Annotated in this window: 112 protein-coding genes (2 of these 112 only partly in view); 60 read left to right on the forward strand and 52 right to left on the reverse strand. The window is 67.8% G+C overall.

Translation table 11 applies throughout. The annotated features are described in order from the left end of the window. Window positions 1–616, reverse strand: the 5' portion of a protein-coding gene (locus ACWW1C_RS05495; RefSeq protein WP_455982504.1) for a PucR family transcriptional regulator. Its footprint begins 581 nt before the window's first position; only the first 616 of its 1,197 coding nucleotides appear in the window; its start codon is at window positions 614–616; the stop codon falls past the left edge of the window. A gap of 131 nt (window positions 617–747) precedes the next feature. On the opposite strand from ACWW1C_RS05495, the gene ACWW1C_RS05500 reads away from it, so the two are divergent. Then, entirely contained in the window at window positions 748–2,253 is a 1,506-nt protein-coding gene (locus tag ACWW1C_RS05500) for a flavin-containing monooxygenase (protein WP_455982505.1), read from the forward strand. 34 nt (window positions 2,254–2,287) lie between these two features. Next, a complete protein-coding gene (locus ACWW1C_RS05505; protein ID WP_455982506.1) occupies window positions 2,288–5,431 on the forward strand; it encodes a bifunctional cytochrome P450/NADPH--P450 reductase in 3,144 nt (1,047 codons plus the stop codon). Here the strand turns inward: ACWW1C_RS05505 and ACWW1C_RS05510 are convergent. The 3 genes from ACWW1C_RS05510 to ACWW1C_RS05520 all read right to left on the reverse strand — a co-directional run bounded on the left by ACWW1C_RS05510 (window position 5,404) and on the right by ACWW1C_RS05520 (window position 8,089). After that, window positions 5,404–6,675 carry a uracil-xanthine permease family protein gene (locus ACWW1C_RS05510; protein WP_455984157.1) on the reverse strand — a complete coding sequence of 424 codons (1,272 nt, stop codon included), beginning with the start codon at window positions 6,673–6,675 and terminating at the stop codon, window positions 5,404–5,406. The genes ACWW1C_RS05505 and ACWW1C_RS05510 overlap by 28 nt on opposite strands. A gap of 62 nt (window positions 6,676–6,737) precedes the next feature. Further along, window positions 6,738–7,571, reverse strand: coding sequence for a class I SAM-dependent methyltransferase (locus ACWW1C_RS05515; RefSeq protein WP_455982507.1), 834 nt, complete (start codon window positions 7,569–7,571; stop codon window positions 6,738–6,740). Further along, window positions 7,568–8,089 carry a DUF1697 domain-containing protein gene (locus ACWW1C_RS05520; protein WP_455982508.1) on the reverse strand — a complete coding sequence of 174 codons (522 nt, stop codon included), beginning with the start codon at window positions 8,087–8,089 and terminating at the stop codon, window positions 7,568–7,570. Before ACWW1C_RS05520 ends, ACWW1C_RS05515 begins: the two co-directional genes overlap by 4 nt. 54 nt (window positions 8,090–8,143) lie before the next feature. Here ACWW1C_RS05520 and ACWW1C_RS05525 point away from each other — a divergent pair, with 54 nt between their 5' ends. Together ACWW1C_RS05525 and ACWW1C_RS05530 are read left to right on the forward strand one after the other, a co-directional pair. Then, window positions 8,144–8,587, forward strand: coding sequence for a PPOX class F420-dependent oxidoreductase (locus ACWW1C_RS05525; RefSeq protein ID WP_455982509.1), 444 nt, complete (start codon window positions 8,144–8,146; stop codon window positions 8,585–8,587). Between the two features lie 18 nt (window positions 8,588–8,605). After that, the gene (locus ACWW1C_RS05530; RefSeq protein ID WP_455982510.1) at window positions 8,606–8,794 is read left to right on the forward strand and encodes a DUF5302 domain-containing protein; all 189 of its coding nucleotides are present in this window, start codon (window positions 8,606–8,608) and stop codon (window positions 8,792–8,794) included. Here the strand turns inward: ACWW1C_RS05530 and ACWW1C_RS05535 are convergent. From ACWW1C_RS05535 to ACWW1C_RS05545, 3 genes are read right to left on the reverse strand one after another with little or no spacing between them, the layout of a single operon-like run. Next, entirely contained in the window at window positions 8,791–10,074 is a 1,284-nt protein-coding gene (locus tag ACWW1C_RS05535) for an acyltransferase family protein (RefSeq protein ID WP_455982511.1), read from the reverse strand. The genes ACWW1C_RS05530 and ACWW1C_RS05535 overlap by 4 nt on opposite strands. 44 nt (window positions 10,075–10,118) lie before the next feature. Beyond that, window positions 10,119–11,339 (reverse strand): MFS transporter, encoded by a 1,221-nt coding sequence (locus ACWW1C_RS05540; protein ID WP_455982512.1) that lies wholly within the window; start codon window positions 11,337–11,339, stop codon window positions 10,119–10,121. Between the two features lie 3 nt (window positions 11,340–11,342). Continuing rightward, a complete protein-coding gene (locus ACWW1C_RS05545; RefSeq protein ID WP_455982513.1) occupies window positions 11,343–11,864 on the reverse strand; it encodes a helix-turn-helix domain-containing protein in 522 nt (173 codons plus the stop codon). Between the two features lie 101 nt (window positions 11,865–11,965). Between ACWW1C_RS05545 and ACWW1C_RS05550 the strand changes: the two genes are divergently transcribed. The 3 genes from ACWW1C_RS05550 to ACWW1C_RS05560 are packed head-to-tail and all read left to right on the forward strand — an operon-like array spanning window position 11,966 to window position 14,264. Then, window positions 11,966–12,751, forward strand: a complete 786-nt coding sequence (locus tag ACWW1C_RS05550) for an aldolase (RefSeq protein WP_455982514.1) — start codon at window positions 11,966–11,968, stop codon at window positions 12,749–12,751. Between the two features lie 21 nt (window positions 12,752–12,772). After that, a complete protein-coding gene (locus ACWW1C_RS05555; protein ID WP_455982515.1) occupies window positions 12,773–13,651 on the forward strand; it encodes a dihydrodipicolinate synthase family protein in 879 nt (292 codons plus the stop codon). A gap of 34 nt (window positions 13,652–13,685) precedes the next feature. Next, a complete protein-coding gene (locus ACWW1C_RS05560; RefSeq protein ID WP_455982516.1) occupies window positions 13,686–14,264 on the forward strand; it encodes an HhH-GPD-type base excision DNA repair protein in 579 nt (192 codons plus the stop codon). 68 nt (window positions 14,265–14,332) lie between these two features. Here ACWW1C_RS05560 and ACWW1C_RS05565 read toward each other — a convergent pair whose 3' ends face one another. Beyond that, window positions 14,333–14,995 carry a nitroreductase family protein gene (locus ACWW1C_RS05565; protein WP_455982517.1) on the reverse strand — a complete coding sequence of 221 codons (663 nt, stop codon included), beginning with the start codon at window positions 14,993–14,995 and terminating at the stop codon, window positions 14,333–14,335. 33 nt (window positions 14,996–15,028) lie between these two features. Here ACWW1C_RS05565 and ACWW1C_RS05570 point away from each other — a divergent pair, with 33 nt between their 5' ends. The 4 genes from ACWW1C_RS05570 (at window position 15,029) to ACWW1C_RS05585 (ending at window position 16,982) form a co-directional block, all read left to right on the forward strand. Next, window positions 15,029–15,178 carry a DUF1059 domain-containing protein gene (locus ACWW1C_RS05570; RefSeq protein WP_155906800.1) on the forward strand — a complete coding sequence of 50 codons (150 nt, stop codon included), beginning with the start codon at window positions 15,029–15,031 and terminating at the stop codon, window positions 15,176–15,178. A 169-nt stretch (window positions 15,179–15,347) separates the two neighbouring features. Beyond that, the gene (locus ACWW1C_RS05575; protein WP_455984158.1) at window positions 15,348–15,776 is read left to right on the forward strand and encodes a MarR family winged helix-turn-helix transcriptional regulator; all 429 of its coding nucleotides are present in this window, start codon (window positions 15,348–15,350) and stop codon (window positions 15,774–15,776) included. Between the two features lie 40 nt (window positions 15,777–15,816). Continuing rightward, a complete protein-coding gene (locus ACWW1C_RS05580) occupies window positions 15,817–16,179 on the forward strand; it encodes a nuclear transport factor 2 family protein (protein WP_455982518.1) in 363 nt (120 codons plus the stop codon). 62 nt (window positions 16,180–16,241) lie between these two features. Then, the gene (locus ACWW1C_RS05585; protein WP_455982519.1) at window positions 16,242–16,982 is read left to right on the forward strand and encodes an SDR family NAD(P)-dependent oxidoreductase; all 741 of its coding nucleotides are present in this window, start codon (window positions 16,242–16,244) and stop codon (window positions 16,980–16,982) included. 57 nt (window positions 16,983–17,039) lie between these two features. On the opposite strand, the gene ACWW1C_RS05590 is transcribed toward ACWW1C_RS05585, so the two are convergent. Both ACWW1C_RS05590 and ACWW1C_RS05595 read right to left on the reverse strand, forming a co-directional pair. Continuing rightward, window positions 17,040–18,092, reverse strand: a complete 1,053-nt coding sequence (locus tag ACWW1C_RS05590) for an Rv1157c family protein (RefSeq protein ID WP_455982520.1) — start codon at window positions 18,090–18,092, stop codon at window positions 17,040–17,042. 45 nt (window positions 18,093–18,137) lie between these two features. Beyond that, the gene (locus ACWW1C_RS05595) at window positions 18,138–18,962 is read right to left on the reverse strand and encodes a hypothetical protein (protein WP_455982521.1); all 825 of its coding nucleotides are present in this window, start codon (window positions 18,960–18,962) and stop codon (window positions 18,138–18,140) included. A gap of 183 nt (window positions 18,963–19,145) precedes the next feature. On the opposite strand from ACWW1C_RS05595, the gene ACWW1C_RS05600 reads away from it, so the two are divergent. Continuing rightward, window positions 19,146–20,279: a mannosyltransferase gene (locus tag ACWW1C_RS05600; protein ID WP_455984159.1), complete on the forward strand. Its 1,134-nt coding sequence runs from the start codon at window positions 19,146–19,148 to the stop codon at window positions 20,277–20,279. Here the strand turns inward: ACWW1C_RS05600 and ACWW1C_RS05605 are convergent. Beyond that, window positions 20,260–20,535, reverse strand: a complete 276-nt coding sequence (locus ACWW1C_RS05605) for a 4a-hydroxytetrahydrobiopterin dehydratase (protein WP_455982522.1) — start codon at window positions 20,533–20,535, stop codon at window positions 20,260–20,262. The genes ACWW1C_RS05600 and ACWW1C_RS05605 overlap by 20 nt on opposite strands. 226 nt (window positions 20,536–20,761) lie before the next feature. Then, window positions 20,762–21,016 carry a hypothetical protein gene (locus ACWW1C_RS05610; RefSeq protein ID WP_455982523.1) on the reverse strand — a complete coding sequence of 85 codons (255 nt, stop codon included), beginning with the start codon at window positions 21,014–21,016 and terminating at the stop codon, window positions 20,762–20,764. A gap of 157 nt (window positions 21,017–21,173) precedes the next feature. On the opposite strand from ACWW1C_RS05610, the gene ACWW1C_RS05615 reads away from it, so the two are divergent. Next, entirely contained in the window at window positions 21,174–21,614 is a 441-nt protein-coding gene (locus ACWW1C_RS05615; RefSeq protein WP_455982524.1) for a hypothetical protein, read from the forward strand. A 31-nt stretch (window positions 21,615–21,645) separates the two neighbouring features. On the opposite strand, the gene ACWW1C_RS05620 is transcribed toward ACWW1C_RS05615, so the two are convergent. Beyond that, window positions 21,646–22,887, reverse strand: coding sequence for an IS30 family transposase (locus ACWW1C_RS05620; RefSeq protein ID WP_455982525.1), 1,242 nt, complete (start codon window positions 22,885–22,887; stop codon window positions 21,646–21,648). A 115-nt stretch (window positions 22,888–23,002) separates the two neighbouring features. On the opposite strand from ACWW1C_RS05620, the gene ACWW1C_RS05625 reads away from it, so the two are divergent. Then, window positions 23,003–23,386, forward strand: a complete 384-nt coding sequence (locus ACWW1C_RS05625) for a (deoxy)nucleoside triphosphate pyrophosphohydrolase (protein WP_455982526.1) — start codon at window positions 23,003–23,005, stop codon at window positions 23,384–23,386. Between the two features lie 13 nt (window positions 23,387–23,399). Here the strand turns inward: ACWW1C_RS05625 and ACWW1C_RS05630 are convergent, their stop codons facing one another. Further along, the gene (locus tag ACWW1C_RS05630; RefSeq protein ID WP_418003204.1) at window positions 23,400–23,672 is read right to left on the reverse strand and encodes a hypothetical protein; all 273 of its coding nucleotides are present in this window, start codon (window positions 23,670–23,672) and stop codon (window positions 23,400–23,402) included. A gap of 93 nt (window positions 23,673–23,765) precedes the next feature. Then, window positions 23,766–23,933, reverse strand: coding sequence for a hypothetical protein (locus tag ACWW1C_RS05635; protein WP_020099309.1), 168 nt, complete (start codon window positions 23,931–23,933; stop codon window positions 23,766–23,768). 68 nt (window positions 23,934–24,001) lie between these two features. Here ACWW1C_RS05635 and typA point away from each other — a divergent pair, with 68 nt between their 5' ends. Further along, on the forward strand, window positions 24,002–25,906 hold the full coding sequence (gene typA, locus ACWW1C_RS05640; RefSeq protein WP_455982527.1) for a translational GTPase TypA: 1,905 nt from the start codon (window positions 24,002–24,004) through the stop codon (window positions 25,904–25,906). Window positions 25,907–25,953: 47 nt separating this feature from the next. Here the strand turns inward: typA and ACWW1C_RS05645 are convergent, their stop codons facing one another. Then, the gene (locus tag ACWW1C_RS05645; protein WP_455982528.1) at window positions 25,954–26,823 is read right to left on the reverse strand and encodes a hypothetical protein; all 870 of its coding nucleotides are present in this window, start codon (window positions 26,821–26,823) and stop codon (window positions 25,954–25,956) included. Between the two features lie 64 nt (window positions 26,824–26,887). Between ACWW1C_RS05645 and ACWW1C_RS05650 the strand changes: the two genes are divergently transcribed. Continuing rightward, on the forward strand, window positions 26,888–28,810 hold the full coding sequence (locus tag ACWW1C_RS05650) for an ABC transporter family substrate-binding protein (protein ID WP_455982529.1): 1,923 nt from the start codon (window positions 26,888–26,890) through the stop codon (window positions 28,808–28,810). Here the strand turns inward: ACWW1C_RS05650 and ACWW1C_RS05655 are convergent. After that, a complete protein-coding gene (locus ACWW1C_RS05655) occupies window positions 28,797–30,104 on the reverse strand; it encodes a chloride channel protein (RefSeq protein WP_455982530.1) in 1,308 nt (435 codons plus the stop codon). The two genes, ACWW1C_RS05650 and ACWW1C_RS05655, sit on opposite strands and share 14 nt — an antisense overlap. 28 nt (window positions 30,105–30,132) lie before the next feature. On the opposite strand from ACWW1C_RS05655, the gene mshB reads away from it, so the two are divergent. Together mshB and ACWW1C_RS05665 are read left to right on the forward strand one after the other, a co-directional pair. After that, the gene (gene mshB, locus ACWW1C_RS05660) at window positions 30,133–31,011 is read left to right on the forward strand and encodes an N-acetyl-1-D-myo-inositol-2-amino-2-deoxy-alpha-D-glucopyranoside deacetylase (RefSeq protein ID WP_455982531.1); all 879 of its coding nucleotides are present in this window, start codon (window positions 30,133–30,135) and stop codon (window positions 31,009–31,011) included. 90 nt (window positions 31,012–31,101) lie between these two features. Then, a complete protein-coding gene (locus ACWW1C_RS05665; RefSeq protein ID WP_455982532.1) occupies window positions 31,102–31,554 on the forward strand; it encodes a hypothetical protein in 453 nt (150 codons plus the stop codon). Window positions 31,555–31,630: 76 nt separating this feature from the next. On the opposite strand, the gene ACWW1C_RS05670 is transcribed toward ACWW1C_RS05665, so the two are convergent. Then, a complete protein-coding gene (locus ACWW1C_RS05670) occupies window positions 31,631–32,944 on the reverse strand; it encodes a hypothetical protein (protein ID WP_455982533.1) in 1,314 nt (437 codons plus the stop codon). A 255-nt stretch (window positions 32,945–33,199) separates the two neighbouring features. Here ACWW1C_RS05670 and ACWW1C_RS05675 point away from each other — a divergent pair, with 255 nt between their 5' ends. The 3 genes from ACWW1C_RS05675 (at window position 33,200) to ACWW1C_RS05685 (ending at window position 37,533) form a co-directional block, all read left to right on the forward strand. Further along, a complete protein-coding gene (locus ACWW1C_RS05675; protein ID WP_455984160.1) occupies window positions 33,200–35,737 on the forward strand; it encodes a bifunctional FO biosynthesis protein CofGH in 2,538 nt (845 codons plus the stop codon). Window positions 35,738–35,818: 81 nt separating this feature from the next. After that, window positions 35,819–36,283, forward strand: coding sequence for a DUF2231 domain-containing protein (locus tag ACWW1C_RS05680; RefSeq protein ID WP_455982534.1), 465 nt, complete (start codon window positions 35,819–35,821; stop codon window positions 36,281–36,283). 164 nt (window positions 36,284–36,447) lie between these two features. After that, on the forward strand, window positions 36,448–37,533 hold the full coding sequence (locus ACWW1C_RS05685) for an IS630 family transposase (protein WP_455982084.1): 1,086 nt from the start codon (window positions 36,448–36,450) through the stop codon (window positions 37,531–37,533). Here ACWW1C_RS05685 and ACWW1C_RS05690 read toward each other — a convergent pair. Further along, window positions 37,530–39,557 carry an FAD-dependent oxidoreductase gene (locus ACWW1C_RS05690; RefSeq protein ID WP_455982535.1) on the reverse strand — a complete coding sequence of 676 codons (2,028 nt, stop codon included), beginning with the start codon at window positions 39,555–39,557 and terminating at the stop codon, window positions 37,530–37,532. The genes ACWW1C_RS05685 and ACWW1C_RS05690 overlap by 4 nt on opposite strands. After that, on the reverse strand, window positions 39,554–40,120 hold the full coding sequence (locus tag ACWW1C_RS05695; protein ID WP_455982536.1) for a PadR family transcriptional regulator: 567 nt from the start codon (window positions 40,118–40,120) through the stop codon (window positions 39,554–39,556). Before ACWW1C_RS05695 ends, ACWW1C_RS05690 begins: the two co-directional genes overlap by 4 nt. 257 nt (window positions 40,121–40,377) lie before the next feature. Here ACWW1C_RS05695 and fdxA point away from each other — a divergent pair, with 257 nt between their 5' ends. Together fdxA and dapC are read left to right on the forward strand one after the other, a co-directional pair. Then, window positions 40,378–40,698 carry a ferredoxin gene (fdxA, locus tag ACWW1C_RS05700; protein WP_029121628.1) on the forward strand — a complete coding sequence of 107 codons (321 nt, stop codon included), beginning with the start codon at window positions 40,378–40,380 and terminating at the stop codon, window positions 40,696–40,698. 2 nt (window positions 40,699–40,700) lie between these two features. Then, entirely contained in the window at window positions 40,701–41,804 is a 1,104-nt protein-coding gene (gene dapC / locus ACWW1C_RS05705) for a succinyldiaminopimelate transaminase (protein WP_455984161.1), read from the forward strand. A gap of 88 nt (window positions 41,805–41,892) precedes the next feature. Here dapC and ACWW1C_RS05710 read toward each other — a convergent pair whose 3' ends face one another. Together ACWW1C_RS05710 and ACWW1C_RS05715 are read right to left on the reverse strand one after the other, a co-directional pair. Further along, entirely contained in the window at window positions 41,893–43,191 is a 1,299-nt protein-coding gene (locus ACWW1C_RS05710; RefSeq protein WP_455982537.1) for a hypothetical protein, read from the reverse strand. Then, window positions 43,181–44,305, reverse strand: coding sequence for a sulfotransferase (locus ACWW1C_RS05715; RefSeq protein WP_455984162.1), 1,125 nt, complete (start codon window positions 44,303–44,305; stop codon window positions 43,181–43,183). Before ACWW1C_RS05715 ends, ACWW1C_RS05710 begins: the two co-directional genes overlap by 11 nt. A 151-nt stretch (window positions 44,306–44,456) precedes the next feature. Here ACWW1C_RS05715 and ACWW1C_RS05720 point away from each other — a divergent pair, with 151 nt between their 5' ends. Both ACWW1C_RS05720 and ACWW1C_RS05725 read left to right on the forward strand, forming a co-directional pair. After that, window positions 44,457–45,497 carry a TIGR03617 family F420-dependent LLM class oxidoreductase gene (locus tag ACWW1C_RS05720; RefSeq protein ID WP_455982538.1) on the forward strand — a complete coding sequence of 347 codons (1,041 nt, stop codon included), beginning with the start codon at window positions 44,457–44,459 and terminating at the stop codon, window positions 45,495–45,497. Window positions 45,498–45,513: 16 nt separating this feature from the next. Further along, a complete protein-coding gene (locus ACWW1C_RS05725; protein WP_455984163.1) occupies window positions 45,514–45,957 on the forward strand; it encodes a MarR family winged helix-turn-helix transcriptional regulator in 444 nt (147 codons plus the stop codon). Window positions 45,958–45,962: 5 nt separating this feature from the next. Here the strand turns inward: ACWW1C_RS05725 and ACWW1C_RS05730 are convergent, their stop codons facing one another. Then, on the reverse strand, window positions 45,963–46,889 hold the full coding sequence (locus ACWW1C_RS05730; RefSeq protein WP_455982539.1) for a LysR family transcriptional regulator: 927 nt from the start codon (window positions 46,887–46,889) through the stop codon (window positions 45,963–45,965). 69 nt (window positions 46,890–46,958) lie between these two features. On the opposite strand from ACWW1C_RS05730, the gene ACWW1C_RS05735 reads away from it, so the two are divergent. Continuing rightward, on the forward strand, window positions 46,959–50,420 hold the full coding sequence (locus tag ACWW1C_RS05735) for a bifunctional proline dehydrogenase/L-glutamate gamma-semialdehyde dehydrogenase (protein WP_455984164.1): 3,462 nt from the start codon (window positions 46,959–46,961) through the stop codon (window positions 50,418–50,420). A 9-nt stretch (window positions 50,421–50,429) separates the two neighbouring features. Here ACWW1C_RS05735 and ACWW1C_RS05740 read toward each other — a convergent pair whose 3' ends face one another. The 3 genes from ACWW1C_RS05740 to ACWW1C_RS05750 form a co-directional block, all read right to left on the reverse strand. Next, window positions 50,430–51,449 (reverse strand): isopenicillin N synthase family dioxygenase, encoded by a 1,020-nt coding sequence (locus ACWW1C_RS05740; RefSeq protein WP_455982540.1) that lies wholly within the window; start codon window positions 51,447–51,449, stop codon window positions 50,430–50,432. A gap of 83 nt (window positions 51,450–51,532) precedes the next feature. Continuing rightward, on the reverse strand, window positions 51,533–51,778 hold the full coding sequence (locus ACWW1C_RS05745; RefSeq protein WP_455982541.1) for a hypothetical protein: 246 nt from the start codon (window positions 51,776–51,778) through the stop codon (window positions 51,533–51,535). Between the two features lie 98 nt (window positions 51,779–51,876). Next, complete coding sequence (locus tag ACWW1C_RS05750) at window positions 51,877–52,374, reverse strand: NUDIX domain-containing protein (protein ID WP_455984165.1); 498 nt, start codon at window positions 52,372–52,374, stop codon at window positions 51,877–51,879. A gap of 74 nt (window positions 52,375–52,448) precedes the next feature. Between ACWW1C_RS05750 and ACWW1C_RS05755 the strand changes: the two genes are divergently transcribed. Next, window positions 52,449–53,846 carry an acyl-CoA synthetase gene (locus tag ACWW1C_RS05755; RefSeq protein WP_455982542.1) on the forward strand — a complete coding sequence of 466 codons (1,398 nt, stop codon included), beginning with the start codon at window positions 52,449–52,451 and terminating at the stop codon, window positions 53,844–53,846. Here ACWW1C_RS05755 and ACWW1C_RS05760 read toward each other — a convergent pair. Then, on the reverse strand, window positions 53,843–55,177 hold the full coding sequence (locus ACWW1C_RS05760; protein ID WP_455982543.1) for a hypothetical protein: 1,335 nt from the start codon (window positions 55,175–55,177) through the stop codon (window positions 53,843–53,845). The two genes, ACWW1C_RS05755 and ACWW1C_RS05760, sit on opposite strands and share 4 nt — an antisense overlap. 117 nt (window positions 55,178–55,294) lie before the next feature. Between ACWW1C_RS05760 and ACWW1C_RS05765 the strand changes: the two genes are divergently transcribed. Then, window positions 55,295–55,708, forward strand: coding sequence for a PPOX class F420-dependent oxidoreductase (locus ACWW1C_RS05765; protein ID WP_455982544.1), 414 nt, complete (start codon window positions 55,295–55,297; stop codon window positions 55,706–55,708). A 47-nt stretch (window positions 55,709–55,755) separates the two neighbouring features. Here ACWW1C_RS05765 and dapD read toward each other — a convergent pair whose 3' ends face one another. Beyond that, entirely contained in the window at window positions 55,756–56,688 is a 933-nt protein-coding gene (dapD, locus tag ACWW1C_RS05770) for a 2,3,4,5-tetrahydropyridine-2,6-dicarboxylate N-succinyltransferase (protein WP_455982545.1), read from the reverse strand. Window positions 56,689–56,770: 82 nt separating this feature from the next. Further along, entirely contained in the window at window positions 56,771–58,585 is a 1,815-nt protein-coding gene (locus tag ACWW1C_RS05775; protein ID WP_455982546.1) for an NAD(P)-binding domain-containing protein, read from the reverse strand. A gap of 113 nt (window positions 58,586–58,698) precedes the next feature. Here ACWW1C_RS05775 and ACWW1C_RS05780 point away from each other — a divergent pair, with 113 nt between their 5' ends. From ACWW1C_RS05780 to abc-f, 6 genes are all read left to right on the forward strand, one after another. Continuing rightward, window positions 58,699–59,745 carry a 2,3-butanediol dehydrogenase gene (locus ACWW1C_RS05780; protein WP_455982547.1) on the forward strand — a complete coding sequence of 349 codons (1,047 nt, stop codon included), beginning with the start codon at window positions 58,699–58,701 and terminating at the stop codon, window positions 59,743–59,745. 14 nt (window positions 59,746–59,759) lie between these two features. Then, window positions 59,760–60,554: an acetoin reductase gene (locus ACWW1C_RS05785; protein WP_455982548.1), complete on the forward strand. Its 795-nt coding sequence runs from the start codon at window positions 59,760–59,762 to the stop codon at window positions 60,552–60,554. Window positions 60,555–60,577: 23 nt separating this feature from the next. After that, window positions 60,578–61,858, forward strand: coding sequence for a GAF domain-containing protein (locus ACWW1C_RS05790; RefSeq protein ID WP_455982549.1), 1,281 nt, complete (start codon window positions 60,578–60,580; stop codon window positions 61,856–61,858). A 26-nt stretch (window positions 61,859–61,884) separates the two neighbouring features. Next, window positions 61,885–62,949: a succinyl-diaminopimelate desuccinylase gene (gene dapE, locus ACWW1C_RS05795; protein ID WP_455982550.1), complete on the forward strand. Its 1,065-nt coding sequence runs from the start codon at window positions 61,885–61,887 to the stop codon at window positions 62,947–62,949. Next, the gene (locus ACWW1C_RS05800) at window positions 62,946–63,308 is read left to right on the forward strand and encodes an RNA-binding S4 domain-containing protein (protein ID WP_455982551.1); all 363 of its coding nucleotides are present in this window, start codon (window positions 62,946–62,948) and stop codon (window positions 63,306–63,308) included. The genes dapE and ACWW1C_RS05800 overlap by 4 nt, the downstream gene beginning before the upstream one ends. 142 nt (window positions 63,309–63,450) lie before the next feature. Then, window positions 63,451–65,040, forward strand: a complete 1,590-nt coding sequence (gene abc-f / locus ACWW1C_RS05805) for a ribosomal protection-like ABC-F family protein (RefSeq protein WP_455982552.1) — start codon at window positions 63,451–63,453, stop codon at window positions 65,038–65,040. Window positions 65,041–65,115: 75 nt separating this feature from the next. Here the strand turns inward: abc-f and ACWW1C_RS05810 are convergent, their stop codons facing one another. Both ACWW1C_RS05810 and ACWW1C_RS05815 read right to left on the reverse strand, forming a co-directional pair. Continuing rightward, complete coding sequence (locus tag ACWW1C_RS05810) at window positions 65,116–65,943, reverse strand: type VII secretion target (protein WP_455982553.1); 828 nt, start codon at window positions 65,941–65,943, stop codon at window positions 65,116–65,118. Window positions 65,944–66,014: 71 nt separating this feature from the next. Continuing rightward, window positions 66,015–67,673, reverse strand: coding sequence for an AAA family ATPase (locus tag ACWW1C_RS05815; protein ID WP_455984166.1), 1,659 nt, complete (start codon window positions 67,671–67,673; stop codon window positions 66,015–66,017). Window positions 67,674–67,774: 101 nt separating this feature from the next. Between ACWW1C_RS05815 and ACWW1C_RS05820 the strand changes: the two genes are divergently transcribed. From ACWW1C_RS05820 to ACWW1C_RS05850, 7 genes are all read left to right on the forward strand, one after another. After that, entirely contained in the window at window positions 67,775–68,368 is a 594-nt protein-coding gene (locus ACWW1C_RS05820) for an LOG family protein (protein WP_455982554.1), read from the forward strand. Between the two features lie 11 nt (window positions 68,369–68,379). Further along, entirely contained in the window at window positions 68,380–70,161 is a 1,782-nt protein-coding gene (fadD6, locus tag ACWW1C_RS05825) for a long-chain-acyl-CoA synthetase FadD6 (RefSeq protein ID WP_455982555.1), read from the forward strand. A 108-nt stretch (window positions 70,162–70,269) separates the two neighbouring features. Continuing rightward, a complete protein-coding gene (gene folP, locus ACWW1C_RS05830) occupies window positions 70,270–71,094 on the forward strand; it encodes a dihydropteroate synthase (protein WP_455984167.1) in 825 nt (274 codons plus the stop codon). Between the two features lie 31 nt (window positions 71,095–71,125). Further along, a complete protein-coding gene (locus tag ACWW1C_RS05835) occupies window positions 71,126–72,067 on the forward strand; it encodes a glucosyl-3-phosphoglycerate synthase (protein WP_455982556.1) in 942 nt (313 codons plus the stop codon). A 46-nt stretch (window positions 72,068–72,113) separates the two neighbouring features. Beyond that, window positions 72,114–72,419, forward strand: a complete 306-nt coding sequence (locus ACWW1C_RS05840) for a DivIVA domain-containing protein (protein WP_455982557.1) — start codon at window positions 72,114–72,116, stop codon at window positions 72,417–72,419. Continuing rightward, window positions 72,416–73,000 carry a DNA-3-methyladenine glycosylase I gene (locus tag ACWW1C_RS05845; RefSeq protein ID WP_455982558.1) on the forward strand — a complete coding sequence of 195 codons (585 nt, stop codon included), beginning with the start codon at window positions 72,416–72,418 and terminating at the stop codon, window positions 72,998–73,000. Before ACWW1C_RS05840 ends, ACWW1C_RS05845 begins: the two co-directional genes overlap by 4 nt. 153 nt (window positions 73,001–73,153) lie before the next feature. Next, window positions 73,154–73,321: a DUF3117 domain-containing protein gene (locus ACWW1C_RS05850; protein ID WP_005059648.1), complete on the forward strand. Its 168-nt coding sequence runs from the start codon at window positions 73,154–73,156 to the stop codon at window positions 73,319–73,321. 1 nt (window position 73,322) lies between these two features. Here ACWW1C_RS05850 and glgA read toward each other — a convergent pair whose 3' ends face one another. Next, window positions 73,323–74,492 carry a glycogen synthase gene (gene glgA / locus ACWW1C_RS05855; RefSeq protein WP_455982559.1) on the reverse strand — a complete coding sequence of 390 codons (1,170 nt, stop codon included), beginning with the start codon at window positions 74,490–74,492 and terminating at the stop codon, window positions 73,323–73,325. 77 nt (window positions 74,493–74,569) lie between these two features. Between glgA and glgC the strand changes: the two genes are divergently transcribed. After that, complete coding sequence (gene glgC / locus ACWW1C_RS05860; RefSeq protein WP_455982560.1) at window positions 74,570–75,784, forward strand: glucose-1-phosphate adenylyltransferase; 1,215 nt, start codon at window positions 74,570–74,572, stop codon at window positions 75,782–75,784. Here glgC and ACWW1C_RS05865 read toward each other — a convergent pair. The 6 genes from ACWW1C_RS05865 to ACWW1C_RS05890 form a co-directional block, all read right to left on the reverse strand. Beyond that, a complete protein-coding gene (locus tag ACWW1C_RS05865; RefSeq protein ID WP_455982561.1) occupies window positions 75,781–76,374 on the reverse strand; it encodes a DUF4126 domain-containing protein in 594 nt (197 codons plus the stop codon). The genes glgC and ACWW1C_RS05865 overlap by 4 nt on opposite strands. 78 nt (window positions 76,375–76,452) lie before the next feature. Continuing rightward, a complete protein-coding gene (locus ACWW1C_RS05870; protein ID WP_455982562.1) occupies window positions 76,453–77,127 on the reverse strand; it encodes a methyltransferase family protein in 675 nt (224 codons plus the stop codon). A gap of 7 nt (window positions 77,128–77,134) precedes the next feature. Next, the gene (locus tag ACWW1C_RS05875) at window positions 77,135–78,772 is read right to left on the reverse strand and encodes an ABC transporter permease (RefSeq protein WP_455982563.1); all 1,638 of its coding nucleotides are present in this window, start codon (window positions 78,770–78,772) and stop codon (window positions 77,135–77,137) included. After that, window positions 78,769–79,710 (reverse strand): ATP-binding cassette domain-containing protein, encoded by a 942-nt coding sequence (locus tag ACWW1C_RS05880; protein WP_455982564.1) that lies wholly within the window; start codon window positions 79,708–79,710, stop codon window positions 78,769–78,771. Before ACWW1C_RS05880 ends, ACWW1C_RS05875 begins: the two co-directional genes overlap by 4 nt. Beyond that, the gene (locus tag ACWW1C_RS05885; RefSeq protein ID WP_455982565.1) at window positions 79,707–80,360 is read right to left on the reverse strand and encodes a TetR family transcriptional regulator; all 654 of its coding nucleotides are present in this window, start codon (window positions 80,358–80,360) and stop codon (window positions 79,707–79,709) included. The genes ACWW1C_RS05880 and ACWW1C_RS05885 overlap by 4 nt, the downstream gene beginning before the upstream one ends. Before the next feature lie 381 nt (window positions 80,361–80,741). Further along, window positions 80,742–81,470 carry an O-methyltransferase gene (locus ACWW1C_RS05890; RefSeq protein WP_455982566.1) on the reverse strand — a complete coding sequence of 243 codons (729 nt, stop codon included), beginning with the start codon at window positions 81,468–81,470 and terminating at the stop codon, window positions 80,742–80,744. A gap of 411 nt (window positions 81,471–81,881) precedes the next feature. On the opposite strand from ACWW1C_RS05890, the gene sigE reads away from it, so the two are divergent. The 4 genes from sigE (at window position 81,882) to tatB (ending at window position 85,040) form a co-directional block, all read left to right on the forward strand. After that, window positions 81,882–82,541: an RNA polymerase sigma factor SigE gene (gene sigE / locus ACWW1C_RS05895; RefSeq protein ID WP_455984168.1), complete on the forward strand. Its 660-nt coding sequence runs from the start codon at window positions 81,882–81,884 to the stop codon at window positions 82,539–82,541. Window positions 82,542–82,631: 90 nt separating this feature from the next. Next, on the forward strand, window positions 82,632–83,039 hold the full coding sequence (rseA, locus tag ACWW1C_RS05900; RefSeq protein WP_455982567.1) for an anti-sigma E factor RseA: 408 nt from the start codon (window positions 82,632–82,634) through the stop codon (window positions 83,037–83,039). 85 nt (window positions 83,040–83,124) lie between these two features. Next, a complete protein-coding gene (htrA, locus tag ACWW1C_RS05905) occupies window positions 83,125–84,618 on the forward strand; it encodes a serine protease HtrA (protein WP_455982568.1) in 1,494 nt (497 codons plus the stop codon). Beyond that, window positions 84,618–85,040 carry a Sec-independent protein translocase protein TatB gene (tatB, locus tag ACWW1C_RS05910; protein WP_455982569.1) on the forward strand — a complete coding sequence of 141 codons (423 nt, stop codon included), beginning with the start codon at window positions 84,618–84,620 and terminating at the stop codon, window positions 85,038–85,040. Before htrA ends, tatB begins: the two co-directional genes overlap by 1 nt. Window positions 85,041–85,045: 5 nt before the next feature. Here the strand turns inward: tatB and ACWW1C_RS05915 are convergent, their stop codons facing one another. Next, window positions 85,046–85,753, reverse strand: a complete 708-nt coding sequence (locus tag ACWW1C_RS05915; RefSeq protein ID WP_455982570.1) for a TetR/AcrR family transcriptional regulator — start codon at window positions 85,751–85,753, stop codon at window positions 85,046–85,048. 143 nt (window positions 85,754–85,896) lie between these two features. Here ACWW1C_RS05915 and ACWW1C_RS05920 point away from each other — a divergent pair, with 143 nt between their 5' ends. The 3 genes from ACWW1C_RS05920 to ACWW1C_RS05930 all read left to right on the forward strand — a co-directional run bounded on the left by ACWW1C_RS05920 (window position 85,897) and on the right by ACWW1C_RS05930 (window position 89,805). Next, window positions 85,897–86,982 carry an oxygenase MpaB family protein gene (locus ACWW1C_RS05920; RefSeq protein ID WP_455982571.1) on the forward strand — a complete coding sequence of 362 codons (1,086 nt, stop codon included), beginning with the start codon at window positions 85,897–85,899 and terminating at the stop codon, window positions 86,980–86,982. A 41-nt stretch (window positions 86,983–87,023) separates the two neighbouring features. Continuing rightward, the gene (locus ACWW1C_RS05925; RefSeq protein ID WP_455982572.1) at window positions 87,024–88,715 is read left to right on the forward strand and encodes an aldehyde dehydrogenase family protein; all 1,692 of its coding nucleotides are present in this window, start codon (window positions 87,024–87,026) and stop codon (window positions 88,713–88,715) included. A 178-nt stretch (window positions 88,716–88,893) separates the two neighbouring features. Next, on the forward strand, window positions 88,894–89,805 hold the full coding sequence (locus ACWW1C_RS05930) for an acyl-ACP desaturase (protein WP_455982573.1): 912 nt from the start codon (window positions 88,894–88,896) through the stop codon (window positions 89,803–89,805). 4 nt (window positions 89,806–89,809) lie between these two features. Here the strand turns inward: ACWW1C_RS05930 and ACWW1C_RS05935 are convergent, their stop codons facing one another. The 5 genes from ACWW1C_RS05935 to ACWW1C_RS05955 all read right to left on the reverse strand — a co-directional run bounded on the left by ACWW1C_RS05935 (window position 89,810) and on the right by ACWW1C_RS05955 (window position 95,558). After that, window positions 89,810–90,814, reverse strand: coding sequence for a beta-ketoacyl-ACP synthase III (locus tag ACWW1C_RS05935; protein ID WP_455982574.1), 1,005 nt, complete (start codon window positions 90,812–90,814; stop codon window positions 89,810–89,812). 27 nt (window positions 90,815–90,841) lie between these two features. After that, the gene (locus ACWW1C_RS05940; RefSeq protein WP_455982575.1) at window positions 90,842–91,975 is read right to left on the reverse strand and encodes an Mrp/NBP35 family ATP-binding protein; all 1,134 of its coding nucleotides are present in this window, start codon (window positions 91,973–91,975) and stop codon (window positions 90,842–90,844) included. A gap of 43 nt (window positions 91,976–92,018) precedes the next feature. Continuing rightward, on the reverse strand, window positions 92,019–93,545 hold the full coding sequence (locus ACWW1C_RS05945; protein WP_455982576.1) for a lytic transglycosylase domain-containing protein: 1,527 nt from the start codon (window positions 93,543–93,545) through the stop codon (window positions 92,019–92,021). 70 nt (window positions 93,546–93,615) lie between these two features. Then, on the reverse strand, window positions 93,616–94,248 hold the full coding sequence (locus ACWW1C_RS05950; protein WP_455982577.1) for a DUF1003 domain-containing protein: 633 nt from the start codon (window positions 94,246–94,248) through the stop codon (window positions 93,616–93,618). Further along, entirely contained in the window at window positions 94,245–95,558 is a 1,314-nt protein-coding gene (locus ACWW1C_RS05955; RefSeq protein WP_455982578.1) for a magnesium transporter MgtE N-terminal domain-containing protein, read from the reverse strand. Before ACWW1C_RS05955 ends, ACWW1C_RS05950 begins: the two co-directional genes overlap by 4 nt. A 25-nt stretch (window positions 95,559–95,583) precedes the next feature. Between ACWW1C_RS05955 and ACWW1C_RS05960 the strand changes: the two genes are divergently transcribed. Further along, entirely contained in the window at window positions 95,584–96,549 is a 966-nt protein-coding gene (locus tag ACWW1C_RS05960) for an HpcH/HpaI aldolase/citrate lyase family protein (protein ID WP_455982579.1), read from the forward strand. 9 nt (window positions 96,550–96,558) lie between these two features. Here the strand turns inward: ACWW1C_RS05960 and ACWW1C_RS05965 are convergent, their stop codons facing one another. Together ACWW1C_RS05965 and ACWW1C_RS05970 are read right to left on the reverse strand one after the other, a co-directional pair. Next, a complete protein-coding gene (locus ACWW1C_RS05965; RefSeq protein WP_455982580.1) occupies window positions 96,559–96,789 on the reverse strand; it encodes a DUF4190 domain-containing protein in 231 nt (76 codons plus the stop codon). Next, window positions 96,786–97,415 carry a DUF4190 domain-containing protein gene (locus ACWW1C_RS05970; RefSeq protein WP_455982581.1) on the reverse strand — a complete coding sequence of 210 codons (630 nt, stop codon included), beginning with the start codon at window positions 97,413–97,415 and terminating at the stop codon, window positions 96,786–96,788. Before ACWW1C_RS05970 ends, ACWW1C_RS05965 begins: the two co-directional genes overlap by 4 nt. An 80-nt stretch (window positions 97,416–97,495) precedes the next feature. On the opposite strand from ACWW1C_RS05970, the gene ACWW1C_RS05975 reads away from it, so the two are divergent. The 6 genes from ACWW1C_RS05975 (at window position 97,496) to ACWW1C_RS06000 (ending at window position 103,132) form a co-directional block, all read left to right on the forward strand. Then, a complete protein-coding gene (locus tag ACWW1C_RS05975) occupies window positions 97,496–97,996 on the forward strand; it encodes a general stress protein (protein WP_455982582.1) in 501 nt (166 codons plus the stop codon). A 209-nt stretch (window positions 97,997–98,205) separates the two neighbouring features. Continuing rightward, entirely contained in the window at window positions 98,206–99,615 is a 1,410-nt protein-coding gene (locus tag ACWW1C_RS05980; protein WP_455984169.1) for an extracellular solute-binding protein, read from the forward strand. Beyond that, window positions 99,612–100,526, forward strand: a complete 915-nt coding sequence (locus ACWW1C_RS05985) for a carbohydrate ABC transporter permease (RefSeq protein ID WP_455982583.1) — start codon at window positions 99,612–99,614, stop codon at window positions 100,524–100,526. Before ACWW1C_RS05980 ends, ACWW1C_RS05985 begins: the two co-directional genes overlap by 4 nt. Beyond that, a complete protein-coding gene (locus tag ACWW1C_RS05990) occupies window positions 100,527–101,363 on the forward strand; it encodes a carbohydrate ABC transporter permease (protein WP_455982584.1) in 837 nt (278 codons plus the stop codon). It begins immediately after the preceding gene. A gap of 3 nt (window positions 101,364–101,366) precedes the next feature. Next, window positions 101,367–102,542 (forward strand): ABC transporter ATP-binding protein, encoded by a 1,176-nt coding sequence (locus ACWW1C_RS05995; RefSeq protein WP_455982585.1) that lies wholly within the window; start codon window positions 101,367–101,369, stop codon window positions 102,540–102,542. Beyond that, complete coding sequence (locus ACWW1C_RS06000; RefSeq protein ID WP_455982586.1) at window positions 102,539–103,132, forward strand: suppressor of fused domain protein; 594 nt, start codon at window positions 102,539–102,541, stop codon at window positions 103,130–103,132. The genes ACWW1C_RS05995 and ACWW1C_RS06000 overlap by 4 nt, the downstream gene beginning before the upstream one ends. A gap of 6 nt (window positions 103,133–103,138) precedes the next feature. Here ACWW1C_RS06000 and ACWW1C_RS06005 read toward each other — a convergent pair whose 3' ends face one another. Both ACWW1C_RS06005 and corA read right to left on the reverse strand, forming a co-directional pair. Further along, the gene (locus ACWW1C_RS06005; protein WP_455982587.1) at window positions 103,139–103,417 is read right to left on the reverse strand and encodes a hypothetical protein; all 279 of its coding nucleotides are present in this window, start codon (window positions 103,415–103,417) and stop codon (window positions 103,139–103,141) included. Between the two features lie 86 nt (window positions 103,418–103,503). After that, window positions 103,504–104,610: a magnesium/cobalt transporter CorA gene (gene corA, locus ACWW1C_RS06010; RefSeq protein ID WP_455982588.1), complete on the reverse strand. Its 1,107-nt coding sequence runs from the start codon at window positions 104,608–104,610 to the stop codon at window positions 103,504–103,506. Between the two features lie 136 nt (window positions 104,611–104,746). Here corA and ACWW1C_RS06015 point away from each other — a divergent pair, with 136 nt between their 5' ends. Both ACWW1C_RS06015 and ACWW1C_RS06020 read left to right on the forward strand, forming a co-directional pair. After that, window positions 104,747–105,889: an NAD(P)-dependent malic enzyme gene (locus ACWW1C_RS06015; protein ID WP_455984170.1), complete on the forward strand. Its 1,143-nt coding sequence runs from the start codon at window positions 104,747–104,749 to the stop codon at window positions 105,887–105,889. A gap of 5 nt (window positions 105,890–105,894) precedes the next feature. Then, window positions 105,895–106,755, forward strand: coding sequence for a glycine betaine ABC transporter substrate-binding protein (locus ACWW1C_RS06020; RefSeq protein ID WP_455982589.1), 861 nt, complete (start codon window positions 105,895–105,897; stop codon window positions 106,753–106,755). Here the strand turns inward: ACWW1C_RS06020 and ACWW1C_RS06025 are convergent. Together ACWW1C_RS06025 and ACWW1C_RS06030 are read right to left on the reverse strand one after the other, a co-directional pair. Beyond that, window positions 106,752–107,582, reverse strand: coding sequence for an SDR family NAD(P)-dependent oxidoreductase (locus ACWW1C_RS06025; RefSeq protein ID WP_455982590.1), 831 nt, complete (start codon window positions 107,580–107,582; stop codon window positions 106,752–106,754). The two genes, ACWW1C_RS06020 and ACWW1C_RS06025, sit on opposite strands and share 4 nt — an antisense overlap. A 28-nt stretch (window positions 107,583–107,610) precedes the next feature. Further along, window positions 107,611–108,447 carry an SDR family NAD(P)-dependent oxidoreductase gene (locus ACWW1C_RS06030; RefSeq protein WP_455982591.1) on the reverse strand — a complete coding sequence of 279 codons (837 nt, stop codon included), beginning with the start codon at window positions 108,445–108,447 and terminating at the stop codon, window positions 107,611–107,613. A gap of 239 nt (window positions 108,448–108,686) precedes the next feature. Between ACWW1C_RS06030 and ACWW1C_RS06035 the strand changes: the two genes are divergently transcribed. Beyond that, window positions 108,687–109,586: a TIGR04222 domain-containing membrane protein gene (locus ACWW1C_RS06035; RefSeq protein ID WP_455982592.1), complete on the forward strand. Its 900-nt coding sequence runs from the start codon at window positions 108,687–108,689 to the stop codon at window positions 109,584–109,586. Further along, window positions 109,583–110,719, forward strand: a complete 1,137-nt coding sequence (locus ACWW1C_RS06040; protein ID WP_455982593.1) for a DUF692 domain-containing protein — start codon at window positions 109,583–109,585, stop codon at window positions 110,717–110,719. The genes ACWW1C_RS06035 and ACWW1C_RS06040 overlap by 4 nt, the downstream gene beginning before the upstream one ends. Here the strand turns inward: ACWW1C_RS06040 and ACWW1C_RS06045 are convergent. After that, window positions 110,676–111,464, reverse strand: a complete 789-nt coding sequence (locus ACWW1C_RS06045) for a class I SAM-dependent methyltransferase (RefSeq protein WP_455982594.1) — start codon at window positions 111,462–111,464, stop codon at window positions 110,676–110,678. The genes ACWW1C_RS06040 and ACWW1C_RS06045 overlap by 44 nt on opposite strands. Before the next feature lie 57 nt (window positions 111,465–111,521). Next, window positions 111,522–111,689, reverse strand: the end of a protein-coding gene (locus ACWW1C_RS06050; RefSeq protein ID WP_455984171.1) for a multifunctional oxoglutarate decarboxylase/oxoglutarate dehydrogenase thiamine pyrophosphate-binding subunit/dihydrolipoyllysine-residue succinyltransferase subunit. 3,501 nt of this gene lie beyond the right edge of the window; the window shows 168 of its 3,669 coding nt (coding positions 3,502–3,669); its start codon lies off the right edge, out of view; it ends in the stop codon at window positions 111,522–111,524.

Consider the following 111,689-nt stretch of genomic DNA (forward strand, 5'->3'; position numbering starts at 1 on the left):
AGATGACGGCGGCGGTGTGGGTACCGCCGAGCCCGTAAGCGAGCCGGCTTTCGGCGCGCTGCCGGGGGATCGGGGCGCCGTCCAGCAACAGTGCGACCGTCTCCCTGCGCTCGGCGTGGGTGCCGCGCGTGAGCTCGTCGCGCTCGAGTTCGATCTGCGCCGCGATGGCGGCCAGGGTGGCTTCGATGAAGTCGCTGATCGACCGCGAGCAGACGTCGAGCATCGCGAGCAGGTCGGCGTGGTCTGACGTCAGTTCGAACGCGATCTCCATCAGACGTCGCCACGCAACGCCTTCGCCGACCCGGTATGCGTCCAACGTGTAGGAATCGACGCCGCGGCGGACCATCTCCCGCGCGACGGCCATCGGTTCCGAGCTCGCGTTGGCGGGCACGGGGGCGCCGGGGTCGCGGACGTTGGCGGTGCCCCAGCACAACAGGTTCGACCGATTGCTGCGGCTCACGGCCGCCGCCAGTTCCGGGTCCGACGCGATGGCCGGATTGGCGCTCAGCACGGCGCGGTCGAGTTCCTCGAGCCAGTCCGGCGGGGCGTTGGTGACAACCTGTGCGCACTGGCGGATCAACTCGCGTACCTGCGGTGACGGCCGCGCTCCGTCCATGGCTCCAGGTTATCGTCGCTGGTGCGTATTGCACCAGAATTGGAGAAATTTGAGATGTTTTGACCTTTGGTTGGGGGTCTGTGCGCGCCAACATTGTGACCACGCCCACCACTGCCAACAGGGAGTCCGCAATGGAGCACACCGCCAACACCGACCAGGTCGACGTACTGATCGTCGGCGCCGGAATCTCCGGCATCGGCGCCGCCTACTACCTGCAGAAGGACCATCCGGGGCGGTCGTACGCGATCCTGGAGTCCCGCGGCGCGACGGGTGGCACCTGGGACCTGTTCCGGTACCCCGGCATTCGCTCCGACTCCGACCTGCACACCTTCGGCTACGAGTTCAAGCCGTGGCGCGACGAGGACGCCATCGCCTCCGCCGACAAGATTCTGGCCTACCTGCGAGAGACGGTCAGCGAGAACAACATCGACCGCAACATCCGGTTCCACCACAAGGTCCTCGGCGCCGCGTGGGACAGCAACACCGCGCGCTGGGTCGTGGACGTCGAGCGCACCGACACCGACGAACTGGTGCAAATCTCCGCCAACTGGCTGTTCTGCGCCGGCGGCTACTACCGCTATGACGAGGGCTTCACCCCGCAGTTCCCGGGCCGCGACCGGTTCGCCGGTCAGATCGTGCACCCGCAGCACTGGCCCGAGGACCTCGACTACACCGGCAAGAAGGTCGTCATCATCGGCAGCGGTGCAACGGCGGTGACGCTCGTGCCATCGATGGCCGCCAAGGCCGCGCACGTGACCATGCTGCAGCGCTCGCCGACCTACATCCTTCCGGTGCCGTCCAAGGATGCGTTCGCCAACGTGGCCGGGCGCGTGCTCGGCGCCGATCGCGGCTATGCCCTCGCCCGGCGGAAGAACGTCATCCGGCAGCGCGCGGTGTACACGCTCTGCCAGAAGTACCCGGCCGCCGCCCGGCGCCTCATCCGGTGGACCAACGCCCGCGAACTGCCCGAGGGTTACCCTGTCGACACGCACTTCAGCCCCGCCTACAAGCCGTGGGACCAGCGCCTGTGCACCGTGCCCGACGCCGACCTGTTCAAGGCGATCGGCAGCGGCAAGGCCTCGGTGGTCACCGACCGCATCGCGACCTTCACCGAGACCGGCATCGAGCTGGAGTCCGGACAGCATCTGGACGCCGACATCATCGTCACCGCAACGGGTTTGAACGTCCAACTGTTCGGTGGCATGTCCCTGACCGTCGATGGTCAGGCGGTGAACCTCTCGGACACCGTCGCCTACAAGGGCATCATGCTCTCGGGTGTGCCGAACTTCGCCTTCGCCTTCGGCTACACGAACTCGTCGTGGACGCTCAAAGTCGGACTGCTGTGCGAGCATTTCTGCCGGCTGCTGAAACACATGGACGAGGGCGGATTCGACAGCGTCCGGCCGGAGTTCGACGACGCGGGCATGGACACCAAGCCGCTACTCGACTTCGCCGCCGGATACGTCCAGCGCGTCGCGGACACGCTGCCCCGACAGGGCGTTTCCGGACCCTGGGTGATGTCGATGAACTACAACTTCGACCGCGAGATGCTGCGGCACGGCGTGGTGGCCGACCCGAGCCTGCGGTTCACGAGCGCCGCGCGCGCCGAAGTTGAGGAGTTCGTGCCGATTTCTTGATCGGCGCTCAGGGTGGCCGCATACGCTGACGGGAATGGAGTCGTTCTCTCCCGCGGTCCCGCCTGAAATTCCCGGTGTCCCTTCAGCTGTCGGCGTCGTATTGCCGCCCGGGCCACTGCCCGGGCGGCCGTATTCGTTGCCACTGGATTTGCTGACCGAGCAGTACGGGCCGCTGTTCTATGCGGATTTCGGCGGCAGTCGGCGGTTGTACGCCTGCTCGTTGGCGCTGGTCGACGAATTATGCGACGAGACCCGCTTCGTCAAGGGCCTCACCGACCGGTTGGCCCGATTCCGGCCGCTCGCCGGTAACGGGCTGTTCACGTCCTACACCGGTGAGGACGGCTGGCAGGAAGCCCACGACCTCCTGATCCCGGGATTCAGCTTCAGCGGACTCCGCAGCTATCACCCCGCGATGCTGGACATCATCCGCCAGTTGATCGAGCAGTGGGATGCCGCGGTCGGCGCCCGCCCGGTGGACGTGGCCGGTGACCTGGCGAAGCTGGCCATGGACACCGTCGGCCTGGCCGGGTTCGGCGCCAGGTTCGACTCCTACCAGCACGACGGGCTTGCCGACGTTCCGGCCAGTTTCGCGGCGGCCCTGAACCAGATTCTCGCCGGGCCCAATGCCGACCCGGGGGTCTTCGAGGCCGAGCGCGACAATCTGTTCGGCTTCATCGCGGATCTGATCGCCGGGCACCGCGCGGGCGCGGCCGAACTCGACGACCTCCTGGTCCTGATGCTGCAACCGGGACCCGACGGGAAACCGATCCTCGACGACGACAGCATCCGCAATCAGATCGCCACGTTCATGGTCGCCGGGCAGGACACCACGTCGACGGTGATGCCGACCGCGCTCTACAGCATCGTGAAGAACCCGGCCGTGCTGCACCGGGCACAGGCGGAGGCCGACGCCGTGTTCGGCCCCGACGACGACCACGTGCCGGCGTTCGACGAGATCGGCAAGCTCACCTACATTCGCCGGATCATCGACGAGACGTTGCGGCTGTCTCCACCGGTGCGCGAATTCGATCGAATGGCCTTGGCGGACACCGTGATCGGCGGGAAGTATCCGGTGCGGCAAGGCGAAGCGGTGACGGTGCTGACGTCGTCGCTGCATCGTCAGCCCGAGTGGGGCGACAACGTCGAAATCTTCGATCCCGACCGCTTCGACCCCGAGCAGGCCGGGCAGCGTCCGGTCAATCTGTTCAAGCCGTTCGGCACCGGCGCGCGGTCTTGCATCGGACGTCAGTTCGCGCTGCACGAAGCGACGATGGCGATCGCGACCCTGGTGCACCGCTACCGGTTCGTCGATGTCGAGCACTACACCCTGCGTACCCACAGCGACCTGCTGCGCAAGCCGGAGGGCTTCCACGTGCAACTCGTCCGCCGTACCCCGGAGGAGCGCCGGCAGGTGCCCGCGGCAGTGCCGGCCGCGCCGGTGACGCAGTCGCGCGCGGCAGTGCCAGCAGGCACGAAACTGCTTGTGCTGCATGGCTCGAACCTTGGGAACTGTCGCTCGCTGGCGCAGCAGCTCGGCGACGAAGCCGTCGACCTCGGCTATGAAACAACCGTTGCCGCATTGGATTCCGCAACCGGTGCACTGCCGGATCAGGGTGCGGTGGTGATCGTCGCCGCGTCGTACAACGGGATGCCGACCGACGACGCGCGCGCATTCGTGGACTGGCTGGACGGCGCGGCCGACCACGCGCCGGCGGTGCCGTATGCCGTTCTTGGTGTCGGCGACCGAAATTGGGCTGAGACCTACATGGCCATACCCCGGCGCATCGACGCCCGACTCGCGGAACTCGGTGCCACGCAACTCCTTCCGATGGTCGAAGCCGACACCTCGGGTGACTTCGCCGGCGTGGTGGAGGACTTCTCGGTGGCGCTGTGGAATGCGCTCGGAGGCGTCTTCGGCGCCGTCGCAACTGATGAGCCCGTAGCCGACGAGCCGCTCTACGATCTGCGCGCCATCGATGGGCCCGTCACCGCCGCGATCGACGCCCGTCATCAGGTGCAGCCGGCCACCGTGCTGGACAACATTCCGTTGGTGGACACCGGCTCTGAGTTCGGACAGGACAAGCGGTTGATCCGCATCGCGCTGCCCGACGGCGTCGACTACCAGACCGGTGATCACCTCACCGTGCTGCCGGACAACAGCCCCGCGCTCGTCGACGAGGTCGGTGAGCTGCTGGACCTGCGGCTCGATCGCCGCATCTCGATCAATCCACGGCGCAGTACCCGGCGGGCGATCCCGATCGACCGGGAAGTCACTGTGCGCGAACTGCTTACGCACTTCCTCGAACTCCGCAAGCCGGCCACCCGGAGTCAGCTGCTGCGATTGGCGGCGGCGAACCCATGCCCGCCGGAGCGCGCCGCACTGACCGCGCTGGCCGACGTCCCTGACGCGCGCGCACTGAGTGTCACCGAGTGCCTGGCGGAGTTCCCGGCCACCCAGCTCAGCCGTGCCGAGCTGCTGGAACTGTTCGAACCGATGTCCCCGCGGCACTATTCGATCGCCACGTCGTCGCGCCGCCGTGCCCGGGAAGTTGAGCTGGTGGTCGGGGTACTGGAAGGGCCTGCGCGATCCGGGGCCGGTGTGTTCCGCGGCGTCTCATCCAGCTACCTCGCGGATTCCGTTCCAGGACAGCAGATTCGGATGCGCGTAGATCCCGCGCGGCAGGCGTTCCGCGCCGGCGCCGACCCGACCCGTAACGTCATCCTGGTCAGTGCCGGGACAGGCGTCGCCCCGTTCCGGGGATTCATCGGAGATCGGCTGGGCGCTCTGGAAGCGGGCGAGCCGTTCACCGCGGCGCTGTGCTTCTTCGGTGTGCGGCACCCGGATGTGGACTACCTGTTCCGCGACGAGGCCGAGGACGCCGAGCGACTCGGCATCGTGCGGATGCGGCCGGCGTTCTCCCGGGCGGGTGACGAGGTCAAGTACGTGCAGGATCGCATCGCCGCGGACGCCGACGAGGTCTGGGACATGATCGGTAACCCGGACAACGACACCCACGTCTATGTGTGCGGCGACGGCGCCCGGATGGCGCCCGCGGTGCGCGCTGCGTTCCAGGACATCTACCGCAGCAAGGCCGGGGCCGACGACGCCGCCGCCCGCGCCTGGTTGGCCGGCCTGGTCAACTCCGACCGCTACGTCGAGGACGTCTGGGCCGGGTAGCGGGTACCACCGCGGATCGCGGTCAGCCCCCGCATGCCGTGGTAGATCACCAGCGCCGCAACGGAACCGAGCGCGATGCCGGTGAACGTCAACGGTCCGGCCTGCCAGGTGAAATCGGCGATACCGATGATCAGCGGGATGGCGGCGGTCATCTGGTTGACCGGCTGGGAGAAATCCACCTGGTTGGTCAGCCAGATCCGCACCCCGAGGATGCCGACCAGACCGTAGAGCACGATCGTCGCCCCGCCCAGCACGCCGGGCGGAATGGCGGAGATGGCGGCACCGACCTTGGGACACAACGACAGTACGACGGCCACGGTGGCGGCCACCCAGTACGCGGCGGTCGAGTAGATGCGCGTCGCGGCCATCACCCCGATGTTCTCGGCGTAGGTGGTGGTGGCGGATCCGCCGCCGGCGCCGGCCAGCACGGTGGCCACGCCGTCGGCCGCCAGCGCCCGGCCCATCAGCGGGTCCAGGTCCCGGCCCGTCATCTGGCCGACTGATTTCACGTGCCCGATGTTCTCGGCGATCAGCGCGATCACGGCCGGCAGGAACATCGGCAGGACCGCCAGACCGAAGGACGGACCGTGGAATTCGGGCAGCCCGATCCACGGCGCGGCAGCGATCGCCGCGGTGTCGACGTCGCCGAGGGCCAGCGCCAGCAGGTAACCGATGACCACCGCCAGGAAGATGGCCAGCCGGCCGATGATGCCGCGGAAGAACGCCAGCGTCGCAACCAGCAGCACCAGCGTCACCAGGCCGACCAGCGGCCCCTTCTCGAAATTGTGCTTCGCCGCCGGCGCCAGGTTGAACCCGATCAGGGCGACGATGGCACCGGTGACCACCGGCGGCAGCGTCGCATCCAGCCAGCGCGTGCCGATCAGATGCACCACCGCGCCGACCAGGATCAACAGCAGGCCCACGGCGATCAAGCCGCCCAGCGCGCTGCCGGTTCCGTGTGCGGCGACCGCGGCGGTCACCGGCGCGATCACCGAGAAGCTCGACCCCAGATAGCTCGGCAGCCGGTTTCCGGTGATCAGCAGGAACGCGATGGTTCCGACGCCGGAGAACAGCAGCGTGGTGGCCGGCGGGAAACCGGTCAGCACCGGCACCAGGAACGTGGCCCCGAACATCGCCACCACATGCTGGGCACCGATGCCGATGGTGCGGGGCCAGCTGAGCCGTTCATCGGGGCCGACGACGGCGGCGTCCGGTCCGACCGGCGTCCAGGAGAGCGGAATCATCCGGTCATATTGCCGGATGGCGCTCATATTCGCTGTCTGTCAGCGCATTCGGCGCGATGGCGCTAGCCGAACTCCAGCAGCGTCATCGCCGGGCGCACCGGATCGAGCAGCGGAGTCCGCTGTGCCGTCCGCATGATGGCGTTCAGCAGCCGGCTGCGCGTGGCGGGGGACTCCACGTCGTGGACCGCCCGAATTCCCGGGATGGTGTCGACCAATCGCGCGGCCTGGCTTGCCGACAGGGTGAACGGCATCGGCGGCACCCGGTAGCGCAACGAGGTCCGCATTCCGCGCCCGACCAGTCGGGCGAACAGTGCCGGCGGCGAATCGAACATCAGCCGCCCGCCCGGAAACCGCTTGGCGCACTCGGCGATCAGTCCCAGCGACTCTTCGGGCTGTAGGTACATCAGCAGGCCCTCGGCCGTGATGAAGACGCCCTCGGTGGCGTCGACCTGATCCATCCAGCTGTAGTCCAATGCCGACTGTGCGCACACCGAAACCCGGTCCGAAGGAGGCAGCAGTTTACTGCGGACCTCGATCATCGGCGGTAGATCAACTGTCAGCCAACGGAATTCGGTACCGACATCGCTTGCGGAGATGCGGTAGAAGCTGGTCTGCAGACCTTCGGCCAGCGCCACCACGGTGGCCTTCGGGTGGTCACGCAGATAATCGCGGGTGGCGCGGTCGAACGCCAACGCACGCATCGCCATGTCGGGCCGGTTCGAATAGCCGAACTTGGCGAAATCGAAGTCGATGCGGTCCACCAGCTCGACCGCCACCGGATCGTCGAGGATGCCGTCGGGCCGGCGCGCTTCGCTGGCCCGGACCTGCAGGGTCATCAGCGCCGTCTCGGAGACCCCCGTCAGCGTGGTGCCGTCGATCTTCCGCGGTGAACTCATGTGGCAGCCAGCACTTTCTCGATGGTCCGCAAGTTTCGGGTGGTGGTGGACGATTTGTAGCGCTTCTTGCCCATGGTCTTGCTGATCGCACTGCTCAGGGTGTCGCCACGGGCCACCTGCCAGTACAGGACGCCGTGCCCGCGACTGATCAATTCGTCGCCGACCGGGTCGAGCGCCGCGAGTTCATCCAGCACGTCGGGGTCGCTGACGAAGGTGACGTACGAATGATGCCCGTCGACCTCGCGCTCGAAGGGGTAGTCCGCCGATATCGTTTTCAGTTCCGACATCGGGTACACCAGCACCCAGGCGTCGTACCCGAACGAGTCCCGCAGCGCCGCTTCGGCTTTCGTGCGGACCGTCGCCTCCTTCGTCGAACTGGACAGCACGACGTTGCCGCTGGCCAGTAGAGTCTTGACGTCATCGAAGCCGGCCTGCCGGAACGTGGCCGCGACATCGGCCATCTTCAGATTCACGCCGCCGACGTTGACGCCGCGCAGAAATACCGCGTAGCGAGTCATGTGAACTCCGTCATGACGCCCAATGGTAGGCAGTTGCGCCGTAGGCTGTGTGCCATGACCCGTCAGGTCTTCGAAGACAAGCTGCTCGCGCTGATCAGCGACAATTCGCTGGGCGTGCTGGCCACCATCAAACGCGATGGTCGGCCGCAGTTGTCGAACGTGTCCTATTACTTCGACCCGAGGGCCGTCACCATCGGCGTCTCGATCACCGAACCCCGGGCCAAGACCCGCAACCTGCGGCGGGACGCCCGGGCGTCGATCTACGTCCGGTCCGACGACGGTTGGGCATACGCGGTGGCCGAGGGCGACGCGGTGTTGAGCCCACCGGCCGCGGAACCCGACGACGACACCGTCGAGGGGCTGATCGCCTTGTACCGCAACATCTCCGGTGAGCATCCGGACTGGGACGATTACCGCCGGGCGATGGTCGCCGACCGTCGGGTGCTACTGACCATGCCGATAACCCATCTGTACGGGCTGCCGCCGGGCGTGCGCTGAACGCGATAGTCTGCGTACATGCCCGAGAACTCTGCCGAAGGTTCAGCTTCATCCGACGAGACCAAGCGCAAGTTCCGCGAGGCGCTCGAGCGTAAGAAGGCCGGGTCCGCCGGCGCCACCGCCCACCGGGACGGCGGGGCCAAGAATTCCAAGTCGCATGGCGCGGTTGGCGGTGGCCGGCGGGAGTTCCGCCGTAAGAGCGGCTAGTCCCGGGCCAGTGCCCTGGCCGCAATCAGCGCGGTCAACATCACCGAAACACACTGCAGGCCGGTGTCTTTCAGGCCCCAGCCGACCGACGCCAGCGTGGCGGCGCCGGCGACGACCAGCAGCGTCCCGACGAGGGCGCTGCGCCAGCCCGGCGCCGAGACCCGGCCGCCGTCCCACAGCGGCAGCGGGTTGTTCTCCAGCGGCCGCAGCAGCAGGAAGAGCCCGGCGACCAGCGCGGCCATGATCGTCAGCTGGTAGACGCTCAAGACCAGGAAATGCGGCTGGCCGGGGTAGCGGGGCAGGCCGGCCAGATCGAAGGCCAGGTGCATGCCGAGCAGCGCGGGCATGTGCCACAGGTACAGGGTCATGGCGCCGGTGTTGCCGATCACCGCGAGGCGCCAGACCTGCGGCCGGGCAGCCCACCGGCTGATGGCCGGGGCGGCGGCAATGGCGAACGCGCACATCATGATTGCGTGGCCGGCGAGCAGCAGTGACGGCGGCATCATGTTCTTGAGGTGCTGCGTCTCGATACCGACGAGGCTCAGCTCGTACGGCCCGACCCAGACCAGAGCGACGTTGACCGCCAGCATGGCGAGGCCTACGCGCAAGGCGGCCGCGGCCGTCAGCAGCTGACGGCGGTACGCCACCCCGAGCATGCCGGGGATCAGCCACACCACGAAGTTCGCGTAGCCCAGCGCGGACCACGAGTGGTCGTTGGTGCGGATGGCGTCGACCACCGCGACCAGGGCGTACGTGCCGCCCACTGCGGCGACGAGCCGGCGGAGTGTCGTGATGCGCGCCAGCAGCGGCACCGCGGCCAGCACCAGCACGTAGGCGCCGAGGAACCACAGCAGCTGAGTGCTGATGCCGGCGATGGGCTCGTAGACGTGGATCGGCAGCAGCGGCTTGAGGACCAGCAGCGCCGCGGCCCAGAACACCAGGTAGTAGAACACCGGCCGGTACAGCCTGGTGCAGCGCTTGAGCAGCCAGCCGCCCCAGCTCGTCCCGCTGCGGTACGAGCCGGCCGAGGCCGCGACACCGGCGAAGAAGAACAACGGCATGATCTGGAACACCCAGGTCAGCGCCTGGAACACCACCGACGTCGTGAGCAGGTTGCCCCACCGGAACACGCCGTTGTCGATGATGCTGGTCGCCATGATGGTGTGACCGGCGACGACGCCGACGAGCGAGACGATGCGGATGACGTCGATGGCGCGGTCACGGTCGGCCGGCGTGCGCTGCGCGATCTCTGCAGCAGAAGGAAAGACGCGGGTGGTCATGCCTTTGAACGTAAGGCTCGGACCCCTAGGTATTGCTACTCAAATCAGGCTGACCTGCGGCGTTCCTGCCACAGGACGGCGGCCAGGCAGACGGCCGCCAGGACGGCGATGACGACGGCGAAGCTGACGCCGGCTGCCTGCAGGCCCCACCGCTGCGCGGCGAAGCCGAGGCTGACGACCGGTAGCGAGATCGCTACGTAGGCCACCACGAAGTACGTCGAACTGACTTCGGCGCGACGCTCGGTCGGCGTGCCTTCGACGACGGCCGCCAAGCCCCGGCTGAAGCTGATGCCCTGCCCGACGCCGGCCACCACCGCGGCGACCAGCAGGCCGGCCAGCGATGAAAATTGCAGTGCCACAGCGAGAATCGCCATACCCGCGACGAGAGTCGCGCAGCCCAGCGCGACGGCCCGTGGGGGATGGAGACGGCGTCCGGCCAGTTGAGCGGCGGCGGAGGCGACGAAGATCGACGCCGCGACGGCACCGCCGACGGCGTGGTTGTCGATGCCGATGACGCTGCTGACGAACGACGGGGCCACCGCCGTGAACAGGCCCATCACCGCGAACCCGGCAAAGGCCGCAGTGGCCGCGAGGACGAACGTCGCCCGGACCTCGGCGGGGACCGACAACCGCTGCAAACCGATCCGGCCGGTGCGGCTCGAGGTCTCCGGCACCAGCCAGACCGCCGCGATGGCCAGCACGGCCAGCACGATGTGCACGAGGAACGGCAGCTGCAACGGATGCGGCGCGTACTGCACCAGCAGCCCGGCCACGACGGGACCGGCGCCCAGCCCGCCGATGTTGGCGATGGTGGCACCCGCCGCGGCCTGTTCCCGGCGATTCTCCGGCACGGACTCGACGACGGCGGCCGTCGCGGTGCCGGTGAAGATGCCCGCCGACAAGCCGGACAACAGCCGGCCCACCAGCAGCAACGGCACGCTGTCGGCATTGAGGAACACGACGGCGCTCGCGATGGCAGCGACTGCGCCCGCGATCAGTACCGGCCGCCGGCCGATGGCGTCGGACCAGCGGCCGAACAACAGCAGTGCGGCCAGCACGCCCAGGGCGTAGGCCGAGAAGATGATCGTCGTCGTCAGGACCGCGAAGTGCAGGTTGTGGGCGTACAGCGCGTAGATCGGCGTCGGCAGTGTGGTGCCCAACATGATGGCGGCGAAGGCATAGGCCAGCAACGGAAAGCCAAGGCGCGAGGTCACGGTTCGAGTTTGGAGCACGGGTAGGGCAACACGGGCGGGGCGCGCTGGCATTCCTCAGCGGCGGGGTGCGGGAGAGGTCACGACGATCACCTCGGCGGTCTCGTCGCCGACCTGGCGGAGCTTGTGCTGCGTGGCAGCGTCGAAGTAGGCGCAGTCGCCGGCCGCCAGTTCGACGAGGCGACCGTCGTAGTTGAGTTCGACCGTCCCGGAGTGGACGAACACGAACTCCTGACCGGGATGCGTCGGGTGGGAGTGGGCGGCGAATTGGCGGCCGGGGCGCACCACGAACGGTGACATGGCCTTGCCCAGCATGCCCGCCGCGATCGCCTGATTGCGGGCAGTGCCCCGGTCGGCGACCCGCTCGACGGTGAACGTGCTGACTTCCGGATCATCGGAAAAGAGTTGCGCCACATCGACATCGAGGGTCCGCGAGATCTTCAGCGCGGCGGCGATCGACGGCACGCTCTGGCCGCGCTCGACCTTGGACAGGTAGCTCTTGGTCAGCCCGGTGCCGGCCGCCAGCTCTTCCAGCGTCATTCCGCGTTGTTGGCGCACCGCACGCAACAAGCCACTCACGGGACTGAGGATATCTCATTGACTGCATGACACGATGTGTCCTATGGTCTGCAATGTGTCATTGAGGTGCGGCCACGCACCGGAGCTGAGAGGAGTTCTCGATGACCGACACCATGCATGACTCCAAGGGCGAACTGATGCAGCGCGCCGAAGACGGGATGAACCGCCATTTCGCGGACTCGAATCTGAGCGTCCGCGAGAAGCTGGCGCTGACCTGCCGTGCGCTGTTCGACGGCGGGCATGATTCGGGGCTGGCCGGGCAGATCACCGCGCGCGCCGAGGAGCCCGGCACGTACTACACCCAGCGGCTCGGGCTGGGCTTCGACGAGATCACCGCCGGCAACCTGCTGCTCGTCGACGAAGACCTCAATGTTCTCGAGGGTGACGGAATGGCCAACCCGGCCAACCGTTTTCATTCCTGGATTTACCGTGCCCGGCCCGACGTCAACTGCATCATCCATACGCACCCGTTCCACGTCGCGGCGCTGTCGATGCTCGAAGTCCCCCTGGTCGTGTCGCAGATGGACATCGCGCCGTTGTACGACGACTGCGCCTTCCTGCCCGATTGGCCGGGCGTCCCCGTGGGCAATGAGGAAGGCGAGATCATCTCCGGGGCACTGGGGGACAAGAAGGCGATCCTGCTGGCCCATCACGGTCAGGTGGTGACCGGCGCCAGCGTCGAGGAAGCCTGCTCGCTGGCCGTGCTCATCGAACGCGGGGCCAAGCTCCAGCTGGCCGCCATGGCTGCCGGCACCATCGCCCCGTTGCCCGACCGGCTGGCCCGCGAGGCCCACGACTGGACGCTGACGCCCAAGCGCAGCGTCGCCAACTTCGCCTATTACGCGCGGCGTGCGCTGGTGCGCCACCCCGACGCCCTCGACAACTGACCTCAGAACGGATAAGACCTCATGACCGAGATTCACGGCATCATCGCCTACCCCATCACGCCGTTCACCGGCGACGGCGACAACGTCGACACCGCCACGCTGGCTGCCGTCGTCGAGCAGCTCGTCAGCACCGGTGCGCATGCCATCGCGCCGCTGGGCAGCACCGGCGAATCGGCGTACCTCACCGAAGCCGAGTTCGACGCTGTCGTCGACACCACGGTGGCCACCGTCGGCGGCCGCGTCCCCGTTGTCGTCGGCGCCTCGGATCTGACCACTGCCAACACCATTCGGCGTGCGCGCTATGCACAGGAGGCCGGCGCCGACGCCGTGATGGTGCTGCCGATCTCGTACTGGAAGCTGGACGAGCGGGAGATTTTCCAGCACTACGCCAGCATCTCGGCGGCGGTCGACCTACCGATCATGGTCTACAACAACCCGGCCACCAGCGGCATCGACATGGCGCCCGAACTGCTGGTGCGGATGTTCAACGACATCGACAACGTGCGCATGGTCAAGGAATCCACGGGCGACCTCACCCGGATGCTGCGCATCACGGAGCTCTCCGGAGGGACGCTGCCCTTCTACAACGGCAGCAATCCGCTGGTGCTCGACGCCCTGCTCGCCGGAGCGTCCGGCTGGTGCACGGCCGCACCGAATCTGCGTCCGCAGCCGTGCCTCGACCTGTACGACGCGGTTCGCGCCGGTGACCGCGCCCGCGCGCAGGAGATCTACGACGAGCTCGCGCCGCTGCTGCGCTTCATCGTCGCCGGCGGGCTGCCGACGACGGTCAAGGCCGGTCTGGATCTGCTGGGGCGCAATGCCGGCGATCCCCGTCCGCCACTGCTGCCGCTCGACGAGGACGGCCGCGCGGAACTCAAAGGTCTGCTTGCCAGCGCGTGATGGCCTAGGCATCGCGGGGTCCTAAACTGACGTGATGTCCAAGCTGCAGCTGGTCCAGGAGCCGTCCGCCGACGCACTGCTCGAGTCAAACCCGTTCGCGCTGTTGGTCGGAATGCTTCTTGACCAACAGATTCCGATGGAAGTCGCGTTCGCCGGGCCGAAGAAGCTCGAGGACCGGATGGGCTCGCTCGACGCGCGTGAGGTCGCCGACTACAACCCCGACAAATTCGCCGAGCTGTTCGCGCAAACCCCTGCGGTGCACCGGTTTCCGGGATCCATGGCCAAGCGCGTACAGGCCCTGTCGCAGGTGATCGTCGACGAGTACGACGGCAACGCCGCGGCCCTGTGGACCACCGGCGACCCCGACGGCAAAGAGGTGCTGCGCCGGCTGAAGGCACTGCCCGGATTCGGGGAGCAGAAGGCCAAGATCTTCCTGGCGCTGCTCGGCAAGCAGTACGGCGTCACGCCCGACGGCTGGCGCGCCGCGGCCGGCGATTACGGCAAGCAGGGCACGCACATGTCCGTCGCCGACGTCGTCGACAAGGGCTCACTGGACCAGGTTCGCGCCTACAAGAAGCAGATGAAAGCGGCCGCCAAAGCGGCGAAAAGCTAGGTTGACGCTGCGGCCACGGCGACTTCCGTCGAGTAGACGACGCCGTAGACGCAGGATCAACGCGGAATTCAGAGCGCGGGACCGTCGAACCGCTCCCGGGTGGCGAACTCCGACACCGGACGCCGCGTCAGCTTCGTCACCTGCTTGACCGGCTTGCCCAGCGGCAGCATGCACGCCACCGCGTAGTTGTCGGGGATGCCGAGCAGCTCGCGCACCGCGGGTTCCTGGGCGACCACCATGGTGGTCAGCACGCCGCCGAAGCCCTCATTGCGGGCCGCCAGCAGAATGTTCCAGACGAATGGATAGATCGAGGCCCCGCTGATCACCCCGATGCGATCCAGGTGCTGGTCGAACGCCGCGGCCACGCCGAGGTCCAGACAAACCACCAGCACCACCTCGGCGCCCAGCAGGGTGCCGGTGACCATGCCGTCGGGTACCTGGGTGGCCTCGATGACCGCGGGGTCAACGCCACAGGGCCGCAACGGGTTCCAGGGTCCCTCGCCTGCGGCGATCTGCGCGACGTACTGCCGGGCGCCGGGCTTGGAGAGCTCGCCCAGCTTCTTGCGGGTTTCGACGTCCCGGACCGCGATCACCCGCGCGCCCTGCCGGTTGCCGCCACTCGGAGCGAAGCGCGCGTTGTCGAGGATGCGCTCGAGTACGTCATCCGGCAGTGGCTCGCCGCTGAACTTCCGGACGGCCCCGGTCGTGCGCATGACGTCGTAAATCTCCATACCGACCATCATGCGTATGGGAAGGTGATGTGTATGGCTAAGACACACTTGAATTGCCCCTGCGGCGAGGCGATTTCCGGCACCGACGAGGACGACCTGGTCGAGAAGGCCCAGACCCACCTCGCCGAGCAGCACCCCGGTCGTGAGTACGACCGGGAGATGATCCTCTTCATGGCGTACTGAGCCAACAAAAAAGCGAGCGTGGCTACCGTTGGGGGGTAGCCACGCTCGCTGCTGCGTAGTCGGGTCGAGTCCGACCGTCATACTGGCGGGCGTGACGCCGAGAAAGGTGCCGGAGACGCCCGAGCGAGGATGGCTCTCGCCCAAGCAGCAGCGCGCCTGGGTTGCCTACATGCGAGTGCAACTGCGGATGAACTACGAGATGAACCGCCAGTTGCAGGCAGATTCCGGGCTGTCCCTGGCGGACTACGACGTGTTGGTGGCGCTCAGCGACGACAACGATGCGGGCCTTCGCGTCAGTGACCTCGCCGCGCGGATCGGCTGGGAAAGAAGCCGCCTGTCGCATCAACTGCGGCGCATGGAAGGACGCGGCTTGACCGAGCGTCGCCCGAGCGCCGAGGACGGCCGCACCACCAACGTGGTGCTCACCGAAGCCGGGCGCCGGGCAATCGTCGGAGCCGCACCCGGGCATGTGGATCTGGTGCGCAGCCTGTTCTTCGATTCCCTGCCGGACAGTCTTCTCGGCCCGTTCACCGCCGCGCTGGAGCACATCCACGTCAATCTCGATCACAACAGCTCACTCCCGCCGGCATCGCGCTAGATTTGGGTGATTCATCACCTAAATTTCGGGAAGTGGGCCAGTGAACGAAGTCATCAGCCGTCTCATGGAAGCCAATTTGTTGGCAGTGTTCGACGAGCGCGATCCGCTGCGCCGTGCCGCCGCGATCGCCGAGACCTACTCAGAGGACGTGCAGTGGATCGACGATGACGGCACTGCCGTCGGCCACGACCAGCTGAATGTCAAAGCTGCTGAGCTGCAGGAAAAGCTGTCGGGCCTGCATTTCGTGAAAGCCGGCCCGGTTCGCCAGACCCGCGGCCTCGGTTTCCTGGCATGGGAGGTTCGCACCCGGGACGATGCCACGGTGGCGTCAGGCTTCGATGTCGCCGAGATCGTCGATGATCGCATCGTTCGGCTGTGGACGGTGCTGGACTCTGCGGAATAGGTGATAAGTCACCTAAGTTGATACCTGCGAAAGCGCAATCCACACAGAAACGGAGCCCGATCATGGGACAGCTCGAAGGCAAGACGGCACTGGTCACCGGAGGAACGTCGGGTATCGGCCTGGCGACCGCAAAGCGCCTGGTCGATGAGGGCGCCTACGTCTTCATCACGGGACGTGATCGCACTCGCCTCGACGAGGCAGCCGCCGCCATCGGTGCCCACGGTGTGCAGAGCGACATCAGCAAGCCCGAGGAACTCGACACGCTGGCCGCCGAAATCGCCGAGCACGGCAAGGGCCTCGATGTCGTCTTCGCCAATGCCGGGGGCGGCGACTTCGCCACCCTGGTCGATGTGACGCCGCAGCATTACCGGGACAACTTCGACCGCAATGTGGCCGGCACGGTGTTCACCGTGCAGAAAACGCTGCCACTGCTCAACGAGGGGGCCTCGGTGATCCTCGCCGGATCCACCGCGGCCTCCGAAGGGGTCCCGGCTTTCGGGCTTTACGCCGCGTCGAAGGCCGCCATCCGGTCGCTGGGCCGCACCTGGGCCGCCGAGTTGGCGGACCGCAAGATTCGGGTGAACACCGTCGTTCCCGGCCCGATCGAAACTCCCGGGCTCACCGGCCTGGCGCCCGCCGAGCAGAAGCAGGACCTGCTGGACGGCATGGCCGCTCAGGTGCCGATGAAGCGGCTGGGGCATCCTGACGAAATCGCTTCCGCCGTACTGTTCCTGGCCTCGGACCAGAGCAGCTTCATGACGGGCGCGGAGCTGGCCGTCGACGGCGGCCAGATCCAGGTCTGACGAACAAAATCGGGATGACGCCGGTTGGCGTCATCCCGATTTTTGTTGGGCGGTGAGTTACGGCACCACCGAGGAACCGATGGTGGGCATGAACTGGCACTGCTTCTCGGTCGTCGTCACCTGACCGAAGATCGTCGACATGATGCTGCCCGAGCCGGTGTCGACGATGGCGGTCAGCGTCGTCGGCCCCTGCGGGTTGATGTCGGCCTGCGGCTTGAGGGTCGCGCTGCCCGACTTGCCGGTGGTCAGGTTGACCCAGGTGACGTTCAGCGGCAGCTTCTGCTCGGCCGCCGGGCCGGGCGTGCCGACCGCGGTGAACACGTACGCGGTCTGGCCGGGGCCGGGGCCCGGGGTCGGAATCTTCGCGGGGCCGGCCACGCTGATGGCCGTCGCCAGGACGTTGCCGCCGTCGGCCTGGCAGCCGTTGCTGATCGACGGGTACATGAAGTCCTGTGTGATCGGCGCGCCCGGTCCGAACGCACCGGCCGGAGCCGGTGCCGCTGCGGCTGCCGCGGGAGGCGCGGCGTCGGGAGCCGGGGCCGGAACGGTCGCCGCGGCTTGGGTGACCGGGGCGGACGCCGGAGCAGCTTCCGGAGCCGGAGCCGGCGCCGGAGCCGGCGCCGGGGCCGGGGCAGGAGCGGGTGCCGGGGCGGCTTCGGGCGCCGGGGCAGGAGCAGGTGCGGCTTCGGGGGCCGGTGCCGGAGCGGCCTCGGCCACCGGGCCGACGGCGTGTACGGGGTCGACGCCTGCCGGCAGGTGGGCCTCGGCGCCCGGTACCGCGCCGGGGGCCGGCACGTGGTTCGCAGCCGGGTCGGCGGCGAACTGGTTCACGGCGTTGGCCAGATTCTTCGAATCCGACGGTGCGGCCTTGTTACCGGCGAACGCCCGGGCTGCTGCCATGAGCAGCTCCGCGGCGCCCGCCGGGTCAGCGGCGGCCTGCTGGATCACCGGGGCGAGAGTCTGCATGGCCGGCAGACCGGGAGCCTGAAGGCCATCGATGGGCAGCGGCAACGGCAGTGGCGACGCCGGATCGGCGTGCGCGACGGTGGCCGCGCTGATCGTGAGTGCGACGGATGCGCCTAGTGCGACGAACAGCTTCCTCGATTGCATGACTCTCTCCCCGGTTTCGTATCGGTTATCTGGTTACGGCGCGAATCACGGCAAGCCGGAGGTGATGACCGGCGCCAGGCTGGTCAGGCTCATGATCCCCGGCACGACGCCCGGGATGGCCTGCGCCGCCGGTGCCGCGGCCGCGACAGCGGCGGGTGCGGTGGCCAGCGGGGATGCGGCAGCCGGTGCGGCGGCCAACGGCGCGGCGAGCGGTGCCGTGGCGGCGGCCAGCGGAGCTGCGGCGGCAGGAGCAGCGGCAGCGGCGATCGGCGCGGTCAGCGGTGCGGCCGCGGCGGCGAGCGGCGCGGTGGCAGCAGCCAACGGCGAGGTCGCAGCCGTAGCAGCCGTAGCGGCAGTCGCAGCAGGAGCGGCAACGGCAGCGGGCTTGGGCAGCATGTTCGCCAGCGGGGTGCCGGCCGGCAGCAGCGACGTGAGGTCACCCGGGAAGGCGATCTGCTGCGGCAGCGGCAGCGGCGAGCCCGGAATCTGCGGCAGGTTGATGTTGGCCGACGGGATCAGGCCCTGGGCCGGGGCGGCGGCCGCAGGTGCAGCGGCAGCCGGGGCGGTGGCGGCCGGAGCGGTGGCGCCGGGCACCAGGTTCTGCGGCAGGGTCACCGAAGCGGTGGCGGCGGGAGCTGCCGGAGCAGCGGCCGGCGCGCCCGAAGTCAGGGCCTGGGTGACACCCGACAGCGCCTGGACCGGAGCCTGGGCGAGTTCGTTGACCAGCGGCGTGCCGGGCACGACGGGGGCCGGGGCCGCGGGGGCCGGGTCGGCGGCAGCGACCGCGCTCAGGGCGATCGCCAACGGGACTGCGCCGGCGGCGGCAATCATGCTGGTGGCCAACAATTTTCCAGTGGTGCGTGTGCGCATTGTGGGGGTCCTCCCGGTCCAGTGGTGGCGCGTCAGAACCCAAGCTATGCAGTTACTGGTGTTACTCAAGTGACACGTGTGGCATTTATAGATCCGTTACTGATCAGAAGGCGAAGGGTGACCGACCGTTACAGTCATGCGATAAACACCGCCACGCGATCAGTCCTCCGCTGGGCGCCGCTGATGCTGGCGCTCAGCGTCATTGCGCGCTTCGCGTGGACCTATCTGGTGCCCAACGGCGCCAACTTCGTCGACCTCCACGTCTACGTCGGCGGCGCGGCGACCCTCGGCAACGGCCACCCGCTGTACGACTACGTCTACGCCGACCAGACCCCGGACTTCCCGCTGCCGTTCACCTACCCGCCGTTCGCGGCGGTGCTGTTCTATCCGCTGCACTTCGTGCCCTTCGGTTTGTTGGCGTTCTGCTGGCAGGTCGGCATCATCGCCGCGCTCTACGGCGTGGTGTGGATCAGCTTGCGGCTCATCGGGTCTGCGGATCCCGCGCACCGGCTGGCCATGGCGTGGACGGCCATCGGCATCTGGACCGAGCCGCTGCGCAGCACCTTCGACTACGGGCAGATCAACGTCGTCCTCGTCCTGGGCGTGCTCTACGCGGTCTACAGCACCCGCTGGTGGTGGTCGGGTCTGCTGATCGGGGTGGCGGCCGGGGTGAAGCTGACCCCCGCGGTGACGGGGCTCTACTTCCTCGGTGTCCGCCGGTGGGGCGTGGCCCTGTTCGCGGCCGTGACGTTCGCCGGCACCGTGCTGGTGTCGTGGCTGGTGCTGCGGGGCCAGGCGCTCTACTACTTCACCGATCTGCTGGGTGACGCCAATCGGATCGGCCCCGTCGCGACCTCCTTCAACCAGTCCTGGCGGGGAGCGATCTCTCGAATCGTCGGCCACGACGCCGGTTTTGAGCCCGCGGTCGTGATCGCGGTGGTGCTGACCGCGGTGCTGGCGGTGTTCGCCTGGCGCGGTGTCTACGGTCCAGACCGACCTGACCGGCTGGGCGCGCTGCTCGTGGTCCAGCTGTTCGGACTGCTCTTCTCGCCGATCTCGTGGACCCACCACTGGGTGTGGCTCATCCCGCTGATGATGTGGCTGTGGCACGGGCCGTTCGCGGCGCTCCGCAGTGCGCGGGCGCTGCGCTGGACCTGGCTGGTGCTGCTGCTGGTCGGCGTGCCGTGGCTGCTGAGCTTCGCACAGCCGACGATCTGGGTGATCAGCCGCCCGTGGTACCTGGCCTGGGCTGGGCTGATCTACCCGGTGATGACGCTCGTGACGCTTGCGTGGATGGCTAGACGACGAGTCCGTTGATGTCGGTGGCCATTTCCACATCCTTGTCGGTGATGCCACCTTCGGAATGCGTGACCAGGGTGAAAGTAACTGTCCGCCAACGGATATCGATGTCCGGGTGATGGTCCTTGGCTTCCGCGTGGATCGCCACCCGGCGCACGGCATCGATGCCGTCGAGGAACGCCGGGAACTTCACGGACCTGCGGAGTGCGCCGTCGGCTCGTTCCCAACCCTCGGGTGCTGCGGCGTCTACTTGTTCATCGGTGAGGACGGCCATGGTTTCGAACGTACTCCCGCCCAGGCTCCTACGCCGAGAGTGCGGGTTGCCGGTGGTGAGCCTCGGCGCGTCGTCTCGGTAGCCGTCACGATTGGCGTGCGACCGGACCTCAGCGCGCGCGTCGTCAGCCAATCTGCCTGTGGATAACTGTGTTCGCGTCGGCATTTCTGTCGGTGCCCGCTTCGAAAGTGGCGGTATGGACGAACCATTCCGCGGATCGGACGCGTTACGCGCCGGCGTGCTCACCGAGCATCGACTCCGGAAATACTTCCGTGCAGTCTTTCGCGACGTGTACGTCGCCAACGACACCGTGATGACGGCCGAGCTCCAGGCGCGGGCTGCATGGTTGGCGACTGGGCCCGAGGCTGTCTTGGCAGGCATATCCGCGGCGGCGGTGCATCGGGCCGAATGGCTCGACCCGGGGCTTCCGGCAGTCGTCGTGCGCACTGCGCGCCGCCGCCCATCGGGGATGATCGTCCATTCGTATAACCTTGCGGCGCAGGAAGTTTGCACAGTCCGCGGCGTGCGAGTCACGACACCGGCACGTACCGCATTCGATATCGGCCGGCTGCTGCCGGCGCCCGAAGCCGTCCCAATTCTCGACGCGCTTATCCGGTCGACCGCGCTGGGCGTTTCAGATGTCTGGGCCCTTGCGGCTGCATACCCCGGTCTGCGTGGCGTCAGGCGGCTGGGAACCACGGTGGGGATTGCCGACGGTGCCGCCGCAAACGCGGCTCCAATCGCGTGTCCGGACGCTGCTGGCGAATGCGAACCTGCCGCCCCTGGAAACCCAAATCCTCGTGGGCGACGAGCTCGGGCCGATTTTCACCCACGCTCACATGGGATGGCGGCAATGGCGGGTGGTCGTCCAATGCGACGAAGACCTCGACTGGACCGTGGAACGGCGGACATGGCAGTTCGAGTACACGGAGGACCTGGAACGGATCGGGTGGCGCAATGTGTGGGTGACCGCGCCCATGATGCGCGAGCCGCGACGAGTGGTGTGGCGCGTCAACGAAGCGATCCAGGCCGCGCGGCGGCGGCTACCGACGAAGCGTGGTGCCGAACGTGACGGTTAGCGGTGACGACACTCGGGGTGAATTCAAGGTCCTAGTGCAACAGCAGTGGATTGAAAGGGTTGCACAGTAGTTCGTCGAGGCGTTGGGCGGGTGTTTTCCAGTCGAGGGTTTTGCGTGGCCTGTTGTTGAGTTTGGCGGCGACGTAGTCGAGGTAGTCCTCGGGGAATATCGATAGGTCGGTGCCTTTGGGGAACCATTGGCGCAGTAGCCCATTGGTGTTCTCATTGGTGCCGCGTTGCCAGGGTGAATGCGGGTCGCAGAAGTAGATGTCCAGGTCGATGGCTTTGGTGATCTTGGCGTGGTTGGCCATTTCCATGCCCTGGTCCCAGGTCAATGTTTGGCGCAGCATCGCCGGCAGCCGAGGCATCTTGGCCACGATGGCGTCCTGGAGCGCTTCGGCGGTGTGATTGTCGGGCAGGTACAGCAGCATGGTGTAGCGGGTGGATCGCTCAACGAGGGTTCCGATCGCCGAGCCTGACTCCGTGCTGCCCAGGATCAAGTCGCCTTCCCAGTGCCCCGGCACCGCCCGGTCAAGGGCTTCAGCGGGGCGATCGCTGATGTGGAGCATCCCCGAAATGCGGGTACGGCGTTCCCCGGGCCGGCGCCGTGGATGACGCAACGCCCGCCCGGTGCGCAGGCATGTGTGCAGTTCACGGCGCAGATTCCCTTTGCCCTGCACGTAGATCGACTGGTAGATCGTCTCGTGGGACACCCGCATCTCCATGTCGTCGGGAAACTCCATCACGAGCTGCCGGGCGATCTGCTCGGGGCTGTGGAAGTCCGTCAACCAAGTCTGCACCTGGGCATGCAGGCGGGTGTTGGTGGCCAGCTTGCGTGGGTGCGGGCGCCGAGCGTTGCGTTGGGCACGGCCCTGAGCGGCGCTGGGGAAATAGTGCGGGCGCCGCAACGGACCGCCACGCCACGGGGCGCCGAAACGGAACTGCGGACGGTACTTGTTGCGGCCATCAGAGCTGTTGCGTTTGATCTCCCGACTGATCGTCGACGGGGCCCGACCTAGTCGCTTGGCGATGGAACGGATCGGCTCCTGTGCCGCGACCGCCAGCCCGATCTGCTCACGCTCGGCGAAGGTCAGCCGGGTGTACTGCCTTGGCGCCGAGTCGAACTTGGGTTTCACCCCACCAGCGTTGACAAACCACTGCCATCCAGTGCCCGTCGACACGCCAGCAGCGACCGCAGCGGCATCAATCGACGGCTCACCACTGACACGCGACCAAAAGAGGCGGACCACCGAAGGCAAAGGACCAGGACGCACGCAACAACTCCCCAAATAGGAGCTGTTGCACTAGACCCTTGAATGGAAGCGGTCGATCACCGCGGTTATCGACACGCTCGACGTAGGAAGCCGGGCGGCAAGTAGCGTCAGCGCGGTGATCGTCGTCGCGGGCGCGCTCATCGCCGACGCCAGACTGCTGGTCGCTCAGCGCAATCGGCCCCCGGAACTCGCGGGTCTCTGGGAGCTGCCGGGTGGGAAGGTCGCGCCGGGGGAGACCGACGCGCAGGGACTGGCCCGTGAACTCCACGAAGAACTGGGCGTCACGGTGACGGTCGGGAAAAAGGTGGGCGAGGACGTGCCGTTGTCCGACACCGTCACGTTGCGGGCGTACCTGGTGTCGACCGACGACGCGCCCCACGCCCACGATCACCATGCCGTGCGCTGGGTGGGCGCGGCCGAACTCGACGACTTGCCCTGGGTGCCCGCGGACCGGGCGTGGCTCGCAGAGTTGAAGGCCGCGCTGGCTCAGTCGCGCTGACTCACCCGCTGACTCAGTAGTGCAGCTTGTCGCCGACGACGCGCGTCGACGCCATCGCGCTTCCGTGCTGCGCGGTGTACAGCGGATGCAGCAGCGCGGGGTACTTGCAATGCGGGCAGTCGGTCTTCGGCTTGTTCACGGTGGAGAACGCCAAATGGTGACACGCAGCACACCTCACCACGAAGAATCCGCCTGCCCAATTGGCCAATCCGGCGAATATCGCGGCTGTTGCGCCGAGTGCCAGCACGAACCCGACCACTCCGGTCAACACTTCGTAGATGGTCATGACGACGACCTCCTCGTGCCGGTTCTCTGGGACTGACGAGACGCTTCCACGGTACTCGCGAAACCAGAAAAGGAGCAGGTCAATCGCTGTGTATCAGGCCTTGCGGGCGCGCTTGTAGACCTTCTCGAGATCCTTGCCGTGGACCCCGTGGTGCGCGGCCTTCTGAACCTTGTGCAATACCAGCGGACACCGCTTGCACCGGGGCTTGCTGCGGCAGCACTTCTTCTTCGGTTTAGCCCCGGCGAGCTTGCTGGCCTTCATCGACTAGCAGTTTTGCCAGGCCGCCCGCAGTTTCGCAAACCGACCCCCTCGCTGCGACAATCTCTGACGTGAGTGAGCAGCCCAAATTCCGCAATGTTGCCATCGTCGCGCACGTCGACCACGGCAAGACGACGCTCGTCGACGCCATGCTGCGGCAGTCGGGTGCCCTGACGCACCGCGGCGACGACGCTGTCGAGCGACTGATGGACTCCGGTGACCTGGAGAAGGAAAAGGGCATCACGATCCTGGCCAAGAACACCGCGGTGCACCGGCACCACCCGGACGGGACCATGACGGTGATCAACGTGATCGACACCCCCGGCCACGCCGACTTCGGTGGTGAGGTCGAGCGCGGCCTGTCCATGGTCGACGGTGTCGTGCTGCTGGTCGACGCCTCCGAAGGCCCGCTGCCCCAGACCCGTTTCGTGCTGCGCAAGGCGCTGGCCGCCCACCTTCCGGTGCTGCTGGTGGTCAACAAGACCGACCGGCCTGACGCCCGCATCGCCGAGGTCGTCGAGGAGAGCCACGACCTGCTGCTCGACGTCGCGTCCGACCTGGACGAGGAAGCCCAGGCGGCCGCTGAGAAGGCACTGGACCTGCCGACGCTGTACGCCTCTGGCCGGGCCGGTATTGCCTCGACCACGCAGCCCGCCAACGGTGAAAACCCCGATGGCGACAACCTCGATCCGCTGTTCGACGTGCTGCTCGAGCACATCCCGCCGCCAGCAGGCAACCCCGAAGCCCCGCTGCAGGCGCTCGTCACCAACCTCGACGCGTCGGCCTTCCTGGGTCGTCTGGCGCTGGTCCGTATCTACAACGGCAAGATCAAGAAGGGCCAGCAGGTGGCCTGGATGCGCGAGGTCGACGGTCATCCGGTGATCACCAACGCGAAGATCACCGAACTGCTCGTCACCGAGGGCGTGGAACGCACCGCGACCGCAGAAGCCGTCGCCGGTGACATCGTCGCCGTCGCGGGTATGCCGGAGATCATGATCGGCGACACCCTGGCCGACGTCGAGCACGCGCACGCTCTGCCGCGCATCACCGTCGACGAGCCCGCCATCTCGGTGACCATCGGCACCAACAGCTCGCCGCTGGCGGGCAAGGTCTCCGGTCACAAGCTGACGGCGCGAATGGTCAAGTCCCGCTTGGATTCCGAGCTGGTCGGCAACGTGTCCATCAAGGTCGTCGACATCGGCCGCCCGGATGCCTGGGAGGTCCAGGGCCGTGGTGAGCTGGCGCTGGCCGTGCTGGTCGAGCAGATGCGCCGCGAGGGCTTCGAGATGACCGTCGGCAAGCCTCAGGTGGTCACCCGGCAGATCGACGGCAAGCTGCACGAGCCGTTCGAGGCCATGACCATCGACTGTCCCGAGGAGTTCGTCGGCGCCATCACTCAGCTGATGGCCGCCCGCAAGGGCCGCATGGAGGAGATGACCAACCACGCTGCCGGTTGGGTCCGGATGGACTTCATCGTGCCGTCGCGTGGCCTGATCGGCTTCCGCACCGACTTCCTGACCCTGACGCGCGGCACCGGCATCGCCAACGCTGTGTTCGACGGCTACCGCCCGTGGGCCGGCGAGATCCGCGCTCGGCACACCGGTTCTCTGGTCTCCGACCGCACCGGCTCGGTTACCCCGTTCGCGATGATCCAGCTGGCCGACCGCGGCCAGTTCTTCGTCGAGCCGGGCCAGGACACCTACGAGGGCCAGGTCGTGGGCATCAACCCGCGCGCCGAGGACCTCGACATCAACGTCACCCGCGAGAAGAAGCTGACCAACATGCGCAGCTCGACCGCAGACGTGATGGAGACGCTGGCGCGGCCGCTGGAGCTGGGTCTGGAACAGGCCATGGAGTTCTGCGCCGAGGACGAGTGCGTCGAGGTGACGCCCGAGATCGTCCGGGTCCGCAAGGTCGAGCTGACCGCCAGCCTGCGGGCGCGGGCCAAGTCTCGCGAGAAGGCTCGCAACAACTAACGCCTGACCCGAAAGGCCGGTTACCGCACGCGTTTTCGCGACGTGCGCTAGCCGGCCTTTTGGTTTTGTTCGAGCCAGGCGACGCCGTCCTCAGCCGCCTTGATCAGTGCGCCGCGCTCACCGAAGTAGGTGGAGACCGCGCCGACCCACGGCACCACGCTCAGGCGCTGCCACCACTTCGCCGGCTGCGGCCGCTTGGCGATCTCGTCGAACGTCGCGCGCAGGATGCCGGCCAGCTGCCAGACGGTCCGGACGACCACCACCGGCAGCGACGACGTGATGGCTTCCAGCGGCTTCCAACCCGCCGGCGGGGTTTCGGGCAGCGGCTCGGAATCGGCGGACGGCACGCTCAAGTTGTCGAGGTAATCCGCGGGCAGCTGCCGACGGCACAAGACCTCGGCGAGCAGACGGACCTGTTCGCCTCGATCGGTCACGCCGTATTCGCGCGCCACGGCACACAGCACGATGGCGTGGTTGACGAAGCCGGCCAGCTCACTCACCGGCAGCACGCGGGCCAGCCAACCGAAGGCTCCCGGTGTGGCCACCAGCAGCGTGTTGAGGGCGCCGACGCGGTGCACCCACCAGTGGATGCGTTCGTCACGGCTCATCCGCTCCCAGGCGGCGGTGCCGGGCAGGTCGGCGGCGTTCATCAGCTGCGCACCGACGTTCAGGGCACCGTCGGTGGTGCTGCGGCCGCGGCCGGCTTCCCGGCGACGCTGCCACAGCCGCAGCCGCCGAACGCGGTCGCTCAGCCCGTGGGGTGGGCTGAGCAGGCGATGGGAGCGCTTGCGCAGCCCGATCGGATCGGCTTGCGACAGCACGTTGAGCAAGGGGTTGATGACGGCGACGGCGCGGCTCAGCGCGTCGGCGACATCGGCATCGGACAGTGGCGTGTACGGCTTCGGCAGCAGGCCCATACCGGAGATTGTGGACCACATCGGGGGCGAGCGGCGGGCCGGGGATTTGCCGCGGGAGGCTCGGATGGTGGTTCGGCCCGGCCCTGCCGATACCCTGAACGGCGTGCCGACCGCCCACCGCCAGCTCCTGAGGACTGGCGCATTGATGACGACGGGCGCACTGGTGTTGGCCTTGACCGGCTGCACCGTCAGCCCGCCGCCGGCGCCGCAGAGCACCGAGACGACCAAGACCGTCGTCCCGCCGCCGCCGAAGATGAGCCAGATCATCATGGCCATCGACTGGATCGGCCCCGGGTTCAACCCGCATCTGCAGTCCGACCAGTCGCCGGTCAACGCGGCCATCTCGGCGCTGGTCCTGCCGAGCTCGTTCCGGCCCATCGCCGATCCGGCATCGCCGTCGGGATCACGCTGGGAACTCGACCCGTCATTGTTGTTGTCGGCCGACGTGACCAATCAGAGCCCGTTCACCGTCACGTACAAGATCCGTCCCGAGGCGCAGTGGACCGACAACGCGCCCATCGCCGCCGACGACTACTGGTACCAGTGGCGGCAGATGGTCAGTCAGCCCGGCGTCGTCGACCCGGCCGGCTACGACCTGGTGACCGGTGTCCAGTCGGTCGACGGCGGCAAGACGGCCGTCGTCACCTTCGCCCGGCCGTACCCGGCGTGGCGGGAACTGTTCAACAACATCCTGCCCGCGCACATCGTCAAGGACGTGCCCGGTGGTTTCGGTGCCGGCCTGGCGCGGGCGATGCCGGTGACCGGCGGCCAGTTCCGCGTCGAGAGCATCGACCCGCAGCGCGACGAAATCCTGCTGGCGCGCAACGACCGCTACTGGAGCGTGCCCTCGGTGCCCGACCAGGTGCTGTTCCGGCGCGGGGGATCGCCTGCGGCCCTTGCTGATTCGATCCGCAACCGGGACACCCAGGTGGCCCAGGTGCACGGCGGGCAGGCGACGTTCGCGCAACTCGCGGCCATCCCGGGCGTGCGGACCGCGCGGATCGTCACCCCGCGGGTCATGCAGCTGACGCTGCGCGCGCAGCGGCCCGGACTGACCGACGTCCAGGTTCGCAAGGCACTGCTGGGTCTGCTCGACGTCGGCCTGCTGGCTGCCGTCGGTGCCGGCAGCGACAACACCGTGACGCTGGCCCAGGCTCAGGTCCGGACGCCGTCGGACCCCGGCTACGTGCCGACGGCGCCGCCGGCCCTGGACCGCAACGCCGCGATGGACCTGTTGGTGCGTGCCGGGTACAACATCGAGCCCGCCGTCGCGCCACCGTCGCCACCCGGCACGCCACCACCGCCGGGCCACGATCGGCTCGTCAAAGACGGCAAGCCGCTGGGGCTGGCCATCGGTGTCGCCGCCAACGACCCGACGTCGGTCGCGGTGGCGAACACGGCCGCCGACCAACTGCGCAGCGTCGGGATCGAGGCCACCGTGCTGGCCATGGATCCCGTGGCCCTGTACGCCGACGGTCTGGAGCGGGTAGACGCGATCGTCGGCTGGCGTCATGCCGGCGGCGATCTGGCGACGGTGCTGGCGTCGCGCTACGGCTGTCCGGGCCTGGACGCGACGGCGGTCTCCACCGCGACGCCACCGGCACCTACCCCGCAGCCGCCGTCGACCTCCAAAACCGTTGCGCCGCAGACGCCGACCTCAACGCCGACGGTGACGTCCACCGCGCCGACCATTCCGCTGCCCAAGCCGCTCGGCGGCGATCAGCTGGTGCAGGCGCCCAGTAACTTGACCGGCATCTGCGACCACGCGATTCAGCCGAAGATCGACGCGGCGCTGGCCGGCACCGAGAAGATCGCCGACGTGCTGAACGAGTTGGAGCCCAAGCTCTGGGCGATGGAGACGGTGCTGCCGATCCTGCAGGACACCACGATCGTCGCGGCCGGGCCGACGGTGCAGAACGTCAGCCTCACCGGCGCCGTCCCGGTCGGGATCGTGGGCGACGCCGGCAAGTGGGTCAAGGTTCCCTGAGCTGGTCGTGAGTCGGGGCCGGCGGTGACGCGGCAGCGGCTGCCCGGGTGGCCGACTGTTCCCGCAGCAGCCGGATGCCGTGCGACGAGTACGCGGCCACCGCGAACACCAGCAGCAGCCAGATCGGTGGGTGCGCCAGCTCCCAGACGAACAGCGCCGCGAAGGCGGGTGCGCGCTGGGTGATCGCGAGCACTCCGGCCGAACAGGTCAGCGCGACCGCTGCGACATGAAGATTGGTGTGGGCCAACGCGTTGAGGGCCAGGGTCGCGACGGTGCCCGCGGCCGCGCCGGTGGCCAGGGCCGGGGTGATGAGGCCGCCGACGGCGCCGACGCGGAGATACAGCGCGGTGAGCAGCGGTTTGAGCACGAGGATGACGGCCGCGGCGGCGAGGGTGAGGTCGGAACCGACGGCGACGACGAGGATGCTGCGGCCATTGCCGGGCAGTTCGGGACGGTAGATCGAACAGATGCCGGTCACCAGACCTGCCAGCGCGACGCCCGGGATGAGCACCCACGACGTCAGCTGCGGCTTCGGTCCGGCGAACGCTGTCAGCCGGTTGAAAGTCAGCCCGACGACCACCGCCAGCGGCGCGATGGCGACGGCGAGCATGGTGAATTGGTACGACAGTGCCGGATCCGGCCACATCAGATTGCGTTCGAAATGCGTGACCGGATGCGACACCGCAACCGCCAGGCTGGACGTGATGAGAGCGGTACCGACGACTTTGGGGTGCCAGGTGCCCATCATGACCCGGGCGGCGAAGAACGCACCTCCCAGCGGCACGCTGTACACCGCGCCCAGCCCGGCGCCCGCGGCGCAGGACAGCAGAATCTCGCGGTCGCGCGCGGTCAACGTCCCGAGGGTCGACGACGTGAGGCGCCCGAGCCACGTGGTCCCGTAGCTACTGAGCACCGCGGCCAATTGGCGTGGTGCGGTCTCGCGGCCCAGCGAGGCGCCGGACCCGACGGCCACGACCTGCAACGCCGCATCCGCCGCCATCGGCAGATGCGGCATCGGCTTCTTACCTGCGATGGTCGCCGACAGCGACGGAGTTCCGCTGCGACTGCGCAGAATCCACCAGCCGAAGCCGGCCAACGCTCCGCCGACAGCCGGAGCCAGCGCGCGCCGGACCGGCGAACTGGCGCCGATGCCGTCGAGCAGGAGCCCGTACGAATAGTGGTAGGCGAGGTGTTCGACGGCGTGCAGCAGCGAGACCGTCAGCGCTCCGGCGACCCCGGCGAGCAGCCCGGTGAGCAGCACCGCACTGCCGAACTCCAGCGCACGTCGCGTCACCCGGTGAATGTATGCCAGCCTGGGGGATATGGAGACCCCACGGCTGCTGTTCGTCCACGCTCATCCGGATGACGAGACCCTGACCACCGGCGCGACCATCGCGCACTACGCGGCCCGCGGCGCCGACGTGCGGGTGCTCACCTGCACGCTGGGCGAAGAGGGCGAGGTCATCGGTTCGCAGTGGGCGCAGCTGGCGGTCGACGGCGCCGACCAGCTGGGCGGCTACCGCATCGGTGAATTGACCTCGGCGCTGAGGGAATTGGGTGTCGACCGGCCGCGGTATCTGGGCGGCGCCGGGCGTTGGCGCGACTCCGGGATGGAGGGCAGCCCGGCTCGGCATCAGCAGCGGTTCGCGGACGCGGACATGGCCGAGGCCGTCGCCGAACTGGTGGCCGTGCTGCGGGACTTCCGCCCACATGTCGTCGTCACCTACGACCCCAACGGCGGCTACGGGCACCCCGACCACGTTCAGGCCCACCGGGTGACGACGGCCGCGGTCGCCGCGTCGCCGGGTGACGGCCATCCGGGCGAGCCCTGGCAGGTGCCGAAGTTCTACTGGACCGTGATGGACGGCGAGTCGATGGCCGAGGCCCTGGACTCGCTGAACGGGATCGAGCTCCCCGAGACTTGGGTGCGGATCCCGGCCAGTGCTCTGCCGTTCGACCTCGGTCACCGCATCGACGCCGTCATCGACGCGCCGGACAGTCTGCCGGCCAAGGTCGCCGCCATGCGCGCCCACGAAACGCAGGTGACGGTCGAGCCGAGCGGCCGGGTCTTTGCCCTGTCCAACAACATTGCGCTGCCGATCGCCGCGCGCGAGCACTACGTGTTGGTCGACGGCACGGCCGGCGAGCGGGACGACCGTGGCGTGGAAACTGACCTACTCAGCGGGATAAACCTCGCGTGAGACCGGGAAGCGGGGGAGTAGGGTAGCCGCCATGGACTCGGATCTGGACCCCAACTTGCAGCACCTGCAGGGCCTCGGCGACAACTACCAGTGGGTCGTCGGTTCGCTGGTCTCGCTGCTCGACAGCATCCCGACCTGACGTCTGCCCCGGTGCGCGCCGACTCCGGTCGGGCGCGTTCGTTGATGCTCGGTGTGCTGACGCTCGACGGCGTCTTGTCGGCCATCGCCGGCGCACTCTTCCTGCCGCTCTATCTCGGCCCCGTGCCGTTCCCGATCAGCGGCCTGCTCAGTGGTCTCGTCAACGCAGCCCTGGTGTGGGCCGGCTTGCAGTGGACGTCCCATCCTCGCCTGGCCGCGCTCCCGATGTGGGCCTGGTTGTCGACGGTCGTACTCCTGCTGCTCGGTGGGCCCGGCGACGACATCGTCTTCGGCGGCGCCGGAATCATGCAGGCGTCACCGTTGATCTTCCTACTGCTGGGCGCAACCCCGCCCGGCGTCGTGCTGTGGCGCAATGCCCAGCGGCGCGCCGCACTGCCGGGCTAGCGTCCGGTCTCTCCGCACAACGAGAGTCGCGCAGAGCAGGCGGCATGCCTGAAGCGACGAACCTGGTCGAGCAGGTTCAGCCCTTGGCTGCGTGGCCGCCCGAACCCGCGTTCTGTCCCGTAGCGGCGCCCTGCGACTGGCCGGCACCCGTCTCGCCCTTGGCCTTGCCGCCCCGGACTTTGTCGGCCTTGCCGGGCTTCGTCGTTCCGGCGGTGCCGGTCGGGTGAGCTGTGGCGTCGTTGTTCTTGGCCTCGGTCTTGTCGCCGGCCTTCTTGTCACGGGTCTTGGCGGGCTTGGGTGCCTTGACCTCGTCCTGCTGCTGCGCCGATCCCGCGGGGTCGCCGGCTGCCGGAGTGCCCGTCTTGGGATCAGCTTTCGGCTCGGTCTTGGGGTCAGTCGTGGGCTCGGTCTTCGGGTCGGAGGCTTTTGGGTCAGTCTTGGGTTCGGTCTTCGGCTCGCCGGCCTGCGGGTCGGTCGGCTTTTGCCCGGCGTCGGTGCCCGCGGGCTGCGTGCCCTTGTCGTCGGTCTTGTCCTTGTCGTCCGTCTTCGTCGGCGTCGCCGCAGGCTTCTCCACAGCCTTGTCCGCCGGGGTCTGGGCCGCGGTCGGCGCGAGCTTGCTCGCCGGGTCGGTCTTGGCGTCGGTCTGCGCATTGGCCTTCGCAGGCGCCAATCCGGCGGCGAAGCTGGTCAGCGCGGTTTGGACGCTCTTGGCGATCGACTCGAGGGTCGTCTGCGTGGCGGCCAGCGATCCGATGGGTGGCAGCGGCGGAATCGGCGGGATGAGCCAGCCGAAGAAGTAGTTGAACTCCGCGATGCCGAAGTTGACGACGTCGTTGATCGAGTAGCGGATGGCGTTACCGATGCCGTTGACCCACACGCCCAGATTGAGCGGATCGTTCACGATCGGAACGACCGCCTGGTAGAAGATGTCGTTCGAGACGGGCCGGATCAGCGTCCAGTAGAAGATGTCGGTCTGCGCGGCGATCGTGCCCGTGAACGGCACGAACCAGTTCAGCCAGTAGAGGACATCGGTGGCGTAGTCGACGCCCCAGTCGACCCAGGCCTGAATGCCGGTGTACGCGTTGGTCAGCCAGTCACTGGCCGCGTTCTGCGGCGTGACGACGGGCGCGGCCAGTGGCGCTGCCGCCAGCGGGTTCGGCCCCACTTTGGGAGCGACGCCCGCAGCAGGCAGCTTCGGCGCCGGTGGCGTCATATTGCTCGCCGCCGCCAGCAGTTTGACCATGGCCTCGGTCAGGTGCGGCTGGGCGGAAGTCGGATGCGCCGGGACCGCGACGTCGGCGGGGACCACCTGAATCGGCGTCAGCGCGAGAGCCGTGGCAGTCGCCGCAGCGGCGCCCGCCATCAGATACGAACGGACAGAAACGGACACCATGGCTCCTCGAAATGATCGCGTCCCGACCCTCTGAACTTACGCGGTCGTCACTGAAATCAGGTAGTAGTCTGCGCGTTTGCTGTGTGTGTCGGGGTATGGGGGCCGCGCCGCGCCGACGAGCTGGCGCTACTGTGGCCGGTATGCCAGGCGCAGTGGTTTCAGAATGTGAGACGCGTGGATGAACGTCGACTTCAGCGGGGTTAAACGGAAGTGGCTCTGAACCCCCAGACCGGTGCCGACCTGCCCCTCCCCATGGTCCCACCGCTCGCCGCCCCCGCATCGTCGTCCGCGTTACGCCGCGTCCTGCGTCGCGCTCGTGATGGTGTGTCACTCAATGTGGACGAGGCCGCGATCGCGATGACGGCCCGCGGGGACGACCTCGTCGACCTCTGCGCCAGCGCCGCCCGCGTCCGTGACGCCGGGCTGGAAGCCGCCGGACGCCGCGGCGCCACCGGCCGGCTGCCGGTGTCGTATTCGCGCAAGGTCTTCATCCCCGTGACGCACCTGTGCCGCGACACCTGCCATTACTGCACGTTCGTGACGGTGCCCGGCAAGCTACGCGCGCAGGGCATGGGCATGTACATGGAGCCCGACGAGATTCTCGACGTGGCCCGCAAGGGCGCCGAGTTGGGTTGCCAGGAAGCGCTTTTCACGCTCGGTGATCGTCCGGAGGAGCGCTGGGACGAAGCCAAGCAGTGGCTCGACGAACGTGGCTACGACTCCACCCTTGATTACGTGCGGGCCATGGCCATCCGCGTCCTCGAGGAAACCGGCCTGCTGCCGCACCTAAACCCCGGCGTGATGAGCTGGTCGGAGCTCTCTCGCCTCAAGCCCGTCGCGCCGTCGATGGGCATGATGCTCGAGACCACGTCGCGCCGGCTGTTCGAGACCAAGGGCCTGGCGCACTATGGCAGCCCCGACAAGGACCCGGCGATGCGGCTGCGCACCCTCGACGACGCCGGCCGACTGTCCATCCCGTTCACCACGGGCCTGCTGGTCGGCATCGGTGAGAATCTCACCGAGCGCGCCGAGACGATGCACGCGATCCGCAAGTCGCACAAGGAATTCGGGCACGTGCAGGAAGTCATCGTGCAGAACTTCCGGGCCAAGGACCACACTGCCATGGCCCAGACGCCCGATGCCGGGATCGACGACTTCCTGGCCACCATCGCGGTGACGCGCCTGGTGCTGGGCCCCAAGATGCGGATCCAGGCGCCGCCGAATCTGGTGTCCCGCGAGGAGTGCCTGGCGTTGATCGGCGCCGGCGTCGACGACTGGGGCGGTGTCTCGCCGCTGACCCCCGACCACGTCAACCCCGAGCGTCCCTGGCCGGCCCTCGACGACCTGGCCGACATCACCGCCGAAGCCGGGTACGACCTGGTGCAGCGGCTGACGGCGCAGCCGTCCTACGTGCAGGCCGGAGCTGCGTGGATCGACCCGCGCGTGCGCGGACATGTCGATGCCCTGGCCGACCCGGACACCGGGTGGGCGCGCGACGTCAACCCGGTCGGCATGCCGTGGCAGGAACCCGACGAGGCGGCGGAGTCGCTGGGCCGCACCGATCTGCACACCGCGATCGACACCGAGGGCCGGCTGACGGAGACGCGCAGCGACCTCGGCAGCGCGTTCGGTGACTGGGAGTCCATCCGGGAGAAGGTCTCCGAGTTGGCGGCGCGTGCCCCCGAGCGCATCGACACCGACGTCCTGGCCGCTTTGCGGTCGGCCGAACGCAACCCGGGTGGATGCAGTGACGACGAGTACCTGGCGTTGGCCACCGCGGACGGGCCGGCGCTGGATGCCGTTGCGGCGCTGGCCGATTCGCTGCGCCGGGACGTCGTCGGCGACGACGTGACCTTCGTGGTGAACCGGAACATCAACTTCACCAACATCTGCTACACGGGCTGCCGCTTCTGCGCCTTTGCGCAGCGCAAGGGTGACGCCGACGCCTACTCGCTGTCGACCGACGAGGTCGCCGACCGGGCGTGGGAGGCACACGTCGCCGGCGCCACCGAGGTCTGCATGCAGGGTGGTATCGACCCTGAGCTGCCCGTGACCGGGTACGCGGATCTGGTGCGCGCGGTGAAGAAGCGGGTGCCGTCGATGCACGTGCACGCCTTCTCGCCCATGGAGATCGCCAACGGCGTGACCCGCAGTGGCCTGTCGACGCGCGAGTGGTTGACGTCGCTGCGGGAAGCGGGTCTGGGCTCGATCCCGGGCACCGCCGCGGAGATCCTCGACGACGAGGTCCGCTGGGTGCTCACCAAGGGCAAGCTGCCCACCGCCGAGTGGATCGACGTCGTGACGACCGCGCACGAAGTGGGGCTGCGGTCGAGCTCGACGATGATGTACGGACACGTGGACACCCCGAAGCACTGGGTTGGGCATCTGAATGTGCTGCGCGGAATCCAGGACCGCACAGGCGGTTTCACCGAGTTCGTGCCGCTGCCGTTCGTGCATCAGTCGTCGCCGCTGTATCTGGCCGGTGGGGCGCGCCCGGGGCCGACGCACCGCGACAACCGCGCGGTGCACGCACTGGCGCGGATCATGCTGCACGGCCGGATTCCGAGCATCCAGACCTCGTGGGTCAAGCTTGGCATCGAACGCACCCAGGTGATGCTGCAGGGCGGCGCCAACGATCTCGGCGGCACGCTGATGGAGGAGACCATCTCCCGCATGGCCGGTTCGGAGAACGGGTCCGCCAAGACCGTCGCCGAGCTGGTCGCCATCGCCGAGGGCATCGGCCGCCCGGCCCGTCAGCGCAGCACCGACTACTCGCCCCTCGCTGCCTGAGCTGCCCGCGCGAGCAGACACAAAGCTGTCGGTTTCCTGCGAGAAACGGCAGTTTGGCGTCTGCTCGTGGAGACTTGTCGCGTGAACACCATCGGTGACATCCCGGCGCACCCGTTTTTCGTCCACTTCGTCGTGGTCCTGGCGCCGCTGGTCGCGATCCTCGTGGTCCTCTGCGCGGTGTGGACCGCCGCTCGTGAGCGCTTGGTTTGGCTGACGCTGGCCCTGGCCGTCGCGTTGACGGTGCTGACCCCGCTGGCCACCGAGGCCGGTGAGTGGTTGGAGCATCAGCAGAAGGACCGGACACCGACTCTGCACGAACACACAGAGCTCGGCGACACAGCGATCTATTTCGTGCTGGGACTGCTGGTGGTGTCGTTGGCGTTGGCGCTTCTGCACCGGTGGGGCACGAGACTCGGGGAACGTCGTGGCCTGGCGGGCGTCGTGGTGGCGGTGTTGGCCGTGGTGATCGGCGTCGCGACGATTTACCAGATCGTGCGGATCGGCGACACCGGTGCCCACGCGGTCTGGGGCGGCGGCGAGTCGTAGCGACGCACGTATCTGCGCGGTCCCTACGCCGAGCGTGGCGCTTGCTGCTGACGACACACCGTGCGCAGCGCGGCAACGGCCACCCTCGGCGTAGGCCTGCCACTCGGCCGGTGCCGGACTAGTGTCCTGAGTCGTTAATTCACCTTCTCTTGTTAGGGTGGGTCATGCCCTCGCCCCACGCTGTCGAGATTGTGTTGACCGATGACGAGCGTGCGGAGTTGGTGGGCTGGACGCGTCGGCGCACCAGTGCCGCGGGTCTGGCGCTTCGGGCCAGGATTGTGCTGGCCGCTGCCGACGGCGGCACCAATGTGGAGTTGGCTGATCGCCTAGAGCTCGATCGGGGCACGATCCGTAAGTGGCGCAACAGGTTTGTCGAGCTGCGCTTGGACGGGCTGCTCGATGAGCCCCGGCCAGGTCGGCCACGGGTGGTCGGTGACGAGCAGATCAAGGAGTTGATCACCACGACCCTGGAGACCACTCCGCCGCAGGCCACGCACTGGTCGACCCGGTCGATGGCCGAGCATCTCGGACTGTCGCAATCGATGGTCTCGCGGGTGTGGCGGGCATTCGGGCTGGCGCCGCACAAGCAGGACTCGTGGAAGCTGTCCAAGGACCCGCTGTTCGTGGAAAAGGTCCGTGACGTGGTGGGCCTGTACCTGGATCCGCCCGAACGGGCGGTGGTGCTGTGCGTGGATGAGAAAACCCAGATCCAAGCCCTCAACCGCACCCAGCCGGTGTTCCCGATGCTGCCGGGAACCCCAGCGCGAGCCAGCCACGATTACGTCCGCCACGGCACCTCAAGCCTGTATGCGGCACTAGATCTGGCCTCGGGCAAGGTCATTGGGTCCTTACATGCCCGGCACCGGTCCCAGGAGTTTCTGGCGTTCCTGAAAAAGATCGATGCCAATGTCCCGGCAGACCTCGATTGTCACGTCGTGCTCGACAACGCCTCGACCCACAAAACCCCGGCCGTCAAACGCTGGCTGCTGGCCCATCCACGTTTCACGCTGCACTTCACCCCGACCAGCTCCTCATGGCTCAACCTCGTCGAGCGCTGGTTCGCCGAACTGACCACCAAGAAACTGCGCCGCGGCACCCACACCTCAGTACGTCAGCTCAACACCGACATCCGTGCCTGGATCGACACCTGGAACGACAACCCCCGCCCCTACGTGTGGACCAAGACCGCCGACCAAATCATCGAATCCATCGCCAACTACTGCAGACGAATTAACGACTCAGGATACTAGAGCTTGGCCGCCAGCTCGGTGCCCTGACGGATCGCTCGCTTGGCGTCCAGTTCGGCGGCCACGGCCGCGCCGCCGATGATATGCGGCGTGATCCCGTTGCGCCGCAAGGCGTCTTCGAGGTCGCGGACCGACTCCTGGCCGGCGCAGACCACGACGTTGTCGACCTCGAGCACGCGTGCCCCGGACCGGTCCGACCCGAAGCTGATGTGCAGGCCGGCGTCGTCGATCTTCTCGTAGTTCACGCCGGAAAGTTGCTGTACCCCTTTGGCTTTGATCGACGCCCGGTGCACCCAGCCGCTGGTCTTGCCGAGCCCGCGTCCTTGGGCGCCCTTGGTGCGCTGCAGCAGGTACACCTCGCGGGCCGGCGGCAGTGGGATGGGCGTGGTCAGCCCGCCGCGGGAGTCGCCGCCGTCGGCGATGCCCCACTCGGTGCGCCACTCCTTGAGATTGAGGGTGGGGGACTCACCCACCGTGAGGAACTCGCTGACGTCGAAACCGATTCCGCCGGCACCGATCACGGCGACGCGTTTGCCGATGGGGGCTCCGGTGATCGCCTCCGCGTACGACAGCACCATCGGATGATCGATGCCGGGGATCGCGGGCATGCGCGGTGCGACGCCCGTCGCCAGCACGACATCGTCGTAGCCGGACAGTTCGTCGGCTGCCGCCCGGCTGTTCAGCCGGACGTCCACGCGGTGCTTGGCCAGCATGGTGGTGTAGTAGCGCAGGGTCTCGTTGAACTCTTCTTTACCGGGAATCCGTCGGGCCAGATCGAATTGGCCACCGATGTGGTCGCCGGCCTCGAACAGCGTCACGTCGTGGCCGCGCTCGGCGGCGGTGACGGCGGCGGCCAGGCCCGCGGGTCCGGCGCCGACCACCGCGACCCGCTTGGCCACGCGAGTCTTACCCAGTACCAGGGTGGTTTCGTGCCCGGCTCGCGGGTTCAACAGGCACGACACGGTCTTGTGCACGAACGCGTGGTCCAGGCAGGCCTGGTTGCAGGCGATGCAGGTGTTGATCTCGGCGGCGGCGTCGTGCTGCGCTTTGCGGACCCAGTCCGGGTCGCTCAGGAGTGGGCGTGCCATCGAGATCAGTTGCACCGCACCGTCGGCCAGAATCTGCTCAGCGGACTGCGGCATGTTGATCCGGTTGGATGCCACCACCGGAATGGTGACGTGTTGCGCCACCGCGTTACTGATGTCCGCGAACGCGCTGTTCGGTACCGACGTCACGATGGTCGGGACCCGTGCTTCGTGCCAGCCGATACCGGTGTTGATGATCGTCGCTCCGGCGGCTTCGATTTCCGTTGCCAGCGTGAGGATTTCTTCCCACGTCTGGCCGTCTTCGACGTAGTCGGCCATCGACAGCCGGTAGCAGATGATGAAATCGTGGCCGACGGCCTCGCGGGTGCGCCGGACGATCTCGACCGGGAAGCGGCGGCGCTTTTCCGGTGTGCCGCCCCAGGCGTCGGTGCGTTTGTTCGTGCGCGGTGCCAGGAACTGGTTCAGCAGATAGCCTTCGCTGCCCATGATCTCGACGCCGTCGTAGCCGGCTTCGCGGGCCAGGAGCGCGCATTTCACGAAGTCGTCGATGGTGCCTTCGACATCACGCAGCGCCCGCGGCCGGAATGGGTTGATGGGGGCCTTGATCGACGACGCGCTGACCGAAAGTGGGTGGTACGCATAGCGTCCCGCGTGTAGCACCTGCAGCAGGATCTTGCCGCCTTCGGCGTGGACGGCGGTGGTGATGCGACGGTGCCGACGGGCATCGGAAGACGAGATCATCTCGGCGGCGAACGGCAGCAGCCAGCCGGTGCGATTTGGGGCGTAGCCACCGGTGATGATCAGCCCGACGCGGCCGCGGGCGCGCTCGGCGAAATACTCGGCGAGCTTGCCGGTGTCACGGGCGCGGTCCTCCAGACCGGTGTGCATCGAGCCCATGATCACCCGGTTGCGCAGCGTCGTGAAGCCAAGGTCCAACGGCGACAACAGGTTCGGATAGGGCGTTGAATGCGGCACAGTCATCGTGTTCCTTCTAGAGCGAGCAGAACTTCGTCCAACCAGTCCACCGATCCCTGCTCGGCGCGGATGCCGCCGCGCAGCACCAGGTATTGGTGCAGGGTGCTGCCGGTGAGCGCGGAGGAGTCGGGGAACTGACGTTTCTCGTAGCCGAGGTAGGTGTCGAGCAGCGCGGCGCGTTCGGCGCGCAGCGCGTGAATCTGCTCGCACAGCGCGGCGGTGCTGTCCGCGGATCCGTACGCCGCGCCGCGTAGCTTCACGGCGAGCTCGCGCGTGCGGGCGTCGGTCACGGAACTGCCTCGGCCGGTGAGGGGTTCGGCGATCCAGTGTTCCAACTCGGTCCGGCCGGTGTCGGTGACCGAGTAGACCTTCTTGTCCGGACGGCCATGCTGCGCGACAACCTCGACGCTGACCCAGCCGTCGGCGTCCATGGTGCGCAGCGTCTTGTAAATCTGCTGATGTGTGGCTGCCCAGAAGTAGCCGATGGAGCGGTCGAACCGGTTGGCCAGTTCGTAACCGGAACCGGCTTGTTCGCACAGCGCCACGAGGATGGCGTGGGGGAGGGCCACGGTCGAAGCGTAGGCGCTACCCGCGGTCCTATGCAACTAGTTGCAAAGCAAAAGATGACACGCGTAAAAAGCTGCGAGTTGGAGCTAGTCGGAGGGTAAGTGCAACGTCTAGTATCAGTAACCACGCGCCACCCTTCCCGGGCGGCGCGCAAAGTTAGGTAACACTGAGCCAGACGCTTCGGTACGGGCGCACCATACTGACGTCTGCTCGTTGATTCCTGACGAGCCAGCAGCCCACTGGAACAGGAGAACTACCGGTGACGTACGTCATTGCCGAACCCTGCGTCGACGTCAAAGACAAGGCATGTATCGAAGAATGCCCGGTCGACTGCATCTACGAGGGTGCACGCATGTTGTACATCCACCCCGATGAGTGCGTGGACTGCGGTGCGTGCGAGCCCGTCTGCCCCGTCGAGGCCATCTACTACGAGGACGACGTCCCCGATCAGTGGAGCGGATACACCCAGAACAACGCCGACTTCTTCGCCGAGCTCGGCTCGCCGGGTGGTGCGTCGAAGGTCGGCCAGACCGACAACGACCCGCAGGCGGTCAAGGATCTCGCGCCGCAGGGCGAGTGACCCTGTCCGCTAGAACCAAGGTCTCGGCCGCTCTGCCGGTGTTCCCGTGGGACACCCTGGCTGACGCAACCGCGACCGCACGTGCCTACCCGGACGGCATCGTCGATCTGTCCGTCGGCACCCCTGTTGACGACGTCGCGCCGGTGATCCGGGAGGCGCTGGCCGCTGCCAGTGCCTCACCGGGTTACCCGACGACGGCCGGCACGCCGGCTGTCCGCGCGTCGGCCGTGGCTGCCCTGCAGCGTCGCTACGGCATCACCGGCCTGCCCGAGCAGGCTGTGCTGCCGGTCATCGGTACCAAAGAGGTGATCGCCTGGCTACCGACCCTGCTCGGGTTGGGAGCCGCGGACACCGTCGTGGTGCCGGAGTTGGCCTACCCGACGTACGACGTCGGAGCGCGGCTGGCCGGCGCCCAGGTGCTGCGGGCTGACTCGCTGACGCAGATCGGGCCGCAGTCGCCTGCGCTGGTGTACCTGAACTCGCCCAGCAACCCGACCGGCAAGGTGCTGGGTGTCGACCACCTGCGCAAGGTCGTCGGCTGGGCGCGCGAGCGCGGTGTCGTCATCGCGTCCGACGAGTGCTACCTCGGCCTGTCGTGGGACGCCCAGCCCCTGTCGGTGCTGCATCCCGACGTCTGCGACGGCGACCACACCGGCCTGCTGGCCGTGCACTCGCTGTCCAAGACGTCATCCTTGGCCGGGTACCGCGCCGGCTTCGTCGCAGGGGACCCGGCGCTGGTCGCCGAGCTGCTGGCGGTGCGAAAGCACGCCGGGATGATCGTCCCGACGCCGGTGCAGGCCGCGATGGTCGCAGCCCTCGACGACGACGAACACGAACGCGTCCAGCGGGACCGGTATGCCGAGCGGCGTGACGCGCTGCTGGCCGCGGTCCGTGGCGCCGGTTTCACCGTCGAGCACTCCGAGGCCGGTCTGTACCTCTGGGCCACCCGCGGAGAGTCCGGACGAGCGACGGTCGCGTGGCTGGCCGAGCGCGGCATCCTCGTCGCCCCCGGGGAGTTCTACGGTCCGGCCGGCGAGCAGTTCGTGCGCATCGCGCTCACCGCGACCGACGAGCGCATCGCCGCCGCTGTTTCGCGGTTGGCCTAGTCCTTTCGCGAGCAGACGCAAAACTGTCAGTTTTCCGCGGAAAACTGACAGTTTTGCGTCTGTTCGCGAGTAGATGGTGACCGGGGGATCAGTACTGGCGATAACGCCGCTGGACATGCTCCTGCCGAATCCGGATCTGTTCGCGGCGTTCGTCGGCGTTGACGGTCCGGGTGGCTTCCGGCAGGTGCTTGCGGACCTCGTCGCGGCCGATCACCGTCACGGTGGTGGTGGGCAACTCCGCCGGCGGCGCGCTGTACGTCCACCGCACCGTGATGAAACCTTGCGAATGTCCGGCGGTGTCAAGCCAATTCGGCACCTCCGGGTCGACGTCGGTGATGACGTACCGTAGTCGCCCGTCGAGATCGGGCTCGGTCTGAAAGCCGTTGAGGCTGCTGACGTGGTTGGCGTAGTCGAGCGATTCGCCCCAGAGGTTCGACAGGTGGAAGCCCAGATATGCCGGTGGCGCAGGCACATTGAGTTCGACGAGCAGCGCGTCGTCGGGTCCCAGGTCGTACGTGCCGCCGGAGTAGACGTTGGTGCACTGGCCGCCGCCTGTCGCGAGGTTGGCCGGCATAGGGGCGTTGAGCGCGTTGCGCGGCATGAAGGTGATGCCGTCACCGTTCTTGTCGCCGTGCGCTTCGAGGACGACGTCGTAGAACTCATTCCAGAACTTCATCTGGTTCTCGACGAGATCACCGATCCGCCGCAGGCGGTCCGCCGCGGACGACGGCGTCAGTGCCGCTGGATGCGTTCCCTCGGCACCGATCTGCGCGATGTGCAGATCGGGGCAGGTTTCCTGCTCCCAGTCGTGAAAAAGTATGCGGGCGATGACATATCCGGCCGTAGCCTCGTCTGCGGCGGTGGCGATGAAGTTGCCGGTATAGCCGGGCGGTCGTTGCGGCGCAAGCAGGATCTCGAACCCACCGTCATCATCGACGAGAAGCGCTGCGGAGTCGAGCATCCCGGTGACGACGCGTCCGCCCGGCCCGAGCTCGGCCAGTGAGCCAGTGTCGCCGGCATACCTCGTGTGCGCCTCAAAGATCATGTACTGCGGTACTTTTCGTCCCGCTGCGAGCGAGCCGCGAATCCGGTAACTACGGGCTCCGTCGATGGTCGCCGACAGATACAACGCGTCGGCGTTGTCGATGGTGGCCTTGTCGATGGGCTGAATGGCGCGGCGGAAGTAGGGAAACTGCGGGTCCTCGGAGAAGGCACGTTCGATGGCGCTGAACGCGAAACCCATGAGATACCGGTAACCTTCGGCCACACCGAGCGGTGTCACCGGTGGCGCGTGCAGGGCGGGAGAGTCGACCGCGTCGCGGGCGCGGCCCAGCGCGGCCATCATGTCGGTCCACGCCGCGCGTACGGTTTCGAGTTCAGCTGACATGAGCGTCGATTTCTCCTTCGTCTTCTACCACGGTGACCCAGCGGTATTCGTCAAACAAGCCGGCCAGGCGCCGGTGGATATCTCGCGGCTCCAGCCCGAATTCGGCCAGGCTGTACCGATGCGTCGTTTCGTGGCCGGGACGACGTTCGGCGGCGGTGAAGGCCTGGTCGGCTTCCGGGCCGACGGCGAGGCCGAGCTCGTCGTAGACGCGGCGCATGGTGGTGGACGGCGCGCCGACGAGTTCGCGGTAGTCGACGACGCTGGCCCGCACCTCGGGGTGACGCGCCAGGACCTCGAGCGGGTGCAGGTAGGTGTGCACCGATTGGTCGGCCAGAACCCGCAGCGAGCTGGTGATCAGTCGCTCGTCGCGCCCGCGCAGTGACCATTCCGTCTGCATCAGCTTGAGCAGGCTGGGAATCGTCTCGTACGGATTGCGCATCGGCACAATGATTCTCGCGTCGGGGAAGGTCTCGATGAGGGTTTCCACGCGCCCGCAGAAGGTCGGATTCTTGCTCAGGTGGGTACCGCCTCCGTTGAGCGCGATCTGGCGCCGGACGCATTCCTTGTAGAACGCCATCATGCGGCGCCGCTTGCGGTCCGGCCACCGGTCGACGTGGTAGAAGTCCAGCTCGCCCATGTAGGGAAACGCCACGATCCAGAATCCGGAACTCAGGGACCACGTCAGGAATGCGTCATCCTCTTCGGGGACGAAGAAGCCCGTCTTGTGAATGTCCTCGGTGGGCGCGAAGGCCTGCTCCTCGATGGCGTCGAGCCGGCGACGAAGCCGGCTGCCCGTCGCGGTGTCGATACGAAACAGTAAACGCAGCAGCTTCTTTTCCAGCAGTGACGGGAAGAACAGCTCGTACATCAGGGCGTAGCTGAACTGCGGATCCTGTGCCATCAAGCGGTGCAGGTACGTGGTGCCGCTGCGCGCGTGCCCGATACAGAACGTCGGTGCGCGAACTTCGGTGCGGCGCAACGCCGGGAACAGCACTGGATCGAGTGCGAAGCACAGTGAGTGGAGGGCAGCGATCAGCGGGACGCCGACGGCGAATCGCAGAAAGGGCCTCCACCGGCGCAGCGAACGTGCGTCGCGGCGGAGCAACTGCAGCATCGTGAAGTAGTTGGACCAGTCGAAGTGGAAGCGCGACACAGGAGTTCCTCGGGCCGTGGAGTCGGAATGGGGCTGACCACAACGTAAGTAAAGGTGGTTGACTTTGTCAATCAATTGACAATGTCAACCAGGCTGGTTAGCGTCCCGGCGTATGCAGGTATTCGCCGCCATGTCGCCCGAGCTGCCGCTGACCCAGGTACCGGCCTACGCACGCCGGATCGAGCGGCTCGGATTCGACGGACTGCACATCGCCGAGACGACGCACGACTCACTGGCCGTGGCGCTGCTGGCCGCCGAACACACCGAACGGCTGATCATTCGCACAGCCGTCACCCTGGCTTTCGTCCGCAGCCCCATGCTCACCGCCTACGCGGCCTGGGATGTGCAGACCTTCTCGAATGGACGATTCGAATTGGGCCTCGGTACCCAGATTCGGCAGAACATCGAAGACCGATTCGGGATGCCCTGGAGCGAACCGCGGGCACGGATGGCGGAATACGTCAGTGCGCTCCAGGGCATCTTCGATGCGTTCCGTACCGGAGGGTCGGTGCGCCATGAGGGCGAGGCGTACCGCATTACGCGCCTGCAGCCGTACTTCAACCCCGGGCCGAATGACCTGGCACCGCCACGCATCTGGCTGGGCGCGGTCAACGCGCGGATGTGCGAACTGGCCGGTGGGGTGGCCGACGGCGTCATCACGCACTCCACCAATTCCGACCCGGATTACCTGAGAGAGGTGGTGCGTCCGGCACTTCGGCGTGGCGCGGAGGCCGCGGGCCGCCCCGGACTGCCGGCCCTCGTGGCGTCGACCGCAGTCGCCACCGGCAGCACCGATCCGCTGGTCGAGCAGGAACGCGAACGCCAGCGCCGGATGCTGGCGTTCCTGCTCTCGACCCCCGCGTATGCGGCGACGCTGAAACGAAAGGGCTGGCACAACCTGGCCGACGACCTTCGTGTTCTGGTCAAACAGCAGCGCTGGGACGATCTTTCGACGGTCCTCGCTGATGACGTGCTCGATCAGTTGGTGACGGCCGGGCGTTACGATCAACTGCCGGATCTGCTGCGCGCCAAGTACAACGGCATCGCGGACGGGGTGGTGCTGCCGCCGGTCAATGATGACGAGAACGAGGATCAGCCGGTGCGGACGTGTATCCGGGACCTGCAGAGCGGAGCGCGCGGTGGCGTCGAGTAGGGCATCGAAACGCAAGATGGATTCGGTGGATTCGATCAGTGCCGCCCTCGCGCAGGTGGTGCGGTTGAGCCTGAGCCGAGCGGCCTTCAAACGGCAGGCCACCAGCGCAGACACTGAACTGTCTCAGCCGTCCTACGCGCTGCTGCGGGTTCTCATCGACGAAGGGCCGCAACCCGTCGGGCAGTTGGCGACCACGGCGCACATGGACGTCGGCATGACCACGCGGCGCGTGCAGGCCTTGGTCGACGCCGGGCACGTCACCCGGCACGCCGACGGCAACGACGGGCGCGTGTCCATCGTGCAGGTCACCGATGAAGGACAGCGTGCGGCCGACGCGCTGCAGGACGTGCGTCGTGAACACCTGGCGCGCGCACTCGCGGACTGGACCGCCGACGATCTGCATCAGCTCGACGTGCTGCTCAACCGCTTCGTCAGCGACACCAAGGAAACGCCGATCTAGCGCATTCAGTCCACGTCGAGCTGCGGGGGCACGGCCGAAGCCAGTGCCGCCCGGCACGCCACGATGGCCGGCGTCTTGCTGATGGCGGTCCGCGTCGCCGTGAACACCACACGCCGACGGGGGTCGACGTCCACGACGCGTAGATCGGGACGGCGCCGGACCCGCATCAGGTCGGGCAGGATCGCGACCGCGTTGCCGTTCTCGATCAGCGCGATCTGAGCTTCGAGGTCGTCGGTCTCGAAGCGGACGTCGGGCTCGAAACCTGCCCGCCGGCAAAGCTGTTCGGCCCAGTGCCGCGAAGCGGTGCCCTCGGGCTCCATCGTCCAGGGCAGGTCGGCGGCATCTTCGACCGAGGAGACGCGGTCCCACGGGTCTCCGTTCTGCGGTACGGCCAGCCGCAACAGATCGGTGGTCAGCGGTGCCCGGTGCAGATCGGGATATGCGCGCGCGGCGTGTCCCGGATACTCCTCGGCGATCACCAGATCGAATTCGCGCAGCCAGGTCTCGTAGAGCGCCTGCTCCGGTTCGCGTTGCGACATCGTCACGCGCAGCCGCGGATGGCGCGTCGCCAACTCCGTCAGCATCTGTGGCATGAAGGCCGAGGCCGCCGATTGGAAGACGGCCAGCCGAACGGTGCCGGAAGCCTCGTCGCTCTGGACCGCGACATCGGAGGCGGCCTGCTCGAGCCGCGCCAGGATGACCGCGGTGTGCTCGACGAGCACCTCTGCCGCGGGGGTGAGCCGCAGCCGGCGCCCGACCTTCTCCAGCAGCGGCACGCCGACCTCGCGCTCGAGCTGGCTCAGGGCCTGCGATATCGACGAAGGGCTCTGGTGCAACGCTTCGGCGACCTCGGACAACGTGCCGCGCAGGCTCAGCTCGTGCAGCAGACGCAGCCTGCGGGTGTCGAGCAGATCAGCACGTTGATGTTTCATCTTTACTTAATCTTTTCCGTCAGAAATCATCGCTTTATTTTAAGTGTCCGGCGCGCTCATGATGGGCAGATGACGCAGCTGAGCCGGGAAAAGGACGACCTGCTGGACGAGGTGGTGGGCCAGGTCCGGGACTGGCTCGACGAGAGTGCCCGCCTGCCCGTCCCCTCTGCCGGCCGGCGATTGGCTGATGTCCTTCGCGATCCGCATGGCCTGGATTTCACCGTCGGTTTCGTCGATCGCGTGATCCGGCCCGAAGACCACAAGGTCGCAGCTGCCAACCTCCGCGCCCTCGCGCGTAATGCCCCCGGCTTCCTCCCGATTCACGAACGGCTGTTGATCAAGCTCGGTGCTCTGGTGTCGATGATCGCGCCCGGATTGGTCATCCCGGTCGCCCGGAAGGCGTTGCGCGAGATGGTCGGTCACCTGCTGGTCGACGCGACCGATGCCCGCCTCGGACGCTCGATCGCACGGATCCGCAAGCGCGGCGTCGGGCTCAACATCAATCTTCTGGGTGAAGCCGTGCTGGGGCAGGCCGAGGCGGCCCGACGGCTGAAGGGCACCGCACAGCTGCTCGCCCGGCCTGACGTCGACTATGTGTCGATCAAAGTGTCGGCCACAGTGCCGCCGCACTCGCCGTGGGCGTTCGACGAGGCCGTCGACCACATCGCGGCGAACCTGCTGCCGCTGTTCACCCAGGCGGCGACCGCGCCGACGAAAAAGTTCATCAACCTCGACATGGAGGAGTACCGCGACCTTGAGCTGACGATCGCGGTGTTCACCAAGCTGCTGGATCGGGCCGAGCTGCTCAACCTCGAAGCCGGGATCGTCTTGCAGGCCTATCTGCCCGATGCCTTGAGCGCCATGATGCGACTGCAGAACTGGGCGTGTGCCCGCCGCGAGCGGGGTGGTGCGGGCATCAAGGTGCGGCTGGTCAAGGGCGCCAACCTGCCGATGGAACACGTGGAGGCCTCGCTGCACGGCTGGCCCGTGGCGACCTTCTCGACCAAACAGGACACCGACACGAACTACAAGCGGGTGCTGGATTACGCGCTGCAACCCGAGCACGCCGCGAATGTGCGTATCGGTGTCGCCGGGCACAACCTCTTCGATATCGCGTACGCGTGGACGCTCGCCGGGCGTCGAGGCGTCCGGGATCGCGTGGAGTTCGAGATGCTGCTGGGGATGGCCGAGGCGCAGGCCGAAGCCGTCCGGCGCACCGTCGGCGGTCTGCTGCTGTACGTACCGGTGGTGCACCCCAAGGATTTCGACGTCGCGATCGCCTACCTCGTGCGCCGATTGGAGGAAGGTGCCAGCCAGGACAACTTCATGTCCGCGGTGTTCGAGCTGCACGACGACCAGGTGCTGTTCCAGCGTGAGAAGGACCGCTTCGTGGCCTCGCTGGCCGAGATCGACGACGTTGGGGCGAGCGAAGTGACGGGGGGAGCAGGCGTTCCGGAGCCGAATCGCCGGCAGGACAGGCGAACCGACGATCCCAGCACCGCGGTGAGCCCGGCCCGTCGGTTCGCCAACGTCGCCGACACTGATCCGGCACTGCCCGGAAATCGATTGTGGGGGCGAACGATCACGGAGCGGATCGCCGCGTCGGCGGTCGGCACGGAGCTGGTCGCCGCGCACACCGTGTCGAGTGCGGCTGCGCTGGAAGGGATCATCGCCGGCGGGGTGACCGCGGGCGCGACGTGGGCGGCTTCGACCGGTGCGCAGCGGGCGGCAGTCCTCCGGCGTGCGGCGGCGACGTTGCAGGCAGCGCGTGCGGTATTGCTGGAGGTGATGGCGTCCGAGTGCGGCAAGACGCTGGATCAGGGCGATCCCGAGGTCTCCGAGGCCATCGATTTCGCCAATTACTATGCGGCACAGGCGGAGAATCTCGACTCCGTCGACGGTGCCGTCGCGGCGCCTGCCGGGTTGACGGTGGTCACGCCGCCGTGGAACTTCCCGGTGGCGATCCCCGCCGGATCGGCGCTGGCCGCGCTGGCCGCGGGCAACTCCGTCATCATCAAACCCGCCATCCAGGCCAGTCGGTGTGGATCCGTTATGGTGCAAGCACTTTGGGACGCCGGCGTGCCGCGTGACGTGCTGCAGCTGGTGCACCTCGATGAGGGCGAGCTGGGCACACAGTTGGTATCCGACCCGCGGGTGGCCCGGTTGATCCTTACCGGCGCCTTCGAGACCGCGGAACTGTTCCGCCGCTTCCGTCCCGACTTGCCGCTGCTGGCCGAGACCAGCGGCAAGAACTCCATCATCGTCACCCCACACGCCGATCTCGATCTCGCGGTGAAAGACCTGGTGTACTCGGCCTTCGGGCATGCGGGCCAGAAGTGTTCGGCAGCGTCGCTCGGCATTCTGGTGGGCTCCGTCGCCCGGTCCGCGCGGTTCCGTGACCAATTGGTCGATGCCGTCACCTCGTTGAGGGTCGGCTACCCGTCAGACCCGACCGTGCAGATGGGGCCCATCGTCGAACCTGCGCACGGCAAGCTGCTGCGGGCCCTCACGCAGCTCGCGCCCGGGGAGCAGTGGCTGGTGGAGCCGCGCCAACTCGATGACACCGGACAGCTTTGGTCACCGGGAGTGAAGACCGGAGTGCGGCGCGGCTCGGAGTTCCACCTCACCGAGTACTTCGGCCCGGTTCTGGGTCTCATCGCCGCCGCTGACCTCGACGAGGCGATCGCCATCCAGAACCAGGTCGACTACGGGCTGACGGCAGGGCTGCACAGCCTGGACCGCGACGAGATCGAGCGGTGGCTCGACCGGGTCGAGGCCGGCAACGCCTATGTGAACCGGTCGACCGTCGGGGCGATCGTGCGCCGGCAGCCCTTCGGCGGCTGGAAGAAATCGGCGGTGGGTGCGGGCGCGAAGGCCGGTGGCCCGAATTACCTGATCGGGCTGAGTGATTGGCGTTCCGCGGCGGCAAACCAGACAGCCCCGGTACCGCCATCGGTACGCGCCGTCCTGGACGCCGCACAGACTTTCGGGCTGGACTCCGGAGAACTGGATTTCCTCGAACGGTCCTTCGGATCAGACGCACATGCCTGGGCGACGGAGTTCGGTGTCGCGCGCGATGTGTCGGGTCTGATGGCGGAGAAGAACGTCTTCCGCTACCTGCCGGTGCCGGTGACGGTGCGCGCCGAGAACGTCGAGCCGGCGGCTCTGCTGCGGGTGGTGGGGGCGGGAATCCTGGCCGGTTCGCGCGTGACCGTCTCGACTCCGGTTCCGCTCGACCCGCCGATTGCCGACGCGCTGGCCACCTCCGGTGTCGGCTGCCGGGTGGAGGATTCGGCGTCGTGGCGGAACACCCTGCGCGACAACCCTCCTGGCCGGGTTCGCCTGCTCGGCGGCAGCCGCGAACAGTTCGCTCGCGACAGCGCCGGCAATGTCGGCATCGCGCTCTACGTGGGGCCGGTGGTCGAAGCCGGGCGGATCGAGCTGCTGACGTTCCTGCACGAACAGGCGATCGCGGTGACGGCGCACCGATTCGGCTCGCCGACACCGTTGTCCGAGAACCTGTTTCGGTGAGCCGTCCCGTCAGAGCGCGTACGCGAGCTTGAACTTGTCGAGCAGATACGGCCCCGACACCACCGGCTCGTAGCGCGGTGGATTGCCGGCCGTCGCGCAGGTGGGGATGCATTCGATGACGGCGTCGAAGTTGGGCTGGTGGAAGAACGGCAGGCTGAACCGCTCTCCACCGCCGCCGCTGCTCACCACGCGGTGCACGGTGCTGACCCAGCGATCATTGGTCCACCGGGCCAGCAGGTCACCGATGTTGATGACGAACGCTCCGGGGACCACGGGCACGTCGAGCCACTCGCCGCGGTCACTCTGAACCTGTAGCCCGCGCTGAGATTCGTCCTGCAACAGGATCGTGAGATTGCCCCAATCGGTGTGCTGGCTCAGCCTGATCTCGCCGGCCGGCCGATTATCGGCGGGGTAGTAGTTGGCCATCAGGTTGGAGTTGTGCCGGTCGATCGACGTGTCGAACCAATCCTCGCGCAGGCCCAGGGCGAGTGCGAACAGCCGGGACAGCTCGGTCGCGAGCAGTTCCATTTCGGCGTAGTAGCGCTCGTAGGCCGCGCGGAAGCCCGGAAGTTCAGGCCACCGCTCGGCGACGGTCACCCGCTCGTCGGTCCAGCCGTCGCCGCTCAGGCCCTCGGGGTTGCCGAGCGGAAAGTGGACGAACTTCTCGACCTGGTCCGGCGCTTGGTGTTCGGCCTCGACGTCCGCGCCGTCGTTGGTGGCCGCCAGCTTGCCCGCGCTGCTGAAGCCACGGGCCAGCGGGTCACCGGCCTGTGCCCTGACGCGGTCCTTCTCGGTCTGTGGCAGAGCGAAGAACCCGCGCAGGGCACGGTTGACATCGCTGATTGCCTTGTAGGGCACGCCATGGCCGACGAGGAGCAGGAAACCACTGGTCTCGCAGCATCGGCCGATGGCGTGGGCCACGGCCTTCCGTCGGCTCGCGTCGCCGCTGCGGGCGCTGCTGATGTCTATCACGGGGACGAAGCCGTCTTGCAGGACGACGCGGTCGACTATCACTTCTGGCTGGGTCATGCGTTCGACGCTAGAACCTCAACCTTGGTTGAGATCAAGCATGAAAATCACTCGCGCGCAACGATGCCCGGCGGAACCGCGGATTACTGGCTCTGGTGCACCGTGGTGTCGACGCGTGGTGCCTGGGCGTGCGGCTGGATGTCCTGGAGCCATTGCAGCTGATCGATGCCGTGGTTGTTGTGTGATGCCACAACGGTTTTCGGCAGAGCCTGGTGGGTGTCGTCGGCGAATGACCAGACGATCGGGGACACCAGGACTCCGACTCCGAGTGCGCCTGCGAGAACGTAACGACCCACCGTCTGCTGTGTGGAACCGCTCATCGTCTTCATGTGGTTGCCTCCTGCTGGGTGTTATGCCCAGATCAACAGGTGGCCGGAACGGCATCATCCCAGGTGGCGCGATGTTTACCCGAGTTGGCAGGATCGCCTTACCGAGCTGTGTGCAACCGCAACAGAGTCCACGCCGCGAGCGTCTGCGCGTCAGTGACGTCGCCGCGGCGGATCATGTCCTCGATCTCGTCGGCGGTGAACCATTCGCTGTGCATGTCCTGCTCTTCGTGCTCACGCTCGTGCTCGCCTTCGGTGATGCCGGTCGCGAGATAGGCCCAGCCGCGTTGGCTGCACATTCCCGGTGCGACGTCCAACTGGCCCAACACTTCCCACGTGTCGGCGCGCAGCCCTGTCTCCTCGCGGAGTTCCTGGGCAGCCAGATCGGCGGGCGCGGGCTCGTTGCCGCCCAATGTGCCCGGCGCGGTGCCCTGCACAAACTCCCAGCGCCGCAACCCGATTGGGTAGCGGAACTGCTCCACCATCCGGTACTGGTCGCCGTCGCGGGCGATCACCAGGGCATAGGTGGGTTTGTCCACCACGCCGTAGATGCCGGTGGTGCCGTCGGGACGACGGATGTCGTCTTCGCGCACCGACATCCAGTTGTTGCGGTAGACCACACGACTGGCCAGTCTCTCGATCGGGTCCACCCGCCCAGAGTAGCCTCACGCACATGCTGCTGACCTCCCTCAACCCCGCCGTTGTCGCCGCCGGACACGACCTCGAAGACGCGGTGCGGATCGACGGCACGGTGCTGTCGCGCAGCGATCTGGTCGGGGCCGCGACGTCGGTGGCCGAGCGGGTCGCCGGAGCGTCGCGGGTGGCGGTACTGGCCCGCCCCACTGCCAAGACGGTGCTGGCGATCACCGGTTGCCTCATCGCGGGCGTGCCCGTGGTTCCCGTGCCGGCCGATGTCGGCGCTGCCGAACGCCGGCACATGATCACCGACTCCGGGGCGCAGGCGTGGCTGGGGGAAGCGCCCGACGAGGCGGAAGGATTGCCTGTTGTTCCGGTGCGGCTGCATGCCCGGTCCTGGCACCGCTACGCCGAGCCGTCACCGGATTCGACGGCGCTGATCATGTACACCTCGGGCACCACGGGTCTGCCCAAGGGGGTGCTGATCAGCCGTCGCGCCATCGCGGCCGACATCGACGCGCTGGCCGAGGCCTGGGCCTGGACCCCGGCTGACACCCTGGTGCACGGCCTGCCGCTGTTCCACGTGCACGGCCTGATCCTCGGCTTGCTGGGCTCGCTGCGGATCGGAAATCGCTTCGTGCACACCGGCAAACCCACCCCGGCCGCCTACGCCGCGGCAGGCGGTTCGCTGTACTTCGGGGTGCCGACGGTGTGGTCGCGCGTGGTGGCCGATGCCGCGGCCGCCGAGGCGCTGCGGAGTGCGCGACTACTGGTGTCGGGCAGCGCGGCACTGCCGGTGCCGGTGTTCGACGACCTCGTGCGGCTCACCGGGCACGCGCCCGTGGAGCGCTACGGCAGCACCGAATCGCTGATCACACTGTCCACTCGCATCGATGGCGAACGCCGGCCCGGCTGGGTTGGGCTGCCGCTGGACGGCGTGCAGACCCGACTGGTTGCCGAAGACGGGTCTGCGGTGCCGCACGACGGGGAAACCATTGGGCGCCTGGAGGTTTCCGCGCCGACGCTGTTCAGCGGCTACCTCAACCGGCCCGAGGCGACGGCGGAGGTGCTCAGTGCCGACGGCTGGTACCGCACGGGTGACGTCGCGGTGATCGACGCCGGCGGCATGCACCGCATCGTCGGCCGCGAGTCGGTGGACCTGATCAAGTCCGGCGGCTACCGGATCGGCGCCGGAGAGATCGAAACCGTCCTGCTGGGCCATCCCGACGTGGCGGAGGCCGCCGTGGTCGGCGTACCCGACGACGACCTGGGCCAGCGGATCGTCGCCTTCGTGGTCGGGTCCGCTTCGGCGCAGGAGCTCATCGACTTTGTGGCCCAACAGCTTTCGGTGCACAAGCGGCCGCGCGAGGTGCGCCTCGTCGACAGCCTGCCCCGCAACGCCATGGGCAAGGTGCAGAAGAAACTGCTCGTCTAGGGCAGACGACTGGCCGGTCCACCCTCGATCTCCGGCTGGATCAGCCGGAAGTGAGATTCGCTGCGCTGCAGGTGCCGTCGCTGGTAGTCGCCCTCGATGTGCTTGCCGTCGACCGTGCCGGTCAGCGTCAGCCGGTCGGGACCGTCCAGACGAAAGTGCAGCACGATGGGCGGATCCGATTTGTGCCTCTTGATCTCCAGTCGGTCGTCATGGATCTCGAACAGGTAGACGGTCACGTAGCCCGCCGGGACCTGGGTGACGAAGCTCGTGTAGTCGCCGGCCCGGTCGGCGATCGCGACATTCGTCCACGGTGCCGGCGAGGCCTGCTGCAGCGTCGCCTGTTCGCCGTCCACCGTGAATGACGTTGCGCGCCAGACTCCGTCGATGTCCGATTTCCGGTGCCGAATTTGCTGGTAGGTAACGACGCTGAACGTCGCGACCAGCCCGACGACGACGCCTGCGATGGTGAACTTCGCCACGATGCCGGTCCGGCGCAACCACCGCCTGCTGGAACCCAACGCCGGCCACAGCGCGACGGGTTCGGGAGTGCCACGCTGGAATAGCGTTTGAGCCAGGCTTCGCCAGTACGGCGAGGTGATCGCGACGGCGGTGAACAACAGCTGGCCGGACACCAGCTTCACCGGGACGTCGTAGAAGAGATTGAGCAGGAATACCTGGCCCATGGCCACGATCGCGATCAGCGCGCCCAGCAGCCAGGTTCGCCGCCACAGCAACAGGGCACCGGCGACGAATTCGACCAAGCCGGTGGCCATCGAGTAGGGGTCCGAGGCGCCCATGAAACCCCACAACGTGTTCATCAGGCTGACGTCGCCGACCAGCTGGATCTGGTAGCCGGGCAGCATCATGTAGGCCATCTGGGTCGGAATGAGCTTGGCCAGACCGTAGAGCAGCATCGAGACGGCCAGACCGAACCGGGCGAACACCAGCAGCAGTGCGGCAAGGCCGCGGTAGTGGGTCCGATGCCGGTCCAGCGCGGTCCACACCGCGGTGATCACCAGGGCCACCAGGATCCAGCCGAGGTGCAGGCACCACTCCGCCATGGAATCAGCGCCGCCGTTGATGTTCAGGTACGTGCCCTCGCCGCGGGTGACGAAACTGCCCAGGTTGGCGAGCCCCTGAAGAAGCGGGGCCAGCACCAGGCTGAGGCCCAGATTGCCGTACACCGAGAGGATCAGGATGCCGCCGCCGATGGTGAAGAACAACCGGAACGCCAGCTTCTGCGTGCCGGTCCATTCGGGCGCTGAGATCTCGTCGGGGTCGGTAGGTGTCTCGGTAGGTGTCAAGGTGTCCGCGTCGCCGGTCGTACTCACCGGATTGACGCTAGTGATGAATGTGCGCCGATGTCCCAGGGGAAAACCTCCAACTTCCCGGCGCACAAGCTCATTCCCGGCGGGAATGGCTGGGCAGGCAGATGCCTTGTAGATGCCATGCAACTCACAGACGAAGCCCGCGCCCTGATCGGCGACGGGGCCAATGCGACGCTGGTGACTTTGAATGCCGATGGCAGCCCGCAGGTTTCGGTGGTGTGGGTCGAATTACAGGGTGACGAGCTGGTGAGCGCGCACCTCGCCGACTACAAGAAGCTGCGCAACATGCGCCGCGACCCCCGCGTGGCGGTAACCATCATCGGCACCGACCGGGGTGCGGCATCGGTGAATCCCTACCTCGCGATCAGCGGCACTGCCCGCATCGTGGAGGGCGGGGCACCCGAGGTGCTGACCCGGCTGACCAACGTGATGGCGCCGGAATTCAACGGCCAGTTCCCGCCGGCCGGCGCGCAGCCGGGGTATCTCACCCGCATCACCATCGAGAAGGTCACGGGCGTCGGCCCCTGGGCATGAAAAAGCCGAGCCTGAGCCGGTAATCCAGCTCAGGCTCGGCGGAAGAACTAGTTGGCGTGCAGCGCCTCGTTGAGGGTGATGCCGGTGCCGTCGCGCTTGACGACCTCGACCGCGCCGCTGACCGAGTTCCGGCGGAACAGCAGGTTGTTCGAGCCGGACAGCTCCTTGGCCTTGACGGTCTGGCCGTCTGCGGTGGTCACCTTGGTGCCGCCGGTGACGTACAGGCCGGCCTCGATGACGCAGTCGTCGCCGAGCGAGATGCCCAGGCCGGCGTTGGCGCCCAGCAGGCAGCGCTTGCCCACCGAGATGACCTCTTTGCCGCCGCCCGACAGGGTGCCCATGATCGACGCGCCGCCGCCGACGTCGGAGCCGTCATCGACGACGACGCCCGCCGAGATGCGGCCCTCGACCATCGAGGTGCCCAGGGTGCCGGCGTTGAAGTTGACGAAGCCCTCGTGCATGACGGTGGTGCCGGATGCCAGGTGCGCGCCGAGGCGAACGCGGTCGGCGTCGGCGATGCGCACGCCGGACGGCATCACGTAGTCGACCATCCGCGGGAACTTGTCGACGCCGAAGACGACGACAGTGCCGCGACGACGCAGCTTGGCGCGGACGGTCTCGAAGCCCTCGACCGCGCAGGGACCGAAGTTGGTCCACACCACGTTGGTCAGGAGGCCGAAGATGCCGTCCAGGTTGGCGCCGTGCGGCGCGACCAGACGGTGCGACAGCAGGTGCAGTCGCAGCCAGACATCGTGCGTGTCGGCGGGCTTGTCGTCGAGCGAGGCGATGGTGGTGCGCACGATCTCGGTGCGCACGCCGCGGTCCTCGTCGGTTCCGACGAGGGCTTCCAGCTCAGCGGGGACCGGGCCGGCCGCGGCGTCGGCGTTCAGTTCGGGTGCCGGGAACCAGGTGTCGAGGACGGTTCCGTCGGCGGTGATGGTGGCGATGCCGATGCCGGATGCACCAGAAGAAGAAGTCACGTTGGCCAAGATTACTGAACCAGCGCTGAACTGGGGGCACCACCCACAAGGGATGGTGGCCCCAGTTCGGCGGGGGACCGGCTCACTGCAGGTGGTGGACCTCCTGCAGGCCGTAGACCGGGGTCGGGATGCCCTCGTATCGGGCCTTGAGCTGCAGCGCCAGGTACAGCGAATAGTGCCGCGACTGGTGCAGGTTGCCGCCGTGGAACCACAGGTTCTCCTGCTGGGTGGGCTTCCACATGTTGCGCTGCTCGCCCTCCCACGGGCCGGGGTCCTTGGCGGTTCCGCTGCCCAGGCCCCAGACCTTGCCGACCCGGTCGGCGATCTCCTGGCCCATCAGGTCGGCGGCCCAGCCGTTCATCGACCCGTAGCCGGTCGCGTAGACCACGACGTCGGCGGGCAGTTCGGTGCCGTCGGCCAGCACCACCGCGTTCTCGGTCAGATGTGATACCTGCCCGTGCGCCAGCTTGATCGACCCGTCGGCCACCAGCTCGCAGGCGCCGACGTCGATGTAGTAGCCCGAGCCGCGGCGCAGGTACTTCATGAACAGGCCGGAGTCGTCGTCGCCGAAGTCCAGCTCGAAGCCGGCAGCCTCCAGTCGGTCGTAGAAGTCCTTGTCCCGCAACCGGATCGCATCGTAGATGGGCCGCTGGAAGTCGGCCATGATGGCGTAGGGCAGCGATGCGAAGGTCAGGTCGGCCTTCTCGGTCGTCATACCGGCGGCGACGGCGCGCTCGGAGTAGAGGTCGCCGAGGCCGAGCTCCATCAGTGAGTCGGATTTGACGATGTGCGTCGACGACCGCTGCAGCATCGTCACGTCGACGCCGTTCTCGTACAACGCTTTGCAGATGTCGTGCGCGGAGTTGTTGGACCCCACCACGACGACCTTCTGGCCGACGTAGCGGTCGGGGCCGGGGTGCTGCGACGAGTGGTGCTGTTCGCCGGCGAAGATGTCCTGACCCGGAAGTGTTGGCACGCTGGGCTTTCCGGACATGCCGGTCGCCAGCACCAGTTGCGTGGGATGCAATGTCAGGCGCTCGCCGTCGCGGTTCACTTCGACGGTCCACCGGCCGGCCTCGGAATCATAAGTGGCCGAGAGGCATTCGGTGCGCGACCAGTACGGCACCTCCATCACCTTGGTGTAGAACTCCAGCCAGTCACCGACCTTGTCCTTCGGCGCGAACACCGGCCAGTTGGCCGGGAACGGCAGGTAGGGCAGGTGGTCGTACCAGACCGGGTCGTGCAGGCACAGGGACTTGTACCGCTTGCGCCACTGGTCACCGGGCCGGTCGTGCTTGTCGACGACGATGGCCGGCACCCCGAGCTGCCGCAGCCGCGCGCCCAGCGCGATGCCGCCCTGGCCGCCGCCGATCACCAGCACGTAGGGCTGCTTCTCGCGACCCAGCGTGGCTTCCTCTTCGGCGCGCTTCTCGGCCCATGACCGCGGGTCAGGGTCGGATCCGTGCACCGCGCCGAGCACCCGCGTCGCGCCCTTGCGCTCCTCATGGCCCTTGAGTTCCTGCAGCGTGGTCAGCAGCGTCCAACCCTCGTCGCCGCGCAGCCGCAGATGCCCGGAACCGCGCCCGGCAGCCGTCTCGAACTCGATGAATGCCGACGTCACGTCGCCGTCGGCGGTGGCGGGTTCGCGGGTCCGGAACCCGGAGGGGGTGGTGTCTGCCAGTCGCGCGCGCAGCATTTCAGCCACGCCCCCGCGTCCTTCCAAGGTCTTGAGATTCCAGGTGAAGGCGACGAGGTCGCGCCAGAAGCTGTCGACGGCGAACATCCCGACGACGCCGTCGATGTCCTGCGCGGCCAGCGCCGCTTCGAAATTGGCGAGCCAGGTCTCGATCCGCTGCTGCGGCGAGACGGCGGTAGTGGGTTCCAGTGTTGCGGTCATGTGACCCAGGACACACGCTCGGCGCAACGCGCGACAAGAGTTGCAGCACGTTGCAGCGGTGCAACCCCCTGCAACTCTGTCGGGTGTGGTCGCGGTCACATACAACTGGTCGCATGAGAGCAGCTGTGTACTACGGACCCAACAAAGTCGCGGTCGAGGACGTCGCCATTCCGGCCCCCGGACCGGGCCAGGTTCAACTGCGGGTCGGCTTCAACGGCATCTGCGGCACTGATTTGCACGAGTACTACGCCGGCCCCATCTTCGTCCCCACGCAGCCGCATCCGCTGACCCACCAGGAGCTGCCGCTGACGCTGGGCCACGAGTTCTCCGGCACCATCACCGCCGTCGGCGCCGGCGTCACCGAATGGTGCGAGGGCGACCGGGTGGCCGTCGAACCCATCTACAAATGCGGCCATTGCGGACCCTGCGCGGCGGGCAACTACAACGTCTGCCAGCAGATCGGCTTCCACGGCCTGATGTCCGACGGCGGCATGGCCGAGTACACCGTGGTGCCGACGAACATGCTGCACCGGCTGCCCGACACTGTCTCGCTGGAGCTCGGGGCGCTCGTCGAACCGATGTCGGTGGCCTACCATGCGGCGACGCTCGGCGACGTCAAGCCTGGTGACACCGCGATGGTGTTCGGCGCGGGTCCGATCGGCATCGGGCTGTGGTTCGCCCTGCGTGGCAAGGGACTTCAGGAAGTCTTCGTCGTCGAGCCGTCGCCGACGCGGCGAGCCGCCATCGAAGCGCTCGGCGCCGTCACGCTCGACCCGACCGTCACCGACGTGCCGGGCTTCATCGCCGACCACACGTACGGCGCCGGGGCCGACGCGGTGTTCGACGCCGCCGGGGTCACTCCCGCCGTCGAGACGGCGCTGGCCTGCGTCGGATCGCGCAAGCCGATGGTGAGCGTCGCCATCTACGAAAAGCCATTGCAGACACCACTTTTGAACCTGGTGATGAACGAGTCCCGCATTCAGGGCTCGCTGTGTTACACCGGTGCCGACTTCGAGGCCGTCATCGCATTGATGGCGCAGGGCGCCTACGACACCACCGGCTGGGTGGCCCAGATCCCGATCGGGGATGTGGTCGCCGAGGGATTCGAAGCACTACATGCGGGGAACAAGATGAAAGTTCTGGTCGACCCGACGCGATGAGCGGAGAAACAGCAATGACATTGTCAGACAAGGTAGCCCTGGTCACCGGGGCCGGACGCGGCATCGGACGCGGTATCGCATTGCGCCTGGCCCGTGACGGCGCCGACGTGGCGCTCGTCGACGTCGAAGCTGATCCGTTGGCGGAGGTGGCCGCCGAGATATCCGAAATCGGCTCCAAATTCACCACTTTCGTCGCCGACGTCAGCGCCCGGGATCAGGTGTTCGCCGCTGTCGACTATGTCGCGACCGAACTCGGCGGCCTGGACATCATGGTGAACAACGCCGGTGTCGCGCTGGTCGGTCCGATCGCCGACGTCACACCGGAGGACCTGCAGCGGCTGTGGTCCATCAATGTCGACGGCGTGCTCTGGGGTATCCAGGCCGCCGTCGCGAAATTCAAGGAACTGGGTAATCAGCGCAACGGCAAGATCAGCAAGATCATCAACGCGTCGTCGATCGCCGGGCACGACGGCTTCGCGATGCTCGGCCCGTACAGCGCCACCAAATTCGCCGTGCGCGCCTTGACCCAAGCCGCAGCCAAGGAGCACGCCGCCGACGGCATCACCGTCAACGCCTACTGTCCCGGCGTGGTGGGCACCGACATGTGGGTCGACATAGACCGGCGATTCTCCGAGCTGACCGGCGCGCCGGTAGGCGAGACGTACGCCAAGTTCGTGGGCGGCATCGCCCTCGGCCGAGCGGAAACCCCGGACGATGTCGCGGGATTCGTGTCGTACCTGGCCGGCCCCGATGCCGACTACATGACGGGACAGGCCGGCCTCATCGACGGCGGTCTGGTCTATCGCTGAGATGCGGAGCACAATCGGCGGTGATGCAGAGTCCGGCCGTGCCTGAACCAGCGGTAGCTGTTGGCGAAGACCCGCGCAGTTACGCGCGGTTGATGTCGGCCGTCTACGACGCGACGATGTCCGGCGGGCGGGCCCCGGCGCGGCCCCGCGACGTGATCGGCGAGTCGTGGCAGCGGATGCTGGCTCGCGGTGTCAACCCCGACACCCACATCCCGCCGGTCATCGAATCGTCCGGGCTGGATGCGCTGCGCAAGTCGTCGGGCCTGCTGGCCGTGCTCGACGATGTCTCACGCGGACTGGAATCCATTGTCGCCGAAGGCGACAACATCCTCGTGCTGGCCGACGCGCGGGGCCGGGTGCTGTGGCGGTCGGGATCCACGGCGGTGCTGGGCAAGGCCGACCGGCTGGGATTCGTCGAGGGCGCCAACTGGGGTGAGGGTGCCGTCGGCACCAACGCCATCGGGACCGCGCTGGCGTCCAACCGGGCCGTACAGGTGTTCTCCGCCGAGCACTTCCTGCGCAGCCACCACGCCTGGACCTGTGCGGGCGCCCCGGTCCGCGACCCGCGCACCGGCCAGGTGATCGGCGTCGTCGACGTCTCCGGCCCGGCCGCGACGGTGCATCCGACCACCGTCGCGCTGGTCGATGCGGTGGCCCGGCTGGCCGAAGCCCACCTGCGCGAGCAGCACGAGGGCACGCTGAACCGGCTGCGGATGGTCGCTGCCCCGATCCTGGCCCGCATCGGCGCTCCGGCGCTGGCGGTCGACGCCGACGGCTGGGTGGCCGCCGTCGACCAGATGCCGCTGCACAACCGGATACTGCTGCCCGACGAACTCGCCCCGGGGCGGGCGTGGATTCCGACCCTCGGACGATGCGACGTCGAGATTCTGCCCGGCGGGTGGCTGGTGCGGCCATCGGTCGCCGCGTCCGACGACGACGCCACCGCCACCCGCGTCGTGCTGGACCTGCGTGGTGCTCCGGTCCTGGAGATGGCCGGTCAGTTCGGTGGCTGGCGCCACGACATCTCGCTGCGGCACGCCGAAATCCTGCTGGTCCTGGCTGCCCACCGGAGCGGACGCTCGGCATCGGAGCTTGCGGAGGACCTCTACGGCGACCGCAGCCGGGTCGTCACGGTCCGGGCCGAGCTGTCCCGCATGCGAAAGCAGTTGGCGGGCTTGATTCTTGGCAAGCCCTACCGGTTCGGTGACGACGCCGTCGTCGACGTGCGCTACCCGGCCGACCGCTCGACGTTGCTCGGCGCCTCGACCGCACCGGCCATCCGGGCCCTGCGCACGGTCGCCTGACCGGACGGACCGACTAACCTGACTGAATGCTGGATCTCGCCGCCGACCCGATCGCTCTGACCGCTGCGCTGGTCGACATTCCCAGCGAATCGCGGCACGAGCAGCTCATCGCCGACGAGATCGAAGCTGCGCTCAAGGCCCAGGCCCCGCACTTCGAAGTGATCCGCAACGGCGACGCCGTGCTCGCCCGGACCAACCTGGGCCGGTCGTCGCGCGTGCTGCTGGCCGGGCACACCGACACCGTCCCCGTGGCCGACAACCTGCCCAGCCGGCTCGAAGGTGACGAACTCTGGGGCTGCGGCACCTCCGACATGAAAGCCGGCGACGCGGTGTTCCTGCACCTGGCTGCCACCATCGCCGAGCCGACGCACGACATCACGCTCGTCATGTACGACTGCGAGGAGATCGAGTCCAGCGCCAACGGCCTCGGCCGCATCGAACGTGAACTGCCCGACTGGCTCCAGGCCGACGTCGCCATCCTGGGCGAGCCCTCAGGCGGACTCATCGAAGCCGGCTGCCAGGGCACGTTGCGTGTCATCATTCACGCCACCGGCACCCGCGCGCATTCGGCGCGATCGTGGCTGGGCGACAACGCGATTCACAAACTGGGCGCAGTGCTCGACCGGCTCACCGCCTACCAGGCCCGGCAAGTCGACATCGACGGCTGCGTGTACCGCGAGGGCCTGTCCGCGGTCCGCATCGACGGCGGGATCGCCGGAAACGTCATCCCGGATGCCGCGTCGGTCACCGTCAACTTCCGGTTCGCCCCGGACCGCAGCGTCGAGCAGGCGCTCGCGCATGTGCACGAGGTGTTCGCCGGTCTCGACGTGCGCATCGAGCTCACCGACTCCGCGGCCGGTGCGCTGCCAGGGCTGACGCAGCCGGCCGCGGCGGCGCTGGTGGCGGCGGCCGGGGGACGGGTACGGGCCAAATACGGCTGGACCGACGTGGCACGCTTTGCCGCCCTTGGCATTCCGGCCGTCAACTACGGACCCGGTGACCCCAACCTCGCGCACAAGGTCGACGAGCGGGTGACGACGGCAGACATCACCGCGGTCACCGACATCCTGCGGCGGTACCTGACACGTTGAGTAGCGTCCGCGTCGACAGCTGGATTTTCGCGGTCCGGATCACCAAGACCCGGGCACTCGCTGCCGCCGCCTGCCGGGCGGGTCACGTCCGCGTCAACGGTGTCACCGTCAAACCGGCGCAGTTGGTCGGTCCGGGTGACGAGGTCCGAGTCCGGATCGAGGGCCGTGAGCGCATCGTCGAGGTCATCCGACCGATCGCCAAGCGGGTGGGTGCGGCCGTGGTGCCGGAATGCCTGATCGACCGCAGCCCGCCGCCACCGGCCAAAGAGGCGATGCCTGCCGTGCCGATCCGCGACCGCGGAGCGGGTCGGCCGACCAAACGTGAACGGCGGCAACTGGATCAGCTGCGCGGTCACTGACGGCGATTAATCAGTTGCGCCCGTGAGTACTGTGGGTTTTGCAACTGCTGTCGACCGAGGTGGGCCGAAACATGCTGGGAGAAGACATCTCCGGATAACCGGAGTACGCCCTCGCCCTGTTCACTCTCACGAGAGCATTCGCATGTCTTCTATCACCTGTGCCCATTTGTCGTTTTCCTGGCCCGACGACACCGAGGTCTTTTCGGATCTGTCGTTCACCGTCGGCGCCGGCCATACCGGACTGGTCGCACCCAACGGCGCCGGCAAGAGCACGCTGCTCAAACTCATTGCCGGAGAACTGCAGCCGACCAGCGGCGGCGTCACCGTCGACGGAACGCTCGGCTACCTGCCGCAGACACTGCCCTTCGCCACCGATCTGACTGTCGCGGAAATGCTGGGTGTTGCCCCTATTTTGGCGGCGCTGGCTGCGCTGGCGGATGGGGATGCGTCCGAGGCCGTGTTCGCCGCCATCGGCGACGACTGGGACATCGAGGAGCGTTGCACCGCGCAGCTGGCGCGGCTCGGCCTCGATGTTTCCCTCGATCGGAGGCTCGGCACCTTGTCCGGCGGGGAGGTCATCACCCTCGGGCTGGCCGCACAATTGCTCCGTCGGCCCGACGTCCTGCTGCTCGACGAGCCCACCAACAACCTGGATTCCGCGGCACGACAACGGCTCTACGACGAGCTGGACCGCTACCCGGGCGCGCTGCTGCTGATCAGTCACGACCGCGCGCTGCTGGATCGCATGAACCGCATTGCCGAACTACGGGACGGCGAAATCCATGTCTTCGGTGGGAATTTCACGGCCTATCAAGACGCGGTCGCCGACGCGCAACGTGCCGCCGCGGACGAAGTGCGCAACGCGGAGTCGCAACTCAAGCTCCAGAAACGGCAGATGCAACAGGCCAGAGAACGCGCCGCGCGCCGATCGGGCACCGCCGCCCGCAACGTGAAGGACGCCGGACTACCGAAAATCGTTGCGGGCAAGCTCAAACGCGATGCTCAAGAGTCCGCCGCCCGCGCCGATGAGGTTCACTCCCGACGGGTCGACGACGCCAGAGCGCGCCTCGACGCCGCGGAACGGGCGGTGCGCGACGATGATGTCATCGCCCTCGATCTGCCGGACACCACCGTGCCCACGGGTCGAACCGTGCTGAGTGCGACCGGTCTGAACATCAAGCGCGGTGATCAAATGTTGTTCGCCGAAAACGGAGTTGACCTCGATATTCGCGGACCCGAACGCATCGCCTTGACCGGTCGCAACGGCGCTGGCAAGTCCACGCTGCTCCGGATGATCAACGGCGACCTCCAGCCTGATACCGGCACCTTGGCCCGGGGCGGCGGCCGCATCGCCTACCTGTCGCAGCGTCTCGACCTGCTCGATGAGCAGTGCAGTGTCCTGGAGAACCTGATGTCCTGGGCACCGACCCTCAGCATCACCCGGCGGCGGCATCTGCTGGCGCAGTTCCTGTTCCAGGACAACCGGATTGACCTTCCCGTCTCGGTCCTGTCGGGTGGTGAGCGGCTGCGTGCGACGCTGGCTTGCGTGCTCTACGCCGAGCCTGCCCCACACCTGTTGTTGCTCGACGAACCGACGAACAACCTCGATCTGGTCAGCGTCGGACAGCTGGAGTCCGCGCTGAACGCTTACCGTGGCGCCTTCATCGTGGTCAGCCACGACGAGCGTTTCCTCGATGCGATCGGCATCGAACGGCGGATCACGCTGCCGTAGCCGAACGTGGGCGAAATGGCTGAATTCTGGTTGAGTTTGCGGTCATTTCGCCCACCCTCGGCAGGCCGGTCCGGCCTAGATGTCCTGCGGCCGGGTCTGGGCCGGGCGGCGCGGCGGGGGAGTGGCGCCGTTCGCCGGCCCGGCTTCGTCCGCCTCGGAACCGCCAGGCTGGCGGTGCTCGACCGACAGAATCCGCTTGTCGTCCTCGCCCTTTTCTTGGCGCTCCGGGTCCCGACGCTCCCGCTCCCGATCGTCCGCATCCGACTTGTCATGTTCGGCAGCGGAATCCGCTCCGCTGGAGTCATTGAGCCCGCTGAGCCCCGACCCCGCCGCATGCCCGGCGCCGACACCATCGATGCCACCCAGGCCACCGGCAATCCCGCCCAGCACCCCGGTGAGACTCTGCGCTATCTGCCCGGGAATCTGTCCCAACGACTGCGCCACACCTTGCGCGATCTGGCCGGCTTGCTGGCCCACCTGCCCGAGCGTCTGCGCCACGTCGCCGCCACCGGCTGCCGGGCTGCCGGGGACAGCCGCGCCGAGCCCACCCGGCGCGCCGGCAGTGACACCACTACCGCCACCCGGGATGCCCTCGGCGGCCGACGAAAGCCCGCGTGCGCCCTGCTCGTCACCGGCGCGGTACGCCTCGGCGGCACGGTGCAGCTGCTCGGACATCTGCTGGCCCGCGGCGCCCGTCGACTGCAGGATGTTGTCCCGTCGTGCCATTACCCCGCCCAGCGCCGAATTCATGCCGAAGGCGATCAGCCCGTGGGTCGTCGCGGGGCCGACGGACTGCCCGACACTGCCGCCGTTCTGGAGCTGGCCGAGCCCGGCCGCGACCGCGTCGTGCACCCGGGCCATGCCCAGCACACCTTCGGTATTGACGTACAGCGGATCGCCCATGACCTGACCCCTCGAAGCTCTGTTGTCGTCAATCCTATGGCGGCGTCGCAGACCTGCCTTACAGCAAATTGTCAGGTATGGCCGGTGGCGACGCCGGCCGCGACCGCCCGGGCCTGCCGGCCGAAGGCGCAATCGACTCGGACGCGGTCGAAACAGTCCGCGGCCCGGACATCGCCCAACAACGCCGCGTCGTGCAGGGCGCGCAGCGCGACCGCCGACTGGCCGCCGCGTTCGGCGGCGCGGTAGGCCTCGCGGGCAGCGGCCACCGCGCCGTGCCGATCCCGCCGAGCCGCGTTGGTCCAAGCGCGGGCCAGGGCCAGCTCGGGCGCGAACAGCATCGACTTCAGCCCGTGCCGAGCCTCGGCGCGCGAAAGTGCGCGGCCCGCCTCGGCGGTCGCGCCGTGCTGTCCGAGTGCCTGCGCCAGCAGCATCCAGGCCAGCGGACCCCACGAATATCCGGTGCGCGCCAGCACTTTCGCCGCGTTCTGCAGCAGTTCGATCGCCGAGTCGAGCTCGCCGCGCGCGATCAGCACGTCGGCCAGCAACACCTCGCCGATGGCCCGCCCAGGCTGTTGAGACTGGGTGAAATCGATCAGCTCCTGGGCCAACTGCTGAGCTTTGTCCGGCTCCCCGGCCAACAGCAGAGCCGTCGTCTGGCCGAACCCGCTGGTGAACCGCAACAGACCCGGCTGCCCGGCGGCCAGGGCGCGTTCGGCGAAGGCATCCACCTCGGTCAACCGGCCCGTGCGGGCGCAGCTCAACGCGGCCGCGGACGCGGCCCAGCCGACGGCGGTATCGCTCGGGTCAGCGCTGGCCAGTACGGAGTCGGCCAGCTGCATGGCCCGGTTGAGATTGCCCGCGTTCATCGCGAACGTCGCCGCCAAGGCGTCCAGGGTGACCTGCGCCGCCGGCGTCTGCACCCGGCCACGGACGGTGCGCAGGAAAGCTGTCGCGCGTTCGGGCTCGGACAGCATCCAGAACTGGTTGGCCGCGCGGGGCAGTGCCCACATCATCAAGGCGGATTCGGTCAGTGCGGCCGCGTCGACCTCGGCCAGCACGGCGTCGGCGTCCAGGCCACGGCCCTGCCAGGCCAGGGCGTAGCTCAACGTCACCCGGGTGGCCAGGCCGCCGGTCGGCAGCGCGGCCCGGCCCAGCCGTTCTGCCAGCTCCAGATCGCCCAGGCGCAGGGCGTCGTCGGCGGCGGCAGCCAGGTCTGTGCCGGTCGCCGCGTCACCAGAGTCGAGTGCCCGCACCGCGCGCCGTAGCCGGCCGACGACGCCGTCGCCGTCGAGCGGGGGTAGCGGTTCCGGGGCATGGGCCACGACGGCAGGGCCGGGCGCGTCAACCGACACCGGAACCACCAACCGATCCCGTACCAACGACGAAATGCCTTCGGGCAGAGACTGATTCGATTCCGCGGTGATGATGACCCGGGCGGCTCCCGACACCGCGAGCTGATACACCAGCGACGCTGACAGCCGGTCGAGCAGATGCCCGTCGTCCACGACCAGCAGCAGTCCGGTCCCGAGCGCTTCCCGCGCCGCCCGCAGCACCTGAACTGTCCGGCCGGTCTCGGGCACCGTGAACAACCGCTCGAACGCCCCGAACGGCACGCGGGAGTCGGCCGCGGTGCCGGTGATCCAGGCGGCCCGCTCGAATGCCGGTGCCAGTTCGTCGTACGCCGCCCGTGCCGATGTGGTCTTGCCGGAGCCGGGCGCGCCGGTCAGCAGCGCACCGGACCGGGTTTCGACGCCCGCTTTCAGCTGGCTGAGCACCACGGTCCGATCCTATGGCTGCACGACGGACCGCACCGCTCTATTAGCGTTGTGCTGTGCCGGCCGACAACAGCTCCGAAAACGCCAACATCTCCGACAACAACTACGCCGTCTGTGTCTACTGCGCCGCCGGTCCCCGTCATCCCGAACTGCTCACCCTCGCCGGTGACGTCGGCCGCGCCATCGCCGCGAAAGGCTGGACCTTGGTCTCCGGCGGCGGCAACGTCTCCGCGATGGGCGCCGTCGCCGACGGAGCCCGGGAGAAGGGCGGCCGCACCATCGGGGTGATCCCGAAGAAGCTGGTGCACCGCGAGCTCGCCGACGTCAATGCCAGCGAACTGATCGTCACCGACACCATGCGCGAGCGGAAGCAGATCATGGAGGACCGGTCCGACGCCTTCATCGCGCTGCCCGGCGGTATCGGCACCCTCGAGGAGTTCTTCGAAGCCTGGACTGCCGGCTACCTCAACATGCACGACAAGCCGCTGGTGATGCTCGATCCGCACGGCCACTACGACGGCCTGCTGGCCTGGCTGCACACCCTGGTCGACACCGGCTACGTCCAGCAGGCCGCGCTCGACCGGCTCGTGGTCGTCAAAGACATCGACGAGGCGATGGCTGCTTGTGCACCGGGTGACGTCGCTCACTAGGCTCACCGGGCATGAGTGACGAGACATCACGCACCGGCGTCGGCCTGCTGGACATTGCTAAGCAACTGCCCGGTTTCCTGTCCGACGCCCCGGTGATCTTTCGCGGCCTGATCACCGGCTTCGGTGCCAGCCCGACGGCGAAAACGTCCATCGGCAAGGTGTTCCAGGACCGCGCCGCGGCCAACAAGGACAAGGTCTTCATCAAGTTCGACGACCAGCGCATCACCTACGGCCAGGCCAACGCGACAGTCAACCGCTACGCGTCGGTGCTCGCGGCCAAGGGTGTCGGCCCGGGTTCGGTGGTCGGCATCATGCTGCGCAATTCGCCGGACGCCGTGCTGCTGATGCTGGCGACGGTCAAGTGCGGCGCGATCGCCGGGATGATCAACTACAACCAGCGCGGCAATGTGCTGGCGCACAGTCTGGGCCTGCTGGGTGCCAAGGTGCTGGTCGTCGAGGCGGATTTCGTCGAGCCCGTCACCGATTGCGGCGCCGACCCGGAGCTGACGCAGGGCCTCATCTCCGTCGCGGAGCTGCGCGAGCTCGCCATCGGCCAGTCGACCGCCAACCCGGTGGGCACCCGCCAGATCCTGGCCAAGGAGAAGGCGTTCTACATCTTCACCTCCGGCACGACCGGCATGCCGAAGGCCAGCGTCATGACGCACTACCGCTGGCTGCGCGCCCTCGGCGGGTTCGGCGGCCTGGGGCTGCGCCTGAACAGCAGCGACACCCTGTACTGCTGCCTGCCGCTCTACCACAACAACGCCCTGACGGTCGCGACGTCGTCGGCCCTGAACGCCGGCGCCGCGCTGGCACTGGGCAAGTCGTTCTCCGCATCGCGGTTCTGGGACGAGGTCATCAAGTACGACGCCACCGCGTTCATCTACATCGGCGAGATCTGCGGCTACCTGCTGAACCAGCCACCCAAGCACACCGACCGGGCACACAACGTCCGGGTCATCGCAGGCAACGGGCTGCGCCCCGCGATCTGGGACGAGTTCACCTCGCGCTTCGGTATCAAGCGGGTGTGTGAGTTCTACGCCGCCAGCGAGGGAAACACCGGCTTCGTCAACGTCTTCAACATCGACAAGACCACCGGCATCTGCCCGTCGCCCGTCGTCTACGTGGAATACGACCTGGAAACCGGTGAGCCGGCCCGCGGTCCCGACGGCCGGCTGCGCAAGGTCAAGCGCGGCGAACCGGGCCTGCTGCTCAGCAAGGTCAACAGCCTGCAGCCGTTCGACGGCTACACCGACAAGTCGGCCAGCGAGAAGAAGCTGGTGCGCAACGCTTTCAAGGACGGCGACGTCTGGTTCAACACCGGCGACCTGATGCGGTCGCAGGGCTTCGCGCACGCCGCGTTCGCCGACCGCCTCGGCGACACCTTCCGGTGGAAGGGCGAGAACGTCGCGACCACCGAGGTCGAGGCCGCGCTCGGCGCCGACGATCAGGTGGAGGAGTGCACCGTGTACGGCGTCGAGGTGCCGGGCTGCGGCGGCCGCGCCGGGATGGCGTCGGTGCAGTTGCGTGACGGTGCCGAGTTCGACGGTGCCGCACTGGCGAAGGCCGGCTTCGAGCACCTGCCCGCCTATGCGGTGCCGCTGTTCATCCGGATCGTGCCCGAGCTGGCACACACCTCGACATTCAAGAACCAGAAGGTCGACCTGCGCAAACAGGGTTACGGCGACGAGGTGACGGACCCGATCTACGTCCTGGCCGGACGGGAGGACGGCTACGTGCCGTTCTACGCCGAGTACCCCGCCGAGGTGAAGGACGGCAAGAAGCCGCGCTAGCACGCGGAATCAGTAGATTTGCGGCAGCCCGATAGCCTGGGAGTCGTGCAGTCCTCCGCAAGGGGCCAGTTCCTGGGTCGCCAGGTGGCCGGCGATCGCGCGCTGATCATGGCGATCGTCAACCGCACCCCGGATTCGTTCTATGACCGGGGGGCGACCTTCAGCGACGGCGCTGCCCAACAGGCGGCGCGCCGCGCCATCGAAGACGGCGCCGACGTCATCGACATCGGCGGTGTGAAAGCCGGTCCGGGCAGCACCGTCGACGCCGACGAGGAGATCGCGCGCGTGGTGCCGTTCATCGAATGGCTCCGCGGCGAATACCCCGACCAACTGATCAGCGTCGACACCTGGCGGGCGAACGTGGCCAAGCAGGCCTGCGCGGCCGGGGCCGACCTGATCAACGACACCTGGGCCGGCGCCGATCCCGGGCTGCCCGAGGTGGCCGCCGAATTCGGGGCGGGGCTGGTGTGCTCGCACACCGGCGGGGCCGTACCGCGAACCCGGCCCTTTCGCGTGAACTACGGCGTCACCGAACGCGGTGTGGTGGACGACGTCATCGCCGAAGTGACCTCAGCGGCGCAGCATGCGGTCGACGTCGGCGTCTCGAGGGACGCCATCCTGATCGACCCGACGCACGATTTCGGCAAGAACACTTACCACGGTCTTAGTTTGTTGCGCCACGTAAAAGATCTTGTAAATACCGGATGGCCAGTGCTGATGGCCCTCAGCAACAAGGATTTTGTGGGGGAGACTCTAGGTGTCGAACTGACCGAGCGCCTGGAGGGGACACTGGCCGCGACGGCACTCGCCGCCGCTGACGGCGCCGCCATGTTCCGGGTGCACGAGGTGGGCCCCACCCGACGCGTCCTGGAAATGGTCGCGTCGATCCAGGGCAGGCGTCCACCGAGCCGAACAGTGAGGGGACTGGCATGACCCAGCCAGCGAGTAGCCGGAGGCGGATCGCATGACCCTGTCGCCTGAATTGACCGCAGAAGGCATCGCCCGCCATGCGTGGCTGGCCGAACGCAGCTGGAGTCGGCCGACGTGGACCATCGCCGAGCTCGAGGCGGCCAAGGCCGGCCGGACCGTGTCGGTGGTGCTGCCCGCGCTGAACGAGGAAGAGACCGTCGCCGACGTCATCGACAGCATCAGCCCGCTGCTGGGTGGGCTCGTCGACGAGCTGGTGGTCCTAGACTCCGGTTCGACCGACGAGACGGAACTGCGGGCCATCGAGGCCGGGGCGCGCGTCGTCAGCCGTGAACAGGCCCTGCCCGAGGTGCCGGTGCAGCCCGGCAAGGGCGAGGCGCTGTGGCGGTCGCTGGCCGCCACCACCGGCGACATCGTCGTGTTCGTCGACTCCGACCTGCTCGACCCCGATCCGATGTTCGTGCCCAAGCTGCTGGGCCCGCTGTTGCTCGCCGACGGCGTGCACCTCGTCAAGGGTTTCTACCGGCGGCCGCTGAAGATCAGCGGCGGCGAGGACGCCAATGGCGGCGGCCGGGTCACCGAACTGGTGGCACGTCCGCTGCTGGCGTCTCTGCGGCCCGAACTGACCTGCTTGCTGCAGCCGCTGGGCGGTGAGTACGCCGGTACCCGGGAGCTGCTGACGTCGGTCGGGTTCGCACCCGGCTACGGCGTGGAGATCGGTCTGCTGATCGACACCTACGACAAGCTGGGCCTCGACGCCATCGCACAGGTCAATCTCGGTGTGCGCACACATCGCAACCGACCGCTGACCGAGCTGGCCGCCATGAGCCGTCAGGTGATCGCCACCCTGCTGTCGCGCTGCGGCATCAGCGACTCCGGTGTCGGGCTGACCCAGTTCTTCCTCGACGGCGACGCCTACACGCCACGCACCTCGACGGTGTCGCTGATCGACCGCCCCGCCATGAACACGCTGCGCTGACCCGCTCTTGCGGAAGTTGTCGTAGCGATCCGGCAGGATCGTCGGTGTGACGCTGATTCTGATCTACCTCGTGGTGCTGATCCTGGTCGCGGTGGTGCTGTTCGCCCTCGGCACGGTGCTGTTCGGCCGCAGCGAGCAGCTGCCGCCACTGCCGCGGGGCACCACGGCCACGGTGTTGCCCGCATCCGGGGTCACCGGTGCTGACGTCGACGCCGTCAAGTTCACGCAGACCCTGCGCGGCTACAAGACCAGCGAGGTCGACTGGGTGCTGGACCGGCTGTCGCAGGAGCTGGACTCGGTGCGCGGTGAGCTGTCCATGTTGCGCGCCCAGACCGCGGACAGCGAGCAGTGACGGCTCCCGACGGCCGGGTCCGGTGCGGCTGGGTCGACATCGGCGAGACGGCAGACGGGGTGCTGTACCGCGACTATCACGACACCGAATGGGGCCGCACGCTGCGCGGCACGCAGGCGCTGTTCGAGCGGGTGTCGCTCGAGGCATTCCAGAGTGGCCTGTCCTGGCTGATCATTCTGCGTAAGCGGGAGAACTTCCGGGCCGCGTTCCGCGACTTCGACGTGGCGAAGGTGGCGGGCTTCGGGGAGAAGGACATCGACCGGCTGCTGGCCGATCCGGGCATCGTCCGCAACCGCCTCAAGATCGAGGCGACCATCGCCAATGCCCGCGTGCTCGACGGCGGTCTGGACCTCGATGAGCTGCTGTGGTCGTTCGCGCCACCGCCGCGGCCGCGGCCGGCCGAGCTGGCGCAGGTCCCGGCGACCACACCCGAATCGGTGGCCATGGCCAAAGAGCTGAAGCGCCGGGGGTTTCGGTTCGTCGGCCCGACCACGGCGTATGCGTTGATGCAGGCCACCGGGATGGTGGACGACCATGTCGAGGCCTGCTGGGTGCCCCGTCGCAGCTTGTCGGAGGCGTGACGGGCGGGTCTTTCACACCCTCGGGTAGCGATAGGGAACAATAGACATAGTTCAGTTGCAGTTCAGTGCCGTGAGCCGACCCGCTGAGTGGGTGGCTCCGGCCTTGATCCGGGACCGTGGATGCGGTCCGGGCGCGTGCGGAGGGAGCACCCGATGGCGGCGATGAAGCCCCGGACCGGCGACGGTCCATTGGAAGCAACCAAAGAGGGGCGCGGCATCGTCATGCGGGTACCGCTGGAGGGTGGCGGTCGTCTGGTGGTCGAGCTGACCCCGGATGAGGCCGCAGCCCTGGGCGACGAACTGAAGAACGTCACCAGTTAGTTCAGCTGCAGACGCTCCGATAGATGTCGAGCGTCTGCTGGGCGACCTGCATCCAGGAGAATTCCTCGATGCACCGCCGACGGCCGGCCTGCCCGAACGTGCGGGCCTGTTCCGGGTCGCGGACCAACGCGTTGACCGCGTCCGCGAGCCCCGTCTCGAATCCCACCGCGTCCTCGGCGTCGTAGTGCACCAGTAGCCCGGTGTTGCCGTCGTCGACCACCTCGGGGATGCCGCCGACGTCCGACGCGATCACGGCGGTGCCACAGGCCATCGCTTCGAGGTTGACGATGCCCAGCGGTTCGTAGACCGAGGGACAAACGAAAACTGTTGCCGTCGCCAGGATTTCCCGGATCTTCTCGAGGGGCAACATCTCCTGGATCCAGTGCACCCCGGCGCGCGTCGCGCTGAGTTCCTTCACGGCGGCCGCCACCTCGGCGGCGATCTCCGGGGTGTCGGGGGCGCCCGCACACAACACCAGCTGCACGTCGGGGTCGAAGCGGTGTGCTGCCGCGATCAGGTGCCCGACGCCCTTCTGCCGGGTGATCCGCCCGACGAACGCCGCGATCGGCCGCGCTGGATCGATCCCCAGCTCGGCCAGGGTCTCGCCCGCTTCGACCGGATACCAGTCGTCGGTGTCGATCCCGTTGCGCACCACGTGCACTCGCGCGGGGTCCAGCTGCGGGTAAGTGGCCAGCACGTCGGCCCGCATGCCCGCGCTGACCGCGATGACGGCGTCGGCCGCTTCGATCGCCGTGCGTTCGACCCACGACGAGATCCGGTAGCCGCCGCCGAGCTGCTCGGCCTTCCACGGGCGCCGCGGCTCCAGCGAGTGCGCCGTCAGTACGTGCGGGATGCCGTGCAGTAGCGCGGTGAGGTGTCCGGCCATGCCCGTGTACCAAGTGTGCGAATGCACGACGTCGGGCATGGCGGCCGGTCCGGCGAAGGCGTTGTTGACCATCGCCAGGTCCGCCGACAATGTGGTGAGGGCGGCATTGGCCCCGGCGAGCAGCGGATCGGGCTGGGCCACGAACGCGTCCCGCCGATGCACTCCCATGCAGTGGACGTCGACGTCGCACAGCTTCGTGAGCTGACCGACGAGTTCGGTCACGTGCACGCCCGCGCCGCCGTAAACCTCCGGTGGATACTCCCGAGTCATCATCGCCACCCGCATGTCGATGACGTTAACGCGTACGGCGGGTTGGGGCGTATGTCTGGCCGCTTCGGTGGGTGGCTACTAGGTTTGGTGGCATGAGGGAACAGCCGCAGGTGCTGGGAATCGTCTTGGCCGGCGGTGAGGGCAAACGGCTGTATCCGCTGACCGCTGACCGCGCCAAGCCCGCCGTCCCGTTCGGCGGTGCCTACCGCCTCATCGATTTCGTGCTGTCCAACCTGGTCAATGCGCGGTACCTGCGAATTTGTGTTCTCACGCAGTACAAGTCGCACTCACTGGATCGGCACATCTCGCAGAACTGGAGGCTGTCGGGGCTGGCCGGCGAGTACATCACCCCGGTTCCGGCGCAGCAGCGGCTGGGCCCGCGGTGGTACACCGGCTCGGCCGACGCCATCTATCAGTCGATGAACCTCGTCTACGACGAGGACCCGGACTACATCGTCGTCTTCGGCGCCGACCACGTGTATCGCATGGACCCCGAGCAGATGGTGCGGTTCCACATCGAGAGCGGAGCGGGCGCGACCGTCGCCGGCATCCGGGTGCCGCGGGCCGAGGCGTCGGCGTTCGGCTGCATCGACGCCGACGAGTCCGGCCGCATCCGCAGCTTCATCGAGAAACCCGCGGACCCACCGGCGTGCGCCGACGACCCGGAGCAGACGTTCGTCTCGATGGGCAACTACGTGTTCACCACCAAGGCGCTCATCGACGCCATCCGGGTGGATGCCGAGAACCACGATTCCGACCACGATATGGGCGGCAACATCATTCCGCAGATGGTCGCCGATGGGATGGCCGCCGTCTACGACTTCAACGACAACGAGGTGCCCGGCGCCACCGAGCGCGACCACGGCTACTGGCGCGACGTCGGAACGCTGGACGCGTTCTACGACGCCCACATGGATCTGGTTTCGGTGCACCCGGTGTTCAACCTCTACAACCGGCGCTGGCCCATCCTCGGCGAGTCGGAGCACCTGGCGCCGGCCAAGTTCGTCAACGGCGGCTCGGCGCAGGAATCGGTCGTCGGTGCGGGCAGCATCATTTCGGCTGCCTCCGTGCGCAATTCGGTGCTGTCGTCCAACGTCGTCATCGACGACGGGGCCATCGTCGAGGGCAGTGTCATCATGCCCGGCGCGCGGGTCGGCCGCGGCGCTGTGGTGCGGCACGCCATCCTGGACAAGAACGTCGTCGTCGGCCCCGGGGAGATGGTCGGCGTCGACCTGGAGAAGGACCGCGAACGCTTCTCGGTCAGTGCCGGCGGCGTCGTCGCGGTCGGTAAGGGCGTCTGGATCTAGACGGCCACGTCGCTTGCCTTGCGCCGCTTCCGTCGCCGAAGTAGGGCGACCGCGGCCCAGACCAGTGCCGCCAGCACGACCAGAACCAGCACCGGCAGCACCACCGCGATGATGACCAGCCCGACGCTGGTCACGTCCTCCAGAGTGCTCAGCACCGGTGCGGCGAGCCCGCCGGTGGCGACGTTGGCCACGGGCCGCACCGTGGACTTGGTCAGCGACACCACGAGCGCGGTGACGGCCCCGATCACCACGGGAATCCACTGGCCGGAACTGGCGAACGCTCCCGGATCGGTGACGGCCGCGGTCTGCGCCGCGGTGCCGGAGCCGAAGACGATGCCGCCGGAGGTTGGTCGCACGAACGTCTGGATGGTGTCGTTGATGCTGTCGAGGGCGGGCACCTTGTCGGCGACGATCTCGACGACCAACAGCACGGCCACGATGCCCATGACCCAGCCGTTTTCGAGCCAGGACCAGCCGTGCGGGAGGGCCACCAGGTTGGTGAAGCGTCCCAGCAGGCCCATCGCCAGCAGCGGGATGTAGGCGTTGAGCCCCGACGCGGTGGCCAGGCCGAACCCCGTGAACAGTTCCACCCGCCCAGTGTCCGTGATTTGTGCACGATTTCCCGCGCTGTCCGCGGATTCTCGTGCACAAATCGCACGGTGTCGGTGTCACCAGACGTATGGCAGCAACCGGTAGCGCACCTTGTGGGTGTAGTCGACGTAGCCGGGCAGTTCGACACGCAGCATCTTCTCTTCGTCGGCGATCCGGGCCATGAGGGCCGGCGCGGCGGCGAGCACCGGGACCAGCCCCCAGTAGGAGCCGAGCGCCGGCGGGGTTGCGAGCATCATGATGAGCGCGCAGATGTACATCGGGTGCCGCACGATCCCGTAGAGGCCGGTCGAGATCACCGGCTGCCCGGCCTCGACCGAGATGCTCGCGCCCGCGAAGTTGTTCTGGATGACGACCCACTGGGCCGCCACCAGTGACACACCCACCACGACGTTGCCCAGCACCACGACCGCCGTGGGCACGTCGGACCACCCGAAGCGCCAGTCGAGTGCGCTGACCACGCCGGTCGCGACCACCGATGCCAGGAGCGCCCAGATGGCCACCTTCTGAACGGGGCGGGTCTCGGCCGTCGGTCCGCCGTGCATCCGTCGGGCCAGTGCCTCGGGGTGTTTGATGGCCAGGTACATGCTGGGACCCATGGTGGCGACCATGAAGACCGCGATGAAAACCCAAGCCTGCCAATAGTGGATGGTGCCGGCCGGCAGGCACAGCAACACCGCGAAGAACACGATGCCGCCTGCCGCCGAGGCGAGTGCCTGCAACGCGAGTTTCATGTTTCTCCTACCGTAGGTCGCGGCGCCGGAAAGCCAAGGCGCCCAGAATGATCAGAGTTGCGTCCAGGACCAGCAGCCACACCAGTGGGGTTGCGGTGAAGCTGTCCGACCCGACGCGCGGGACATGGCTGAACGGGTCGAGGTCCAGCACCCAGTGCGGTGAATTCGCCAGCGAACCGAGCAGGTACACCGCGATGAAGCCGACCAGCGCGCCCCACGCCACCGGGGTGAACCGCGGCGCCGCACCGAACAGCACCGTCGTCACGGCCACCAGGAGCCAGATCGCGGGCAGTTGCACGGCCGCCGAGCCCACCACCTGCGGCAGCTTGCCACCGAGATCGTCGGCGGCGGCACCGTATGCCAGGCCCGCCAGTAGTCCCGACGTCAGCATGGCGACCGTCGTGCCGGCCAACGCGATGACCAGATAGCCGCTCAGCCAACGGATTCGGCTCACCGCTCCGGCCAGCAGCGTCTCGGCGCGCTGCGCGCTCTCTTCCTGGTGGGGTCGTAGCGCCAGCGATACCGCGAAGGCAGCGGCGACCATGCCCAGCATGTTGAACGCGATCGCGATGAACGCCTCCTCGAGCGCGCCGGTACCACCGAGTCGGGTGATGATGTCGCGGGCCGAGCCGCTACCGCCCAGCTCGTCGCCGATGCCGTGCACGACGCTGCCGACCAGCAGCCCGTAGAGTCCCAGCCCGACGGTCCACACCAGTACGGATCCGCGGGTCAGCCGCCACGCCAACCCCATTGGGCCACCGAGCATTCCGGTGGCCCGCGGCCGGCCGCGTCGCTCGGCGAACATTCCGGCACCGACGTCGCGGGCGCCCTGGAGTAGGTATGCCAGTACCACCAGGGCGACGGTCAGGGTCAGATGCAGCGCCAGCACGCCGAACCGGTCACCGGCGTACGGACGGACCAGCAGCGACCAGCCCAGGGGAGACGCCCAGGACAGTTCGCTGCCGCTGGCGTCGCCCACCGCGCGCAGGGTGAACGCGGCGCCGAGGACCCCGAAGGCGATACCGCGGGCGACGCGGGCACTGGTGGACAGCTGCGCGGCCACCGCTGCGACGGCGGTGAACACCAGCCCCGAGGCGGCCAGGGCGCAGCTGAAGGCCAGTGAACCAGTAACGGGCACATCGGTTTTCATCAGACCGAGGAATCCGAGCAACCCCGTCAGCACTGACGCGCCGCCGGTCAGTAGCAGTGCGGCGGTCAGGCTCGCGTTGCGGCCCACGGCCGTCGAGTCGATCAGTTCGGTGCGGCCGGCCTCCTCATCGGCGCGGGTGTGCCGGATCATGGTCAGGATGACGGCGACGGCGATCAGCACGTGGAACATGCCGGCTTTCCAGATGCCGGTGGCGCCGAGGCTGTCGTTGTAGATGTTGCCGTAGATCGCGCGTTGGGCCGGGCTGGCCATGATGCTCGCGACGAATCCGGCGCGGCCCGCCGCGGTGGGGTAGACGGCCGCGATGCTGCCGATGTACACCGTCGACAGTGGCAGGGACAGCAGTAGTACCCACAGCGGCAGCACGATCCGGTCGGTGCGCAGGTAAAGGCGAAGCAGCCCAAGGGTTCCGGTGAAGCTGGACGCGCCGGCGGCGGGTGGGGCGGACCCGGACGGGCGGTCCAGGACGGTGGTCATGCCCGCACCTGCTCGGGTTCGCGGTGCGTACGACCTTGGTCGTGGTGGCCGTAGTGCCGCAGGAACAGATCCTCCAACGTCGGTGGTTGGCTCACCAGCGAGCGCACGCCGGCGTCGCCGAGTGCCTTGATGACCGCGCCGAGACTCTCGGATTCGACCCGGGCGGTGAGCATTCGGCCGTCGAAGAAGATGTCGGAAACCCCTGGGAGATGGTCGATCCGGCCGGGGTTGTTGATCATGTCGGCCTTGATGGTGGTGCTCGAGAGGTGCCGCATCGACTCCAGGGTTCCGGTCTCGACCGTCCGGCCGGCGCGGATGATCGTCACCCGCTGGCACAGTCGTTCGGTCTCGGCCAGGATGTGGCTCGACAGCAGGACGGTGGTGCCGCGGCCGGCGGCCTCGGCGACGCATTGCTGGAAGATGTTCTCCATCAACGGATCCAGGCCGCTGCTGGGTTCGTCGAGTAGCAGCAGGTCGGCGTTCGAGGCGAAGGCGGAGACCAGCGAAACCTTCTGCCGGTTGCCCTTCGAGTACGTGCGGGTCTTCTTGGTGGGGTCCAGATCGAACCGCTCGGTGAGTTCGGCGCGGCGCTTCTCGTCGATGCCGCCGCGCATGCGGGCCAGCAGGTCGATCGTCTCGCCGCCGGTCAGGGTCGGCCACAGCGTGACATCGCCTGGTACATAGGCGATGTGACGGTGCAGCGCCACCGAATCGGTCCACGGGTCGCCGCCCAGCAGGCGCACCGTGCCGGAGTCGGCGCGGACGAGCCCCAGCAGGATGCGGATGGTCGTCGACTTGCCTGCGCCGTTGGGGCCGAGGAAGCCGTGCACCTCGCCCCGCCCGACTCTCAGGTTCAGGCCGTCGAGTGCGCGGACCGCGCCGAAGTTCTTGGTCAGGGTGTCGATGGCGATGGCTTCTGTAGCGGCGTTCACATTCACTCCTCGGTGGTGGTGACGATGGGTTTGCCTGATTCCTGTTGGGCCAGAAACGCCTCGTACATGGTCGAATCGGACATGAGGCCCTCGGTGTACAGCTCGAGTGCGGGCAGCAGCATGTCCTGCGCGTAGTCGCGCAGCACCTGGCGGTAGTCCGTCGGGTTGTCGTGCAGCTGGATGTACGTCAGCAAGGCGCCGCCGCTGGTGAGGGCCAGGAAGCGGGCACGCGCCCTGGGGTCGTGACTCGGCTTGATGGTGCCGGCGCGGACGCCCTCTTCGAGATAGCCTTCGGTGTTGTCGATCATGTTCTGCCACAGTGACTTTGACAGTTCGCCGCCGGTCTGCAGGGCCTGCATCAGGTAGGCCGTCATGGGTGCGAAGGATTCGATCTCGGCGAGCTGCGCGAACCACGCGCTCGGGCTGGCGTTCTGCATCGACTCGGTCTTGGCGACCCGGACGGTCTCGATGACGTACGCGTCGCAGGCTTCGCGCAGTTTCTCCTTGGACCCGAAGTGGTGGATCACCAGCGCCGCGCTGACCCCGGCGGCGGCGGCGATGCTGCGGACGCTGGCCGAGAACCCGTGCTGGCCGAACTGTTCGATCGCCGCGTCGCGGATTCGGGCGACGGTGGTGAGGTCCTCGACTGAACGCATGTTTAGTACGTTAAACACGCGTTCAGTCGCACGTCAAGGATCCGGCCCGTCAAGAGCCCGTAAAAATTCGGCAGGTGCGTCAACGGTCTGGTGTGCGCTCGCCGCTTGACCGTTGCCCCTGCGGCTTACGCGACCTTTTGCGCCCTGAATTCAGCGTGAACCTGATTCGCGGTGCGCCGTCGGTTGACCCTGCGTCGAGGGTCTCGGTTACTCGACCTTTTGCGCCCCAGGTGCAGGCTCAACGTCGGCATCGGTGTTCCTGGCGTTGACCCTGCGGTCAGGGTGCGGCGTACTCGACCGTTTGCGCCGTGAGTTCAGGGTCAACGGCGACTGGCGAACGGCGACTGGCGACTGGCGACTGGCGACTGGCGACTACAGACCTCAGTCGCGGACGGCGGCCAGCAGTCCGTCGCCGAGCGGGACCAGGACAGGGGTCAGCCGTTCGTCCTCGGCGATGGCGCGGGTGGCCTCCCGTACCGCCGTCACGTCACGGTCGTTGGCCGACGCGTCGCCGGCGCGGCCGCCGAGTGCGGCGCGGTGCACCACGATCACGCCGCCCGGTCGAAGCAGGCGGACACCCTCGGCGACGAACTGCGGCTGGTCGACGGGCTCACCGTCGATGAACACCAGGTCATAGGACTCGTCGGCCAGCCGGGTCAGTACTTCCTGCGCGCGGCCGACGATCAGCCGCGTCCGGGACGGCCCGACGCCCGCGGCGACGAACGCCTGCTTGGCCAGCCGCTGATGTTCGGGCTCGATGTCGATGGTGGTCAGCACGCCGTCGTCACGCATGCCGGACAGCAGCCACAACCCGCTGACGCCGGCACCGGTTCCGACCTCGACGACGGCCTTGGCCGATGCGATCTTCGCCAGCACGCTCAGCAGGGCGCCGACCGCCGGGGTGATCGGGCCGGCCCCGCTCTCCTCGGCGCGCTCCCGGGCTGCCGCGGTGATCGGTTCCTCGGTGATGGACCGCTCGGCGTGCTGGACGATGGCCTCGGCGGTGCTGGGCTTGGGCGCGACTGCCGGGGCCGCCTCAGTGGGCGCCGGCTGGGCCGGTACGGGCTGGTCGGGGCCGGCCGAAACCGTCGGGTCATCGGTGCTGGACATGTGCGCAGCGTAACGAATGCCCAGCATGCGGCCGGTCAGCACACGCGCAATAGGCACGCGCTCTCAGGTGGTCACGAAGTCATGCCGGGAGACGGCGCGCCACGCCCGGGGCACAAGGTTAAGTTTTGGCGAACATTTAACGGGTATTCGCAGGTCATGGAGCTGACGCCGGGTTTCTCAGGAAAAGTTCAGTTTGCTCATACATCAACCTCACCAGGGTGGGGAACCGTAATCGCCATGCACGCGAGTGTGAATGATCTGCAAGCCGATTCCGGACTCCGGCAGTCGCCGGACATCCGCGGGATCGGGAATATCGGACTCCAGGGACCGGTTCCTGCTGATGCGTCATGTGCCTACGACGCGGAACCCACGGAACTGGAGATTGCCACGACCGCCATACCGGCCCCCACGATGCTCGCCCCGACCCACATGTCACATGTCCCGGTCGCCGAGGCCGAGGTGGATTGGGCTGAAATCAGCGACGAATTGACCGGCACCGCCGTCTTCGATGCCACCGGCGACGTGGCCACCATGCCGTCCTGGGACGAGCTGGTACGGCAGCACGCCGACCGCGTGTACCGGCTGGCGTACCGCTTGTCGGGCAACCCGCAGGACGCCGAGGACCTCACTCAGGAGACCTTCATCCGGGTGTTCCGTTCGGTGCAGAACTACCAGCCGGGCACCTTCGAAGGCTGGCTGCACCGCATCACCACCAACCTGTTCCTGGACATGGTGCGTCGCCGCACGCGTATCCGCATGGAGGCGCTGCCCGAGGACTACGACCGGGTGCCCGCCGACGACCCCAACCCCGAGCAGCTGTACCACGATTCGCGGCTCGGCCCGGATCTGCAGGCCGCGCTCGATTCGCTGCCCCCGGAGTTCCGCGCCGCCGTCGTGCTCTGTGACATCGAAGGCCTGTCGTACGAGGAGATCGGCGCGACGCTCGACGTCAAGCTGGGCACCGTACGCAGCCGCATCCACCGCGGCCGGCAGGCCCTGCGGGAGTACCTGGCCAACCACCCCGGTGACTACTCCGAGGCAGCCGCGGCGATCTCTGCCAAGTCCGCCTGAGCGTTGTGACGTATCCGTCCCAGGTTGTCGCGCTACATTCAGTAGTAACGGCAACACGGACGAAGGCGTGGCGCGGAGAGGAGCTCGGTGATGGTCGACCGGGGACAGTTGTTCCGTCGCGCGTTCTCCTGGCTGCCCTCCCAGTTCGCCTCCCAGAGCGACGGGCCGGTCGGCCCGCGCCGCTTCGGGTCCACGGAGCACCTGGCCATCGAAGCCATCGCCGCTTTCGTCGACGGTGAGCTGCAGATGGGTGCGCACCTGCGCGCGGCCCATCACCTGTCCCAGTGCCCGGATTGCGCCGCCGAGGTGGATGCCCAGGGTCAAGCGCGGAGCGCACTGCGCGATTCGTGCCCGATCATCGCGCCCACTTCTTTGCTGGGTGCACTGGCGAACATCCCCAACGACGCAACGATGCAGTTCGCTGATATCCAGCCTTCCGGAATTGAAGACCAGGACTTTGCCGATCGGCCGCCGCGAGAACGTCGTCGCCGCCGGTAGGGTTGAGCCTGAATTTTTGAGTAACCGCGACGCCCGTCCAGGCGGGTCGCGCAGATAGAGCCAGCAGATGGGGAGTGGAACACCGGTGACGAATCAGGACATGTCCGGCGATCGCCCGCGTCTTGCTCCCCGTCCGGTGACGCGTACCCCGGTGGACCCGGCGTCTCAGCGCGCGTTCGGCCGCCCGGACGGCTTCACCGGCTCCTTCCTCGCCGAGGACCAGATTCGGAACCAGGGGGAGTACACCCCAACCAACCAGGCGCCCGACCCCGTGCTGGCCGAAGCCTTCGGCCGGCCCGGCGGCGGCGTCGATTCCCTGCAACGGCACCCCGCGGACGCCGGCGCGCTGGAGGCCGAGGGCACGGACGACGATGACGCCGTCGCCGATCCCTGGCGCGACCCGTCGGCCGCGCCGTCGCTCGGCACCCCGGCTCTGCCTCCGCCGCCTCCGGTGGTGGTCGCCGCTCCCGTCGGCAAGCTCGGCGTTCGTGACGTGCTGTTCGGCCGCAAGGTCTCGATGACGGCCCTGGCGGTGCTGGCCCTGCTGGCGGTGGTCATCGGCACGCTCGGCGGCGTCGTCGGACGCAAGACCGCCGAGGTGGTCGAGGCCTTCACCACCTCCAAGGTCACGTTGAAGACCAGTGACGGCGGCGACCTGCCTGAGGGCCGGTTCGCGAAAGTTGCTGCAGCCGTGGCTGATTCGGTGGTCACCATCGAGGCGATGGGAGATACCGACGGATCGCAGGGCTCTGGCGTCGTGGTCGACGGCCGCGGCTACGTCGTGACCAACAACCACGTCATCTCCGACGCGGCGAAGGACCCCAGCAAGTACCACATCTCCGTGGTGTTCAACGACGGCAAGCAGGTGCCGGCGAACCTCGTCGGCCGTGACCCCAAGACCGACCTGGCGGTGCTGAAGGTCGACAACGTCGACAATCTCGTCGTCGCGAAGTTCGGTGATGCGGACAAGGTCAAGGTAGGTGACGAGGTCATCGCCGCGGGCGCCCCGCTGGGTCTGCGCAGCACCGTCACGCACGGCATCGTGAGCGCGCTGCATCGCCCCGTGCCGCTGTCCGGCGAAGGGTCCGACACCGACACCGTCATCGACGGCATCCAGACCGACGCCTCGATCAACCACGGCAACTCGGGTGGCCCGCTGATCAACATGAGCTCCGAGGTCATCGGCATCAACACGGCCGGAAAGTCGTTGTCCGACAGCGCAAGTGGTCTGGGCTTCGCCATCCCCGTGAACGAGGTCAAGGCCACCGTCGAGATCCTGATCAAGGACGGCAAGATCTTCCACCCGACCCTGGGTCTCAACGCCAAGTCGGCCAGCGACAAGGTCGCCTCGGGCGCCCAGGTCGTGAACGTCGTCGCCGGCAGCCCCGCGGACAAGGGCGGCGTCCTCGAGAACGACGTCGTCGTCAAGGTCGGTAACCGCAAGGTCGCCGACGCCGACGAGTTCGTGGTTGCGGTGCGGCAGCTGCAGATCGGTCAGCCGGCGCCCATCGAGGTGATCCGCGACGGCCGGCACGTGACGCTCACCGTCGTTCCCAACGCAGACACCCCGGCCAGCTGATGTTCGGCAACATCGGATGGGGCGAGATGCTCGTGCTGGTGATCGCGGGCCTCGTGATCCTCGGCCCGGAGCGGTTGCCCGGCGCCATCCGGTGGACGGCCGGCAGCCTCAAGCAGGTGCGGGACTACCTCAGCGGTGCGACCAGCCAGCTGCGCCAGGACCTCGGCCCGGAGTTCGAGGACCTGCGTCAGCCGCTCAGTGAACTGCAGAAACTCCGTGGGATGACGCCGCGCGCGGCGCTGACCAAGCATCTGCTCGACGGTGACGATTCGTTCCTCACCGGCGCCTTCGACACTCCCGCGCCCCCGGACCAGACGAAGCCGTTGACCACACCCGAGGTCAACGGCATTCCGCCGACCCCGGGCGCTGCCGGGGCCGCCCCGCAGCCGGGGACGACGCAGTTCGACCCCGACGCGACCTGACGCCGCTAGCGGTTCAGGGCCTGGAGGCGCGCCGGATCCCGATAGCGATCCGAGTTCTCGGCGATCTCCGCGGCGGGAGGCAGAATTTCGTCCGCGGCGACGTAGACGCCGCCGGCGCGCAGTGAGTCGTCGAGCATCAGCCAGATCCAGCGGGTCAGGTCGTCGACGAGTGCATCCTGGGTGTCGCGGAGCGGCTGTTCGAGCCAGTGCCCGGCGGCGGTTTCGACCAGTCCGACGATTCCGTAGGACAAGCGCTCGGCGTCGGCCGCCACATTGAACGCCGCGACGTACACCTTGAGCAACGCGGTGAGCAGGTTGGCGATGGTCATCTTGATGTCGGCGAAGGCGTTGAAGCCCTCGTCGATGGAGCAGCGCTGCAGGTAGCGGTACAGGTTCGGGTGTTGGGTCAGAAAACGCACATGGGCGCTGACGCCGGCCTGCACGATCTGCGCCATGCTGCCTTCGGGCTGCCACACCGGCGCGAGTTCGGCCGTGATCATCTGGCTGGTCCGGTGCGCGACCTCGCGTTGCAGGTCGGAGGCGTCGACGAAGTGCCGGTAGAGCTTGGTGCGGCTGACGCCCACATGTGCGGCGATCTGTTCGGTCGACGTCTGGGGCCCATTTTGCTCGATCACCACGAGCGCAGCGTCGATGAACTCAGCGCGCCTGCGCTCGCGTTGGCCGGCCCAGCGACCGGTGGTGGCACTCGCCATGGCTCCTTGTTTACCTCATGTACCTGGTCGGGAGTTACCTGATCCGGCCAATCGGTAAGAGTCTGGCTATCTAGTGGTACGTGCCGTACCATCTAGCGAATCGCGCCAGAGGGTGGCGCCCACATGTTCAAAGGGGAACGACGATGGATACTGTCGCCACTTTTCGACGGATCGCCGGCATGTCGGCAGCTGACACCGAGCTCGCGCCCGCGGTGGACTACGGCTTCTTCGGACCCGACTCCATCACCTGGCGGGTGTGGAGCTACCCGACGTCCCTGCTGCTGGGATTCGCTCGCGCGGTGACCATCGAGCACCTCGACCCGTTCCTCGCGGCCGCGGTGGATGCCAGCGGTCAGGTGTACGCCCGCACCCGGCTGCGCTACGACCGCACCATGCAGTACTTCGCGCTGGTGGCCTTCGGCGACGCCGAGGCCGTCCTGGATGCCTCCGAAATTCTGGTCAAGATTCACGGCAAGGCCATCGGCACCGAGCCGATCACCGGCAAGCAGTTCGACGCGAACGACCCGCACTCACAGCTGTGGATCCACCTGACCGCGTGGCACTCGATTCTCTACACGTACGAGATGTTCGGACCCGGCAAACTGACCGCGGCCGAGGAACTGCAGTACTGGGAGGAGTGCGCGCGCGCCGCGGAGTTCCAGACCATCAACCCCGCCGACGTGCCCCGCACGCGAGAGGGCATCCAGCAGTACTTCGAGCAGTACCGGCCGCAGATGGCCGGCTCCGAGGTGGCTCAGAACATGATGAACTACCTCGTCGACCTGGGCTATCACATCCTGCCCGAGCGCGTGCCGAGCTGGATGCGCCGCGTGTTCAACTGGCCGATGCGCCGGGCCATCATCGCCACCATGCCGCAGTGGATGCGCACCCTCGGCGGCATCCCGCAGAACTACTTCGACGACGTCATCGCCAAATTGGTGGCGCGTCCGTTCCTGCGCGCGGTGTCGCGTATCCCGCGCCTGGAGCTGGCGATCCTGGACTTCACCACCCCGCACACCACGCCGATCGTCGGCCCGACGCTGATGAAGATCCCGGCCCAGAACCCCGTCACCTACACCCCCGCCGAGGCACGCGAGAAGTTCGGCCGGACCACGCCGTTCGAGCAGTACCAGCAGCTCCTCGACAAGCGCCGGCTCGGCCAGGGGCCCAAGCCGTACGAGCACAACCACAGCGACGCGCTGCTGGAATTCGAAGCACACGCCGGCTGAATCCGGCCCGCATCGACCCAACCACCGGGAGAATTCAGTACATGACGGACACGGCATACACGGCCCTGGTGGACCAGGTGCTGGATGACCTCGCCGAAGGCGAGAAGGCTTGGGCGGCAACGCCTCTGGTGCGGCGGCGGGAGCTTCTCGACGACGTGCAGCAGCTGGCGGTGCAGCACGGCGCCGAGTGGGTCGAAGCCGCGATCCGGATCAAGCAACTGAATCCGGAGTCGCCGCTGGTCGGTGAGGAATGGATTTCCGGCCCGTACCCGCTGGCTGCCGGCGCGGCCGCGCTGTCGGCCAGCCTGGCGAAGTTGGAGTCCGGCAAGAGTCCGCTCGATGGCGCCGACTTCGGTACCGCCGCGGGCCGCACGACGGTAAGCGTGTTGCCGCTCAACATCTTCGACAGGCTGCTGCTGTCCGGGTTCAGTGCCGAGGTGTGGCTGCAGCCGGGCGTCAGCCGCGACGAAGCGCTGCGGACCGCCGGCCTGGCGCAGCGGGATCCGGGCAAGACCAACGGGATCGGCGTCGTGCTCGGCGCCGGCAACATCACCTCGATCGCCCCGCTGGACACCGTCTACGAGCTGATCGCCAACAACCGGGTGGTGGCGCTCAAACTCAACCCGGTGACCGATCCGCTCCTGCCGGTGCTGACCAAGGTGCTGGCCCCGTTCATCACGCTCGGAGTGGTGCGCATCCTCACCGGTGGCGCGGACGTGGGCACCTACCTGGTGCAGCACGACGGGGTGGACCACGTGCACATGACCGGCAGCGCGCTGACCCACGACGCGATCGTGTGGGGCGTCGGCGACGAGGGTGCCAAGCGCAAGGCGGCGAACGACCCGATCCTTCGCAAGGACATCACCAGCGAGCTCGGCGGGGTGTCACCGACCATCGTGGTGCCGGGCAAGTGGAGCAAGGCCGATATTGCGTTCCAGGCCAACCACATCGCCACTCAGCGCCTGCACAACAACGGCTACAACTGTGTGGCGTCGCAAGTCGTCGTGCTGTCCTCGAAGTGGGCGCAGCGCGACGAATTCGTCGCGGCCCTGACCAAGGCGCTCGCCGCGGCGCCCCAGCGTGCGGCCTACTACCCGGGCTCCGATGCCCGCGTCGCCAGTGCCGAGGCCACCTACCCGACGGCGCAACGCCTCGGCGACCGCGTGCTCGTGGTCGACCCCGAGGACCGCACCGCCTTGCTCAACACCGAGTACTTCTCGCCGGTGTACGGGGTGATCGACCTGGACACCGACGGCGCCGAATTCACCCGAGAGGCCACCCGGCTGGCCAATGAGGACTTCGTCGGCACGCTGGGCGTCAACATCGTCGCGGCGCCCGCCACCATCAAGGCCCTTGGCAAGTCTTTCGACGCCATGATCGAGGCGCTGCGCTACGGCACCGTGGCGGTCAATGCCTGGACCGGTGTCGGATACCTGACGCCGCACGCCACCTGGGGTGCGTTCCCCGGGCACACGCTGGCGGACGTGCAGAGCGGAATCGGTGTGGTGCACAACGGTTTTCTGATCGAGAAGCCCGAACGCACGGTGGTGCGCGGGCCGTTCCGGCCGTCGCCGCGCTCGCTGATCGGGGGCGAATTGTCGATTTCGCCGAAGCCGCCGTGGTTCGTCAACAACCGCACCGCAGCCGCCACCGGCCGGCTGCTCACGGCGTTCACCGGAAAGCCGAGCTGGGCCAAGCTGCCCGCGATCTTCGTCTCGGCGCTACGGGGCTGACGGTTTTCCCTGGGTCGTTGAGCAAAAGCCCGGTCTGTGGTCATTCCACAGGCCGGGCTTTTTTGTGAAGCGGTCGCCCTCTGGTCATCGAACGCTAACCTACGCTACCGTAGGTTACGGTACCGTAGGTTTGTGAACGTGTGAACCGGACGCCGACAACCGTTGGAGGGATTGATCCATGGATACCCAGGCCGCCGTACTGCATGAACTGGAGCCCGTCGTCGCGCAGAATCTCGACCGGCACCTCAAGATGGCGCGGGAGTGGTTCCCGCACGACTACGTCCCGTGGAGCCGCGGGCGGGACTTCGCATTCCTCGGTGGCGAGGACTGGCAGCCGGAGGACTCGCCGCTGGACCCGGTCGCCAAGACGGCCCTGACGGTCAATCTGCTGACCGAGGACAACCTGCCGTCGTACCACCGCGAGATCGCCACCCGGTTCTCCCGGGACGGTGCCTGGGGCACCTGGATCGGGCAGTGGACCGCAGAGGAGGGCCGCCACAGCATTGCGCTACGCGACTACCTCGTCGTCACCCGCGGCGTCGATCCGGTCACCCTGGAACGGCTCCGCATGGAGCACACCGTCGCCGGCTACGACGCGGGCGACCGCAGCGCCCTGTCGGTGCTGGCTTACGTGTCGTTCCAGGAACTGGCCACGCGCGTTTCGCATCGCAACACCGGCCGGGCGTCGGGCTGCCCGCTGGCCGACCAGCTCTTGGCCCGCATCGCGGCCGACGAAAACCTGCACATGGTCTTCTATCGGAACCTGATGGCCGCGGCCCTGGACATCGCTCCGGACGACGCGATGGTCGCCATTCGCGACGAGGTCATCAACTTCGCCATGCCGGGTCTCGGTATGGCCGACTTCGCCAAGAACGCGCTCACCATCGCCAAGGCCGGCATCTACGACCTGCGCATCCACCACGACGACGTGCTCGTCCCGGTGCTGCGGTTCTGGAACATCTTCGAGCGCAACGACTTCGGCCCAGCTGGTGAACGGGCCCGTGAAGAGATGATCGGCTTTCTCGGGATGCTCGACGAGCGGGCGCGGTTCTACGAGGAGAAGCGCAAACTGGCCACCGCGACCGGGTGAACCGTCAGCCGGGGAACCGGATGACCTGCGCGGCGTAGGCCAGGCCCGCGCCGTAGCCGAGGAGCAACGCCAGGCTGCCGGGCTTGACCTCGCCGTTGTTCAGCAGGGTGTACATCGCCAGCGGGATCGAGGCGGCCGAGGTGTTGCCGGCGTCCTGAATATCCTGCGCGATAACGGTTTCCGGCTTGAGTCCCAGCCCCTTGGCGAGCAGCTCATTGATCCGGCCGTTGGCCTGGTGGGGGATGAACACGTCGATGTCATCGACGGTCAGGCCCGCGGCCGCGATGGCGCGGTTGCCGACGTCGACCATCTGGAAGGCCGCCCAGCGGAAGACGGTCTGGCCCTCCATGCGGAGGAAAGGCCTTGGCCCGGAAGGGTTCTCGGCGTAATCAATCCAGCTGAGGTCCTGCACGATGGCGCCGGACTGCTCGCCGTCGCTGCCGGCGACGGTGGGCCCGATGCCTTGCTCCTCGGCCGGTCCCACCACCACGGCGGCAGCGCCATCGGCGAAGATGAACGCATTGCCGCGGTCGGTCATGTCGATGGCGTCGGACAGCTTTTCCGAGCCCACCACGAGGATGCGGCCCGCGCTGCCCGACCGGATCATGTCGGCTGCCACGCCGAGCGAGTAACCGAATCCGGCGCAGCCCGCGGCGATGTCAAAGGCCGGAATGCCTTGTGCGCCAATCGCCGTGGCGACCTGCGGTCCGCATGGCGGGGTGTTGCGGAAGTTGGTGCTGGTGGCGACGATCACGGCGTCGATGTCGGCACCGGACAGTTCGGCCGCCGCACAGGCGCGACGCCCGGCCTCGCATGCCATCGTGACCGCGGACTCGTCAGGGCCGGCGAACCGTCGGTTCTTGATGCCGGTCCGGGAGTAGATCCATTCGTCCGACGAGTCGATGGTCTCGCAGATTTCGTCGTTGGTGACGACGCGGCCGGGGCGGTAGGCCGCCACGCTCAGCAGGCCGACGTTCTGGGCGCCGCTGCGCGTATGGATATGTGTCACTTGAGGATTCCTGTCGGACGAGGGGGGTCAGCGCCCAGCCGGGTCGAGCCCGAGCGACATGCCGGCCAGCCCGCGCTTGCGGCTGGACAATTTATCGGCGACGCTGCGCAGCGCTTTTCCGGCCGCCGAGTCGGGATCGGACAGCACGAGCGGCACACCGGTGTCACCGGCGTTCACGAGCTGCGGGTCCAGTGGGACCTGGCCCAGCAGCGGAACCTCGGCACCGACTGTGCGCGTGAGGCTTTCGGCGACCTGTGCGCCACCGCCCTCGCCGAACAGCTGCATCGTGGTGCCGTCGGGCAGGGTCAGCCCGGACATGTTCTCGACCACGCCGACGATGCGCTGACGGGTCTGCACCGCGATGGCGCCGGCGCGCTCGGCGACCTCTGCGGCGGCCATCTGCGGCGTGGTGACGACGAGGATCTCGGCGCCTGGGATCAGTTGCGCCACCGAGATGGCGATGTCGCCCGTACCGGGCGGCAGGTCGAGCAGCAGGACGTCGAGATCGCCCCAGTACACGTCGGCCAGGAACTGTTGGAGCGCCCGGTGCAGCATCGGTCCGCGCCACACCACCGGGGTGTTGCCCTGGGTGAACATCGCGATGGAGATGACCTTCACATCGTGCGAAACCGGCGGCAGGATCATCGAATCCACCTGGGTGGGGCGATCCTGCACACCCATCATCCGGGGCACCGAGTGGCCGTAGATGTCGGCGTCGAGCAGGCCGACCGACAGACCCTTGGCGGCCAGTGCAGCCGCCAGGTTCACCGTCACGCTGGACTTTCCGACACCACCCTTGCCGGAGGCCACGGCGTACACCCGCGTCAGCGAGCCGGGCTGCGCGAACGGGATGACCGGTTCTTTGTCGTCGCCGCGCAGCAGCTTGCGCAGTTCGGTGCGCTGCTCGTCGTTCATCACGTCGAGGGTCACCTTGACGGCGCCGGTGCCCGGCACGTCGGTGACGGCCGCGGTCACCCGATCGGTGATCTCGGTCTTCTTCGGGCAGGCCGATGTGGTCAGGTAGATCTCGACGTGGACGGCGCCGTCGGCTTCGACGGTCACGTCCTTGACCATGCCGACCTCGGTGATCGGACGGCGCAGTTCAGGATCGACGACTTTGCCCAGTGCGGCGCGCACGGCGGCATTCAGCTCAGGAGACATTACTCGCGAGTTTATAGCTGCCGGTCAGCGCGCCGGCAGCTGGTCACGGTAGGACCGGGACGGCGGGCGCCGGCGGACCCATGGCTTCCGCGGGCGGCGGGCCGGCGGGAGCCGGTGCTGCCGGGACCACCGGGACCGCCGCGGGACCGGGGGCGGGCCCCGGCGCGGCACCGACCGGGCCGGCGGCCGGGGTGCCGACGCCCACCGCGGTGACCGGGATGGGTCCGACGGGAGCGGGTGCCGGTGCGGGCGCGGCGGGCGCGGGCGGCGGAGCCTGCGGCAGCAGGAACGGCGGCAGGTTGAACGGGTTCGGCGGGGCGGTGTCCAGCGCCGGGGCGTCCGGTGCGGGGATGGGCGCGGCGACCGGCGCGGGCCCGCCCTGCAGGCAGAACACCGCGCAATTCTGCTTCGGTTCGGCCGGCCCGGGCAGCGGACCCGTGCGCCCCATCTGCAGCGCGGGTGTCATGGCCAGCGGGTCGTCGGACGGCAGTCCCATCGCGTTGATGGGCAGGCCCGGCCCGAGCCCCTCGGGGTTGTCGAGGTGCTGGTCGCCGATGGCGGGCGGCGGCCCGACGATCGGCGGGAGGTTCACCGGCGCGATACCGGTGACGTAGGCCTTCGCCCAGCCGAGCACGTTCTGCGCGTAGGGCATCGAGTTGTTGTAGCGCAGGATCGCGGTCAGTACCTGGGACGGATCACGCAGGTTCAGCCCGCCGCTGCACAGGTAACGGGCCGCGGCCAGGGATGCGTCGTAGACGTTCTGCACGTCGGGCTTGCCGTCGCCGATGGCGTCCGCGGCGTAGCGCGCCCAGGTGCCGGGCAGGAACTGCATGGGACCCAGGGCCCGGGCGTAGGTGACCCGGCCGGCCGCGATGGTCTGGACGATGACCTCGTTGCCGGCCAGCGTGCCGTCGAGGACGGGGCCGAGAATCGGGGTGAGCGCGGTGCCCCGGGCATCGGTCGCGCCGCTGTTGGCGTGCCCGGACTCGATACGCCCGATGCCGGCCAGCAGATTCCAGCTGATGCCGCAGCCGGGCGCATTGGTCGCCATGATCTTCTCGGCGGTGCGGTAGGCGTTGAGCACGACGGGCGGAATCCGCAATCCGCCGGGCGCCATCACCAGCGACGCCGGCGGCGGCGACAGCGCGGTGGTCGGATCCATGTGGAGGGCGCGGGGAATCTGATCGGATGCCACCACGGTCATGCCGGTCCGGTCTCGGGGGCCGGGGGTGGTGGGGGTGACGGCCGCCAGCGGCGTGATGCCCGTGGTGGCGGTGTTGTGTACCGGTGTTTGTCGAGTCGGCGCGGAACCGCCGACGGCCAGCATCAGAACCAGCGGCGCGACGACGGCGACGCCGGCCAGCGGCCGACGCAGCGCCTTGGCGATCTGTCGGCGCCGGCCGGGCCCGGCTTCAGCAAACCCGACAGCAAAGTCGACGTTGTCACCGGCGGCGGCGTCGTAGTCCTCGAAGGCGTCGTCAACCGGCTCTGAGTCACCGACAGGTGCGTGGGAGTCGGTGGTAGGCGCAGTGTCGTCCGCGAAATCTGCGGTGTCGCCCCCGTTGTGCACTAAGCCATCCTATGAAAGTGGAATACCGGAGTGACCCCGGTGACCTGTGTGGTGATCCAAGTCACCATACCTATTCCGAGGGCGGTTGGCGTAGCAATGTTTCCGCAGAATGGAAACTCTCATCAACTGCTGCGCCGGAGTCGGCCGCCGGGTCGCCCAGGGTGTCGTTCTCCCCGACCGGCGGCCGTGACTTTCCGGTCTTGCGCTTGCCGGATCCGCCCTTGGCGCCGTTCTGCTGAGCAATCAACGTCCGCAACTCGTCGAGCTCGCGGCGGAGGTAGTCGCGGGTGGCCACCTCGCCGACGGCGAGCCGCAGCGCGGCCAGTTCGCGGGCCAGGAATTCGGTGTCGGCTTTGGTTTGAGCCGCGCGCCGGCGGTCCTCTTCGAGCGACACGCGGTCCCGGTTTTCCTGGCGGTTCTGCGCCAGCAGGATCAGTGGCGCCGCGTATGCGGCCTGTGTCGAGAACGCCAGATTCAGCAGGATGAACGGGTACGGGTCGAACTGCAGGCTGATGGCGATCAGGTTGAAGGCGATCCAGATGATCACGATCACCGTCTGGATGAGCAGGTATTTGCCCGTGCCCAGGAACCGGGCGATGGACTCACTGAATTGGCCGACCGCTTCGACATCCACCCGCGGGGTGAGCCGGAAGCGAGAGGTACGGGGGATGTCCAGGCGTTGCCGCGCCGAAGGCTCGCTCACCGGCCTGCTCCCGAGATGTTGTCAGTGATGGCCTGGGTCGAGCCCGGTCCGGGTTCGTCCGCGCTGCGCCAACCGGAAGGCAGCAGGTGGTCGAGCAGGTCGTCGACGGTGACGGCGCCCAACAGGTGGTTCTCGTCGTCGACCACCGGCGCGGACACCAGGTTGTATGCGGCGAAGTAGCGCGTCACCTCGGCGAGCGAGCTGGCTGGGGACAGCACCGGCAGATCGGTGTCGAGGATGCCGCCGACCTGGGTGGCCGGCGGTTCGCGCAGGAGGCGCTGCGTATGCACGAGACCCAGGTAGCGGCCGGTCGGTGTCGCGGTGGGCGGGCGGGCCACGAAGGTCATGGACGCCAGCGCCGAGGTGAGTTCGGGGTCGCGGACGCGGGCCAGCGCCTCGGCGACCGTGGTGTCCGGCGCGAGGACGACAGGCTCGGGCGTCATCAGACCACCGGCGGTGTCAGGGGAGTGCTGAAGCAGGCGCCGGACCGGCTCCGAGTCCTCGGGGTCCATGCGGTCCAGCAGCACCGCGGCGCGGGTGGCGTCGAGCTCGCCGAGCAGGTCGGCCGCGTCGTCGGGATCCATCTCTTCCAGCACGTCCGCGGCACGCTCGGTGCCCAGCTGGTTGAGCAGTTCCGCCTGTTCGGGTTCGGAGAGCTCCTGCAGGATGTCGGCCAGCCGCTCGTCGTCGAGAGCCCGGACCACTTCGTGGCGACGTTTGGCCGGCAGGTCGCGCAGTGCGTCGGCGACCTCGACGGGACGCTGGCCGTCGAACTGCTCCAGCAGCTGGGCCACGCCCTGACCCGGCAGCGCGAGCGCCGACGGCGTGAGTCCGGTGACGTTCTGCCATTCCACCACGTGCACCGTGGTGCGCCGGCCCAGCCGGCGGTGGCGCACCGCCACGCGGGTGACCAACCAGTCACGCGACCGCGTCTGTTCGATGGCGAGGTCGACCACGACGACGTCGATGCCGGCGAGCTGTTCGAGCTCCGGATCCGTGACGCGGACGCGGGTGTCCAGAATCTGCCCGAGGACCAAGGCCTCGCCAGGCCGTTGTTCGAACCGACGCAGCGAGATCGTCGCTCCCGTGAGGGTGACGGAATTGTGCTCGATCGCGGTCACGCGAAGGATCGGGACGAAAATTCTCCGGCGCGTGGTCAGCTCCACGACCAGGCCGAGCACCCGCGGTTGCTGGCGGATGACGCCCATGCTCACGACCACGTCGCGAACGCGGCCGACCGATTCTCCGTCGGGGCCCAATACGACCAACCCGGCGAGTCTTGCCACGTAGACCCTGTTGACCGCCACCATGCTCCACAGGGTAGAGAGTGGGGTTGTGGAGAACGTGTATCGGCCCCGCCGTACCTGCCTGTCCGTTCCGGGAAGCAGCGACAAGATGATCGCCAAGGCCAAGACGTTGCCGGCCGATCAGGTGTTCCTCGACCTCGAGGACGCGGTCGCGGCCGACGCGAAGGCCGCGGCGCGGACCCGGGTGGCGGAGGCGTTGTGCGAGCCGGGTTGGGCGGGCCAGCTGCGTGGACTCCGGGTCAACGACTGGACCACACCGTGGACGTACGCCGACGTGATCGAGGTCGTCACCGCGGTGGCGCGCGGCGGCGGCGAGCTGGACGTTATCGTGCTGCCGAAGGTCAGCGACGTCTCGCACGTGCATGCCCTCGATCTGCTGCTGACCCAGCTGGAGCGCACCCACGGACTGCCCGTCGGCCGCATCGGTATCGAGGCCCAGATCGAGGATGCCAGGGGGCTCACCAACGCCGACGCCATCGCCGGCGGGCCGCGGGTTCAGGCGCTGATCTTCGGGCCGGGCGATCTGATGGCAAGCCTGAACATGCGCACCCTCGTCGTCGGCGAGCAGCCGGTCGGCTACGTCGTCGGCGACGCCTACCACCACGTGCTGATGACGATCCTGGTGGCGGCGCGGGCACACGGCATCAACGCCATCGACGGCCCGTATTTCAAGGTGAAGGACACCGAGGCGTTCACGCGCGTCGCCGGGCAGACCGCGGCGCTGGGGTACGACGGCAAGTGGGTGCTGCACCCCGACCAGATCGCCGCCGGAAATGAGATCTTCAGTCCGCGGCAGGCCGACTACGACCATGCCGAGCTGATCCTCGAGGCGTACGAGTGGCACACCTCGCAGGCCGGCGGCGCCCGGGGCGCGGTGCTGCTCGGCGACGAGATGATCGACGAGGCCAGCCGCAAGATGGCACTGGTGATCGCGGGCAAGGGCCGCGCCGCCGGGATGACGCGCACGGGCGAGCGGTTCAGTCCACCGGCGTGAGCGCGCCGGCTACGCGCCGAGGACCAGGACGACCAGGAACAGGTTGAGCAGGAACGCCAGGGCCCCGCAGCCGATGCCGATCAGGGCCAGCACACTGCCGCGGGTGCCGCTGCCGGGGATGCGCTCGTAGGCGACCACGCCGAGCCCGACGCCGATCAGTGCCACCGGGCCGAACACCACCCCGGTCAGCGCGCACACGATCGAGCCGACCGCCAACCGGTTGACCCGTGCGCCGATCACAAGTTCGGGTCTTGGTGAATTGCCCAGTCGTAGAACAGCACGAAGCCGAGCAGGCCGACGACGATGGAGATCCCGCCGACCGCGATGCCGGCGATCGCCATGGTGCGGCCGTTGGTCCGCGGTCGGCCCTTGCTCTGCATCAGGGCCACGATGCCGAGGATGATGCCCAGCAGCGAGCCGATCGGACCGATGAAGCACATGAAGTAGAGCGGCAACGCGACCAGTGAACACACCAGTGATCCGATGGCCATCCCGTCGTTCGACGGCGGTGGCGGGTACGACGAGTACAGCGGCGGCGGCAGGTAGCCGGCGGGCGGCGTGAATCCCGGCGGCGCCATCCCGTTCGGCGGCGGGCCGTACGGCCCGGCGGGCGGGGCACCGTAGAAGCCCGGCGGCGGCCCGGGAGGGACGGGAAACGGACCGGTCGGTGGCAGCTGGGGCGCCGGTGCGGGCGGGCCCTGCTGCCACGGCGCGGCGGTGGGTCCGGGTGCATCGGTCGCCGGGTATTCGTACACCGGGTAGTCGCTGGTGGCTTCGGCGTCGGTGCCGGTCGGCGGGGGCGTCGGACTGACCGGTCGCGGCCGATCCCAGGAGGGTTGCCCCGACTGCCCGCCCGGACTTGTCATGCCGACCAACCTAGCGCACGAGTTCATGGCATCGTGGTAGCCGAAGCGCGTTCCGAGGCGAGTGACAGGAGACCAGGGGCATGACGAATCCGCTGCAACCCGACCGGGCCCCGGGCCCGGGTGGACAGCCCGGATTGCCGACTCCGCCGAAGGGCTGGCCCATCGGTTCGTACCCGACCTATGCCGAGGCGCAGCGGGCCGTCGATTACCTGTCAGACCAAGAGTTTCCGGTCCAGCACGTGACCATCGTCGGCGTCGATCTGATGCAGGTCGAGCGGGTCACCGGCCGACTCACCTGGCCACGCGTACTCGGCGGCGGCATCCTGACCGGAGCGTGGCTGGGTCTGTTCATCGGGCTGGTGCTCGGGCTTTTCGGTACCAACGCGTGGGGGTCTCTGCTCACCGGTCTGATCGCCGGCATCTTCTTCGGCCTGATCACCTCGGGCGTGCAGTACGCGATGTCTCGCGGCACAAGGGATTTCAGCTCCACCATGCAACTCGTCGCGGGACGTTACGACGTCCTGTGCGATCCGGTGTGTGCCGAACAGGGCCGCGACCTGCTGGGTCGCCTGTCGCTGTAACGGCCGGCGGCCCCGCCGCCAGATCCGCTCCGACGTCGCCGCTCCGGCACATGATCGGCTCCTGACGTCGCCGCTCCGGCACATGATCGGCTCCTGACGTCGCCGCTCCGGCACATGATCGGCTCCTGACGTCGCCGATATGTTGCATGGCACACCTTCTGCGCTCTACGGTTTGCGCGCGGGAGGTTCCCGTGAGACAGGAGGCGTCCGTGGTGCGCGCGGGAAAGCTGCGGGCTGCGCTGGCAGCAGGTGCGGCGGCGTGCCTGGCCGCCACGTCGGTCTCCGCCTGTGGTTCCGGTGACAACGGCACCGTCGTCAACGTCTATACGTCGGCCAACGAGAAGGCGACGTTCTCGGCCCTCGCCAAGCGATGCAACGCCGAACTCGGTGGTCGTTTCAGCATCAAGCAGGTCAGTCTGCCCAAGGGCGCCGACGATCAGCGCCTGCAACTGGCCCGCCGGCTGACCGGCAACGACAACAGCCTCGACATCATGGGCCTGGATGTCGTGTGGACCGCCGAGTTCGCCGAGGCCGGCTGGGCCGTGCCGCTGGCCGACGATCCGGCCGGAAAAGCGGAAGCCGACGCCGCCGACGACACCCTGCCCGGACCGCTGAAGACCGCGCAGTGGAAGGGCCGGCTGTACGCCGCGCCCATCACGACCAACACCCAGATGCTCTGGTACCGAGCCGATCTGATGCCTGAGCCGCCGGCCACCTGGGACGACATGGTGGCGCAGGCGACACGGCTACACGCCGCCGGGGGACCCAGCTGGATCGCCGTGCAGGGCAAGCAGTACGAGGGCCTGGTGGTCTGGTTCAACACCTTGCTGACCAGTGCCGGCGGCAGCGTGCTGTCCGACGACGGCAAGACCGTCACCTTGACCGACACCCCCGAGCACCGGGCCGCGACGGTCAAGGCGTTGCAGATCATCAAGGCGGTGGCCACCGCACCCGGTGCCGACCCGTCGATCACCCAGACCGACGAGGGAACGGCGCGGCTGGCCCTCGAGCAGGGCAAGGCCGCGCTCGAGGTGAACTGGCCGTTCGTGCTGCCGTCGCTGCTGGAGAACGCGGTCAAGGGCGGCGTGCCGTTCCTGCCGCTCGACGAGCACGCGGATCTCAAGAGCGCCATCAACGACGTCGGCACCTTCGCGCCCGACGATGCGCAGTTCGCCACCGCCTACGACGAGAGCAAGAAGGTGTTCGGCTTCGCGGATTACCCGTCGGTGCGGCCCGAGGTGCCGGCCAAGGTCACCATCGGTGGACTGAATCTCGCTGTGGGCAGGGCCAGTACGCACAAGGCTGAGGCGTTCGAGGCCATCCGGTGCATGCGCAGTGCGGCCAACCAGCAGTTCACGTCGGTGGAGGGCGGGCTGCCCGCGGTCCGCGCGTCGCTGTATGACGATCCCAAGTTCCAGGCCAAGTACCCGCAGTACGCGGTGATCCGGCGCCAGCTCGCCGATGCCGCGGTGCGGCCGGCCACGCCGCAGTATCAGGCGGTCTCGACGCGGATTTCGGCGACGCTGGCCCCGATCACCAAGATCGACCCGCAGCGCACCGCCGACAAGCTGACCGCCGAGGTGCAGCAGGCGATCGACGGCAAGGGGCTGATCCCGTGAGCGAGGCCAGCCGAGCGAACACACCGGCCGCGGGCCGTGTCGCCAACCCCGAGCGGCGCCTCGCTTACTGGTTGATCGCCCCCGCGGTTCTCGTGATGCTCGCGGTGGCCGCGTACCCCGTCGCCTACGCGGTGTGGCTGAGTCTGCACCGGGACAACCTCGCCGCGCCGGGGGAGACCCGGTTCGTGGGGCTGGACAACTACGCGACGATCCTCACCGACCACTACTGGTGGACGGCCTTCGTGGTCACCCTCGGCATCACCGTGGTGTCGGTGGCCATCGAGTTCGTGCTCGGCATGGCGCTGGCAGTGGTGATGCACCGGACGATGTTCGGCAGCTCGGTCGTGCGTACGGCCATCCTCATTCCGTACGGCATCGTGACCGTAGCCGCTTCCTACAGTTGGTATTACGCGTGGACGCCGGGCACCGGATACCTCGCGAACCTGCTGCCCACGGGCACCGCGCCGCTGACCGAGCAGTTGCCGTCGCTCGCGATCGTCGTGCTGGCCGAGGTGTGGAAGACCACGCCGTTCATGTCGCTGCTGCTGTTGGCCGGACTGGTGCTGGTGCCACAGGACCTGCTCGACGCCGCCCAGGTGGACGGCGCCGACCGGTGGCAGCGGTTCCTCAAAGTCACTCTGCCGCTGATGAAACCGGCGATCCTGGTGGCTCTGCTGTTCCGCACGCTGGACGCGTTCCGCATCTTCGACAACATCTACGTGCTCACCGGCGGCACCAACAACACCGGTTCGGTGTCGATTCTGGGTTACGACAACCTGTTCAAGGCGTTCAACATCGGACTGGGTTCGGCGATCAGTGTGCTGATCTTCGCGACCGTCGCGATCATCGCGTTCATCTACATCAAGATCTTCGGTGCCGCGGCGCCCGGTGCGGAAGCCGAGGTGCGCTAGATGAGCGGGCAGAGAAATGGCGGCCGGCTGGCCGGCTGGAGTGTGGTCAACGTCCTGGTGGTGGTCTACGCGCTGCTGCCGGTGCTCTGGATCTTCTCGCTGTCCCTCAAACCGACGTCAACGGTCAAGGACGGCAACCTGATTCCGCGTCAGGTCACGTTCGACAACTACAAGGGCATCTTCACCGGCGGTGGCTTCGGCTCGGCACTGATCAACTCGATGGGCATCGGGCTGATCACCACGGCCATCGCGGTGACGATCGGTGGCATGGCCGCCTACGCCGTGGCACGGCTGGACTTTCCGGGTAAGCGGCTGCTCGTCGGCCTGGCGTTGTTGATCTCGATGTTCCCTCAGATTTCGCTGGTGACACCGCTGTTCAACATCGAGCGCACCGTCGGGCTGTTCGACACCTGGCCGGGGCTGATCCTGCCGTACATCACATTCGCGCTGCCGCTGGCGATCTACACGCTGTCGGCGTTCTTCCGGGAAATCCCTTGGGATTTGGAGAAGGCCGCCAAGATGGACGGCGCTTCGCCGGGGCAGGCCTTCCGGAAGGTGATCGCACCGCTGGCGGCGCCCGGCATCGTCACCGCGGCGATCCTGGTGTTCATCTTCGCCTGGAACGACCTGCTGCTGGCCTTGTCGCTGACGGCCACGCAGCGGGCCATCACGGCGCCGGTGGCGATCGCGAACTTCACGGGCAGTTCGCAATTCGAGGAGCCGACCGGTTCCATCGCCGCCGGGGCGATGGTCATCACGGTGCCCATCATCATCTTTGTTCTGATCTTCCAACGACGAATCGTCGCGGGCCTGACGTCCGGTGCGGTGAAGGGGTAGTTCATGGCCGAAATCGTTTTGGACCACGTCACCAAGAGTTACACCGGCGGGGCGACCGCCGTGCAGGACCTGTCGCTGACCATCGCCGACGGTGAGTTCCTGATCCTCGTCGGCCCGTCGGGGTGCGGAAAGTCGACGACGCTCAACATGATTGCCGGGCTCGAGGACATCAGCTCCGGCGAACTGCGCATCGGTGGCGAGCGGGTCAACGAGAAGGATCCCCGCGACCGCGATATCGCGATGGTGTTCCAGTCCTACGCGCTGTATCCGCACATGACGGTGCGGCAGAACATCGCGTTCCCGCTCACCCTCGCGAAGATGGCGAAGACGGAGATCGCGGCCAAGGTCGAGGAAACCGCGAAGATCCTCGACCTGACCGCACTTCTGGACCGCAAACCCGCCCAGCTGTCCGGTGGCCAGCGCCAGCGTGTGGCGATGGGACGCGCCATCGTGCGCAGCCCCAAGGCCTTCCTGATGGACGAGCCGCTGTCGAACCTGGACGCCAAGCTGCGGGTGCAGATGCGTACCGAGATCGCCCGGCTGCAGGCCCGCCTGGGCACGACGACCGTCTACGTCACGCACGACCAGACCGAGGCGATGACGCTGGGGGACCGGGTCGTCGTGATGAGCGGTGGTGTGGCGCAACAGGTCGGCACTCCCGACGAGCTGTACAACGAACCCGCGAACCTTTTCGTCGCGGGCTTCATCGGCTCCCCGTCGATGAACTTCTTCTCGGCGACGCGGACCGACGTCGGCGTGCAGCTGCCGTTCGGGGAGGTCACCTTGAGCGACGAGGCCCGCGCGGCGCTGGACCGGCAGCGGCCGTCGGCCGACCTGATCGCCGGCGTGCGTCCCGAGCAGTTCGACGACGCCTCGGTGATCGACGCCTACGCGCGCATCCAGTCGCTGACGTTCGAGGTCGATGCCGAGCTGGTGGAGTCGCTCGGCGCGGACAAGTACGTGCACTTCCGGCTCGACGGCGCGGGCGCCCAGGCCGCCCAGCTGGACCAGCTGGCCGACGACACCGCGGACGCTGGTTCGAGCGAAAACACTTATGTGGCAAGGGTTTCGGCCAAGTCGTCGGTCACGGCGGGTGGCCGGATCGAGCTGGCCCTGGATACGTCCAAGCTCACCCTGTTCGACCCGGCCACCGGTCGCAACCTGTCGCTGCCGCAGTGACCGACGTCCTCGCCGCGGTAAGGGACCGTCTCACAACGTATTTCGCCGGCCGAGGCAGCTCCGCCGAGCCGGTGGGTGCCAGCGTCACTTTCCTCGGTGCCGACCCCATCGAGGTGCTGCGCTACGGGCCGACCGACGGCGACGTGTATCACTATGCGTCCCTGGGCTGTTCGCGCCATCCCATGACGGATCCGATGGACATGGTGGCGGACGGGGTCAGTGGCCCGCGCGCGGAGGCGGTGCTGTCCCTGCGTGGCCCCACCCCGACCGGACTGGCGCGCTCGATCGCGGTGCTGGCGTCGGCGCCGGCCGTCGAGGGCCTGATCCTGGAACCGGGCGCCCTGATCGATCTGCAGCAGCCGGTCTGGCAGGGTGCCTCGTTCACCGCATTCCTGTTGGGCGCCGGCGAGATCGGCGACGTCGAGCTACCCGAGCCGTATCAGCCGGTGCGAATACTGACCGCCACACCGATCACCGCCACCGAGGCCGCCTGGGTGCGCCTCAAAGGCGCCGACGCCATGCGTGATGCGTGGCAGCAGGACGGCGTCGACGTCCTCGACCAGCGACGCCGGGCCGCAGAACCCAGCTGACTACAGTTACGACGTGTTGTTGGGGCAGGCGACATCAGCCCACACGATGTCACCCTCGGCCGGCTCGTCGGAGGACGGGTTGTTGACCCGGACCACGGTGCAGCGCGGCAGGAGCACCGGCTTGTTGCCGTTGAGCCAGTTGATCCTGACGGTGTAGCCCTCGGCCTCGAGGTCTCTGATCACGGCGTCCGCGCCGTTGGCGTGGGCGGCCGGCGCGGCGACGCCGCCAAGCGCAGCACTCGCGAGGGCAACCGCCACTGCGAGGGACTTGGTTCCGATTTTCATCTCGAAATCATGCCCGGACCGCGGCTTTCCGCGATGTGTTTTACGAAAGATGCCGTTCAGTCCGGTGTTGCCGGATGTTCACCTGGTTAGAGCCAGTGGTTGTGGCGGAATGTCCGGTACAGCCCCGTGCACACCAGCACCATCAACGTCAGCACGGCGAAATAGCCGTAATGCCAATGCAACTCGGGCATGTTGTCGAAATTCATGCCGTAGATTCCCGCGATCATCGTGGGCATCGCGGCGATGGCGACCCATGCCGAGATCTTGCGCATATCCGCGTTCTGCTCCATCCCGACCTTGCCCAGCGCGGCCTGCACCAGTGAGCTCAGCATGTCGTCGAACCCGGTGATCTGGTCGGCGGCCTGGCTGTTGTGGTCATGGACGTCGCGAATGTAGCGGCGGACTTCTTTCGAGATCAGGTCGTGGTGGTCGGACAGCAGTCGCTGCAGTGCCTGGGTCAGCGGGTTCACCGAGTGCCGCAGTTCGACCACTTCCCGCTTGAGCAGATAGATGCTCTCGATGTCGGTCTGGGTATGTGAGGAGAAGACGGACTGCTCGATGCTGTCGATGTCGGTCTCGACGAGCGCGGTGACCTCCAGGTAGCTGTCCACCACGTGGTCGGCGATGGCATGCATCACCGCATAGGGGCCCAACGTGAGGATGGTGGGCGACTCGTCCAGCCGGTGCCGCACCCCGGCCAACCCGCTGTGTTCCCCATGGCGGACGGTGACCACGAAGTCCGGTCCGACGAACACCATGATCTCGCCGGTCTCGACGATCTCCCGAGCGTTGGCCACGGACTCGTGCTCGACGTAGCTGACCGTCTTGAGCACCAGGAACAGGGTCTGGTCGTACCGCTCCAGCTTGGGCCGCTGATGAGCGCAGACCGCGTCCTCCACGGCCAGTTCGTGCAGGCCGAAGACATCGGCGACGGCCTGCATCTGGTGCTGATCGGGTTCGTGCAGCCCGATCCACACGAAGGCCTCGGCGCCGGCCGCGCGCAGTTCGCGGACCTTGGCGACGGCCGCGCCGTGCGTGTACTTGCCCGGTAGTCGCGTGCCCATGGAGTAGACGCCGCAGTCCACGGTGGCGCGCGCGACCGGCACGTGGATAGAGCTGGCATCAGGGCCGGTAGACGCCTTTTTCGGGACCGGCCGGAAGTTCGAAGGTTGTAGTGCGCGGAACGAGGGCATGCGGCTGACCTCCCGTGGGGCGGACTTTGCGGGCCTTTACGGCCCTCGCAAATGCTACGCGTAACCGGCGGGTAGCTTTTGTGTGAAGTAGCCTGACGCGGTGTCAGATAAGTCAGGTGCTGTGCGCACACCCCAGGTGGTCATCGATGATGCGGAAATTTTCGCCGCCCACGAAGGGGGCAAGCTCTCCGTAGCCCTCAACGAGCCGCTGGATACCCAGCGTGCGTTGTCCATCGCCTACACCCCGGGTGTCGCCCAGGTCAGCCGTGCCATCGCGGCCGATGCGACCCTGGCGAAGAAGTACACCTGGGCCAACCGCCTGGTCGCGGTCGTCAGCGACGGCAGCGCGGTGCTCGGCCTCGGAGACATCGGCCCGGCGGCGTCTCTGCCGGTCATGGAGGGCAAGAGCGCCCTGTTCAAGACCTTCGGTGGGCTGGACTCCATCCCGATCGTGCTGGACACCAAAGACCCCGACGAGATCGTCGAGACCCTGATCCGGCTGCGTCCGACCTTCGGTGCCGTCAACCTCGAGGACATCTCGGCTCCGCGATGTTTCGAGATCGAGCGCCGCGTCATCGAGGCGCTGGACTGCCCCGTCATGCATGACGACCAGCATGGCACCGCCATCGTGGTGCTCGCCGCGCTGATGGGCGCCACCAAGGTGCTCGAGCGCGACATGCACGATCTCAAGGTCGTGGTGTCCGGCGCCGGTGCGGCCGGCGTGGCCTGCACCAACATCATGCTGGCCAGCGGCATTCGCGACATCGTCGTCCTCGACAGCAAGGGTGTCGTGCATTCCGGTCGTGAGGACCTGAACTCCTTCAAGGCCGAACTCGCCGGCCGTACCAACCCGCGCGGCGTCACCGGTGGCGTCGCCGAGGCGCTCGACGGCGCAGACGTCTTCCTCGGTGTCTCGGCCGGCCTCGTGCCCGAAGAGCTCATCGCCACGATGGCACCGGGCGGCATCGTGTTCGCGCTGTCGAACCCGGACCCGGAGATTCACCCGGACGCCGCCCGTAAGTACGCCGCGGTGGTGGCGACGGGCCGCAGTGACTTCCCGAATCAGATCAACAATGTGCTGGCGTTCCCCGGCGTGTTCCGCGGCGCCCTGGACGCCGGTGCCCGCCGGATCACCGAGGCCATGAAAGTGGCTGCCGCAGAAGCCATCTTCTCGGTTGTCGGTGACGATCTGTCGGTCGACTACATCGTGCCCAGCGCGCTCGACCCGCGCGTGGGTCCGGCCGTGGCAGCCGCGGTGGCGGCCGCCTCGCAAGCCTGAGCACAGTGAGCCGCCGGGTCGCGGTGGGCGGTGTGGCGCTGGCCGCACTGCTCACTGCGACGACGGCGGGTTGCAGCACCGGGCAGTCCGTGCCGGGGCCCCCGGCGTTGACCGTCGGGGCGGCGCCGACCAGCGAGTCGAAGCTGCTGGCTCATCTGTACTCGGCGGCGCTGGGATATTTCGGCATTCCGACCCGCGTGCATCTGGTCCCGGATCCTGTTGCGGCCCTTGACTCCGCCGATGTGACAGTCGCGCCGGGCCTCACCGGTGAACTGCTCGCCAGGTTCGTTCCGCACGCCACGGCGCGGGCCGACGAGCAGGTGTACCGGTCGATGATCTCGGCGCTGCCCGAAGGCGTTGCCGCTGCCGACTACACCGCCTCAGCGCAGGACAAGCCGGCCGTCGCAGTCACCGCGGCGACCGCCGACCGGTGGGGCAAGCGTGATGTCGCGGCGCTGCCGGGGCATTGCGGCGGGTTGTCCGTCGGAGTGGTGACGGGCGACGCGCACCCGGCGCGCGTGGGGGACTGCGTCCTACCGGCCGCTCGGGAATTCAAAGACGCCGCAAGCCTTTTCGACGCGCTGAAGGCGGGTGCGGTGACGGTGGCGTGGACGTCGACCGCGGCGCCGGCCGCACCGTCGGGCGTGACGGTGCTGACCGACCGGACCGCACTGATCCGTGCCGAGAACGTGGTGCCGCTGTATCGGCGCAACGTTCTCGCCGAGCAGCAGGTGTTGGCGCTCAACGGAATTGCTGGTGAACTGGACACCGCGACGCTGACCGACATGATCGGTCAGGTCGACAAGGGGGCCGATCCGGCCGCGGTGGCGGGTGCGTGGTTGGCCCAGCACCCGCTGGACCACTAGCCGAGCTTCGGCAGGACCCGTCCCGCGATCGCCGCGAACAGCCCCTGGTAGGCGCCCGACCCCGTGATGCGGACGATCACGTCGACGATCTTGGCGTCCGGTCCGACCAGCACCCGGGCGTGGCCCTTGCGGACCGCCTCGAGAATGATCTGGGCGGCCCGTTCCGGGGTGGTCAGGGCGCCCTTGTCGAACAGCTTGTTCAGGCCCGCGGAGTCGATGTCGGCGGCCGCGGTCGAGTTGCGCACGATGTTGGTCTTGATGCCACCCGGGTGCACCGTGGTGACCTTCACCGGATGGCCGGCCAGCTTCATTTCCTGGCGCAGCGCCTCGGTGAAGCCGCGGACGGCGAATTTTGCTGCGTTGTAAGCGGATTGGCTGGGTACGGCGAACAGCCCGAAGATGCTCGAGACGTTGACGACGTGCCCGTCGCCCGAGGCGATCAGGTGCGGCAGGAAGACCTTGGTGCCGTTCACGACGCCCCAGAAGTCGACGTCCATGACGCGTTCGATGTCCTTGAACTGGCTGACCTCGAGATCGCCGGTGAAGGCGATGCCGGCGTTGTTGTAGACCTGGTTGACCTTGCCGAAGTGCTTGACCACCTCGTCGGCGTAGAGCTCGAAGGCCTCCCGCTCGGCGACGTTCAGCCGGTCGGCTTTCACCGGGGCGCCGATGGCCTTGACCTGTTCCGCGGTCTTGGCCAGGCCCTCGGTGTCGATGTCGCTGATCGCGAGCGACGCGCCCGAGCGCGCCAGTTCGATGGCCAGCGCCTGACCGATACCCGACCCGGCTCCGGTGATCACACAGACCTTGCCGGCGAATCCCTCCATGAACGCTCCTTTGCGTTGAGTGACAGGGTCAGTGCGAACGCGAGGGCATCACGCGCGACGTGACGCGCGAGAACAGGTCCTGGTACGCGCCCGAGCCGGTGGCCCGGATGATGAGGTCCAGCAGCTTGGCGTCGGGCCCGACGAGCACGCGGGCGTGGCCCTTGCGGACCGCCTCGAGGATGATCTTGGCGGCGCGCTCGGGGGTGGTCTTGGCCAGTTTCGCGTCGAACGTCTTGGCCAGTTCCTGGGCGTCGAGGCCCTCGGCGGCAGTGGAGTTGCGGGCGATACCGGTTTTCACGCCGCCGGGGTGCACCGTGGTGACCTTGACGGGGTGACCGGCCAGCTTCATTTCCTGGCGCAGTGCCTCGGTGAAGCCACGGACGGCGAACTTGGAGGCGTTGTAGGCCGCCTGGCCGGGGACGGCGAACAGGCCGAAGACGCTCGAGACGTTGACGACGTGCCCGTCACCGGAGGCGATCAGGTGCGGCAGGAATTCCTTGGTGCCGTTGACGACGCCCCAGAAGTTGACGTCCATGACGCGTTCGATGTCCTTGAACTGGCTGATCTCCACGTCGCCGGTGAAGGCGATGCCGGCGTTGTTGTAGATCTGGTTGACCTTGCCGAAGTGCTCGGCGACGGCGTCGGCGTACAGCGCGAACGCTTCCCGCTCGGTGACGTTGAGACGGTCGGCCTTGACGGGAGCGCCGATGGCCTTGATCTGGGCCTCGGTGTCGGCGAGGCCCTCGGTGTTGACGTCGCTGATCGCCAGCTTGGCGCCCGAGCGGGCGAGTTCGATGGCGAGGGCCTGACCTATACCCGATCCGGCTCCGGTGACGACACAGACTTTCCCGGCGAAGCCCTCCATGAACACTCCCTTGTGATCGATGCACGTGCTGCTAGCGACAGTAGCCGGTACCGCCGGTGTCGGATAGCACCGGGTAGTGGCTGTGAGGCGCGGGTGGTACCCAACGGTACCAAACCGTACCCAACCTGTGAATCATGCGAGGAAATGGCCGGCGCAACCCTATTTTGTCGACTCGCGCGGCCGCTACGGCGACGCTCACTGCACCGTTTCAGCAACCCGACGGCAAGGAGTTGATTCCGATGACAGCATCATGGGGCTTGACCGGACCGCAGTTTCTGGGTGTCTATCTCGTCACCTACCTGCTCGCGCTGGCGCTGATGTACGGCTTCCGGACCGTGTTGACCCACACGGAAATCGATGCGGAAAATCAGCGGCCGCTGCTCGATCCTTACGAGACCGCATACCTGGCCGGCGGTCCGGGCCGCACCGTCAGCGCGGCGATCGCGAACCTGGCCTTGAGTGACCGGCTGCTGGTTTCCCGCCGCGGTGAGCTCACCGTTCCCGCCGGCGTCGCGCTGATCGACGAGGTGGACGCCGCGGTCGCGGGCGGCATGTCTGCGACGCGCCGCCGGAAAACCGCGATGCGGCGGCTGCGCAAGCACCCGCGCGTCATGGCGATCGGTGACCGGTTGCGCGCCCGGGGGCTGCTTCTCGACGGCGGTTCGACCACCGTGCTGCGCGCCTGTGTGCTGCTGCCGTGCGCGGTATGGGTGGTCGGCCTGCTCCGCTTGCTCAACGGCATCGAGCTGCATCACAAGGTGATCCTGCTGGCCGTTTTCCTCGTGGCCACCGGTCTGTCGACGTTCGGCCTGGTGAAGGCATTTCTCGCCGATGCGGCGCACCGACCGTCCACCGCGGGACAACTCGCGCTGCAAGGCATGAAGAACCGCTATGAGTCCGGCGTGGGCCTGAACGAGCCCTCGACGGATACCGGACGGACCGATGCTCTGCGCCAGGCGCAGGTGGTCGGCGTAGCGTTGCTCGGCTTCGCAGCGCTGACCGATGACGACCTGCGAGCGTCGTTGATCGGCAGCGTCGGTGTCGGCAGCGGCGGCAGTGGTTGTGGCAGCGGCGGCAGTTGTGGCGGTGGCGGTTGTGGCGGCGGTGGCTGTGGCGGTTGCGGCGGGTGCGGCGGATGACCACCGGTGCCGGTGGCCCTGCCGTCGGTATCGGCTGGCGGCCCGAGATCGACCTCACCATCGAGCGACTGCCCGGTGTCGAATTCATGGAGGTGATCGCCGAAGGCATCCGGCCCGACGCCCTGCCGGAGTCTCTGCGGGCGATTCGTGGCCGTGGGATTCCTGTTGTCCCACATGGAATTTCGCTCTCGTTGGGGGGTGCGGAGCGGCCCGATCCGGCGCGGCTGAAGCACCTCGGCGAGTGTGCCGCGGCCTTGGGTGCCCCGCTGGTCAGCGAGCACATCGCTTTCGTGCGCGCCGGCAACCGCGAAGCCGGACATCTCCTGCCGGTACCGCGCAGCCGTGCGGCACTCGACGTCGTCGTGGCCAATGTGGGGATAGCGCGCGATTCGCTGGACGTGCCGCTGGCGCTGGAGCACGTGGCATCCGTCGTGTCCTGGCCCGACGACGAGTTCACCGAGGCGCAGTTTCTGTGCGAGATCATCGAACGCACGGGCGCGCACCTACTACTGGATGTGGCCAACCTCTACACGTCGGCCGTCAACTTCGGCGCCGATCCGTTCGCCGCACTCGACACGTTGCCGTTGGAGCGGATCGCCTACGTCCATGTCGCCGGGGGAGCCTTGCGCGACGGCGTCTGGCACGACACTCACACCGCCGATGTGGCCGAGCCGATCTTGGAGCTGCTCGCCGAGCTCGCGAGCAGAACGGCATTGCCCGCCGTCATGCTGGAGCGGGACGGCGCCTATCCGGCGCCCAGCGCGCTGGCCACTGAACTGGCCGCCATCAGGTCGGCCGTCGGACGCAGCGGCGGCGGCGACGTCGTTCGGCCCTGGGCCGCGGGTCTGCAGCGGCTATCCGGGCCCCCGACGCCGGAGCCGTCCAACATCACCCGCCGAGCGCTGGCCGACGCCGAGGACTCGCTGCTGCGGGCACTGCTGGGCCTGACCGCCCCGCCGCCGGGATTCGACGCCGACCGTGTCGCAGTGGCCGGCGCCGCGTTGGCCCACAAGCGAGCGCACACCCACACGAAAATGACCTTGCGTGCGAAGTTCTTCGAGAAGTTCGCACACAAGCTCACTTTCGGCATCAGTGGGAGACGGCGCTTCCCGCGGCCGGCTTGGCTGCGGTGACCAGATAGGTCGACATGCCCGGTCCCCACCACATCCGCCAACCGAGGTTGCGGCGGCGGGCCGAGGTCCAACCGAGCTCATGCAGCTGACGGACGTGGACACCCGTCTCGGCCAGATCTGCCAGAACCAGCCGGCCACCGGGACGCAACACCCTGGCGGCCTCGCTGATCGCCCGTGCTCGGCCTTGCCGCTCCGGAATGTTGTGCACCGCAAGGCTGCTCACGACCAGATCGACGCTGTTATCGGGTAGCGGCAGGCTGGTCATGTCCGCGGTGCACAGCTCGATCCGATCGGCGACACCCTCTAGTTCGGCGTTGTCTCGGGTGTTGGCTTCCGCGTTGTCGGTCTGGTCGGCGCGCCAGATGTCCACCCCGATCGCGCGGCCGTTCGGCACCAGCTTGGCTGCGGCCAGCAGCACTGCGCCGCGTCCGCAGCCCATGTCCAGCACCGTCTCATCACCGCGCAGGCCCAGTCCGGCCAGGATTTCGGCCCACACCCGAAACTTTCCGATGCGCGTGCTGTGGATGAAGAAGGCCGCGGTGGTGGCGATCAATGCACCGGTCAGACCGGCTGCGAGCGACACCCGCCGGTGGCTCGTACGCAACCGGGCGGCGCCGAGCAGCAGACCCGCGCTGATGGCTGCGGTGGTACCGGCGACCACCGGGGCGGGGACCACCCGGTAGTCGCCGTCATAGCCGTAATCGGCGCGATGCCGGCGAAGCTGAGCGACGGTGTCGGAGGCCATGGGCCCACCGTAGGCCGACACCGTCGTTCACAGCGACGTTCCAGATGTGTCTTGCGTTTAGGGGGCGAACGCCTCGTCGATGATGGCCTGCTGCTCGATGGCGTGGACCTTCGAGCTGCCCGACGACGGCGCGCTCATGGCCCGGCGTGAGATGCGCTTGATGCCGGTCAGGCGGTCGGGGAGCAGCTCCGGCAGGCTCAGGCCGAACGTCGGCCAGGGTCCCTG

This window comes from Mycobacterium sp. HM-7 (genome assembly GCF_053852335.1).

Coding starts and splice junctions, on each gene's coding strand:
- ACWW1C_RS05775 (WP_455982546.1), bottom strand. CDS start 58,585: ATGACCGCAACACTGGAACCCACTACCGCCGTCTCGCCGCAGCAGCGG.
- ACWW1C_RS05520 (WP_455982508.1), bottom strand. CDS start 8,089: ATGACTCGCTACGCGGTATTTCTGCGCGGCGTCAACGTCGGCGGCGTG.
- ACWW1C_RS05885 (WP_455982565.1), bottom strand. CDS start 80,360: ATGCGTTCAGTCGAGGACCTCACCACCGTCGCCCGAATCCGCGACGCG.
- ACWW1C_RS05715 (WP_455984162.1), bottom strand. CDS start 44,305: ATGCTGCAGTTGCTCCGCCGCGACGCACGTTCGCTGCGCCGGTGGAGG.
- ACWW1C_RS05650 (WP_455982529.1), top strand. CDS start 26,888: ATGGTGGTTCGGCCCGGCCCTGCCGATACCCTGAACGGCGTGCCGACC.
- ACWW1C_RS05590 (WP_455982520.1), bottom strand. CDS start 18,092: ATGCAATCGAGGAAGCTGTTCGTCGCACTAGGCGCATCCGTCGCACTC.
- ACWW1C_RS05690 (WP_455982535.1), bottom strand. CDS start 39,557: ATGACTGTGCCGCATTCAACGCCCTATCCGAACCTGTTGTCGCCGTTG.
- ACWW1C_RS05940 (WP_455982575.1), bottom strand. CDS start 91,975: ATGTCTCCTGAGCTGAATGCCGCCGTGCGCGCCGCACTGGGCAAAGTC.
- ACWW1C_RS06040 (WP_455982593.1), top strand. CDS start 109,583: ATGACCACCGGTGCCGGTGGCCCTGCCGTCGGTATCGGCTGGCGGCCC.
- ACWW1C_RS05595 (WP_455982521.1), bottom strand. CDS start 18,962: ATGCGCACACGCACCACTGGAAAATTGTTGGCCACCAGCATGATTGCC.
- ACWW1C_RS05890 (WP_455982566.1), bottom strand. CDS start 81,470: ATGTCCAGCACCGATGACCCGACGGTTTCGGCCGGCCCCGACCAGCCC.
- ACWW1C_RS05500 (WP_455982505.1), top strand. CDS start 748: ATGGAGCACACCGCCAACACCGACCAGGTCGACGTACTGATCGTCGGC.
- ACWW1C_RS05970 (WP_455982581.1), bottom strand. CDS start 97,415: ATGACAAGTCCGGGCGGGCAGTCGGGGCAACCCTCCTGGGATCGGCCG.
- glgC (WP_455982560.1), top strand. CDS start 74,570: ATGAGGGAACAGCCGCAGGTGCTGGGAATCGTCTTGGCCGGCGGTGAG.
- tatB (WP_455982569.1), top strand. CDS start 84,618: ATGTTCGGCAACATCGGATGGGGCGAGATGCTCGTGCTGGTGATCGCG.
- ACWW1C_RS06025 (WP_455982590.1), bottom strand. CDS start 107,582: ATGGAGGGATTCGCCGGCAAGGTCTGTGTGATCACCGGAGCCGGGTCG.
- ACWW1C_RS05605 (WP_455982522.1), bottom strand. CDS start 20,535: ATGGCCGTCCTCACCGATGAACAAGTAGACGCCGCAGCACCCGAGGGT.
- ACWW1C_RS05850 (WP_005059648.1), top strand. CDS start 73,154: ATGGCGGCGATGAAGCCCCGGACCGGCGACGGTCCATTGGAAGCAACC.
- ACWW1C_RS05550 (WP_455982514.1), top strand. CDS start 11,966: ATGACCGACACCATGCATGACTCCAAGGGCGAACTGATGCAGCGCGCC.
- ACWW1C_RS06045 (WP_455982594.1), bottom strand. CDS start 111,464: ATGGCCTCCGACACCGTCGCTCAGCTTCGCCGGCATCGCGCCGATTAC.
- ACWW1C_RS05585 (WP_455982519.1), top strand. CDS start 16,242: ATGGGACAGCTCGAAGGCAAGACGGCACTGGTCACCGGAGGAACGTCG.
- ACWW1C_RS06005 (WP_455982587.1), bottom strand. CDS start 103,417: ATGAAAATCGGAACCAAGTCCCTCGCAGTGGCGGTTGCCCTCGCGAGT.
- ACWW1C_RS05615 (WP_455982524.1), top strand. CDS start 21,174: ATGTCTGGGCCCTTGCGGCTGCATACCCCGGTCTGCGTGGCGTCAGGC.
- ACWW1C_RS05955 (WP_455982578.1), bottom strand. CDS start 95,558: ATGGTGGCGGTCAACAGGGTCTACGTGGCAAGACTCGCCGGGTTGGTC.
- ACWW1C_RS05990 (WP_455982584.1), top strand. CDS start 100,527: ATGAGCGGGCAGAGAAATGGCGGCCGGCTGGCCGGCTGGAGTGTGGTC.
- ACWW1C_RS05530 (WP_455982510.1), top strand. CDS start 8,606: ATGCCCGAGAACTCTGCCGAAGGTTCAGCTTCATCCGACGAGACCAAG.
- ACWW1C_RS05790 (WP_455982549.1), top strand. CDS start 60,578: ATGCAGAGTCCGGCCGTGCCTGAACCAGCGGTAGCTGTTGGCGAAGAC.
- ACWW1C_RS05735 (WP_455984164.1), top strand. CDS start 46,959: ATGACGCAGCTGAGCCGGGAAAAGGACGACCTGCTGGACGAGGTGGTG.
- ACWW1C_RS05600 (WP_455984159.1), top strand. CDS start 19,146: ATGCTGGCGCTCAGCGTCATTGCGCGCTTCGCGTGGACCTATCTGGTG.
- ACWW1C_RS05720 (WP_455982538.1), top strand. CDS start 44,457: ATGCAGGTATTCGCCGCCATGTCGCCCGAGCTGCCGCTGACCCAGGTA.
- ACWW1C_RS05505 (WP_455982506.1), top strand. CDS start 2,288: ATGGAGTCGTTCTCTCCCGCGGTCCCGCCTGAAATTCCCGGTGTCCCT.
- mshB (WP_455982531.1), top strand. CDS start 30,133: ATGGAGACCCCACGGCTGCTGTTCGTCCACGCTCATCCGGATGACGAG.
- ACWW1C_RS05915 (WP_455982570.1), bottom strand. CDS start 85,753: ATGGCGAGTGCCACCACCGGTCGCTGGGCCGGCCAACGCGAGCGCAGG.
- corA (WP_455982588.1), bottom strand. CDS start 104,610: ATGCCCTCGTTCCGCGCACTACAACCTTCGAACTTCCGGCCGGTCCCG.
- ACWW1C_RS05510 (WP_455984157.1), bottom strand. CDS start 6,675: ATGATTCCGCTCTCCTGGACGCCGGTCGGACCGGACGCCGCCGTCGTC.
- ACWW1C_RS05645 (WP_455982528.1), bottom strand. CDS start 26,823: ATGGGCCTGCTGCCGAAGCCGTACACGCCACTGTCCGATGCCGATGTC.
- ACWW1C_RS05575 (WP_455984158.1), top strand. CDS start 15,348: ATGCGAGTGCAACTGCGGATGAACTACGAGATGAACCGCCAGTTGCAG.
- ACWW1C_RS05710 (WP_455982537.1), bottom strand. CDS start 43,191: ATGTCAGCTGAACTCGAAACCGTACGCGCGGCGTGGACCGACATGATG.
- ACWW1C_RS05560 (WP_455982516.1), top strand. CDS start 13,686: ATGTCCAAGCTGCAGCTGGTCCAGGAGCCGTCCGCCGACGCACTGCTC.
- ACWW1C_RS05975 (WP_455982582.1), top strand. CDS start 97,496: ATGACGAATCCGCTGCAACCCGACCGGGCCCCGGGCCCGGGTGGACAG.
- ACWW1C_RS05920 (WP_455982571.1), top strand. CDS start 85,897: ATGGATACTGTCGCCACTTTTCGACGGATCGCCGGCATGTCGGCAGCT.
- ACWW1C_RS06030 (WP_455982591.1), bottom strand. CDS start 108,447: ATGGAGGGCTTCGCCGGGAAAGTCTGTGTCGTCACCGGAGCCGGATCG.
- abc-f (WP_455982552.1), top strand. CDS start 63,451: ATGTCTTCTATCACCTGTGCCCATTTGTCGTTTTCCTGGCCCGACGAC.
- ACWW1C_RS05570 (WP_155906800.1), top strand. CDS start 15,029: ATGGCTAAGACACACTTGAATTGCCCCTGCGGCGAGGCGATTTCCGGC.
- ACWW1C_RS05725 (WP_455984163.1), top strand. CDS start 45,514: ATGGATTCGGTGGATTCGATCAGTGCCGCCCTCGCGCAGGTGGTGCGG.
- ACWW1C_RS05525 (WP_455982509.1), top strand. CDS start 8,144: ATGACCCGTCAGGTCTTCGAAGACAAGCTGCTCGCGCTGATCAGCGAC.
- ACWW1C_RS05730 (WP_455982539.1), bottom strand. CDS start 46,889: ATGAAACATCAACGTGCTGATCTGCTCGACACCCGCAGGCTGCGTCTG.
- ACWW1C_RS05675 (WP_455984160.1), top strand. CDS start 33,200: ATGGTCCCACCGCTCGCCGCCCCCGCATCGTCGTCCGCGTTACGCCGC.
- ACWW1C_RS05780 (WP_455982547.1), top strand. CDS start 58,699: ATGAGAGCAGCTGTGTACTACGGACCCAACAAAGTCGCGGTCGAGGAC.
- ACWW1C_RS05540 (WP_455982512.1), bottom strand. CDS start 11,339: ATGCCAGCGCGCCCCGCCCGTGTTGCCCTACCCGTGCTCCAAACTCGA.
- ACWW1C_RS05930 (WP_455982573.1), top strand. CDS start 88,894: ATGGATACCCAGGCCGCCGTACTGCATGAACTGGAGCCCGTCGTCGCG.
- ACWW1C_RS05535 (WP_455982511.1), bottom strand. CDS start 10,074: ATGACCACCCGCGTCTTTCCTTCTGCTGCAGAGATCGCGCAGCGCACG.
- glgA (WP_455982559.1), bottom strand. CDS start 74,492: ATGCGGGTGGCGATGATGACTCGGGAGTATCCACCGGAGGTTTACGGC.
- ACWW1C_RS05515 (WP_455982507.1), bottom strand. CDS start 7,571: ATGAGTTCACCGCGGAAGATCGACGGCACCACGCTGACGGGGGTCTCC.
- ACWW1C_RS05750 (WP_455984165.1), bottom strand. CDS start 52,374: ATGTCGGTGCGCGAAGACGACATCCGTCGTCCCGACGGCACCACCGGC.
- ACWW1C_RS05745 (WP_455982541.1), bottom strand. CDS start 51,778: ATGAAGACGATGAGCGGTTCCACACAGCAGACGGTGGGTCGTTACGTT.
- ACWW1C_RS05635 (WP_020099309.1), bottom strand. CDS start 23,933: ATGAAGGCCAGCAAGCTCGCCGGGGCTAAACCGAAGAAGAAGTGCTGC.
- ACWW1C_RS06035 (WP_455982592.1), top strand. CDS start 108,687: ATGACAGCATCATGGGGCTTGACCGGACCGCAGTTTCTGGGTGTCTAT.
- ACWW1C_RS05565 (WP_455982517.1), bottom strand. CDS start 14,995: ATGGAGATTTACGACGTCATGCGCACGACCGGGGCCGTCCGGAAGTTC.
- ACWW1C_RS05875 (WP_455982563.1), bottom strand. CDS start 78,772: ATGACCACCGTCCTGGACCGCCCGTCCGGGTCCGCCCCACCCGCCGCC.
- ACWW1C_RS05630 (WP_418003204.1), bottom strand. CDS start 23,672: ATGACCATCTACGAAGTGTTGACCGGAGTGGTCGGGTTCGTGCTGGCA.
- ACWW1C_RS05925 (WP_455982572.1), top strand. CDS start 87,024: ATGACGGACACGGCATACACGGCCCTGGTGGACCAGGTGCTGGATGAC.
- ACWW1C_RS05555 (WP_455982515.1), top strand. CDS start 12,773: ATGACCGAGATTCACGGCATCATCGCCTACCCCATCACGCCGTTCACC.
- ACWW1C_RS05685 (WP_455982084.1), top strand. CDS start 36,448: ATGCCCTCGCCCCACGCTGTCGAGATTGTGTTGACCGATGACGAGCGT.
- ACWW1C_RS05755 (WP_455982542.1), top strand. CDS start 52,449: ATGCTGCTGACCTCCCTCAACCCCGCCGTTGTCGCCGCCGGACACGAC.
- ACWW1C_RS05995 (WP_455982585.1), top strand. CDS start 101,367: ATGGCCGAAATCGTTTTGGACCACGTCACCAAGAGTTACACCGGCGGG.
- dapE (WP_455982550.1), top strand. CDS start 61,885: ATGCTGGATCTCGCCGCCGACCCGATCGCTCTGACCGCTGCGCTGGTC.
- rseA (WP_455982567.1), top strand. CDS start 82,632: ATGGTCGACCGGGGACAGTTGTTCCGTCGCGCGTTCTCCTGGCTGCCC.
- ACWW1C_RS05610 (WP_455982523.1), bottom strand. CDS start 21,016: ATGGACGATCATCCCCGATGGGCGGCGGCGCGCAGTGCGCACGACGAC.
- ACWW1C_RS05810 (WP_455982553.1), bottom strand. CDS start 65,943: ATGGGCGATCCGCTGTACGTCAATACCGAAGGTGTGCTGGGCATGGCC.
- folP (WP_455984167.1), top strand. CDS start 70,270: ATGGCGATCGTCAACCGCACCCCGGATTCGTTCTATGACCGGGGGGCG.
- ACWW1C_RS05870 (WP_455982562.1), bottom strand. CDS start 77,127: ATGAAACTCGCGTTGCAGGCACTCGCCTCGGCGGCAGGCGGCATCGTG.
- sigE (WP_455984168.1), top strand. CDS start 81,882: ATGCTCGCCCCGACCCACATGTCACATGTCCCGGTCGCCGAGGCCGAG.
- ACWW1C_RS05785 (WP_455982548.1), top strand. CDS start 59,760: ATGACATTGTCAGACAAGGTAGCCCTGGTCACCGGGGCCGGACGCGGC.
- ACWW1C_RS05765 (WP_455982544.1), top strand. CDS start 55,295: ATGCAACTCACAGACGAAGCCCGCGCCCTGATCGGCGACGGGGCCAAT.
- ACWW1C_RS05835 (WP_455982556.1), top strand. CDS start 71,126: ATGACCCTGTCGCCTGAATTGACCGCAGAAGGCATCGCCCGCCATGCG.
- ACWW1C_RS05740 (WP_455982540.1), bottom strand. CDS start 51,449: ATGACCCAGCCAGAAGTGATAGTCGACCGCGTCGTCCTGCAAGACGGC.
- fadD6 (WP_455982555.1), top strand. CDS start 68,380: ATGAGTGACGAGACATCACGCACCGGCGTCGGCCTGCTGGACATTGCT.